Origin of the sequence: Nonomuraea phyllanthi (genome assembly GCF_006334985.2) — a bacterium.
GTDB classification, from domain to species: Bacteria; Actinomycetota; Actinomycetes; order Streptosporangiales; family Streptosporangiaceae; genus Nonomuraea; species Nonomuraea phyllanthi.
Genome location: NZ_VDLX02000031.1, coordinates 1 through 86,079 on the forward strand (window position 1 = coordinate 1; position 86,079 = coordinate 86,079).

Sequence of the window (86,079 nt, forward strand, 5' to 3'; positions counted from 1 at the left end):
ACGCGATGCGAGTGCCACCCCGATACACAGTGAACGACGTGTCACGCGACTCGGTGCCCAGCAACCGCCACGACACCAGATTCCCCGACCCCGACCGCACACTGATCAACCCGCGGTCGAGATCCTCCATCTGCCGACCGTTCTGGCTGCCGGTGCCCGTCTCGAGCTCCAGGTAGTCCACGTTCGGCAGGCCGTTGGCGGTGGTCGGATTCAGCCGGATGGTGTTGTCACCGGCGTTGACCGTGATCGTCAGCGTCCTGGTGACCCAGGTCGTCCAGGCGCCGGTGGGCTCGAAGCCGCTGGCCGCGTGGGCGACGGAACCGTTGACCAGCACGTCCGCGGGGCGGTCGGTGGTCGTGCCGTTGGCGTACCGGATGGCGATGGTGGCCGTGCCGGCCGCGGGCGCGGTCACCGTGAACTGCGCCGCCGCGCCGACCGCGTTGTCGCCGTTGCAGAATCCGCTGCCGGAGTAGCCGGCGTGGTCGGAATCGAGGGAACCGTCACACGTGGCGGGTGCGCTCTCCGCCTCGTAGCGGGTCGCCGCGGAGGCCCGGGGGGCCAGGGCGATCCCGGCGGTGGCCACCGTCAGCGTGACGGCGGCGGACAGCAGCGCGGCACTCTGTCTGCGTAAGAGCATGGTTCAACTCCAACAGGTAGGTCGGGACGGCCTGGCGGGTGAAACTTTCACGGTGTGGAGGGCGCGCGGCCGGTCGGTCCGCCCCGGGAACCGGAGTGCACGGAGGGTCTCCGTCCACTCCGCCGATGGCCGGTAATGCCCTGGTCCACCCATGTTTTTCCTTCCAGACTGATCGGCGCGAGAGAAGCAGGAACGGCGCTATCTGGGAGCGTTCACAGAGTGTGAGAGATGACTTTTGTGGCGTCAATGGCCGTTACGCGGTTGTTGCCTGAGCCCTTTTGAGGGATTCGTGTTGGACTCTGTCCGTAAAGCCCCGCGCACGTTACTGTGCACGTTCACAGAGGCATTGCTCGGGGGTTACGGGGGATCGTCCACCACTCGCTCTCCTGACCGGAGGCATCATGAAAAGGCTCCTGACGGCGCTGGTCCTGTGTCTCGCCGCCACTCTCACCGCCGGGCAACCCGCGCACGCCGCCACGCTGCGCATGCTCGGCGCCGACGTCTCCACCTTGCAGCGCGCGCTCGACCTGGGCGCCCGGTACTACGACGCGAACGGCAGCCAGAGAGATCCGCTGGACATCCTCAAGGGAGTCGGCGTCAACCATGTCCGGCTGCGCGTCTGGAACGACCCGATCAGCGGCTACAACAACAAGGTTAAGGTGCTGCAGCAGGCCAGGGCGGCCAAGGCCAAGGGCCTGAAGCTGATGATCGACTTCCACTACTCCGACACCTGGGCGGACCCCGGCAAGCAGTACAAGCCCGCCGCCTGGGCCGGCCACGGCATCAACCAGCTCCAGACGGACGTGTACGACTACACCTACGACGTGTGCACCAGCCTCAAGGCGCAGGGCACCACCCCCGACAGCGTGCAGATCGGCAACGAGATCAACACCGGCATGCTCTGGGACGACGGCAGAGTGATCAACAACAACTTCACGAACCTGAGCCTGCTGCTCAAGGCCGGCTACAACGCGACGAAGGCCTGCAACGGCGGCACCCAGGTGATCATCCACACGGCTCTGGCCGAGAACCTGTCCTCCGCCCGCTGGTTCTACGACGGGATCCGGGCCAGGGGCGTGCCCTGGGACATCACCGGCCTGTCGTACTACTGCATGTGGCACGGCTCGCTGTCCAACCTGTCCGCCGTGATCGCGGACATGCGCTCCCGTTACGGCAAGGACGTGGTCATCGCCGAGACCGCCTACCCCTTCACGCCCGACAACGCCGACTCCACCCGCAACGCGGTCACGTCGGGATGTTCGGGGTACGGCCTCACCTGGCAGGGACAGGGCGCCGAGTTCGCGGCGGTGCAGAGCACGGCTCGCAACGCGGGCGCGATCGGGGTCTTCTACTGGGAGCCGACCTGGTACGCGGTGCCCGGCAACGGCTGGGACCCTGCGAACATCAACGGCAGCGGCAACGAGTGGGACAACATGGCCGTCTTCAACTGGACCGGCCACATCAACCCCGAAGTCCGGTGGATCCCGTGACGACGCCCAGGCCGGACCACCCGTCGCTCCCCGCGTGACGGCTCGCCCGCCGCACCGGTGACGCCCGCCGGTGCGGCGGGCGTCCGGCTCCGAGGAAGGCGGATCCGCGAAGAAGACCTTGACGGGGAAAAGTCAGCCCTCATACGCTCCCGTCAGTTATATCGTTTTAAGTCCCACCGCGCCCTCGAGGAGCAACCCCCCATGCGCCGAGCCCGGTTATCCCTCACGATCCTGGCCGCACTCGTGTGCGCGCTGCTGACCACCCCCGCGACAGCGGACGCCCGCATCAGGATGGAGCATCTCGATCGCGGCCTGGTCGCCGCGACAGTCCCCAACGGGGTCTTTCTGAGCTGGCGTCTTCTGGGCGGCGAGGTGACCGGCGCCGGCAGCGGCGGCATGGTCGGCACGGACTTCCGCGTCTATCGCGACGGCCGCCCGATCGCCAAGGTCACCGACAGCACGAACTACCTCGACACCTCAGGAACCGCCACCTCCCGGTACAGCGTGGCGCCGATCGCCCGGGGCAGGGAGGGGCGTCCCAGCGCCGGCGTCCGGCCCTGGAGTGAATCGTTTTATGACGTGCCGCTGCGCAAGCCGGCCGACGGCGTCACACCGGCAGGAGAGACCTACACCTACAGCGCCAACGACATGAGCGTCGGCGACGTGGACGGCGACGGCCGGTACGAGCTCGTCGTCAAGTGGGACCCCTCCAACTCCAAGGACGTCTCCCAGCGGGGCTACACCGGTCCGACCTACCTGGACACGTACACGCTCGACGGCAGGCTGCTGTGGCGGCTGGACCTGGGCGTCAACATCAGGTCCGGCGCGCACTACACGCAGTTCCTCGTCTACGACTTCGACGGCGACGGGCGCTCGGAGCTGATGCTCAAGACGGCGCCGGGCACCAAGCGGATCCGCTACGACGCCGCCGGGAACGTGATCAGCGAGCGCTACATCACCATGCCGGAGCGCGACGTCAAGGCGGGCTACTCGAACACCGACGACTACCGGCTGAGCGCCGACGGCTACTTCGAGCACCTCGTCGAGATGTTCATGACGTGGCACGAGCACCCCGAGGTGGTCGCTGGCCACTGGCCCGCCACGCTGGAGGAGGCCTTCGGCATCGCGCCCACGCACAGCTACCCGCTCTCCCGCGAGTCCGCGACCGAGCTGGCCACCTACTTCGTCGACGTCTACGCCCCCGCCCGCAGCGGCAACAACCGCCTGCGGGAATTCGCCGGGTACATCCTCAGCGGCCCCGAGTACCTGTCGGTCTTCGACGGCGCCACCGGCAGGGAGCTGCAGACCATCCCGTACAAGCCGGGGCGCGGCGACGACGGCCTCATGTGGGGCGACTACGCCATGTCCCGCGTCGAGCCGGGCAACCGGGTCGACCGGTTCCTCTCCTCGGTGGCCTACCTCGACGGCAGGCGCCCGTCAGCGATCTTCGCCCGCGGCTACTACACCCGTAGCACCCTCGTCGCCTACAACTGGAACGGCCACAAGCTGAAGGAGGTCTGGTACGTCGACAGCGGCCACGCCCCGATGGCCAACCCGTTCAACGCGAGCCCGCACGGCGTGGACGGCGCCAACCCCGCCTACGCCACCCTCACCACGCAGGGCTTCCACTCGATGAGCGTGGCCGACGTGGACGGCGACGGCAGGCAGGAGATCGTGTACGGCTCGGCCACCATCGACGACGACGGCAGCCTGCTGTACTCCTCCTTCGACGTGGCCCCGCCGCAGAGCAGCGTCCCCGGCCAGAACGTCCGGCTCGGCCACGGCGACGCCATGCACGTCGGCGATCTCGACCCGGACCGGCCCGGCCTGGAGATCTGGACCGTCCACGAGGGCGGGGCCTGGGCGCCGTACGGCTGGGCCATGCGGGACGCCGCCACCGGCAAGGTGCTCTTCGGCGGCTACAGCGGCCGGGACACCGGCCGCGGGATGGTCGGCGACATCGACCCCGCGATCCGCGGCCTGGAGGCATGGTCCTCGATGCCGCCCGACCAGGAGATCGTCTCCGGCCTCTGGTCGGCGCGCGGCGAGCACCTGGGCCGCGTCACGCCCGGCACGAACCAGAGCATCCGCTGGGCTGCCGACATGACCACCCAGCTGATCAACGGCACGGCCACGACCGAGCTCCAGACGCCCACCATCGACGACTGGAAGCGCGGCACGCTCCTGACCGCCACCGGCACGCTCACCGACAACTGGACCAAGGGCAACCCCGGACTGGTCGCCGACATCCTCGGTGACTGGCGCGAGGAGCTGGTCGTGCGGACCGCCGACAGCGGCGCGGCCCGCATCTACCTCAGCACCGAGGTGACCGACCGCAAGCTCTACACCCTCATGCACGACCCGCAGTATCGGGTCGAGGTGGCCAGGCAGCAGACCGGCTACAACCAGCCGGCCTACCCCAGCTTCTACCTCGCCTCCGACATCGACTGGTCCAAGGTCCCGGTCCCCAGGATCCGCTGACCCCCCGCCCGTGGAGGCGCCGGAAGGCTTCCGGCGCCTCCACGGCGAAGTGTCCGGGTCACGCCGATTCGCGCCACAGCAGGCGTGGCCGTACGACGTGCCGGATGGGGGCCGTCTCGGCGAAGTCGACCGCGGCCAGGGCGTCCACCACGTCCAGCGCGCGGGCCGCGAGCGCCGCACGGTCGATCGAGATCGTGCTCAGCGGCGGATGCACCGCCTGCCCCATGCTGAGCCCGTCGATGCCGAGGATCCTCACCCGGCCGGGGACGTCGATGGCCAGGGTGTGCGCGGCGTGGACGGCGCCGATGGCCATCAGATCGTTGAACACCAGCACCGCGTCGACCTCGGGGTGGGCGCGCATGAGCTCGACGAAGGCGAGCGAGCCTCCCCCGATCGACTCCTCCCCGGCGACCACCGCCGCCGCCCGGCCGGGACCGATGAGCTCCTCGAAGTCGCGGCGCCGGGTCGAGGGAACGTAGGCGGAGTGCCGGGGTACGTGGTTGTTGGAGTCGATCATCCCGATGCTGCGGGCGCCCTTGCCGCGTAACGCGCGTATCGCCTCCTCGATCCCCGGCCGGAGGTCGAGGGCCACCGAGTGCATGCCCGGCCACGGCTCGACGCGGTCGAGCACCACCACGGGGACGCCGTTACGCGCCTGCTCGATCTGCTCCTGGGACGTCCAGAAATGCCCGACCACGACGTCCACCTGCGTGGACAGCGTGCGCACCGCCGCCGCCTCGCCCGCCGACTCGCTGGAGGCCATGATGACCTGCCAGTTCCGGGAGGCGGCGCAGTCGAGCAGCTCGCCGGCGATCTCGGTGTAGTACGGGTTGCGGAAGGAGCTGACCACGAGGCCGAGCGTGCGGGTCTTCTCCCGCGCGACCAGGCTGCGGGCGAACCTGCTCGGGCGGTAGCCCAGCCTCTTGCTCACCTCGAGGACGCGCTGCTTGGTCTCGTCGTTGATGCCGTCCATGTCGTTGAGCGCCCTGGTCACGGTCTGGCGCGAGACCCCCGCGAGGGCTGCCACGTCATGGATCGTCACCCGCTTGGCCATCGATGTCTCCGGCTCCTGTGGTCGGCCCCGCGCAGGGCGTCAGGTGGTGACCAGATTATCCATCCGCCCGCGCATGAAACTTCCACGGATCGGCCGCCGGGCCCGGTCCCCGCCGGATGGCGTCGTCGCAGGTGAAGCCGGAGATGGGGGCGGCCGCCCGAAGCATGGTGAACGTTCACGGCTTCCCATGCGTCCCGATCGTTGTTACGAGGTAGGCCATGAGAAGAACAGTTCTCGCCCTGTCAGCCGCCTTACTTGCGGCCATCGCGTCCATCATGCTGTACGGCCAGCCCTCGTCCGCGGCCACGGGCCTGCACATCAGCGGTACGAAGATCGTCGAGGCCAACGGCAACGAGTTCATCATGCGGGGCGTCAACCACCCCCACGTCTGGTTCACCGGCCAGACCGGCTCCTTCGCCGACATCAAGGCGGCCGGCGCCAACACCGTCCGCGTCGTGCTGGGCAGCGGCCAGCGGTGGGGCCCGTCCAACGACGTCGCCAACGTGATCTCCCTGTGCAAGCAGAACAGGCTGATCTGCGTCCTGGAGGTCCACGACACCACCGGCTACGGCGAGGAGGGCGCCGCCGCCTCGCTCGACGAGGCGGCCGACTACTGGATCAGCCAGAAGAGCGTCCTGGCCGGCCAGGAGAACCACGTCGTGATCAACATCGGCAACGAGCCGATCGGCAACACCAACGCCGCCCAGTGGATCGACGCCACCGCGAACGCGATCAGGAAGCTGCGCGGCAACGGATTCGAGCACCTGATCATGGTGGACGCGCCCAACTGGGGCCAGGACTGGCAGTACGTCATGCGCGACAACGCCCAGACGATCCTGGACGCCGACACCCGGCACAACACGGTGCTGTCGATCCACATGTACAGCGTCTTCAACACCGCCTCCAGCATCGTCTCCTACCTCGACACCTTCCGGACCAAGGGGTGGCCGCTGGTCATCGGCGAGTTCGGCTGGCAGTTCAACTCCGGCGAGGTCGATCACGAGACGATCCTGTCCGAGGCGCAGTCACGCGGCCTGGGCTGGCTCGCCTGGTCCTGGAGCGGCAACAGCGACCCGATCCTGGACATGACCGTCAACTTCGACCCCGGCCAGCTCACCACCTGGGGCCGGCGGATCTCCACCGGCGCCGACGGCCTCAAGGCGACCGCCAAGGAGGCCACGATCTACGGTGGCGGAACCGGCACCCCAACCCCCACACCGACTCCCACGCCGACGCCGACGCCCACGCCCACGCCCGGCGGCTGCTCGGCCACCTACCGCATCTCCAACCAGTGGGGCGGCGGCTTCCAGGGCGAGGTCAAGGTCACCGCGGGCGACTCGGCGATCAGGAACTGGACGGTGACCTGGACGTACTCTAACGGCCAGACCGTCACCCAGGCCTGGAACGCCACGGTCAGCAGCAGCGGCTCCAGCGTGACCGCCCGCAACGTGAGCTACAACGGCAGCCTCGCCGCCGGGGCGAGCACGACCTTCGGCTTCCTCGGATCGTGGAACGGCAGCAACAGCGCCCCCACGCCGTCCTGCACCGCCGGCTGACACCGGCGTGCTTCCGCAGACCCTCCCGGCCTGTTCGCCCCGCGCGAATGGGCCGGGCCATGCGCCTGTCCGCCGGCGGGGAACGCCCTTCGTGCGTCATGACCAGCCGTTGGCCTGGAATGCCAGGTCCACCAGGTCCGCGACGGCTCCGTCCGCGCAGGCGCGGACCACGACGTCGGCGGAGGACCGGACGTCGGGATGGCCGTCCACCGGCGCGGCTCCAAGCCCCGCGACAGTGATCATGTCGGTGTCGTTGGGGTTGTCCCCGATGGCCGCCACCTCGGCCAGGGGCACGCCCGCCCCTCGGGCCAGCTCCCGCAGAGCGACGCCCTTGCTCGTTCCCTCCGGCAGCACCTCCAGGTAGGTGGCCTCGGAGCGCACGGTCGCCGTGTCGGGGATCCGCGGGTCGGGCAGCGGGTCGCCGATCAGCATGCACTTGGTGATGTCGCCGGCCGGCAACGCGGTCCAGTCGCCCGGGTGTCGCAGCACGATCCCGTCCCGCCGCGCGTACTCGCGCAGCTCGGGAACGTCGGACACGGCGAACGCCTCCCCGCCGGAGAACGCGACGGGATGGACACCCTCGGGCAGGTCCTCGAAGCTGTCGAGCAGCGCCTTCCACGCCGTCGGAGGCAGGCTGCGCGAGCGCAGCACGGCGCCGTCGGCCAGGTTGACGGTCCTGGCACCGTTGTAGAGGATCGCGGGACCGTCGAGGCCCAGCTCGCCGTAGTAGCGGCGGGCGGAGCGCTCCGACCGCCCGGTCGCGATGACGACCTCGCCTCCGGCGGCGCGGAAGCGGCGCAGCGCCTCCCGGCCGGCGGGCACCATGGCGAGGTCGCGCGCCACGAGGGTGCCGTCGAGGTCGGTGACGATCCACCGGATCACGCGGGCCTCCCGTCGGCCACCTCCGCCAGCACCGAGCCGGCCAGGTCGAAGCCGCCCACGCAGGCGAGGTACCCGCCGGGTGTGAAGACGCTGCCCGACAGCGGGATGTAGACCCCGCCCGCCCGCGTGACCAGGAGCGACCCGGCCGCCACGTCCCACGCGCTGACGTACGTGCCGTACGCGACGTCGGACCAGCCCGCTGCGACGTGGGCGAGCTTGAGCGCGGCGCTGCCAGGGCGCCGGGTGGAGGCGAAGGCGTTGACCATGCGCGCGTAGCGGTGCAGGGCCTGGTCGCCCTCGGCGGCCAGGTCGCGCGGTGTGGGATAGCTGGACAGCAGCATCGCTTCCCGGTCGGTACGCGCGCCGGTGCTGCGGAGCGGCTCGCCGTTGCATTCGGCGCCGCCGAGCCAGGCGATGAACCGGTCGTCGCGCACCGGATCGTAGACGACGCCCGCCACGACCTCCCCGTCCACGGCGGCGGCGATGGAGGTGCAGAAGAACGGCAGGCCGGCCGCGAAGTTGGCGGTCCCGTCGATGGGGTCGACGTACCAGCTCACGTCGCCCGAGCCGCGGGTGCCGCCCTCCTCCCCCACCACGACGCTGCCCGGGGACCGCCGGTCCAGGACCTCGCGGATCTCCTCCTCGGCGGCCTTGTCGTGCTCGGTCACCGGATCGTGGAAGTCACGCTTCGTCCGCACCTCGGGCCGGGAGCGGAAGGCCCCTCGCAGCCGATCGCCCACCGCCCCGGCCGCCTCGGCCGCGATCGCGGCGAGCTCGCGCGAGTCGTTCACGTCCATGTCTCCTCCAAGAGCCTCAGCAGTTCGTACGGGTTCTCGACGGTCGCGTGCGGCCGCTGCCGCACCTGGTACGGGACCTTCTCGGTGCTGCGGGAGAGCATGAGCACGCTCGCCCCCACCCCGGCGCGCGCGCCGCACACGACGTCCCTGTCGTGGTTGTCGCCGACGTACCAGGCATCGGACGGGTCCACCCCCAGAGCCCGGCAGGCGATCCGGATCATCTCCGGGTTGGGCTTGCGCACGCCGACCTCGTCGCTGTAGACCTGCACCGCCACCTGCCGGTCCAGGGCGTCACGCGCCAGGAAGTCGCGGTGGACGGCGCCGCAGAGGGCGTTGCTGACGACGGCGGGCGTGACGCCGTGGTCCCAGCAGGCGGCGAGCAGTTCCTTCATGCCGTCGCGGACCCGGCGCTCGCTGCGCAGCTCCCCCATCCGCCGGCACAGAGGGGACGCCTCGGCGGTCACCAGCGCGCGGGCCTGCTCGGGCCAGTCGGTCGCGACGAACTCCGCCCAGAACCTGCGGTGCGTCATCTCCTCGGGGGCGAACTGCCGCGAGGTCGAGTCCTTCCAGTACGAGTCGGCGCGGGCCCCGGCGCGTATGTCGGTCTCGATCTCGCCGGCCGTCAGGTCGCGGAAGCCGGCCAGCGCCAGCATGGCCCGCACCTCCGCCGCCAGTTCGGCGGCCCACGACGGGCGCTTGCCGGTTTCGACGATGACGCCGCCGAAGTCGAGCAGCAGGGCCCTGGGCGCCGCCAGCCCGTGGGAGGCGCCGGTCACGCGCTCACCTCCACGGCGTTCCAGGCCGCCAGCCTGGTCCCCTCGCCGTCGAACAGGTGCATCTGGTCGGTCCAGCAGGTCACGGTGTCGCCGGGACGGGCTTCGACCGGCGTGTACGAGACCGCGTACAGCTCGGTGTCCAGCACGCGCAGCCGCACGGTCCAGCTGGAGCCGGCCGGCAGCACGGCCTCCACCTGGGCCGTCTCCGACCAGGCCGAGACCGGCGGCTCGTCCAGGCGCAGCGCCTCCGGCCTGATGCCGATGGCGGCCGGTGCGTGGTTCCCGGGGCGCGAGGTCACGTGGCGGAGCAGCGAGCCGGCCAGTTCCGTACGGGCCGGGCCCACCTCGACGATGGCCATCGGCGGGCTGCCGACGAACTCGGCGACGAACCGGTTGGCGGGCCGGCCGTACATGTCCATGGGCGCGGCCAGCTGCTGCAGCTCGCCCTTGTTCATGACCGCGACGTGCGTGGCCATGGTCAGGGCCTCCAGCTGGTCGTGGGTGACGAAGATGATCGTGGCGCCGGACTCCTCGTGGATGCGCTTGAGCTCGGCGCGCATCTCCAGCCTGAGCCGGGCGTCGAGGTTGGACAGCGGCTCGTCCAGGAGCAGGACCGCGGGGTCGACCGCGAGCATCCTGGCCAGCGCGACCCGCTGCTGCTGCCCGCCGGACAGCTGGGAGGGATAGCGGTCCATGGCGTCGGCGACGTGCACCATCTCCAGCGCCGCCTCGGCCCGCGCCCTGCGACGGTCGGCCGGCACCTTGCGCATGCGCAGGCCGAACTCGACGTTCTCGCGCACCGACAGGTGCGGCCACAGCGCGTAGTTCTGGAAGACCAGCCCCATGCCGCGCTTCTCGGGCGGGACGTACAGGCCCTGTTCGACGGAGTCGAGCACCCGGTCGCCGACGGCGATGGTGCCAGCCGTCGGCTGCTCCAGCCCCGCGATCATGCGGAGCGTGGTGGTCTTGCCGCACCCGGAGGGGCCGAGCAGGCACATGAACGCGCCGTCGGGCACGAGCAGATCGAGGTTCTTGACCGCGTGGTCGCCGCCGCCGTAGCTCTTGGCGATCCCGCTCAGGCTGATGGTGGGCATCTATCCTCCCAGGCCGGCCGCGAGGCTGCTCTTGGTCAGCCGCTGCGTCAGGTAGGTCATGGTGAAGGAGACCAGGGCGATCACGAGCACGACCGCGTTGGCGAGTTGGGTGTATCCGTAGTCGACCAGGCCGATCGACAGGGTGGTCAGCAGCTGGGTGCCGGTGGTGGTCAGCATGATCACGATGCTCAGCTCCTTGAGCCCGGAGATGAACGGCAGCACGATCCCGGTGACGAGCGCGCCCTTCTGGATGGGGAAGATGATCCGCCGCATCCGCTGCCACCAGGAGGCGCCGGCGACCTGCGCCGCCTCCTCCGGCTCGCGCCCGAGCTGGGTCATCGCCGCGATGCCCGAGCGGGAGCTGTAGGGCAGATGGGTCACCGCCATGACCAGGATGAGCAGGAACGTGGTCCCGTACAGGGCGGGCACGGGCCCGCGCGCCACCGCGAACAGCGACAGCGAGGCGGCGGCGAACGCGATGCCGGGGATGAGGTACGGCAGGAAGGACACCTGCCGCAGGAAGCCGGCGACGCGCGGCGCCGTGCCGCGCACGACCACGTACCCGATCAGCAGGCCGGCCACCGCGCAGATCACCGCGGCCAGGCCGACGATGCGCAGCGAGTTCCACGCGGCGGTCCACAGCTCCGAGCCGCGGAACACGCCGTGGGGGAACCCGACGGCCCCGGGCAGTTCCTCGGCGAACCAGTAGCTGAGGGTCAGCGTGGACAGGTCCATCGGCGTCCGCGTGACCGACGACAGCAGCAGGGTGAGCACCGGCACGAGCACGCTGACCACGAAGGCCGCCATGGCCAGCCCGAAGGCGGGCCAGCGCGAGCGACGCAGGTCGCTGAGCCGGTCCATGGCGCCCTTGCCGCCCACGGTGACGAAGCGCCGGTGCTCGCGCAGCAGCCGCGCGTCGGAGAAGACGATCAGCACCCCGATGACCACGATGACGGCGGCGAGGACGGACGCCACGCCGGTGCTGCGGTCGCGGATCGACTGGTAGAGCCCGGTGGACAGCACCCGGTAGTCGGTCGGCAGGCCGAGCACGTACGGCGTGCCGAACGTGCCGAGGACGCGTCCCACGACCAGCAGCACGGCCGACGACAGGGCGGGCAGCATCAGCGGCGCCACGATCCGGCGGATGACCACCCGGCGGGGCGCGCCGAGGATCCGCGCGGAGTCCTCCAGCTGCGCGTCGATGCGCCGCAGGGCGTTGCCGACCAGGAGGAAGACGAAGGGGTAGTAGTGCAGCCCGAGGCAGACCACGATCGGCAGCGGGCCGTAGGCGAGCCAGTCGGGGGTCCGCACGCCCTGCGCCTGCAGGACGCCCAGCTGCCCGCCGGCCCGCTCGTTCTTGAACAGGGTCAGCCAGGCCAGCGAGAAGGTCCACGACGGCAGCATGTACGGGACCACCAGCGCGCCGGCCAGCCAGACGCGCCCCGGCACGTTGGTCCTGGTCACCAGCCACGCCATGCCACCGCCCACGACGAGCGCGAAGACGACGGTGCCGAGCGAGACGACGAGCGTGTTGAGCAGCGGCTCCCAGAACAGCAGGCCGCTGACCTGCGACCGGAACACCCGCCACAGGTAGTAGCCGGTCCACTCGCCCGGCTGCTGCCCGGCGTGCACGTCGTCCCCGTACTGCACGCGGAAGGCGTCCGACAGGACCGCGACGAGCGGCGCCACCACCAGGTAGGCGAGCACGACGACGAGGATCAGCCCGAGCGCGGCCGTGGGGTCGTGGCGCAGCACGCGGAGCCGGTAGAGGAGTCTGCGGCGCTTCCGCGGTGGCGGCGGCGCCTCCACCTTGTCCAGAACAGCCATGATGACTTCCTTCGGGGGGTTGCGGTGTCTTCAGTGGCTTCGTTTCAGCATCGCGTCGGCGAGCGTGTCGGCCGCCTCGCCGAGCCGCTGGCCCACCGCGTCCAGGCGGGACAGCAGCTCGCGGCGGCGCAGCGTGTCCATCTCCAGCGGCCCGGCGAACAGCTCGCTGAGGCTGCTCTGCCGGAGCTGGCCCATCCGGGTCCGGGCCTTGCGCGTGGCCAGCACCGCGGCGGTCACCGAGCCGGGGTCGTCGATCATGTTCTGCACGGCCCGTTCCAGCTCGTCCAGCCCCTCGACCAGGGCCCGCAGGGGTTCGGCGGCGAAGGTCAGGTCGTCGGGGCCGAACAGGTCGGCCTCGCGCTCGTAGTCGCGGAGCTGGTCGAGGACGTCGTCGACGGAGCGGGACAGGCGGAACAGGTCCTCCCTGTCGATGGGCGTCACCAGCACCCGCCGCAGCGCGCCGACGAGGTCGGCCCGCGCGGCGTCGCCCTCGTGCTCGACCTCGGCCATCCTGGCCCGGGCCACGGACCTGTCGGTCTCGCCGACGGCGGCACCGAGGGCCAGGGCGGCCCCCGTACGGGCGACGGCGATCTGGGCCTGGACCAGGCCGATCACGCGCCTGGCCGACCGGCCGCGCAGCTCGTCCCACGCCCGTGCCAGGCCGCCGTGCCGCCGGCCCTCCGAGCCCTTCACAGCAGCCTCACCGCGAGCCCCGCCAGGCATCCCAGCGCCATCGACGACGGCAGCGTGACCAGCCACGCCGTCGCCATGTTCACCACGCCCTGCCACCGCACCCTCCCTGCTCCTTCGCTGGCGGCCGCCCCGACGACGCCGGCCGTGACCGACTGGGTCATGCTGACCGGACTGCCGAGGGCCGAGCTGCCGAGCACGGCTCCGGCGGCGGCCGTCTCCGCGGAGACCACGTGCAGCGGTCTGGTCAGGACGAGCCCGCGGCCGAGCCGTTCACCCACCTTCGGCATGCTCGTCAGCGCCCCGGTCAGGAAGGCCACCACGAGCGGCACCATCCACCAGGGCGGCACGTCGACAGGGCCGATGCCGCCCGGCCCGTGCCGCCCCACCTCCACGGCCACGCTCACCACCGCGATCATCTTCTGCCCGTCGTTCAGGGCGTAGGCCACGCACTGCGCGAGGTAGGCCAGCAGGTGCGCGGCGAGCACCAGGCGCGGCATCCGCCGGCTGGACGGCACCCGCCGCGAGGCCACCGCCAGCAGGTAGCCGAGCAGCACGCCCACCAGCGGCGCCCCGGCGCCGACCGCGAGCACGCCGGCCAGGCCCGACAGGGACACCGGGAGTCCCGCGCCGAACCCGGCACCGGTGATCCCGCCGACCACGGCGAGCGTCAGGCTGGTCGGCAGCCCCCGCCCGGCGAGCAGCCCGACCACGCACACCGCGATCACCACGCCCGCCAGGAACGCCGCCGCGCCACCGCTCGTCCCCAGCCCTGCCAGCCGTTCGGTGAAGGTCCTCGCCACCGCCACGCCCCACACGTACGGCACGCACATCAGCGCCACCGCCGGCAGCGCGACGGTCACCCAGCCGAGGGACTTCGGGAAGCGCAGCCCGAGCCCGATCAGCGCGGCGCCGTCGTTCGCGCCGGTGATGAGCACGAACAGGGTCGCCGTCACGGCGAAGGCCGGCGTCCACACCATCACAGGGGCCGCTCCAGCAGGCTCGCGGCGGAGTCCACGGCCCCGGCCACGTCGTCGTCGTACGGGTAGAGCAGCGCGCGGCCGACGACCAGGCCGCGCACGCCGGGCAGCCGCAGCGCCTTGCCCCACTCGGCGTACGTCTCGTCGGGCGCCTTCCCCGGGTCGCCGCCGAGCAGCAGGGTCGGCAGCGTGGTGGCCGCCATCACCCGCTCCATGTCGGCGACCACCGGGATCTTCAGCCAGGTGTGGGCGGATGTCGTGCCGAGCGCCTGGACGATGCTGATCGCGCGGACCATCGCGTCCGCGGACAGGTCGTGCCTGACCGTGCCGTCGACGTGCCGCGACCAGAAGGGCTCGACCATGGCCATGAGCCCGTGCCCGGCCAGGCGGGAGATCGCGCGCCCGCACCGCTCCAGCGTGGTCACCGTCGCCGGGTCGTCCGGCGCGATGCGGCAGAGCATCTTGCCGCCGTCGAGCCCCGCCCCCGCGATCGACTCCGCGTCGTACGCGGTGAAGCGGTCGTCGAACTCGAACACCGAGCCCTGCACCCCGCCACGGTTCATCGAGCCGATGACCAGCTTGCCGTCGAGGGCGCCGAGCAGCAGGAGGTCCTCGACGACGTCGGGGGTGGCCAGCACCCCGTCCACGCCGGGCCGGGCCAGCGCGACCAGCAGCCGGTCGAGGAGGTCGATCCGGTTCTCCATGGCCCGCGGCCGGTGGCCGGCCGCCAGCGCGCCCCTGCCGGGATGGTCGGCGGCGATGATGAGCAGTTTGTCCCGCCGGTCCAGCAGCGGCCGGCGGCGGCGTGCCGCGGCGACCACCATCACGCGCCCCGGCCGCCGGGCCCGGTCCTCCCGCAGCTGGTGAAGAGCTTCCTCACGCATATGTGCGCCCTCCTCCGCCCCGTGGGCGGCGAGTAGGTGGTCGCTATGGGGGTTCCCTAGTTGTAGATGAACGGGAGATTAACGTCAATAGTTTGTCATGACATATGGACTAACTCCTGATGACGGCGTCAGCATCGATGGACATAAGTATGTCTTGACAATCTGTTCATCTCGCGTTCATCGTTGGGGCACACCGGCGCGCCGATCGGGGGCCGTGAGCGGCGCGTACGACGTGCACCTCAGAGGAGTACCGCCACCATGAGGCGTATCCGGAAGATCCTCCCCGCCGCCCTGCTCGTGCTGGCCGTGGCGTGCGCCCCCTCCACCGGTGGCGCACCGGGCGCGACGGCGGCCAAGCCCCTGCCCTCGGCCTCGATCGACGCCGGCTTCGACCTGGACGCTCTCGTCGCCGCCGCCAAGAAGGAGGGCAGCCTCCTCGTCTACGACTCCAGCGGCGACATCGAGGAGGTGGCCAAGGCGTTCACCGCCACGTACGGCATCGCCATGGAGGGCGTGAAGTCCGACTCCCCGCAGACCGCGGAGAAGATGACCAGGGAGCACGCCGCCGACAACGTCACCATCGACGCGACCATGTACGAGGACGGCGGCGTGCTCGTGGGCCAGCTCATCCCCCAGGGCGTCGTCCGGACGTGGGTTCCGGCGGACCTGCAGGAGCAGATCCCCGAGGAGAACCGCAACCCGCTGCTCGCGCTGTCGAAGGCCACCGTCTTCGCCTACAACACCAAGCTCTCCCCCGGCGGCTGCCCGGTCAAGAACATCTGGGACCTCACGGAACCCGGCTGGGCCGGCAAGCTGGTCATGCAGGACCCGCTGGGCAAGCCGACGGTTCTGTCGTTTTTCTCCCAGCTCGTCGCGCACGGCAGCGACCAGATCGCGCAGGCGTACGAGGCCAAGTACGGCAAGGCGCTGAAGACCGAGGAGAAGAACGCCGCCTGGGAGTGGATCAAGAAGATCGCGGCCAACCGTCCCGTGCTCACGGGCTCCGACGAGGACATCTCCGGCGCGGTCGGCGCGCCGAACGCCACCGACAAGAAGATCGGCTTCATGTCGATCTCGAAGTTCCGCAACAACGAGGACAAGGGCTACACCCAGTCGGCCTGCGAGGGCCTCCAGCCGTTCGCCGGCTTCAGCTATCCGAAGTACGTCGCGATCGCCAGCAAGAGCAAGCACCCGAACGCGGCCAAGCTGTACGTCCACTTCATCATGACGGAGGAGGGCGTCAAGCACGAGATCGGCGAGGGCGGCATCTCCGGCAACAGCACCGTCGAGCCGATCGTGACCCCGGCCGGCCTTGCCGACTGGCACGGCCAGCTCTTCGAGACCGACCCCAAGGGCCTGCTCGCCGATCTGCAGAACCGCCAGGTGGTCTCCGACTTCTGGCGGATCAACCACACCTGACGCCCGCCGGCCCGCCCGTTCCCGGGCGGGCATCCCATGCCGCGCCATGTCCTGACATCAGGATGTCCAGTAGAAGAGGAGAACCATGCGCGCCACCCCGCTGCTCGCCGCCGCGCTGACGATCACGCTGGCCGGAGGCCTGTCGGCCCCCGCGTCCGCCCGCTCCGTCCCCTCCGTCGATCCCCAGGTGGAGACGCCCGCCCTGTACGACGACGAGGCCGGCGGCAACGCCAACGGCGACGACCCCGCGATCTGGATCGACCCCTCCGACGCCGACGACAGCGTGGTGGTCGGCACCGCCAAGGAAGGCGGCCTCTACGTCTACGACCTCGGCGGCCGGCAGCTCCAGCACATCCCCGCCCCGGCCGCGCCCGGCCCCGGCGACGAGGTGGGGCGCTTCAACAACGTGGACGTCACCTACGGATTCGCGGGCCGGGACCTGGCCGTCGTCTCCGACCGGGGCCGCGACACCCTCCGCCTCTACGCCATCTCCGGCGGCCACCTCACCGACGTGACCGACCCGGCCGCGCCGTTCGTCTTCAACGCCACCCAGGCGGAGGTCAACGACGGCGCGACCGCCTACGGCCTGACCACCTGGAAGGACTCCACCGGCACCTACGCCCTGGTCAGCCGCCGCCACAAGACGTCGCTCGCCCTCGTCAGGCTGCTGCCCAGGCCCGGCGGCAAGCTGGGCTACCAGGTCGTCAGGACGCTGGATCTGCCGAGCTCCTTCACCCTGCCCGACGGCGCGCAGTGGACGCCGTGCGAAGATCCCGGCGAGCTCGCCCAGGTCGAGGGCATGGTGGTGGACCAGCAGCGCGACGTGCTGTACGCCGCCCAGGAGGACGTCGGCATCTGGCGCATGAGGGCCGACCTGACCGGGACGCCGACGCTGGTGGACAAGGTGAAGGAGTACGGCGTACCGGCGACCTACGACCCCGCGACGGAGGAGTGCGCACCCGGCGCCGACCCCGGCTTCGGCGGCGAGCACCTGGCCGCGGACGTCGAAGGGCTCACCATCTACTACCGCGACGACGAGAAGGGCTACCTGCTGGCCTCCGGCCAGGGCGACAACACCTTCGCCGTCTACCGCAAGGAGCGCGCCAACGCCTATCTGGGCCGGTTCCGCGTGGGCGAGGACGACGGCATCGACGGCGTCGAGCACAGTGACGGCTCGACCGTGCTCAACGTCCCGATGGGCGACTTCGACGAAGGCCTGTTCATCGCCCACGACGGAGCCGACCTCCCGGCCGACCCCGAGCGCGAGAACACCAATTTCAAGTACGTGAGCTGGGGCGACATCGCCGACGAGCTCGACCTGGACGTCGACACCGACGGCTGGGACCCGCGCGACCGCCGATGACGACGTAGCGGCTCCCGCCGCGCGGCCGTGGTCTCCCGGCCGCGCGGCGGAAGGGCCGTGACGGGCAGCGGAAGGGCCGTGACGGGGCAGCGGGAGTGCCGTGACGCGCGGCGGGAGGGCCGTGACAGGTGCCGTCTCAGTGCTCCTGCGGCGAGTCCGCCGGGGCACGCCGTCCGGCCCGGCCTGCCTCGTACAGGTAGCGCTCCAGCTCGTCGGCGGCGCGCAGGTGGCCGCCGGCCTCGCGCTGGGCGACCTGCAGGCCGTCCGCCGCGGCCTGGAAGCGCGGCTCGCCGAGCAGGCGCCGGGCCAGGGAGTGCACCCGGACCAGGCCGGCGTCCCCCGGCGGGATCGTCAGGCCGGCGCCGAGCTCGGCGACCCGCCGCGCCACCAGCGGCTGGTCCGCGCTCTGCGGGATCACCAGCATCGGGACCGCCGCGTACAGGGCCTCGTTGACGCTGTTCATCCCCCCGTGCGTGACGAACAGAGCGGCCCTGGACAGCACCTCGGTCTGCGGTACGAAGCGGCGCGCGATCACGTTCTCCGGCAGCGGGCCCAGCGCGGCCGGGTCGGTCGCTCCGGTGGAGACGACCACGGTGCCGCCCAGCGGCGCGAGAGCGACGGCGAAGGTGCGCAGCAGCCGCGGGCCGGCGTCGAACACCGTGCCGGGCGAGGCGTACAGCACCGGCTTGCGCAGGCGATCCATCGGAAACGACGGGTCGCGCGGGCGGGCCCCCACGCTGGGGCCGACGAACTGGAACGACCGGTCGAAGGTGCCGGCGCCGGGCTGGAACTCGCGCGAGGTGAAGACCAGGTTGAGCGGCTGGCGTACGTCGAGGAAGTCGAAGCGCGGCAGCCCCCGGGTGTCGCGGTGGCGGAGCAGCCTCCGCCGCGACCGCAGATACCCGAGCGCGGCGCGGGGGCGCCTCGCCGCCGCGGCCAGCAGCTGCCGCGAGAGGCGGGTGGGGCTGGGCGCGTACCGGTTGTACGCGAACGTGGTGAACAGCGACACCGCCGGCACCCCCAGCTCGCGGGCGGCGATCGCGGCCCAGACGCAGGCGGAGTCGTGCACGATCAGGTCGGGCCGGATGTCGCGCAGCTCGCGGAGCACCCTGGGCAGCAGGTCCACGGCGGCGCGCGTGATCCCGGCCAGCACCGTGGCCGGCATCGGCGGGTCGGCCAGCGGCCGGCCGGTCTCGGGGTAGCGGAACACGGTCGCGCCGGTGGCCTGGATCTCGTCGGCGAAGGCGGGCGAGATGTGGTACGTGACCGCGTGGCCACGCCGGACGAGCTCGGCCACGACCGGCAGCGTGGGATTGATGTGCCCGTGCATCGGGACGTTGAGGAACGCGATGGTGCTCATCGGCCGGCCCCCGCCCCGGCTCGTGCTCCGCCCCGGCCGGCCGCTGCGGCGGGGGGATCGCCGGCCCGATACAAGCGATGTGTCATCCGCATGGTCCTGCCTCTCTCGCCACCGCGCCGAATCGCTGCCTTCCTCAGCTATGACCAGGTGGTCGCCGGCGGCGTGACAGCTCCGGCGGATCGGCGGGGCATGTGCCCGCGCCCGACGGGCGACGGGTGACGGGCGTCACGCGGCGGGCCGGTGTCCGGTCTTACACACGGGTCGGCCATCACGTGCCCGACCCCGGCTCCGGCGGCTACGACGCCGGCGGACGTTCTTGGCACGGACCGTCTCGGTTCTGTCAGCCGCCGGAGCCGTCCTTCCCACGGAACAGGACAGACTCATGACCAGTCCTCCCACCCACGCATCCCTCCGCGCCAGGAGGCGGCCCTTCACCGTGGCGGCCACCCTCACGGCTGCCGTCCTCATCCTGGTGAGCCTCGCCCCCGCGTCGGGCGCCGCCGCCCTGGACGGCACGTCACGGACGGCGAAGCCCACCATCGTGCTCGTGCACGGGGCCTGGGCGGACGCCTCCAGCTGGAACGGGGTCGTCAAGAGGCTCCAGGACGAGGGGTACGCGGTGCGCGCGATCGCCAACCCGCTGCGCTCGCTGTCGGGCGACGCCGCGTCCGTGAAGACGTTCCTGGAGACGCTGACCGGGCCGATCGTCCTCGTGGGCCACTCCTACGGCGGGGCGGTGATCACCAACGCGGCCACGGGGAACCCCGACGTCAAGGCGCTCGTGTACGTCAACGCCTTCGCGCCCGACGCCGGCGAGTCGGCGACGGCGCTCGCGGGACCGGACTCCGCCCTGTCGGTCGCGGACCCGACGACCGTGTTCGACCTCGTTCCCGCCACCCTTCCGCCCACGGCCGACACCGACCTGTACCTCAAGAGGTCGACCGTCCTCGACTCGTTCGCGAGCGGGCTGAGCTCCGATGACAAGGCGGTCGTGGCGGCCACCCAGAGGCCCGCCACGGTCGGGGCGCTCAACGAGCCGTCCGGCACCCCCGCCTGGCGGACGATCCCGTCCTGGAACCTCATCGGCACCCGGGACCGGATCATCCCGCGCGACGTGCAGGAGACCATGGCCAAGAGGGCCGGCTCCACCATCGTCGAGTACAACGCCGGACATGTCGGACTGATGACCGATCCCAGGACCGTCACGCACGTCATCGAGCGGGCCGCGAGGGCGAGCGCTCACTAGCGGGCGTTGTTCGCGGCGATCGTGACGGCGACCAGCAGGACGCAGCTCACCGCGATCGCCGCGACCACGCCGTGCACGCCGATCCACGGCGCCGCGAACGGCAGCGCCAGGACGGCGGCGGCGGTGGCCGACAGCAGGACGGGATGGATCGCGGACTCCGCCACGACCCGCGCGTGCACCATCCAGAGCAGCATGAGGAACACCGCGACGGGGATCGCGACGGCGTAGCCGACGGTGAGCGTTCCGACGGTGACGCCGTGGCCGCTCTGCTCGACGGCCACTTCGAGGCCGCCGCCGAGAGCGGCCAGCGCGGCGAAGATGCCGTAGTGGCCGTACCCCCACCGGTAGGAACGATTGCGGCGGTCGCTGAGCCCGTCACCGGCCTCCACCAGGAAGTACAGCCACCACAGCGCGAACAGCACCACGAGGCCGGACACGGCGATCAGGACGAAGGTGCTGCTGACCTCGGTCGACCCGAGCGCCGCCGCGACGCCTCTCGACGCGGCCAGCACGCTCTCGCCGAGCAGGATGATCGTGAACAGGCCGTAGCGCTCGGCGATGTGGTGCGGGTGCCAGGTGGTGGGCTCGGTCCGCTCCGCCCACAGGGGCACCGCGAGCTCCAGGGCGGCCAGGAGGACGAAGAGCGGCAGCTCGGCGGAGGCGGGCGCGAGCATCGAGTGGTAGAGCCAGCCCACCGTGAGGACGGAGATGCCGCCGGCGTAGCGCAGCGCGGTGCGGCGCCGCGCCGGGTCCTCGGCCCCGGCCCGCAGCCACTGGCCGACGAGCCCGATCCGCATGATGACATAGCCCAGCGTGACGAAGGTGAAGTCGGCGTGCTCGCTCGCGGCCGGCACGCCGGCGGCCAGGACCAGCACGCCGGCCATCTGCACCATGGTCAGCAGCCGGTAGGCGACGTCGTCGGTGTCGTAGGACGACGCGAACCAGGTGAAGTTCATCCACGCCCACCAGATCGCGAAGAAGACCTGCAGGAACGGGACGATCCCCGCCAGCGCGTGCCCCTCCATGATCTCGTGGGCGAGCCGGGCGGTGACGGCCGCGACCGCGACCACGAACGTGAGGTCGAACAGCAGCTCCAGCTGGCTGGAGACGCGGTTCGGCTCGTCGATGGGACGCGCGCTCATCCGGATCCGGATCCGGAGGTTGGCTGGTGGCACGATCTCGCTCCTGTCGCTCCGTGGGGCCGTGCTGCCAGTTAGACAGGGCAGCGCTCCGGCCTGTGACAGGCCGGCACCCGAACCGTCGGGTGGTCGCGGGGGTCAGGCCGTCGTCGCGGGTGTCAGGCCGTGGTGGCCGGGGCGTCAGGCCGTGCGCTCTTGGGTGCCAGGCCGCTCGCCGCACCTTCGAGCAGCGTGGCACGGATCTGCTTGCGGGAGACGATGCCGAGCTTCACGAAGATCTTCCGCAGGTGCCACTCGACGGTGTGCGGGCTGATGAACAGCTGGGCACCGATCTCGGTGTTCGTCAGCCCGTCACCGGCCAGCCGCGCGATCTGCGCCTCCTGCGGGGTTAGGGTGCCCCGCGGCTCGACGGTGCGCTTGCGGATCGTCTCGCCGGTGGCCTGCAGCTCGCGCCGGGCGCGTGCCGCGAACGCCTCCACGCCCATCTTGGCGAGCAGGTCGTGCGCGATGCCCAGCTGCTTGCGGGCATCGACGCGGCGGTTCTCCCGGCGCAGCCACTCGCCGTAGAGAAGCCGCGCGCGGGCGTACATCACCCGTACCTCGGTGCGCCTGAGCCGTTCGATCGCCTCCCGGTACAGGTCCTCGGCGGCCGGCCCTTCGCTCACCTGGGCGCGCGCGCTCGCCGAGGTGCCGAGGGCCCAGTCGGTGCCGCCGGCCTGGGCCAGCTCGTCGAGCCGGGCGGCGACCTGGGCGGCGCGGGCCGGCCTGCCGCTCCTGGACGCCGCCTCGACGAGCTCGACCAGGGACCTGATGAACGCTCCCCCGAGGGTCTGCGGGTGCCTGACGCCTCGCTCCGCCGCGACGTACGCCTCCTCGTAACGGCCGAGGCCGTTGTGGAGCACCGCGCTCGCCCACTGGGTGGCGGCGGCCACCTTGCCCTCTCCCTGCAGGGCCGCCTCGCGGGTGGCCGCGTCGATCACCCGGCGGGTCGCGGCCTCCCGGCCTCGCCAGGGCTCCAGCACCAGGGCCGCGAACTGGGCGAAGAAGCGGCTGCCCGTCACCTCGCCGATCGTCACCGCCTCGGCGAGCAGCGCGTCGGCGCCGGCGAGCTCGCCCGCCATGGCCCGGTTGGACACGAGCATGTGCAGGGCCGACGGCAGCGCCGACAGCGCGCCCGTCTCGCGGGCCAGGTCGACCAGCCGTTGCGAGAGCACCGTCCAGCTGTCGAAGTCCCAGACGTTGTGGGCCAGCCGGGTCGCGAACGGCAGCCAGCCCAGGACCTCCTCCTTGGAGAGCCTGCTGTCGCGGAAGTTCTTCAGGGCCCGCTGCACCATCGGCACGCCTGCCGCGTACCCCTCGGTGGCGGACAGGGCGATGCCGTTCAACAGCAGGTCGTTGCGCTCCGGCGAGGGCCCCGGCGGCGCGGCCAGCGCCGCCCTGGCGACGTCCGTCATCTGGGTCCCGTCCCGCAGGTGGCCGGCCGTGTTGACCGCGAACAGCGCGTCACGGTACGCCTGGCGGGCCAGCCCGGCATCCAGCGGCTCCAGCCGCTCGGCCGCCTTGAGCAGCAGCGGCAGGGCGGCGCTCGCGCTGGTGGAGGCGAACACGATCTGGCCGCGCAGCAGGGCGGCCTCGGCCTGGCCGCGCTCGTCCAGAAGGCTGAGCTCGGCCGCGTCCAGCAGCTCCAGCGCGGCGTCGTATCCGCCGGCCCGGAACTTGGCGCGGGCCGCGGCCATCGCCCGTGCGCCACGGCGGGCCGTGTCGGAGCTCAGTTCGGCCGCCTGCTCCAGGAACGCCGCAGCCGCGGCGACCCCGCCGCGCGACCGCGCCCGGTCGGCGAAGCGCTCCAGCTCGGCGGCCACCTCCTCGTCGGGGCCGGCCGTCGCGTTGGCCAGATGCCACGCCCGGCGTTCCGGGTCGGTGCGCGGATCGGTGGCGTCGGCCAGCGCGCGGTGCACCCGCTGCCGGTCCTGCGGGGTCACCGCGCGGTAGGCGGCCGAGCGCACGAGGGGGTGGCGGAACCGTACCCGGGTCCCGATGGTGATCAGCCCGGCCGCCTCCGCCGGGGCCGCCGCCGCGCCGATGCCCAGCAGCTCGGCCGCCCGGCTCAGCAGGGTCACGTCGCCCACCGGGTCGGCCGCCGCGATGAGCAGCAGTTGCCGCGTGTCGGCCGGGAGCGACCGGATGCGCCGAAGGAAGCCCTGCTCGACCCGGCCGGCCCGCGGGCGGGCGTCGGGCCGGCCGAAGCCGCCGGCCAGCTCCGCCGGGGTCAGCCCCAGGGGCAGCTCCAGCAAGGCGAGGGGGTTGCCCTGCGCCTCGGCGACGATCCGGTCCCTGACCCGCTCGTCCAGGCGGCCGGGGGTCACGGACTCCAGCAGCGCGCGGGCCTCGCCGTCGCTCAGCCGCCCCACCTCGAGCTGCCGCAGCCCCGACAGCTCGGGTTCGAGATGGGGCTCGCGCACCGCGAGCACCAGCCCGATCGGCTTGCCGCGCAGGCGGCGCGCGACGAAGGCGAGGGTCTGCGCGGAGATCTGATCCAGCCACTGTGCGTCGTCGACGAGGCAGACCAGCGGCCCCTTCCCGGCCGCGTCGGCGAGCAGGTTGAGCACCGCGAGCCCGACGAGGAAGCGGTCCGGTGGAGCCCCCGCGCTCAGGCCGAACGCCGTCTCGAGCGCGTCGCGCTGCGGGTCCGGCAGCGTGCCGAGGTGGTCGAGGAACGGGGCGCACAGCTGGTGCAGGCCGCCGAAGGCGAGCTCCGTCTCGGACTCGACGCCCGCCGCCCGGACGGTCCGGCAGCCGGACGCGCTGCTCCGCGCGTGCTCCAGCAGCGCCGTCTTGCCGATGCCCGCCTCGCCGCGCAGCACGAGGACCGAGCTGCGACCGGCCTGCACCGCCGCCACGAGCTGGTCCAGCACCTTGCACTCGGCTTGCCGGCCGTGCAGCCGCAGCCTGGGATCGCCGCCGACCATCAGCGCCGCCCAGCCGGCACCTCGACGTCGATGTCGCGGCGGAGCACGGCCGCGGGGTGTACGCCGTCACGGGCCGGTGGCGAGGTCCGGCCGAGCCGCCACCCGTCTCTGTACGGCTCCAAGAGGTTCATGGTCACGGCTCCGCTCCCTTCACACAGCATCCGCTGGTGGCACCGTGATCAACGGTCGCGCCTGGGACCCCTGCGTCGCGCCTGGGGAGACCCTGGTCTACCCCCTGGCCCCACGGGCGCGGGGCACCAGGGGGTCACCAGCGGCCCCGGAGCCGGCCCGCGTGGCTACCAGGTCTGGTCGCCGGCGCGCAGCAGCATCTCGTTGACGGCGACCCGCCGCTCCCTCGTGACGATGTAGCCGATCGAGTCCGCGATGTCCTCCGGCCGCAGCCCCTCGATCGCGCCGAGCTGCCGGCGGGCCGCGTCCCGGGCGGCGTCGGCGGCGTGGCCCGCCCCTTCGGCGTCCACGGTGCCGGGCTCCACCACGCTGACCCGGACGCCCTCGCCGGCCAACTCCTGGCGGAGCGACTCCGCGAACGCTCTCAGGCCGGCCTGGGTGAGGCTGTAGACGCTGCTCCCCGGGCGGGCCACCCGTCCGGCCGCCGAGCCGACGTTCACCAGGTCCGCCACCTGCCGCGGGGAGGTCGAGGCCGCGTAGATCAGGTGCGGGACGGCGGCGTGCGTGACGCGCAGCAGCCCCGCCACGTTGAGCGAGACCATCCGGTCCCACTCCTCGATGGTGGTGTGCAGCGCCGAGTTGAGCAGCATGACTCCGGTGCCGTTGACCAGGATGTCCAGACGCCCGAACCGGTCCAGCGTGTCCTGCACCGCGTCCTCGGCGCGCTCCGGCTCGGTGATGTCGGCCTCGACCGCGAGCGCCTCCCCGCCCCGTCTCGCGATGTCGCCCGCGAGCTGGTCCAGGCGGTCGCGGCGCCCGGCGACCAGGGCGACCGCCGCGCCCTCGCCGGCCAGGCGGCGCGCCGTCGCGGCCCCGATTCCGCCGCCGGCGCCGGTGACGAGCGCGACGGCTCCATCGAGCGGACGTTCGGCCATGGCTGCCTCATTCTCTGGTGTCGAGGGCGACGCCGAAGCGGGCATCGCCCGATGTACGAAACGCCGGCACGACGAGCGTCACCCGGCCGGTCACCGGCTCGCACCAGGGTGTCTCACTGGTCGGCCCTGACCAGTGACGGTCGGCGCGCGCGAGAGGGCCCCGTCAGCCCGCGGGTTTCACACCGCCGTCAGCCCGCGGACTCGGCCCCAGCGTCAGCCCGCGGACTCGGCCCCGCCGCCCGAGAGGGCGTCTCCGAGCTGCCTTCTGGAGCTGATCCCGAGCTTGGCGAAGATCTTGCGGAGGTGCCACTCGACCGTGCGGGGGCTCAGGAAGAGCCGGGCCCCGACCTCCGGATTGGACAGGCCGTCCCGTACGAGCAGGGCGATCTGCCTCTCCTGCGCCGTCAGCTCCTCGCCCGCCGCGTCCTCGTTCCTGCGCTTGCGGACGGTCTCGCCCGTGGCCAGGAGCTCGCGCCGGGCGCGCTCGGCGAACGCCTCCATCCCGATCGAGACGAACATCTCGTACGCGGTCCGCAGGTGGACCCGGGCTTCGGCCCGCCGGCGGCCGCGGCGCAGCCATTCGCCGTACAGCAGGTGGGCGCGCGCCAGCTCGGGGCGCAGCAGCGTCCGGCCCAGCCGCTTGATCGCCTCGCGGTAGAGCTCGTCCGCGCCGGCGTCGTTGCTCAGCAGCGCGCGGCAGCGGGCCAGGATGCCCTGGGCCCAGTCGGTGTCGCACGGCTCCGCCGAGTCCGCCAGATCGTCGAGTGCCCCGTGGGCGGCCAGGTCGTCCCCGACGCGCGCCGCCGCCTCGACGAGCTCGGGCAGCGCCCACTGGGAGACGAGCTGGTTGGCGCTCTGGGTGGTGGCCTGGGCCGAGGGCAGCGCCTCCTCGTACCGCGCGAGGCCGTTGTAGAGGACCGCCGCCGCCCAGTGGGCCGACGCGACGCCGTTCAGCTGGCCGCTGGCTCCGTCCTCCTCGATCGTGGTGGCGATCAGCGTCGCGGCCTCGGCCTCCTTGCCCTCCAGCGCCCTGAGCATGAGCGTGGTGTGCCGCGTCATCGGCACGCCCGTCGCGGCGGCGACGGCCTCGCATTCTGCGGCGATCGCGGCCGCGGTGGCGAAGTCGCCGCTCAGCACGCGCGGCAGCCCCAGCCCGTGGAGGTAGATGGGCAGCGCGGTCAGGGCGCCGAGTCTGCGCACCTCCTCGATCACCCTGATCGGCCACTCGGCCATGAGCCGGTCCTCCCAGAGGAGCGCGCTCGAGCCGCCGGCGGCCCAGATCCATCCCATGATGTCCTGCACGGGAGCCTCGGCGAGCGCGGTCACCGCCCTGCGCAACGCGGGAAGCGCGGCGCGCCGGCCTTCGGTGATGAGCAGCGCGTACCCCTCGAACACCAGGTCGAGGGCGCGCGTGCTGCCGTCGGGAGGGGGAACGCTCCGCATCGCCCGCGAGATCGCCATGAGGCTGTCCCGGTTCGCGGCCCCGTAGGACGCGCTGGCCCAGGCGATGAGATAGGTCTCGCGCGCCAGGTCCATGTCGTACGGCTCCAGCCGCTGCGCGGCGGCCAGCAGCATCGGCGGCGCCTCGTTGTTGAAGCCGGCCGAGAAGACCATGTGACTCCGCACCAGATGGGCGCGTACGCGCTGCCAGTCGTTCTGGACGTCCCGGTCGGCGAGGTCGACGAACCGGCCGGCGGCCTCGATGTCGCCCGCCCGCAGGCTGGTGTCCGCGGCGCTCAAGGCGCGTTCGGCGCGGCGCGAGGTGTCGATGGTCAGTGCGACGGACCGTTGCAGGAACGCCGCCGCGGCGGCCAGCCCGCCGCGCGCCTGCGCCCGGTCGGCGGAGCGTTCGAGCTCGGCGGCGACGGCCTCGTCGGGCACGGCCGTCGCGGACGCCAGGTGCCAGGCGCGGCGGTCCGGGTCGGCCTGCGCGTCGGTGACCTCGGCCAGCGCCAGGTGCACCGCGCGGCGGTCGTCGTCCTTCGCCGACCCGTACACGGCCGACCGGACGAGCGGGTGACGGAAGATCACCCGCGCGTCGAACTCCAGCAGCCCGTCGGTCCCGCCCGCCAGGACCGTCGCCGGTTCGGCTCCGAGCCGTTCGGCGGCCCGCCAGACCAGGGCGGGATCGCCGGTCGGCTCGGCCGCGGCGATCAGCAGCAGCAGCCGGGTCTGCTCGGGCAGGGCCGCGATCCTGGCCAGGAAGCTCTGCTCGATCCGGCCCGACAGCGTGTCGGCGTGCAGCAGGCCGAATCCGCCGGCCCGCTGGGTCACGGTCAGCTCGCCCGGCAGCTCCAGCAGGGCGAGCGGGTTCCCCCTGGTCTCGGCCACGAACCGGTCGCGGACGCGCTGGTCGATCCGGGCGTGCGTCACCGAGTCGAGCAGGGCGTGGGCGTCGGCCGCCTTGAGCCCCGTGACCTCCAGCTCCGGCAGCCCGAACAGGTCCCGGTCCCTCTGGCGGGAGCCGAAGACGAGGGCGACCGACTCCGCCAGCAGCCGCCGGGCGACGAAGCCGAGGACCTGCGCAGAGGCCCGGTCCATCCACTGCGCGTCGTCCACCACGCACAGCAGCGGGCGCCGCTCCGAGGCGTCCGACAGCAGGCTCAGCACCGCCAGGCCGACCAGGAACCGCTCCGGCGGGGCACCCGCCCGCGTCCCGAACACCGTCTCCAGCGCGTCGCGCTGCGGCGCGGGAAGCCTGTCCAGCCGGTCCAGCAGCGGCGCGCACAACTGGTGCAAGGTGGCGAAGGCCAGCTCCATCTCGGACTCGACGCCGGCCGCGCGCAGCACCCACATGCCGGCCGCCGACTGCTCGGCGTACTCCAGCAGCGCCGACTTCCCGACTCCCGCCGGGCCGTGGACCACGAGCACGCGGCTCTCCCCCATGCGGACGGCCGCGAGCGTCTGGTCGAGGAGGGCGCACTCCGACGACCGCCCGAGCAGGCCGGTGCTGTCACCATGCGGGGTGCCTCGTCTACGTTGCTCCACGATCCCCCGCCTATCAGCCCGATTGCACGACTCTGCATACACCCAAGACGCACGCCGGGCCAAGCGTCCGGACGGCTCCGCCGGCGGCAGGCGCGCGCGTTCGGCGGCTCAGGGGCGGGTCACGGCTTGCGCAGGATCGCCTCGATCTCGATGGTGATCTGCACCTTGTCACCGACGACGACGCCACCGCCGTCGAGCGGCAACGTGACGTCTACGCCGAAGTCGTTGCGGTCGATGGTCGTCGAGACCGACAGGCCGGCGCGGGTGCCGCCGCTGCCGTCGGGCCCGATGCCGTTCACCTCGACGTTCAGCGGGACGGTGCGGGTGACGCCCTTGATGGTCAGCTCGCCGTCGACCACGAGGCCGTCGCCGTCCACGCGAACGCCGGTGGAGCGGAACGTCCAGAGCGGGTACTTCTCGACGTCGAGGAACTTGTCCGACCGCACGTCCTTGTCGCGCAGGTGGTTGCCCGTGTCGACGGAGGCGGCGTCGATCGTCGCGGTGACGGACGAATCGGTCACGTCATCGCCGGTCACGATCTTCCCGGTGAAGGTCGCGAACCGGCCGCGGATCTTGCTCACCATCATGTGCCGGACGGAGAAGGAGACGTCGGAGTGGACGGGGTCGATGTCCCAGGTGCCGGCGCGGTAGCCGGTGATCGACATCGTGGTGGCCGTGGTCATCGGATCTCCCTGGTCGAAGGGTCGGTTGGTGGAAACGCGAGCGGGCGCCCGGTTCAAGGACCGGACCGCCCGCGGATCTGTGACACTCGGGGGTCCCCGGGTCCAGGCTTCAGGGGGTGCGGAAGATCCCGTCCGGGTCGTAGCGGGCCCAGAGACGGGTGACGCGATCGCCGGTCTTTCCGGGGTAGATCCGCGCGAAGGCGGCGGAGCGGCTCTCGAAGCCGGCGCAGGCCGCGTCGAGCCGTCCGGAGAGCGGATACCAGGCCGCGGCGAGGTCCGCGGCGCCGTCGGTCATGGCCTCGATCAGGCCGTTGGCGGTGGTGCCAGGCCACTGCCCGGAGGAGGCGGACACGGAGGAGGGAGACGCAGCGGAGGGAAACGCTGCAGAGGGGGACGCGGCGGAGAGCAGGGCGGGGTACGGGGTGAGCTGCACGTGGAGGTCGAGCAGCCTGGTGCCGAGCCTCAGTAACGGCTCGACCGCGGTCCGCAGGTGGTCCGTGCCCGCGTCGGCGACCACGGCCGTGACCGAGGCGATCAGGGCGGAGCCGTGGGACTGCAGGGTGACGGTGCTGGTCAGCTCGCGCGTGGCCGACTCCATGTAGTCGGCCCACTGCTGGAGCGCGTGGCCGTTCCGCTTGATCTCCACGGCGATCTGGGCGTACCCGACGTCGCTCAGTTCCATCGCCTCGATCTCGTACGCCACCACGATGCCGACCCCGGAGCCGGCGCCGCGCACCGCCCACAGCAGGTCCGGTTCGTGCTCGGCGTCGGCGTGCACCGCCGTGCCGTCGGCCAGGACGACCTCGGCGGCGCGGACGTGGTCGATCATCAGCCCGTACTGGCGGACCAGCCGGCCGATGCCGCCCGCCGCGGCCAGACCGCCCGCGCCGGCGCCGTCGTGGTCGCGGGAGCCGATCGCCAGCCCGTACGGCGCGAGGGCCTGCGCGACCGCCGGCCAGCGGGCGCCGGCCTCCACCCGGACCAGCCGCGAGCGCCGGTCCAGCACCTCGACGCGGTTCATCGCCGAGAGGTCGATGACCGCGCCGCCGCTGACGGCGCGGCCCGGCACGTCGTGCCCTCCGCCGCGCACGGTCAGGGGCAGGCCGCGCTCGCGGACGAAGCGCAGCGCGGCGGACACCTCGGCGGTGCTCTCGGGAAGCAGGACGGCCGCGGGCTCGTCCGCCGTCGTGCAGGTGGAGTAGAGGAGGAGGTACCGCGGATCCTCAGGGGTGACGATCCTGCCTTCCAGCTCGGGCGGGGCCGTGAACAGGTTGCGCGTCATCGCCGTCCCCGGATGCCGTCAGGGTGGGCGGTTCGAGGGGCGTGGTCCTGGACGGCGAGGTCATGGTCAGTCACAGTCACAGCTTTCTGGTCTGTTTCGTGGTACGCCGCGGAGCCGGATCGGCTCGGATCCGGATCACGGGTGCCGCCTTCTCGTCGAGGCGGTCAGGAGGCGAAGGAGATCGTGGCGGGGATGCCCTGGCGGGTCATCTTCGCGTACGGGCACAGCGCGGTGGCCTGTGCGAGCAGCGGGCCGGTCGTCTTCAGCGCCGGACCTGGATGATCGCCACCGGGCAGGTGGCGTGGTGCACGACGGCCTGGCTGACCGAGCCGTGCATCAGGGCGCTCAGCTCGTGGTGGTGGTGAGAGCCGACGACGAGCAGGGACGCCTCGGACGCGGCCCGCATCAGCGCCTTGCCGGGGTGGCCGGTGAGGGACTGCTGGACGATCGCGACCGCCGGGAAGCGCTCCCGCCACAGAGCAAGGGCGCTGTCGGGCAGCCCGGGGCCGGGTGACCCGTTCGTGCTGACGTGCGCCAGGACCAGGACGTTCGCCGTGGAGGCGGCGTACGCGAACGCGAAGGCGAGCAGCGCCTCGCTCTCCCTCTGGTCGGCGATGCCGGCGACGACGTGCCCGTGTGTCGTGACGGGGCCGCGCACGACGACGACGGGGCAGGACGCCTCGGCCGCGAGCCGGGCGCCGACCGACCCCAGCAGCAGGCCGCCGATCTCGCCGAGCCCGCGGCTGCCCACGACGAGGACCTCCGCCTGCTGTGAACGGTGCAGCAACGCGGTGGCGGGATCGGTCTCCGGCAGGTCGGTGCTCACCTCGATGTCGGGTGCGACCTTCTGCGCGCGTGCCAGCGCGGCGGCCAGGACCCGCTCGGCCGCGTGCCGGAAGCCGCCTTCGGGGGGCGCTCCGGGCGCCGGCCCGAGGGGCACGCCCAGGCCGGGCCAGATGAAGGCGTGGAGGATCAGCAGCGGCTGCCGGCGGCGTGCGGCCTCGCCGGCGGCCCACTCCACGGCCCACAGGCTCTCCTCGGAGTCGTCCACCCCCACGACCACCAGGCTCATCCGTGCCGCCCTTCCACGGGACCGGCCGCGATCCCGGCGGGGGCCGGTCCGAAGCCCGCCCCTCCCGTGCCGATGACCAGGACGGACGTGGCGATCCGGCTCTCCGGCGAATGCATGATGCTCCTCTGCCCCCATCGATGTATGACTCTGGAAGCCAAGACCGCGTAGCCGCATTGTTTGTGACATTCGTACCGCTGCTCGCGGGAGGCGTGCGGGCGCGACCACGGGTGCCGCTTCTCGGCCGGGTCTTCTACGCGGGCGGAACGCCGGACATCCGCTGAAACCAGTAGTCCCGCCTAGAAGCGGCTGAGGACGGCCTCCAGGAGCAGCAGGGCCGGTGGAGCGAGAAAGAGCGCGGTGTCCGTCACGGGCGCCGGCGATCACCTGACATCCCCGCCGCGAACCGCATTCGGCCGCCATGCGGTGGATCCGCTCTGATACCCGAGACTATAAGGGCCGGTTTTCGATGTGCCATCGATTCGATTCACGCGGGCCAGACCGCCCGCCGGGGGATGTCATGACAGCTCACATAGAGTTCCGGGTTCTCGGCCCGCTGGAGGCCGGCGTCAGGGGGCGCCCTGTCAGGCTGGGCGGGCCCCGCCCGCGTTCGCTGCTGGCCGCGCTGCTGCTGGACGCCGGTCGGGTCGTGTCGGTCGATCGGTTGGCGGCGGCGGTCTGGGGTGAGCGCCTGCCCGACTCCGTACGCACCCAGATCCCGATCCACGTCCACGCGTTGCGCAAGGCGTTCGACGCCGCCGGCTGCGGCGTGCCGGTGATCGTCACCGAGCAGGCCGGTTACCGCCTGAGCATGGACGGTGTGTGGCTGGACATGCGCGAGGCCGAGGAGCAGGCGGCGGAGGCCCGAAAGGCGGCGGCAGCGGGGCAGGGCGAGCAGGCGGCGGAGACGATGGGGCGGGTGCTCGCGTTGTGGCGGGGCCCGGTGCTGGCCGGGATCGACACGGCCGAGATCGCCGCGGCGGCCCGCGGCCTGGAGGATGTCCGGCTGGGCATCGCGGAGGAGTGGGCCGAGGCGGAGCTGGCCTGCGGCCGTCCTCGCGAGGTGGTGGCCAGGCTGGCGGCCATGGTGGAGGATCACCCGCTGCGCGAGGGGCTGCGCGCCCGGTTGATGCTGGCGCTGTGGCACTCGGGACGCCAGGCCGACGCGCTGGAGAGTTACCGGCAGGGGCGCCGGCACCTCCGGGACGAGCTGGGCCTGGAGCCGGGCAGCGCGCTGCGGGAGGTCCAGCAGGCGATCCTGGCGGGACCGCCCGCCGGCGACGCCGCGCGACGTGGCGGTGTACAGGCCGCGGCCGTCGCCGAGCGCCTCACCATGGCGCAGCGTGCGGCGGTACCCGCACCGCGCCCTGGCGGGAACGCGGACCTTCCGGCCGGTCCAGAGCCGGCCGTGGCCCTGAGACCGGCGCAGTTGCCGCCGGCCGTATCGGCGTTCGTGGGCCGGACGGCCCAGCTGCGGGCGCTGGATCGGCTGCCGCGGCAGGACGGGCGACACCTGCCCGTGGGCGTGATCAGCGGGGTGGCCGGCGTGGGCAAGACCGCCCTGGCCCTGCGGTGGGCTCATCAGGCCGCCGAGCGGTTCCCCGATGGCCAGCTGTTCGCCAACCTCCACGGGCATGACCCGGACCAGGAGTCGGCTCGGCCGGCGGCGGTGCTGGAGCGGTTCCTGCGGGCACTCGGGATCCAGGCGGCGGCGGTTCCGGCCGGGCTGGAGGAGCGGACCGCGCTGTTCCGCAGCGCCCTGGACGGGCGGCGGGTGCTGGTGGTGCTCGACAACGCCGAGTCGGCCGCACAGGTGCGGCCGCTGCTGCCGGCGACGCCGGGCTGCTGCGTGATCGTCACCGCCAGGCGCCGGCTGGAGGGCCTGATGGTCGATCACGGCGCGCTGCCGGTGCCGGTGGAGATGCTGACCGAGCAGGAGTCCGCCGACCTGCTGACGCGCGTGCTGGGAGCGGAGCGGGCGGCGGCCGAGCGGGAGGCGGTGGCGGAGCTCGCCGCCCTGTGCGACGGGTCACCGCTGGCGTTGCGCGTCGCGGCGGCGAAACTGGCCATGCGGCCGCGGTGGCCGATCGCCGAGATGGCCGCGCAGCTGGCCGACGAGCGCAGCCGGCTCGACCAGCTCAGCCGGGGCGGGCTGGAGGTGCGCGCCGGCATCGAGCTGTCCTACCGCGAGCTGCCGGCACGGGCGGCCCTGGCGTTCCGGCGGCTGGGCCTGGTGGACGCCCCTGGCGGGTTCGCGCCCTGGCTGGTGGCGGCGCTGCTGGAGACGACGGTGCACGACGGGGAGCGGCTGCTGGAGCAGCTGGTCGACGCCCAGTTGCTGCAGCCGCTCGGCAGGGACGGAGCCGGTCGGCCGCGTTACCGGTTCCACGAGCTCATCCGCCTGTTCGCGCGAGAACGGGCGGAGGCCATCGAGCCGCCTGACGCCAGGCTCGCCGTGCTGAGCCGGGCCGTCCGCTTCGGCACGCTCCGCTACGATGCTGGCCTTGCACGGGGATGAACGGGTATGGGAGTGGATGCGGCTCATGGCGCTCGAACGGCCGAAGCCCGCACAGCTGCCGAGCGCCATCGCGACGTTCACCGGCCGTGAGGCCGAGGTCGAGAGGCTGTGCGCCCTGCTGGCCGACGGCGCCGAGCGCGTGGTGGCCATCTCAGGACCGGCCGGCATCGGCAAGTCGGCTCTCGCCCTCCAGGTGGCCCACCACATCTCCCACCACTTCCCGGACGGACAGCTCTACGTCAACCTGCAGGGATCCGCGCCGGGCACCGATCCCCTGCCACCCGCGGAGGTGCTCGGCCGGTTCCTGCGCTCGATGGGAGTCGCCGCCCCGGCCGCCCTGGGCGAGCAGGAGGAGGCCGTCGCCACCTTCCGCTCGCTGACGCACGGGAAGCGCCTGCTGGTCCTCCTGGACAACGCGGCGAGTGCCGAGCAGGTACGCCATCTGCTGCCCGGCAGCGCGACCTGCGGCGTGCTCATCACCAGCAGGCGGATGCTGAGCGCGATCGACGCGGCGAGCCACTGCCAGCTCCGGGGGCTGTCGCGGGACGAGGCCGGCGCGCTTCTCGCCAGGCTCCTCGGCGCCGACCGGCTCGACCGCGAAGCCGAGGCGGTGGCCGAGGTCATACCGCTGTGCGGCGAGCTGCCCCTCGCGCTGTCCATCGTCGCGGCGCGCCTGCGCGGGCGTCCGGACCTGCCGGTCCGCGCCCTGGCCGACCGGCTCGCCGGCGAGCAGCGGCGGCTGGCCGAACTCGAGATCGACGACCAGGCCGTACGCGCGAGCTTCCTGGTCAGCTACGAGGACCTGGGCGACGGACCGGCGGCCCGGCTGTTCCGGCTGCTCGGCCTCCTGGACGGCCCGGACTTCGGCGTGCCCGTCGCCGCGGCTCTCGCGGAGCTCCCGGAGGGGCGTACGGCCGCGCTTCTCGATCAGCTGCTGGAGAACCAGCTCGTGGTGTCCGATGCTCCCGGGCGGTACCACATGCACGACCTCCTGCGGTTGCTCGCCAGGGAGCTCGCGACGGAACAGGAGAGCGAGCAGGCCAGGGCCTCCGCCGTCCGGCGAGCCCTCCACTGCCATCTCGCCACGGCGCGGCGCGCGGCGCTGTCGGTCGAGCCGATGATCGCCTGGCGGATCGACTTCGTCCCCGACGCGCTCGTCCATCCGGGGGTGCCGCTGGAGTCCGTCGAGGCGGTCAACACCTGGCTCGACACCGAGATCGAGAACCTCGTCGCCGCCGCCCGCCAGGCCGTGACGAGCGCCGATCCGGCGATCGCGGCGTACCTGTCCGCGTGCCTGAACACGCCGTTGGAGCAGCGGGCGCGATGGGGCGAGCAGCTGGCCCTGGGCCGTCTCGCCCTGGAGGCGGCGGGTTCGACCGGCGATCTCCGCCAGGCGGGGCTCGGCCACAACGATCTCGGCTGGGCCCTGCACGCGCTGGGCAAGCCCGCGGAGGCTCTGGCGTCCTTCGACCGCGCTCTCGACGCCTGGCGGCCGATCGGCTACGACACCGGCCAGGCGTTGGCGCTGAACGGGCGCGGCGCGGCTCTCCGCTCGCTGGAACGCCATGAGGAGTCGCTGGCCGCGCTGGAACAGGCGCGCACGATGTGGCACCGCTCAGGGCACGCCCGGCACGAGGCCTCGTGCCTGACCGGCATCGGGCTGACCCGTCAACGGCTGGGGCGTCACGACGAGGCGGTCGCCGCTCACCGCGAGGCCCTCTCCCTGGCAAGAGAGTCGGATGCCAGGGTCACCGAGGTGATGGCGCTGGGCAACCTCGGCGAGGCGCACCGGCTGGCCGGGCAGGTGGATGAGGCGGTGACGTGCTTCCAGGAGGCCCTGTGCCTGGATCGGCGGCGCGGCCTGTCCGGCACCTATTGGGAGGCGGAGCACCTGTGGGGGCTCGGCCGGGCGACCGGTGACCGCGCCTGCCTGAACAGGTCGGCGGCGATCCTCCACGAGCTGGGGCTGATCACGTACCGGGAGGCCCGTGCGATCGGGCTCGACGCGGATCCCGCCACCCCCGACGCCATCTCGCGGCAGCTCTAGAAGTGTCACCGGCTGGCCGGTTCGGCGAACCGGCCGGCCGCTACCCCACTAGCAGTGGCGGACGCCCGGGAACGGGTCCTTCCAGGTGTAGACGCTCTCGGCCGCGACGTAGCCGGTGCGCCCGGTGACGTCGCCGTACGTCCGGTACCAGATGCTGTTCCCGCCGCCGTGCCGCTGCCCGGAGACGTAGCACTGGAAGTAGCTGGGGTTCGACTTCAGCGTGTCCACGACATCCTGGTCGTGGCCGCTGTAGCGCGGGCTGCGCCACAGGCTCACCCCCGCCGTGTTCCCGCAGTACAGGTGCCCGCTCTTGGCGTAGCACGGCGGGTTGGCCTGAGCCTGCGCCGGAGCCGCCCCCAGCAGGCATGTGGCGATCAGCGCCGGCCCGGCGGCCGCCGTCGCGATCCTCGTGTGTAGCCGCATTCCAGATCCCCCTTGTTCGGAACCACCATGTTTCGGGAGGACGCTAGGCGCGACGCCTTCAGGTCCGTTATCGATGCGATCGACCCGCGCCGGAACGGAGGGCCGCACGCCGCGGCCGACGCGGGCCGGCGATCCGTTCGCCCAGGCCACGCGGGTGGCAATCCGATCTGAAGCGGATCTGAAGGACCGCATCACTAGGGTCTTCGGACATCCATCGGCTGACGAGAAGGACCCTGACACATGAGAATGTCGCGACGCGCCATCGGAGGCGCCGCGTGCGCCGCGCTGCTGGCCTGGCCGGCGGCGCCGGCGGCCGCCGATCCCGAGCCGGCCGCGGCGGGCAAGACGAAGGCGTACATGCAGCTCAACATCGCGGGCAACTCCATGCACAAGGGCGGCCTCGCCCCCGCCAAGGAGGTCGTCTCCCTGGTCAAGGCGGAGCAGCCCTACGTGGTGACGCTCAACGAGGTGTGCGCCACCCAGTTCGACTACATCAAGAAGAATCTGTCGGGCAGCGGCTACCGCGCCTGGCACGGCCACACCGGCGTCTCGTGCAAGAACGGCAGCGCGTTCGGCAACGTCGTCCTCATCCGCATCGCCAGCAGCGTCGTCGGCAACTGGGCGCTGCCCAACCCGGTCGAGAAGGAGCATCGCCGGCTGCTGTGCGTCAAGGCGACGAACTACGCGATGGTCGCCTGCTCCACTCACATCTCCTGGGGTGCCGGCGACCAGGTCGCCCAGATCAGGGCGGTCGCGGACCGGCTGGCGACCTTCCGCGCCAAGGGCTACCGCGTCATCATCGGCGGCGACTTCAACGTCACCCCGACCAGCGCCGCCCTCGATCCGATGTACGACACCTGCTACCCCTCCGGGGCGGGCGTCCTCTTCGAGACGGCGGGGACGCGCTGCGCCGCCCGGTCCGGGGACGCGACCGTGGGCGCCACCCGCAAGATCGACTACATCTTCTTCTCGGAGGAGTACCAGGGGCTCAAGGGCGAGGCCGTGCCGACCGGCGTGTCCGACCACAAGGTGCTGTGGGGTACGGCCACCTACTGAGGTCCGGGCGGAACGGCGGGATCAGGACGCGCTCGTCCCGGCGCACCAGCGGCTCGGGCAGCGGGCCGGGCAGCGGGCCGGGCACGGCTGCCCCGCGGCCCTGTCGCGGGTCATTCGCGGGTCATTCACGGGTCATTCACGGGGCGACACGGTGTCCATCACGGGGACGCGGGGCTCCGGCCGGTGGGCGACCTCCTCGATCGTGCGGACGTGCCGCACGGAGGAGAGCGCGACGGGCAGCGTGGCCAGCGCCATCAGCGCCGCTCCCGCCGCCTCCGCGGCGACCGTACCGAGCAGCGTGGTGAACGCGCCGCCGAGCAGCGCGCCGATCGAGAGCGCGCCCCAGGAGGCCAGCCGGTATCCGGCGTTAGCCCGGCCGCGGACCTCCTCCGGGACGGCGATCTGCCGGATGCTGGTCGCCTGCGAGTTCGCCACCCCACAACCGGCCCCCGACAGCAGGAAGGCGGCGCTCAAGGCGGGGACCGCCCAGGCGGGCACCAGCGCGGCCACGGTCACGCCGAGCAGCGGAGCGGTGTTGCCGATCACCAGGCTGGCCAGCAGGGAGCGCCCGTAGCCGAAGTGCCCGGTCAGCCAGGTGCTGGACACGCTGCCGAGGAAGGCGCCCACCCCGCCACAGGTCACGATCAAACCCAGGACCACCGGTCCGGCGGCCGACCTGTCGAGCATGTGGACCGCGAGTGCCAGCATGAAGACCTCGTTCCCGAGGTTCCAGAGTGCGGCCTCCGTGGCCAGCGTGCGCAGGATCCGGTGCCGTACGAGCGTCCGCAGGCCGGTTCTCGCCTCGGCCAGGGCCGAGCGTCGTTCCGGCGTGTCCGGCCGGGGTTCCGCCAGCCGTACGCGGCCGATGAGCAGCGCCGACAGCAGGTAGCCGAGCGCGTTCACGACGACGGCGACCGGCGCTGTGAGCGCCTGCACCAACGCTCCCCCGACCCCGGAGCCCGCGATCTGGATCGCGGACTGCGTCGCGGCGACCTTGGCGTTCGCGTCGACGAGGTACCGCTCCGGAACGATCCGCGGCAGGAACGAGAAGTCGCTGAGCTGGTACAGCACGGTCATGGTCCCGAGCACCGCCGTCGCCGCGACCAGCAGCGGGACCGTCAGCCTGCCTGTCAGGCCGAGGAGGCACACGAGGACGAGCACCGATCCCCGTACGAGGTCGGCCGCGATCATCAGGGGCCGCCGGGCCCGGCGGTCGACGATGACGCCGAACCAGAGCGTGACCAGCAGGAACGGCGCGAGCATGGCGGCCCGCACCCATGACGCCTCCGCGGCCGTCGCGCCGAGGGTGATGAGGGCGAGCGAGGGCAACGCCAGCTCGCCGATCTCGGCCCCGAGCCCGGACAGCGCCCCCGCACCCCACACGTACCGGAACCAACGGATCGACCACGCCGAACTAACCCTCGTCATGATTTTGAAGGTTAGCCAGATAACCGGCATACTGGCAACAGGGGTTAAGGTTGACCATGCGTGAAAGCGACGCGGAGGCGGCGGCTCCCCATGCGCCGGGAGCGCTCGAGCTCGTCCGCGCATTCGTGAACACCCGCGACATCGAGGCCGGCACCGACCTCCTCGCCGACCCCGGCTCCTGTTCCGAGTGGTCGGGCCGGCTCGGCATCCAGGGGACGGTCGACGCCGAGGCGCTGGCCTGGGCGATCGACCTCCGCGAGTCCCTCCGCCAGGCCCTCCTGGCCAACCACGACCGCCTGCCGCTCCCCGAGGCCACCGCCACGGCGCTCACCGAGGCGGCCCGCAGGTCCGGCACCGGCGTGGCGTTCACCCCGGAGGGCGCCGTCCTGGTCGGCCCGGGCGACGGCATGAACGCCCTGATCAGCCGGGTCGTCAGCGCCACGGCGGCGGCCCTGGCCGACGGGACGTGGGCTCGCCTGAAAGCCTGCGTCAACGACCGGTGCCAGTGGGCCTTCTACGACCGATCCCGCTCCCGGACCGGCCGCTGGTGCTCCATGGAGATCTGCGGCAACCGCGCCAAGCAGGCCCGCTGGCGGACCACCCGGCCCGACCCGGCGAGCTGAGCCCTCCACCGCTCGTTCCGAACCACCATGTTCGGGAGGACGCTAGGCGCGACGCCTTCACATCTGTTATCGATGTGACTGACACACCCCGGAGCCGGGGGTTCGGCAGACCGTACGAAGGCCCCTGTGGGAGGGCGGAGTGAGCGAGAGCGCTGTGCGTCTGCGCGACACGCTCGCCACGGCCGTGCGGGCGCTCCAGGGGGCGCGGCATCTCAATGTCGTCGAGCTCGGCGCGGCCGGGGTCACCACGTTCGACGTGCACCGGGACGCATCCGGCACGCCGTGCGCGGCCACCGGCCTGATCCTGCCGTGGCGCCAGCTGGGCACCCCGCTGGAGCGCCGGCGGATCGCGCAGGCCGCCGGAGGGATCTCCGACGAAGCGGTGGTCATCGTGTGCTCCGCGCCGGGCGAGAAACTGCCGGAGCTGGCGGCATCGTGGCTGGCCGAGATGCGGCCCGGTTCGGTGCTGGCGCACGTTTCCGGGCAGTCCGTCGCGGGGTTGCTGCGCGAGGTGCTGACCGACGAGCCCCTTCTGCAGCCGTACGGGCTGCTCGGCCTCACGCCCGACCCGCTCGGCGGCATGCCCAGGCCCGCCGCCGTGACCGTCTTCCCGGCGGGCGCGGCCCCTGGCGCGACGGCCGAGGTCGTCGCGCAGGCGAGCGGAGAGGTGGTGTTCGCCGTTCTCTCCATGACCGAAGGGCAGCCGCGCCCGGTCGCCATCCGCGTCGCCGACCTGCCGCCGGGACCGCAGGTGATTCGTCTGGTGCTCGGCGGCCCGGGCAGCGTGGAGTTCTCCTCCTCCGTCCCGTTCGTCCAGGACGACCGGGGCTGGGCCGAGCTGGTGGTCGGGGCGTGGCCGCTGATCGGCACGCAGGGCGGCCGGGTCCATCTGGTCGTGGGGCTCGAGACATGCGGGCATCAGGACCTCGTGGCGCGTCGCATCGAGCTGGTCCGCCAGGTCATCCTGGAGAGTGCGGGCGGGGGCACCGAATGCCTGGTCTCTCTGGTCCCGTACGCGACGCATTCATACGACTGGGAGGTTCCGGAGCGGCCCGTGCACCCACGATGCTGGCTGGCGGCGCCGGACCGCGCCCTGACCGCCCTCGACCGGCTGGAGGCCGAACCGGTGTATCCCGACGGCTACCGGGATGCCGCCCAGGTGGAGGACATGCTGGCCGAGGTGGTGACGCGGCTCAGTGAGGGCAGTCCCGGCCGTACCGTGCTGCTGACCGTCGGCGACCGCCCGCCACACCCGCCGGGCCGCCACACGCTGCTCGCCTGCCGGAACCGCTATGACTGGAACCGCCAGGTGACCTCGCTCGAACGGGCGGGAGTCGTCTTCGGGGCGATCACCGAGAGTGATCACCCGATCTGGGGCGTGCTCGGCGGATCCTCCCGGGCACACACCGACGGGAACAGCGTCACCCAGCTCTGCGCCGACCTGGGTCTCGCCACGACCGGGCTCGATCGGATACCGTTCCCGATGATCGAGGTGGCCCCATGACGCAACAGAAGATCTCCGTCTGGGGTGCGCCCGGCAGTGGCAAGACCACGTTCCTGGCGGCCCTGAACATCGCGATGATCAGGAGCAATCTGGACTGGACCGTCGTGGCGAAGAACCAGGACTCCGCTGATCGGCTCGCCGCCATGACCAACGATCTGACGCGGGAGCGGTTCTTCCCCAAGCCGACGACCGATGTGAACGCGCTGGACTACGTGTTGCTGGGGCCGCGGCGGACGAGACGCAAGGGATGGTTCTTCCGCCGCACGACCGTCACCGAGCAGACGCGCGTGGAGCTGAGCCTCGTCGACGTGCCGGGAAGCGTTTTCGCGAGCACGCCCTTCCCCGGTGCGACCGACGAGCTGCCTGATCCGCTCGACGACCTGATCGCCAGCAACGGGGTTCTGTTCCTCTTCGACCCGATCCGTGAATCCGCGCTGGGCGACAGCTTCGACTATTTCCACGGAGTCCTCTCCCGGCTGGCGCAGCGCTCCATCGCGTCGGGCGTCTCCTCCGCATGGCTGCCTCACCGCCTCGCGGTCTGCATCACCAAGTTCGACGACGTACGCGTCCTGGAGGTCGCCGAGCGCCGCGGCCTGATCACGACGGACCCGGACGACCCCTACCGAATGCCGAAGGTGGATTCCGCGGACGCGGAAGAGCTCTTCGCGGCCCTGTGCGAGACCTCCGCCAGCGGCAACAGCGAGATGCTTCTCAGCGGGATCAGGCGGTTCTTCCGCCCTGAGCACGTGCGCTTCTTCGCCACCTCGACGATCGGCTTCCACGTCGATCCCGTGCGGAACGCCTATGACCCGGACGACTTCCAGAACGTCGTCCCGGTCGAGGAGGGGCACCGCATCCGCGGCCCCGTCCGGCCGATCAATGTGCTGGAGCCCATCCTCTGGCTGGCCGATCAGCTCACGGCTGACAGCCCGGGGCGCGTCAAGCGATCGGCAACGGATCCCCGTCCGTCTGGAGGGCGGCCAGCCCTCTGATCCTCGCCAGGTAACCGGGCGCCACCGCGTCGAGGCAGTCGGCTTGTTCCCGGCTCAACTCGAGGAAGGGAGGCGCGTACGCCACGAGGTCGCGCTCTGCCATCGCCGCCCAGACCGCGATCCGAGCAAGCTGCCGGAAGCCGGAATGCTCCCAGTTCGGAAACGCCCGGCACAGTGCCTGGACCTGTTCCAGGGCGCTCAGGCCCGCGAGGTCCCGGAGAGCCAGCAGGCAGGCCAGATCGCGCACGTCGAAGCGGTGCGGCACCTCGTGGAATCCCAGCAAGGCGCAGTAGTTGTGAACATCGATCGAGTCGGCGAGGTGAGGCCGGGAAGCCCAGTCGGGCGGCACGCGATACTGGCCTGTCCGGGTGTTCCTGATCGTGTCGAGGAAAGCCGTGACATGCGTCCAGGCGAGCCACTCGAATGCTTGCCTGGCTTCGGCGACCACCAAGGTCTGAACCTGCTCGGAATCGCTCCGCAGCGCGTCGAGGAACAGCCGCGCGAAGCCGACGCTCGGCCGGGGCTGGCGGTCCAGCACATCGAGGTAGACCTCCGCCCGGCTGCGGGGGTCGAAGGGATACCGGCGGATCAGGAGTTCCATGGTCAGCGCACCCGATGAGCCGATGGGAAAGTCCGTTCCCCGAGCCAGGCCGACCGCGCCGAGGAACGGGAGCAGGGTCTCCACCATGTCCTCCTGGGTCTCGGAGCCGAGCAGCGCGGTCTCCTTGAACATCCGCCCCACCCAGGATCCCCGCACGACGAGGGGATCCGTCCGCATGGCGATACCGCCGAGCAGGTCTGAGGCTCTGTAAGGCGCTTCGTCAGGCGTCCACGTGGCGGTCCACGAGGAGAGCTGGGGATCTTGCGGATCTCCCGTCACCCGGACGACGTCGACGAGGTCGTACCAGCTCCTCGGATGAAGATGGGCGTACCAGGAACGGGTGGTGGCGAAGAAGCCCGGGAAGGCGCTGATGGGGATCCGGGTCAGGCTCGGGTCGGCGGTCGACAGGGCCGCGGCGGTCTGGACGAGGAGGATGCAGAGGTTCGCGCTGTAGACCGCGAACCTGGCGGGCACGCCGAGCCTGATCGGCTCGTACGCCGGCGACACCAGCTCCGCCGCGCGGCTGTCCATGCATTCACGGAAGAGCCGGATGAGCAGCGTCCGGAGCTCCACGAGCTCCTCCGGAGGCCGCGCGCGGAGGCGATCCGAGATGACCTCCACGACGCGGGCCCGGTCGATCAGGACGGAGAAGCTCGCGACCGTGCGGAGCCTGCTGTCGTCAGGCGGCACGGGGACCGGGTCGTCGGCGTTCTTGAGCAGGCGCTGGACCATGCGCACCAGCTCGTCGGCGATCCACCGCCCCACCAGGAACTCGCCGAACGAGGCGTGCAGGAACTCGTACCGGCGGTGCGTGGTGTGGCCCTCGACAGCCTGGTTGCGGTGCACGAACAGCTTGAAGAAGAAGCGCCCGGCCAGTTCCCTGGCGGTGTCACCACGGCTGAGGTCGCCTCCGAACGGCAGCGCCTCCAGGTCGCGGGCCAGGTCCTCGTCCGAGACGCTCTGCGAGTTCCGGTTGAACATCGAGAAGGCCACCATGGACATCACGTACAGCTCGCGGGCGACGAGCACGCGCCGGTCCCGCTCGCTCAGGTGCCGGCCCCGCTTGTCGACCTCCCGCTCGGCGAACCTGCTGAACAGGCTCTCGTAGAGCTCGGTACGGCCGATCCTGCCCTGGAGCTCCCCGCCGTCGGCGTGGAACAGCGCCAGCATGAACAGCAGCAGGGGCTGGCGGGCGACCACCCCGTGGGCCAGCGCCTCCTCGGCGTTCAGCGCGCGATGCGGGTTGGCCGCGTGCCAGCTGTCGACCCACCTGCGCACCTGCCGGTCGGTGAACTCCTCCAGCCGGACGACCACCGAGTCCCGCGGGTAGCGGACCTGGTCGGCGACCGCGGTGCGACTCGTGACGATCACGGCGGCGGGACGCCCGTGCCGTGCCTCCCTGTCCTGGAAGTCCTTGACCTTCTCCAGATAGTCGAAGTGGACGGTGGTGCTGGCCTGGAGCAACTCGTCGAAACCGTCGAGGAGTACCACCGGCAGCGCGGGCGCGCATGAGGCGGCCACCGTCCGCCACTCGTGCTCCACGGTGGTGAGCTGGTGCAGCGCCTCCTCGATCTGGCGCTGGATGTCCGCGTCCGCCGACACGTTGCGCAGCTCCACCCGTACGACGAGATAGTCGTCCGGCGGGAGCTCCGCGGCGAGCATCTGGGTGAGTAACGACTTGCCCGCGCCCGGCTGGCCGAGCACCACCAGCGGCGCCCTGGTGGCGGCCGGGCTGATGAGGTGCTGGAGCAGGAAGGTCTCCAGGTCGTCGCCGCGTTCGGCGGTCCGCCAGCCGCCCTCGCTGACCTGCTCGGGCTGCTCGACCGCCCTGCCGAGGCGGGTCAGCCGGCTGTAGGAAGGGTTGATGTAGATGTCATGCAGCTTCGGCAGCCGCACGCCGTCCGGGACCGCGTCCGGGTCGGTCAGCGGGCGGTCGACCTGCGTCCGGTATTCGACGGCGAGCGCCGTACGCAGCTCGTCGGGAGCGCGGCCCTGGCTCATCCAGCGCACCATCGCGGCCAGCCCGGCCAGCTTCGTTCCCGTGTCGGCGACGTCCTGGCGGGCGGCCCTGAGCTCGTCCAGCAGCACCCGGACGCCGGTCTGGTGAGCCCAGAACGCCACTTCCGGGTAGTCGCCGGCCAGCTGCCGCAGCATCTTCTCGTACCGGGTGGTCGCGAGCTTGGGCAGGTGTGCCTTGAGAGCGGCCGTCCAGCGGCGTCGGGTGGTCGCGTCCGTCCTGTCCCAGACCGCCGTGCCGGGCCCGAACTCCAGCAACCGCACCGTCAGGGTCTGGTAGTAGGCGGCGAGCGGGGCCTCGACCCATTGGTCGTACATGTCGGGCAGGCTGCCGGGCGTGTTGAGCACCTCGACCAGGCCGGCGAGCCGCCCGCTCCCTGTGGGGCGGCCCGCCGCCAGCGCGGCCTGTTCGGCTCGCACGAGCTCCAGGGTCGTGGTGTTCAGGGTGGTACGAAGCTCCGCGTCGAGATCGTCCAGCGCGGCGAAGAACGCGGCCACGATGATCACGGCATGGGCCGCCTCCAGCAGCTCGCTGCGTTCGAAGCGGGTCAGGCCGCCGACCCGCTCGCGCACGACCGAGGCCGCGTCCTGGGCGAGGCGTTCGACCTCGCCCTTGAGGTCGAACAGGCCCAGAGCGACGTCGCTGCCGCCGGCGGTGGCGACCGTCAGTCCTGAGCCGGCGAGCCGGCCCAAGGCCCGCACCACGGAGCTCTCCTTGCCCAGGATCCGCACCGCGTCCTCGTAACCGAGCGTTCTCCGACGCATGCGAGCAACCTACGTGAAGCACCCGGGCCCAGGGAGGCGATTTCCGCGACGGCGTGGGCTGTCCCGGTCAGCCGGCCGGGAGCGGGGCGTACAGGTCGACGCCGTTCCCGTCCGGGTCGGCCACCGTCGCGTAGCGCATCCCCCAGAACGCGTCGAACGGCTCGGCGATCCCGCGATGGCCCGCCTCCACGAGCTCGGCGTACATGGCGTCCACCCCGGCCGGGGTGTCGAACTCGAAGCACAGCATGGTACGCGGGCCGCCGACCGGCGCGGTCCAGCCGGGCAGGAACGGCGTGCGGAAGCCCTCGGTGTCCAGCATGACGTGCAGCCCGCCGGGCAGGTCGCAGCCGGCGTGCTCGGGCGAGTGATTGTCGATCTTGAATTCCAGGCCCAGGCGGGCGTAGAAGGCGATCGAGGCGTCCATGTCGGACACCACGATGTCGATGGTGTTCAGGGTGGGCTTCATGATGCGCTCCTTCGGGCTCGTTCCCTCACACCTCTCAGACGATCGGTCGGTCCCTCGATTCGACAGGAGCGCGGAAGATCTTCGCCGGGCGGCGCGGTGCCGGCCGCCGCGGCTCCGCGAAATGTGTCAGCTTCCGGGGGCCGGGCAGCAGGTGCAGCCGGAGGCGCACTGGTCCTGCCCCTGAGCGGTGGTGGTGCAGCAGGCGTCCCCGCGCCAGGCGTCGCGGCCCTCCTTGACCGCGACGGCGGCGATGACCAGGGCGGCGACCGGGTCGGCCCAGGACCAGCCGAACAGGCTGTTGAGCGCCAGGCCCACCAGCAGCACGCCGGACAGGTACGTGCACAGCAGCGTCTGCTTGGAGTCGGCCACCGCGCTGGCGGAGCCGAGCTCGCGGCCGGCGCTGCGCTGGGCGTACGACAGGAACGGCATGACGACCAGCGACAGCGCGGCCAGGATCAGGCCGGGGGTGGAGTGTTCGGCCTCGCCGGAGCCGAGCAGGGCGCGGACGGCGTCGACGGTGACGTAGGCGGCGAGCGCGAAGAAGGAGACGGCGATGACGCGCAGCGCGGCCTTCTCGCGGCGCTCGTGGTCGGCGGCGGAGAACTGCCAGGCCACGGCGGCGGCCGAGGCGACCTCCACCACCGAGTCGAGGCCGAATCCGATCAGCGCCGCCGAGGAGGCGATGCCCCCGGCGGTGATCGCGACGGCGGCCTCGATCACGTTGTAGGTGATGGTCGCGGCGACCAGCAGCCGGACCCGACGTCGCAGGGACGCCCGCCGGGCAGGGGCCGGCGCGGTCACGACACCGCCTCCCCGCGCGGGTCGCGGGCCGGGCGGAGCTCCACGGCGTGGCCGGTGGCGGCCAGCAGCTGCTCGGCCGAGGCCAGCAGGTCCATCAGCTCGGGCCGGGTCAGGGAGTAGAACGACTGCCGCCCTTCGGCGCGGTAGTCGATCAGGCCGCAGTCGCGCAGGCAGGCCAGATGCTTGGACACGGTGGACTGGGCCAGCCCGAGCTGGGTGGTCAGGTCCACCACGCGGGCCTCGCCCCGGGCAAGGCGTTGCACGATGCGCAGCCTGGTCTCGTCGGCCAGGGAGTGGAACAGCGCGGCCGCCGGAGAGATGCCGGCGGCGATGTCGGCGCTGACGCACCGGCCACCTTCCAGATCAATCGCCATATAGCGATGATAGCCCAATGAAGGGATGGGTTCTACGGCGCGCCGAACGCCTTCGGTATCTCGCTGAAGTCCTCGCCGGCCGTCTGGAGATCGAGCGTCCCCGCCCGGTCGCCGAAGAAGGCGGAGAAGGACGAAGCGACCTTCCGCGTGGTGGCCTCGTCATTGGATGTGGTCCGGCTCCGCGGTGTGCATGGGGCGCGCGTCGCTCACCCGGCCGTGGAAGAGGAGGTCACCAGGCGACCGGGAGCCGGTCGACGCCGTAGAGCGTGCCACGGGTCCGCAGGGGCACCTGCTCGGGCGGCACGGTCAGGCGCAGGCCGGGGAAGCGGCGCAGGAGGGCGGGGTAGGCGACGCGCAGCTCGACGCGGGCCAGCTGCTGGCCGAGGCACTGGTGGATGCCGTGGCCGAAGGCCAGGTGGCCGCGGCTGTGGCGGGTGAGGTCCAGGCGGTCGGGGTCGGCGAAGCGGTCAGGGTCGCGGTGGGCGACCGGCAGGGAGATGGTCACGGTCTCGCCCGCCCGGATGGTCTGGCCGGACATCGGCACGTCCTCTGTGGCGACGCGGATGGGGCCGATGTGGGCGATCGTGAGGTAGCGCAGCATTTCCTCGACCGCCTGGTCCGCGAGGGCCGGGTCCTGTCGGAGGAGGGCGGCCTGGTCGGGGTTCTGGAGGAGCAGGAAGGTGCCCAGGCCCAGCATGTTGGCGGTGGTGTCGTGGCCGGCGACCAGCAGGAAGGTGGCGACGCCGGCCAGTTCCGCGTCGTTGAGCGCGCCGCCGGCGACCAGCCCGCCCAGCATGTCGTCGGCCGGTTCCGCGCGCTTGCGCCCGACCAGCTCGGCGAGGTAGCCCATGACGCTCTGGACGGCGCCGGCCCGCTCCCCGGCGGTGCGTTCGAGGTCCACCATGGTGTCGGCGTCCTCCTGGAACCGGTCACGGTCGGCGTACGGCACCCCGAGCAGCTCGCAGATGACCATGGACGGGATGGGCCGCGCGAACGCCGTCACGAGGTCGGCCGGTGAGCCGGTGCGGGCCATCTCGTCCAGCCGAGCCTCGACGATCTCGATGATGTGCGGTTCGAGGGCCTGCATGCGCCGGGTGGTGAACTGGCCGATGAGGAGCTTGCGGAAGCGGGCGTGCTCCGGGTCGTCCATCGCCAGGAAGAACCCGGGCGGCAGCACCGTCTCCGGGGCCTTCGCCACCGCCAGCTCCTCGATGGGCGGGCTGAAGTCGGCGTGGAAGCTGTTGCTGAAGCGGGGGTCGTCCAGCACCGTACGGGCTTCGGCGTAGCCGGTGACGAGCCAGCCGGGACGGCCGTCGGTGTAGGTCATGCGGTGCAGCGGGCCCCGGTCGCGTATCGGGCGCAGCGCGGCGGGCGGGTCGAAGGGGTTGGGCCGGTCGGTCGGCAGGCCGGGCAGGGGCTCGGTCGTCGTCTCTCCATGGGTGGTCATGCCATCCAGAAAACCGCAGACCATGAAAAGTTTCAAGGTCTGCAGATTTACAGGGTCTGTGTTAAGCTGCCGGCATGTCTGCTGACGTGGGGCTTCGCGAGCGCAAGAAGGTGCGGACCCGCCGTGCGCTGGTGGAGGCGGCGATCCGGCTGTTCGACGAGAAGGGGTACGAGCGGACCACGGTCGACGAGATCGCGGCCGCCGCCGAGGTGTCCCCCAGGACCTTCTTCACCTACTTCGGCAGCAAGGAGGACGTGCTCTTCCTGCAGGCCGAGGACCGGCTCGACCAGCTCGTCGAGGCGGTGGCCGGGCGCGGGCCCTGCGAGCCGCTGGGCGAGCTGCTGCTCCGGCTCTACGACCTGCTCGTGCAGGGCGTCGATGACGACGACGAGCTGGACATCGCGTTGTCCACGGCGCGCGCCCGGCTGCTCCTTTCCGAGCCGGCCCTGCGCGCACGCGGGATGACGCTGATGTTCAACCAGCAGCCGCGCGTCGCCGAGGCGCTGCAGCGGGCCTACCCTGACCAGCTCGACCTGATCTCGGCGGCCGCCGTCGTCGGCGGCTTCTGGGGTGCCACGGGCGTGGCCGGTCTCGTGGCGCAGCAGCGCGGCGACTCTCCCGAGGAGATCCTGGCGGCGGGCCGGCGGGCCATCGAGGTCATCGTGCGCGGCGTGGGTCCCTGGGCGAGCCCGCGGGACTGATCAGGACCGTCCCTGGGCGAGCCCGCGCGACTGATCACGACCGTCCCTGGGCGAGCCCGCGGGACTGATCAGGACCGGTTGAACAGACCCCGCTCGAAGGCCGCCGCGACGGCTGCCGCGCGGTCGTTGACGCCGAGCTTGGCGTAGATGTGCAGCAGGTGGCTCTTCACGGTGGCCTCGCTGATGAACAGGCGGGCGGCGGCCTCGCGGTTGGTGGAGCCGCGGGCGATCAACGAGAGCACCTCCAGCTCCCGCGCGCTCAGCGGAGCGGCCGGCGCGCGTACCTGGCCGAGCAGCCGGGTGGCCACCGAGGGGGAGAGGGCCGCCTCGCCGCGCGCGGCGGCCCGCACGGCGCGCACCAGTTCCTCGGGCATCGCGTCCTTCAGCAGGTAGCCGGTCGCGCCCGCCTCGATGGCAGGAAGCACGTCGCTGTCGGTGTCGTAGGTGGTCAGCACCAGGACCCTGGCCGTGCTGCCGCGCTCGGCCAGCCGCCTGATGGCGGTGACCCCGTCGGTGCCCGGCATCCGCAGGTCCATGAGGATCACGTCGGGCCGCAGCTCCTCGGCCAGGCTGACCGCCTGCGCGCCGTCACCCGCGACCCCCACGACCTCGAAGCCCGGCTCGCCGGTGAACATGCCGCGCAGGCCGTCGCGGACGATGGGATGGTCGTCGACGACGATCAGCCGGATCGGGGGCTCGCTCATCTGACCTCCCTGGCCGGGACCGTGGCCGAGACGGCGGTGCCCCTGCCGGGCTCCGACTCGATCTCCAGGCTCCCCGCAAGCCTGGTCACGCGCTGCCGCATGGACGTCATGCCGAAACCCCCGCTCGGGGCGCCCGGGACGAACCCGACACCGTCGTCGCGCACGTCCAGCGTGACCACGTCGTCCATGTACGACACGGTGACGCCGACCCGGGCGGCGCCCGCGTGCTTGCCCACGTTGGCCAGGGCCTCCTGCGCCACGCGGAGCAGGGTCACCTCCACCTCGGGGTGCAGCGGCCGGGCCGGGCCGGTCGTGGCGAACGCGGCCGGCACGCCGTGGATGTCCTCCCACCGCCTCGTCACCTCCGCCAGCGCCTCCGGCAGGCGGGCGGACTCCAGCTCGGCGGGACCCAGGGCGCGTACCGACCTGCGGGCCTCCGCCAGGCTGTCCCTCGCGAGCTGGGCGGCGTTGTCGAGGTGGCGCTGCCACTCCGCGGGGTCGTCCTTGGCCCTGGCGGCCGCCTGGACCTGGGTGATGATCCCCGCCAGGCCCTGCGCCAGCGTGTCGTGGATCTCCCGTGCCATGCGCCGGCGCTCGTCGGTCGCGCCTGCCTCGCGGGCCTGCAGGAGGAGCTGGGCCTGCAGCCCGGCGTTCTCCCGCATCGTCTCTTCCAGCTTGGCGTTGGTCTCGGCGAGCTGGTCGACCATCTTCTTCCTCAGGGCGCTCCGGTCGGCGGTGATGTCGCCGACGAGGCTGAACAGCACGACCAGGACCACCACGACCACGATGAACAGCACGTAGGAGGAGATGACGGCCGGATCGGGGTCGGGCAGCCCGCCGTAGTAGCCGGTGACCGCGGCCGCCGCCGTCGCGGCCACGCCCGCGATCCGCCATCTCCCCCGCAGATAGCGCCAGGAATGGAGGTAGCCGGTGAAGGCGTAGAAGCTGGAGAACCACGGGTCGAGCAGGCCCAGCGCCACGACGAACGCCACCAGCCCCGCGATGTAGAGGCCCGCCACCTTGCCGTTCGCCAGCCAGGCGGGGTGCAGGGTGACCGGCCACAGCGTCCACCCGGCGGCGAGCGCGGTCAGGCCCAGGACGGCGAGCCGGTGGCCCCACGAGGTGTCCCCGGTGAGCAGCGCGAGGCTCGCCGAGATGGCCAGCAGCGCGTACGGCACCACGGCCAGCACGGCGGCCAGCCGGCCTTCCGCGACGTCGAGCGAATCGCGTGGAGTCACACCGCCTCACTCCCAGCGGAAGAATCGGGCCGCGACCGAACCGACGACCAGCGCATATGCCGCCATTATGGCAAGGAGCAGTGGCTGTGTCGCCGCCCCGCTCCAGGCGTCGTGGATGGCCTGCCTGAACAGGCCCAGCGGGGTGAACTCGCCGATCGTGGCCAGCAGCTCGGGCATGGCCTCCTTGGGCTGCATCAGGCCCCCGAGGAAGGCCAGCGGGAAGTAGAGCAGCACGCCGATGCCGTTGGCGGCCCGCCCGCTGGCCGCGGTGGCCGCGATGAGCAGGCCGATCGCGAAGATCGCCGAGGTACCGAGCAGGAAGGCGGCCGACATCGCCGCGACGCGGGCGGGCTGGGCCGCCTGGAAGGCCACGATCGAGACCGCGACGAGCAGCCCCGCGGCGAGCATCGCGAACACGAGCTGGAGGATCAGCTGCACGCCCAGCAGGGCGCCCGGGCTGACCGGCGTGGTGGACAGCCTGCGCAGGATGCCCCGCTCCCGGTACGTGGCCAGGGTGGTGGGCACCATGTAGAGGCCCACCAGCCCGACCGCGATCGTCATCGACATGGACGGCAGCGCGGTGTCCCCCGGACTCGTCCCGCCGCTGAAGATCACCAGGATGAAGAGCGGGATGGCCATGCTGAAGATCGCGCCGGGGTCGCGCAGCAGGAGCTTGGCCTCGACCTGGGCGAGTTTGGAGAAGCCGGTCATCACGACTCCTCGGAATCGAAGGTACGCCCGGTCAGGGCGACGAAGGCGTCCTCGAGCGTGTGCCGCTCGATGCGCAGCTCGGCCACCGGGATCCGTTCGCGGGCCAGCGCCGAGGTCACCGCGCCGGCGAAGTCGCCACGGCCCGCGACGACCACCTGGTCGCCGGAGCGGGTCACCGACACCACCCCCGGCACCCCCGTCAGCACCGCGTCGTCCAAGGGCGCCAGCGGCCGGAAGCGCAGATGCTGGTCGGCGTCCACGGCCGAGACAAGGTTGGAGGGGGTGTCCAGCGCGACGATCCGCCCGCGGTCGAACACCGCGACCCGGTCGCACAGCTCCTCCACCTCGTCCATGTAGTGGCTGACCAGGACGACCGTCACGCCCGCTGCCCGAACCTGCTTGATCAGCTCCCAGGTGGCCCGGCGGGCGGCCGGGTCCAGCCCCGTGGTCAGCTCGTCGAGGAAGGCCACCTTCGGGTCGCCGACCAGCGCCAACGCGATGAACAGCCGCTGCTTCTGCCCGCCGGACAGGGTGCCGAACCTGACGTTGCGCTTGTCGGCCAGCCCCCACTCCTCCAGCAGCTCCCGCCAGTCCTTCGGTGAGTCGTAGAAGGAGGCGTACAGGTCGAGCGCCTCCCACACCTTGAGGTTCTCCGGCAGGAGCGACTGCTGGAGCTGCACGCCGACCTGGTGGCTCAGCTCCCGCCCGCCCCTGACCGGGTCGAGGCCGAGCACCCTGATCGATCCCCCGTCGGGTCGCCGTAACCCCTCGACGCACTCCACGGTGGTCGTCTTTCCCGCTCCGTTGGGCCCGAGGATGCCGAAGATCTCGCCCTGCTCCACGGAGAAGGACACCCCGTTCAGCACGTGGAGCTTGCCGTACCTCTTGCTGAGGTCGGCGACTTCGATGACTGCCATGCACCAAGGGTCGGCCGGACGCCCCCTCGCCCGAATCGCCCGCCCGGCCACGATCCGCCCTTGGTACGGCTGAGCCGGAAATCAGCCGATCGGTTGATGCGGCGGAGGTGGTCAGGGTGGCCTGTCAGCGTGAGGCGACGAAGGCCAGCAGGTCGGCGTTGAACTGATCCCGGTGGCTGACGAAGAGGCCGTGCCCGGCCGTCGGGTATTCGTGGTAGACGGCCCCAGGGATGAGCTTGGCGGTCCGGCGGCCGGTGACCTCGACCGGGGCGGAGAGGTCGGCGGCTCCGTGGACGATCATCGCGGGCACGCCGATCTCGGGCAGGGTGGCCCGGTGGTCGAAGTCGAGCACGTTGCGCTGGCACTGGCGGACCGCCCACGGCGAGGTCGCCAGGCACTGGCGCAGGGTGAAGTCGATCTGTGCCGGGGAGACGTCGTTGCCCAGGTGGGTGGCGAAGAACGCCTGTGCCTGCCGGGCCAGCCACTTGGGGCGGTCGGCGTCGAGGGCGGCCAGCGACGCGTCCAGGAGGGCGCCGGGGACCCCTTCGGGGTTGTCGTCGGTCTGCCGGATGAAGGGCAGCATGGCCGAGACCAGCGCGATCCGCGCGATCCGGGCATCGCCGTGCCTGGCCAGATACCGGACCACCTCGGCGCCGCCCATCGAGTGGCCGACCAGGGTGACCTCGCGCAGGTCGAGGTGCTCGATCAGGACGGCCAGGTCATCGGCGCCGGTGTCCAGGTCGTAGCCGCTGGAGGGCCGGTCGGAGCGGCCGTGCCCGCGCCGGTCCAGCGCGATGCAGCGGTAGCCGCGCTCCACGAAGTGCGGGATCTGGTATTCCCACATGTCGGAGCAGAGCATCGAGCTGGCCACGAACACGATCGGCCGGCCCTGTCCGTAGTCCTCGTACGCCAGGCGCGTTCCGTCATGAGTCTCGAAGTACATGGAGGGTTTCCTTCGTCGTGCCGCTTGCTGACACGGACAATCCTCGCGACGAGGGGTAAGCGTCTCAATTACCTCTGACGTAAGCGCCCTTCCACCACCGGCGGGTGGCCGTCCGACGGGGAGCGGCCTGCCCCGCACCGTCCTCGCGGACCTGGACATCGTCGCCCCGGAGGGCTCGGCGCTCTACTACGTCCTCGCGCTGGCCCCGTTCGCGGCCTGGCTGGCGGTCGCGATCGCCCGCAGGAGCCGCCGGCCGTTCCTGGACTTCCTCGTCCTCGGGGCCCTGTACGGCCTGTCCCTGCTGGTCGTCCACCAGCTCCATGGTGATCGGCGTCGGCAGCGGAGCGGCCGCCGGCGTGATCGCGTGGTGCGCCCACGCGTGGCGCTCCCTCCGCGCCCGCCGGAACGCCGGACCTACCGGCTCCGTTCGAGCGTGAGGAGCGGCTCGGAGAACAGCGGCGCCGGCGCGCCGGGATCAGCGGCGACAGCCCGCTCCAGGCTGCGGAAGCCGGCCTCCACCTCGTCGGGGTCGAGCTGGGCGAAGAACGAGAGGGTACGCAGGCGCAGCCGTTCGAGCACTTCGGCGAGGGTGGCGTCGGACGGCTCGGTGACCGTGCCGAAACCGGTGACGCGCCAGCCGGCCGAGGTGAACATCTCGATGACCTCGTGCAGCGGCTGGAACAGCGAGGTGTCCACCTCGACGCCGCGGGGGAAGTGCTCCAGCCACCACGGCAGGGGATGGTGGTCGCGGAAGTTGGCGCGCAGCAGCAGCCGCCCGCCGGGCCTGAGCACCCGGGCCAGCTCCTGGACGGCCCGTGGCTTGTCCTGGACGTGGTGCCAGGACAGGAACATGAGGGCGTAGTCGGCGCTGCCGGAGGGCACCGGCATGTCCTCGGCGGAGCCTGCCACGTACCGCGCATCGGGGTGCGAGGACTGCGCCTGCGCTGTCTCGCGCATGCGGACCGCCGGCTCGACGCCGGTGACCGGCCCGAACGCCCGCGCCAGCGCGGGGGTGAACCTGCCGGTCCCCGAGCCGACGTCCAGCCCGGCCAGCGGGCGCCGTTCGGGCAGCACCGCTTCGAAGGCACTGATCCAGGTCCGCAACTGCGGCTCGCTGAGCGCGCGGCCGCGCGCGTAGTGCTGGTACTGCTCCGTGTCGTAGTCGATCCGCCTCATCGCCGCTCCCGCGCCAGCCGGGCCACGGCGAACCGTCAGCCCGATATATCGACTTGATACATCGGAACGATATGCAGTGTCGTGTCATGCCGCAAGGGGACCCCTGCGGCGGGTCACCTCAGGGCTTTGAGGATCGCGCGGCCCGCGTACCGCGCCTCCGCGCCCAGCTCCTCCTCGATCCGGATGAGCTGGTTGTACTTGGCGGTACGTTCCGAGCGGGACAGGGACCCGGTCTTGATCTGGCCGCACCCGGTGGCCACGGCCAGGTCCGCGATCGTGGTGTCCTCGGTCTCGCCCGAGCGGTGTGACATCACCACGGTGTAACCGGCCTCGTGGGCGGTCCGGACGGTGGCGAGCATCTCGGTGAGCGTCCCGATCTGGTTGACCTTCACCAGGATCGAGTTGGCGATGCCGCGCTCGATGCCGTCGCGGAGCAGCGCGACGTTGGTGCAGAACACGTCGTCGCCGACGAGCTGGCAGGTGCCGCCGAGGGTTTCCGTGACGAGTTTCCAGCCCTCGATGTCGTCCTGGGCCATCGGGTCCTCGATCGAGACGATGGGGTAGGACGCCGCCAGCTCGGCGAGGTAGGCGACGTGCTCGGCGGCCGACCGCTTGACGCCTTCGCCGGCGTAGTCGTAGACCCCGTCGCGGTGGAACTCCGAGGCGGCCGGGTCGAGCATGACGGCCACGTGCAGGCCGGGGACGTAGCCGGTGTTCTCGATCGCGGCCATGACGAAGTCCAGCGCCTCCCGCGCCGAGCGCAGGTCGGGGGCGAAGCCGCCCTCGTCGCCGACGCCGGTGTGATGGCCGGCGGCCTTGAGCGACGAGCGGAGGGTGTGGAACACCTCCGAGCCCATGCGCACGGCGTCGGCGAAGGTCTCCGCGCCGATCGGCGCGATCATGAACTCCTGGAAGTCGATCGGGTTGTCGGCGTGCGCGCCGCCGTTGATGATGTTCATCATCGGCAGCGGGAGCAGCCCGGCGTCCGGGCCCGCGTAGCGGTAGAGCGGCAGCCGGTGCGAGGCCGCGGCGGCCTTGGCCACGGCCAGCGAGACGCCCAGGATCGCGTTCGCGCCGATCCTGGCCTTTCCTGGGGTGCCGTCCAGCGCGATCATCGTCTCGTCGACGGCGGCCTGGTCCTCGGCGCTCATCCCGGAGACGGCGTCGGCGATCTCCCCTTTGACGGCCTCGATCGCCGCCCGCACGCCCTTGCCGTGGTAGCGGCGCGGATCGCCGTCACGGCGCTCCACCGCCTCGTTCGTGCCGGTCGAGGCGCCCGAAGGGACGGCCGCGCGGCCGCGGGAGCCGTCCTCCAGAATGACGTCGACCTCCACGGTCGGGTTGCCCCGGCTGTCGAGGATCTCCCGGCCGGTCACCTGGACGATTGCTGTCATGTCTTACCTTTCGCCACAACGAGCTGGACAGGCGCTCATTGCCCTCTGCCGGCCCCGCCGGCCGGGCGACGGCCGTCGCCGCCTCTCCCGGCCCCTACTGGATTTCAGATCGAAACTCACTTGGTTCCAGTTAGGAACTTACACTGGGCGCAGCACGGGCGCCATCCTCCACACCACGAAGGGCAAGGGGACGAGCAGTGGCACGAGAATTGCGGGAGCAGGATGCCGCCTGCGCGATCGCGCGGGGCGCGGCGGTGGTCGGTGAGTGGTGGAGCCTGCTGATCGTCCGCGAGGTCACCCGCGGCCGGCACCGCTTCGACGACCTGCACGCCGAGCTCGGCATCTCGCGCAGGGTGCTCGCCGAGCGGCTCAAGCACCTGCTCGACCACGGCGTGCTCGAACGCCGCCCCTACCAGCAGCGGCCGACCCGGTACGAATACCACCTGACCGCCGCCGGCCGGGCGCTGGCCCCCGTGCTCATCGGCCTCCAGGACTGGGCCGACCGCTTCGTGCTCGGCGACGGCACCCTCACCGGCAGCGCCTCCCCCGGCGCCCCCGAGATCGACCGGCTGCACGCGCTGGTCGGGACCGGCGTGCCGGGCCCCCTGCTCCTGCCCGCGGCCGGCGGCGGCGAGCAGGACGTCGTGGCCCCCGACGCCCCGGCCACCGTCGTCTTCACCTACCCGGCGACCGGAATCCCCGGCCCCCTGCCGGCGAACTGGTCAGAGATCCCCGGCGCGGCCGGCTGCACCCTGGAGAACCGGCTGTTCCGCGCCTCCGCCGCCGCCTTCACCGACGCCGGGGTCGCCCTGCGCGGAGTGAGCACCCAGCGCCCGGAGGAACAGCGAGCCTTCGCCGAGGCCGAGGACATCCCCTTCCCCATGCTGTCCGACGTGGACCTCACCCTGTGCGCGGCCCTGCGCCTGCCGACCTTCCGCTCCGGGCAGGCCCTGCGGCTCAAGCGGGCCGTCATCGTCGCGGGAGCCGACCGGACGATCCACCACGTCCTCTACCCGATCACCGACATTCCGGCCACCGTCGACGAGGCCCTGCGACTCGGCGCCGACCTCGCGAAGGCGCCACCCCGCACGGGACCCCGGCTCACGCGCTGACGCGCCGGGGCTGGAGCGCCTGACCGGCGCCCAGCTCACCGAGCTCGCCACCGCCCTCGTACGCGCGCAGCCCCGGCCAGGCCGGATGTCCGATGTACGGCGGTTAGGGCAGTTTTCGGGGCCCCAAGTTCTCTCCCCGATTCGGAAAAACCTGCCGCGACACGACGTGCGCGAACCGTCAGGTCACGGAGCGCACCGAAACGTGTGCTAGCCTGTCGAGTGTTGCAGTTGTGGCACCCATAAATACTCTGTGCGCGCCCTCGAAGCATGATTGAGCGGGCGCGCTTTTTGTTTGCCGGTCTTTTCCGGATGGGCTCATCGCGGCGACAACGGGATTCCGCGCAGTGCGGATCCGTCTCCTGCTCCTACCTTAAGGAAATCGACATGGCAACCGGCACCGTCAAGTGGTTCAACTCCGAAAAGGGCTTCGGCTTCATCGCGCAGGACGGCGGCGGCGCCGACGTCTTCGCCCACTACTCCAACATCGTCGCCAACGGCGGCTACCGCGAGCTGACCGAGGGCCAGAAGGTGTCCTTCGACGTCGTCCAGGGCCAGAAGGGCCCGCAGGCGGAGAACATCGTCGCCGCCTGACCCACCCCGCTCCCGGCCTTCGGCTCCTCCGGCCCCGGCGCGCGCCCGCGCGGCCGGCGGTCGTTAGGGTGAACGCCTTGATCGGCGGAGGAGGCGGCGGGGCATGCGGGTGGCGATGGCGAGCGTGGCCGCGCGAAGAGCGGGCCGCGCGAACGAGGACTTCACCGGCGCCGTGCCGTCGGCAGCGGTGCTGGTCGACGGCGCCGGCATCCCCGGCGGCGAATCGACCTGCCGGCACGGCGTCGCCTGGTACGCGGGTCGCCTGGGCGCCGGCCTCCTGAGCCTGCTGTCACCCGTACGGGACCGCGGCCTCGCGAGGCTGCTCGCCGAGGCCATCGAGCAGGTGACGGACGAGCACCGGGAGACCTGCGACGTCGAAGACCCCATCAGCCCGTCGGCGGCCGTGGCGATGCTCCGGCTGTCCGGCGGCCGCGTCGAGTATCTCGTGCTCGGCGACGCGTTCCTCGTGCTCGACAGGGTGGACGGTACGCCGCTCGTCGTCTCGGATCTCCGAGAAGTGGTGATCAGCGAGTCGTACCGGCCCGCCCTCGAGGCCGCCGCCGAGGGCGAATACCTCCGGATCCTCCGGGACCTACGCGCTCACCGGAACCGGCCCGGCGGTTTCTGGGTGGCCAAGGACGACCCTCACGCGGCGGACGAGGCGATCACCGGGAGCTGCCCGATCGCGGAGCTGACCGGCGCCGTCCTGCTCAGCAACGGGGCCAGTCGCATCGTCGACCGGTTCGGGCTCGCCGACTGGCCGGAGGTCATGGCCGTGCTGGCGTCGAGCGGGCCGGCCGAGATCATCCGCCGGGTCCGCCGGGCCGAGGAGCGTGACGCGGTGGCGGCGGACGACGCGACGATCGCGTACTGCACCGAGCTCGGCGAGCCCTGACCGCCGCCGGGCCGTGGCGGGTGGTGGCGGGCCCAACCTAGCCCAACCGGGCCCAACCGGGCTCAACCGGTCGGAGGCGGATATGTCAGGCGCCCGTCGTCGACGTGCGCGAGCTCGTCCAGGACGGCCGGCTTCGCCGTCGTGGGGGACATGATGTGCACGACCTCCGCACCCGCGACGATCAACGCGTCAGTGATCAATCTCCGGTGGCAGCGCCACGGCACCGCCTCGCTGCACATGATCGCCGGCCGTTCGCGTTCGGCCAGCTCCAGCAGTTCGTTCAGGCCCGCCCTGAATGCGTCGCTGTCCATGTAGTCGGCGTAATCGCGGAAGGCCTTGACCCGCCATCCGCCGTTCGGGCTCGGCACGCCCTTTCGGGTGTGCCGGCGACCGCCCAGTTCCGGGATCCAGCGGTATCCGATATCGGGGGGCAGCGCGTCGATGATGGCCGGCCGGTTCCACTGCGGGAACTTCCGCGACGACGGGAACGCGCGTACATCGACCAGACAGGTGATCTCGTTTCCTCGCAGCATCTCCAGCATTTCGCCGAACCCGCGCGTCGAATGCCCCACCGTGCAGATACGGTTCGCCATCCTGCTGCCTCGCCCCAGGGTTTCATGCGTTCTCTTCATGGTCTCACGTGGCCGGGGTCACGACCTGCCCGGAGGTACGCCGGCGAAGATCGGAGCATCCACAGATCGCATTCTGGCGATTGTTCAATCTAAACGCATTCTTCAAAATATCCATACATATATGCGCGTACGTTGGGCTGCATGGAGGGGTGCGTAGACTCGTCAGATTTCCGGTCCGGTCATCGGGCGCGCTGTGACCCGACCACCGAGTAGCGCACCGGACCCGGGCGAGGCGATCGAGTCGTCCCGCCTGGACGATCTGCTCATCGAGGCCGTGTTCAGCGCCGGCGCGCACTTCGGCATCGTGTACGTCCTGGACGCCGACGCCGGGGTCCTGCGGATGGAGACGGCGATAGGCCTTCCCGCCGACGTCGCCCGGACCTGGGCGAGAATCAGGACGAACGATCGCGTGCCGGTCGCGGTGTCGGTGCGGGAGCGGCGGCTGATCTGGGCCGGCGACCGGGTGGCCCTGGCCCGCGGGTTCCCGACGGCGGCGCTGGCGCTGCCGTACCACTTCTCGGTGGCCGCCTCACCGGTCTGCTCCGGCGGTGACGTCCGGGGCGGCTTCGTCCTCGGATGGCCCGCGGGCGGCGAGACGGTACTCGACCGGCGCCGGCTCGACGTCATCGAGGATGCCTGCGCCAGGATGGGCCCCCTGCTCCGCCGGGCGAGCGAGCACGGCCGTGCGGTCGAGCCGCACTCCCTCCCCCGGGTCCTGGACCCGGTGCGCGCTCACCGGGCGGACCCGTACACCGCTCTGAGGGCAATGGCGTGCCTCAACTGCCTGCCCGAGGGCTACTGCCACCTGGACGGGCACGGGCTGGTGACCCTCGTCACGCCCCCGGCGGCGGGGCTGCTCGCGGCGAAGCCGTCCGAGATGGTCGGGCAGCGCATGTGCGAGGCGCTGCCCTGGCTGGACGAGCCCGTCTATGAGGACCGCTTCCAGGCCGCGATCGCCGACCGCCAAGCCACCCAGTTCACCGCCCGTCACCCCGACGGGCGGCAGCTGTCGTTCCAGTGCTTTCCGAGCCTGCCCGGCATCGCGATCCGCATCATGCCCGCCACCACGTCGCAGACCGGCACCCTTGATGCCGGCCCAGGGGTGATCGGGCAGCACGACCTGCTGCACCTGGCGATCTCCCTGGCGCGCGCGATGACCGCGCAGGACGTGGTGGACCTGGTGGCCGACGACGTCATGCCGGTGTGCGACGCCCAGGCGATGGCCATCCTCACCTGGGACAGCGGCCGGATGCGCGTGGTCGCCTCGCGTGGCTACAGCCGCCGGGGCATCGAGAAGTTCGACGGCCGCCCGGTGGTCCGCGCGGTCCGCTGGGCCCGGGGTTACGACGAGGGCCGCGCGGCGTTCTACTCCGACTGGGACGAGTTCCACCAGACCTATCCCGGCGCCGTCCGCGTCGACGACATGGGAGCATGGGCGCTCCTCCCCCTGGTCGCCCGGGGGCGGTCCATCGGCACGTGCGTCCTCGCCTACGACCGTCCCCATCGGTTCGGCGACAGCGAGCGGGCCATGCTCACGGCGCTCGGCGGGCTGGTCACCCAGGCGTTCGAACGTGCCTGGCTCTACGACAACAAGCACCAGCTCGCCCAGTCCATGCAGACCAACCTGCTGCCGAAGGACCTTCCCGAGTTCCCCGGCCTGGAGGTGGCCGCCCGGTACGTGCCCGCCACCCCCGGCATGGACCTCGGCGGCGACTTCTACGACCTGATCCGCCTCAGCGACACGGAGGCCGCGGCCGTCATCGGCGACGTGCAGGGCCACGACATGACCGCCGTCGCGCTCATGGGCCAGGTGCGCACGGCCATCCACACCCACGCCAGCGCCGGCGCCACCTGCGGCGAGGTGCTCGCCCACACCAACCAGCTCATGACGGAGCTCGCCCCCGACCGCTTCACGAGCTGCCTCTACCTCACGCTCGACCTCGAGGACCACACCGCCTGCCTGGCCAGCGCCGGGCACCTGCCCCCGCTGCTCAGCCGCCCCGGCGTTCCCACCCAGGTCCTCGACACCACGCCCGGCCCGCTGCTCGGCATCGACCCCGACGCCGAGTACGCCACGACGGACCTGCACCTGCCTCCCGGCTCGGTGCTGACCCTCTACACCGACGGCCTCATCGAGGAGCCCGGCTGCGACCTGGGCGAGGCCATCGCCGCCCTGGCCGCCCGATTCGCTCCCGCGCCCGGCCAGCCCCTGCGTGGTCTGGCGGAGTCGCTCCTCGGGCCGGCCTCGACCAGGCAGCGCGCCGACGACACCGCGCTCCTGCTCCTGCGGAACACCCCGCGGCCGCCGTGACCGGCCCGCCTCGGTGCGGCGATCGCCGGCCGGGGCGGCGGTCGCGCCGGTCGCGCCGGTCGCGCGCAGCGCGGTCAGCGGGCGGCCTGCGTGGTGACGCGCTCGATGGCCTGGACGGCGATCTCGGGCTGGTCGACGTAGATGTAGTGGCCGCTCTTCGCGGCGGTGGTCAGCCTGCTGTGGCTGGACAGCGCCAGCCACTTGCGCTGCCCGGCGGCCCACGCCTTCTCCAGCTCCGGCCCGTACGTCGGGATGGCCGCCAGGTACGGCTGCCCGTGCCGGATCACCTCCACCGGAATGTCCCCCGCGGAACGAACCCTCCCGTCGTCGATGACGAGCTGCTCCGGATTCTGCCCCTGGAAGATCGCCAGATTCTGCGCGCGCACGTCCGCCGCCGGACCCTTGGCCGACTCGGGAATCGTCTTGGAGATGTCACCGGACATCGTGGGCGGCGTGGCATCCATCAGCACCAGACCCTCGACCCTGTCCCGGTGGTCGGGGGCGTACCTGGCCGCGATCAGCCCACCCAGCGAATGCCCCGCCAGCACCACCGGACCATCACCCGCGACACGGTCGAGCACCCCGGAAAGGATCTTCCCGGTCGTGTCGATGCTCTGCGGGCCGTCAGGCTTGTCGCTCGCGCCCGAGCCGAGCCGGTCGTAGGAGCAGACCCGGTTCTTCTCGCCCAGCGTCTTCTGCAGGGCGGCCAACTTGTCCACCCCGTCACCGGCCCCGTGCAGGAGCACGATGACCGGCTTGCCCTCCGCCGGATCGCCCGAGCAGGACACGTTCACCGACCGCCCCGCGACCTCGATCTTCTTGGTCCCGGAGATCACGTCGGCATCGGCCTTCTGCGTGGTGGGGGCCATGGGGTCCCAGTTCTCGAGCGCGTCGCCATCGCAGCCGGCGACTCCCAGGCCGACCACGGTGGAGCAGAGCGCCGCCAGAGCGGATGCCTTGAGCTTGCGAAGCATGATCTCCTCCAAGGAGAGATTGGTGTCGGTTCGTACGGCGGTGCGGCGGGGGGCCGCCGAAGCACCGTGGCAGGTCGTAACGCTACGGATTGGGCCGTCCCGGATGCGTCACCACACAGTGGACATTCGCCGGTAGCTCGCACGGGGGACAAGCGCGCGCCGCCGGCCGGTCCGGCACGGTCCACCGGCGGGTTCAGGCGATCGGCCGGCTGTCTGTCCCCCGTGCGAGCTACCCGCGAGTGTCCACCGCACGGTGACGATTCCCGGCCGCCGAATCCCTAGCGTTCTCGGCACAGCCGCGGCGCTCCGGTCGCGGGATCTCATGAAGGAGCTCGTGATGCGACTGTTGAAGCAGCTCGTGCCCGTCGCGGCGGTCGCCCTCGCCGGCAACACCGCCGTGAACGCGGTTCAGGGGAATACGCTTCTCACCCTGGTCCTCGGCGTCGCGACAGCGGTGCTGGCCGTGCTCGTGTACGCCCGGATGGTGCGGTGGTCCGAACGCCGCGCGCCGGTGGAGGTGGCCGCGAGCGGGGCCGCCGCCGCCACGGGCCGGGGGGCGCTGATCGGGGTCGGGATGTTCGTGGCCGTCATCGTCAACATCGCCCTCGTCGGCGGCTACCGGATCGACGGCCTGGGCTCGGTGGCGGGCGCGCTGGGGCTGGCCGGCTTCATGGCCGCCGCCGCCGTGACGGAGGAGGTGATCTTCCGCGGCATCCTGTTCCGGATCGTCGAGGAACGCGCCGGTACGTGGGCGGCGCTGGCGCTGACCGGCCTGGTGTTCGGCCTGTCGCACCTGTTCAACGAGCACGCCAACCTGTGGGGCGCGATCGCCATCGCGATCGAGGCCGGCGGCATGCTCGCCGCCGCCTACGCCGCCACCCGCACCCTGTGGCTGCCGATCGGCCTGCACTTCGGCTGGAACTTCGCCGCGGCCGACATCTTCGGCACCGAGGTCTCGGGCAACGGCGCGACGCCGGGCCTGCTGCACGGGGTGACGTCAGGTCCGGCGCTGCTCACCGGTGGCGAGTTCGGCCCGGAGGCGAGCCCGTACGCGGTGGTGTTCGGCGCGCTGCTGACCATCGTGTTCATGGCGGTGGCCCGCAGGCGGGGCACCCTCGTCCCTCGCCGGGGCGGCGTCCGGGCCGACGCGACCGCTACGCTCTCCCGATGATCGATCTCCGGCGGGTCCCCGACCTGTGGCAGCGCTTCGACGTGACGCTCCGGGACTTCCCGTTAGCCCTGCTGCTGGGCATCGCGTCATTCGTGCCGGCGTTCGAAGGCTCCGGCACGGAGATCGGCAACCTGCCGACCCGTCCCTACGACGCGCTGGCCCTCGTGGTGATCGCCCTCGAATGCCTCCCGCTCACCGTGCGCCGGCGCTCCCCGGCCGTCTGCCTCGTCCTGGTGTCGGTCGGTTTCACGCTCGACCAGTTCCTCGCCTACCACGCCGTCGCGGGCACCGCGCTGCCCATCGCGTTCATCAGCGCGGGCGCCCACCTGGAACGCCACCGCCGGGTCACCGCGATCCTGCTGTCGCTGGCGTACGTGCCGCTGGCCGTCGCGCTCAACCAGCGCGGCGGGACGGAGACGCCGGAGGACTACGCCGTGTTCTTCCTGGCGCTGGTCCTGGCGTGGGGCATCGGCACCTGGCTGCGCTCCACCCGGGCCGCCGAGGCCGAACGCCGCCGCCACGTCGCCGAGGCCACCCGCACCGCCGAACGCACCCGCATCGCCCGCGAACTCCACGACGTCGTGACCCACCACGTGACCGCGATGGTGGTGCAGGCGGAGGCGGCGCGCTACCTGACCGCCGCGCCCGACCGCCTCGACGCGACCCTGAGCGCCGTCACCGACACGGGCCGGCGGGCCATCACCGACCTGCGGCACCTGCTCGACCTGCTCAACCCCGACCACGACACCGACGTCAGGACGCCGTCCGCCGGCGATCTCCACGCGCTCGTGGAGCAGACGCGCCAGGCCGGGCAGCCGCTCGAGTTCACCGAGGAGGGCGAACCTGCGGAATCCGCGGGCAGCGCGGAGTTCGTGGCCTATAGGGTCGTCCAGGAAGCCCTGACGAACGCCCTCAAATACGCCCACGGCAGCCGCACCCTGGTCCGCGTGCGCCACGGCGAGAAGGAGATCACCGTGGAGGTCAGCACCGACGGTTCCAACGCGCGGACCCGCTCCCCGGGCGGGAGCGGGCGGGGCCTCGCCGGCCTCCGCGAGCGGGTCGACGCGCTGGGCGGCGAGTTCAGCGCGGGCCCCCGGGAGGGTGGTGGCTTCGTCGTACGGGCGCGCGTCCCTGCCGGGAGCTCGTCGTGACCGCTCCGGTCCGGGTCCTGGTCTGTGACGACCAGGCGCTGATCCGCACCGGCTTCGCGACGATCATCGACGCGCAGCCCGACCTCGAGGTGGTGGGCGAGTGCGGCGACGGCCGCGCCGCGGTCGACCTCGCCCACAAGCTGGACCCGGACGTCGTGGTGATGGACGTGCGGATGCCGGTGCTCGACGGCATCGAGGCCACCCGCCTGCTCGCCGGCGCCGGGGTGGCGCGCCCGGTCAAGGTGCTCGTGGTGACGACGTTCAACCTGGACGAGTACGTGTACGAGGCGCTGCGGGCGGGGGCGAGCGGGTTCCTGCTCAAGGACGCCCCGCCGGCGCAGCTGCTGCACGGCATCCGCACCGTCGCGACCGGCGCCGCGCTGCTGGCCCCCGAGGTGACGCGGCAGCTCGTGGGCAGGTACGCGGCGCGGATCCGCCCCGCCGAGGGCGCGCCGGACGACGTCGCGCTGACCCCGCGCGAGCTTGAGGTGCTGCGGCACATCGCCGACGGCCTGTCCAACAGCGAGATCGCCGCGACGCTGGTGATCAGCCAGGAGACGGTCAAGACGTACGTGTCGCGCATCCTCACCAAGCTCGACCTGCGCGACCGCGTACAGGCCGTGGTGTACGCCTACCGCAACGGCCTGGTGACCTGACCCCCGCCCGCGCGAAGACGGGGCCGGGACGCGAAAGGCTTGACCTTGGAGCAAGGTCAAGGGTTTACCGTCGTGGGCATGAGCATCGCCCGGCGGCCACTGATCGCCCCGGGCACCGCATGGAAGGGCCCTGCCGCATGACCTCCGCACCGCCCGCCGGCGACGTCGTCCTGGTCACCGGCGCCTCCTCCGGAATCGGACAGGCGACCGCCCGGCTGTTCGCCGAGCGCGGCGCCCGCGTCTTCGGCACCTCGCGGCGCGCCCGCCCGGACGGAGCCGGCGTCGAGATGCTCCAGCTCGACCTCCGCTCCGCCGAGTCCGTCCAGCACTGCGCCGACGAGGTCACCGCCCGCGCGGGCCGGATCGACGTCCTGGTCAACAACGCCGGCGTCATGCACGAGGGCTTCGCCGAGGAGACCACACCCGCCGAGGCTCAGGCGGTGTTCGCGACCAACTTCTTCGGCACCACCCGGCTCGTCCACGCCGTGCTGCCCGGCATGCGGGCCCGCCGGCGCGGCCGCGTCGTCAACGTCGGCTCCCTGGCCGCGTGGGTCGGCGAGCCCGGTGAGGCGTTCTACGCCGCTTCCAAGGCCGCCCTCGCCCGCTACACCGAAGCGCTGCGCCACGAGGTATGGCACCTGGGCATCCGGGTCACCCTGGTCGAGCCGGGAGTGTTCACCACCGACGTCCTGCGCGCCGCCACCACCAGCAAGGCGGCCATCACCGACTACGACGGCCCTCGCGAGAGCGCCCGCCACACCCTGCACCAGGCGCTGCGCAAGGGCGGGGACCCTCGCGAGGCGGCGGAGCTCATCTGGAAGGCCGCCACCACCCCCATGCCGCGCGGGCGCTACGGCGCCGGCCGCGAAGGCTTCTGGGTGCCCCGGCTGAGGACCCTTCTCCCGCAGCGCCTCTTCGACACCCTGCTGCGCCGAGGCTACGGGCTGCCGCGATGATGCGCAGGGCCTGACAGTCCGGATGGCGGCGGGTGGCCCCGGGCGTCACACGACGGCGACGGCGTCGATCTCCACGAGGCATCCGGGGTTCAGGCCCGCCACGACGTGCACCGTGATAGCGGGCGGCGGGTCGGCACGGTTCCACACCTCCTGGAAGGCGGCCACGCCCTCGTCGAACGTGTGGCCCTCCACCACGGCGATGCGCCAGTGCACGATGTTCGCGAGGGTCGCCCCCTCGCTCGCCAGGATGGCCGCGAGGTTGCGGAAGACCTGCCTGGACTGCTCCCCGACCGTGGGGCCGACGACCTTGCCCGTGGCATCGACGCCGTTCTGCCCGCCGATGTAGATCGTCTTGCTCGGCTGCTCGACCACGACCGCCTGGCTGAAGGCCGGGCTGCGGTGGAGCCCTTCGGGGTTGATGTGCCGTACGCCCACGTGCTGCTCCTCTGATGACAACGAAACCTGTATAAGCGGTTTCGTAAACGACACCAGTTATAGTGGTTTCATGAGAGCGAGCGCAACCGGACGGATCCTGCACGACCCGAAGGGAGGGTCGTTCCGGTTCGACGCCGGCGCCGTCTGCCTGGACTTCGCCCACACGGGCGGCGAGGGCCGCTACGCCGTGTTCGAGACCCTGCACGAGCCGGCCGACCTGGCCGAATGGCTGGCGGAGCCGCCGCTGTCCGCCGTGCTGACGGTTCCCGTGACGGCCGGCGAGCTGGCCGCGGCCAGGGCACTCCGCCAGGCGATCTGGGACGCGGCGCACGACCGGGCGGCGCGCCGCCCCCTTTCCGCCGGGGCGGTCGCGGCCGTCAACCGGGCCGCCGCGTCGCCCCCGCTGGTCCCCGAGCTCGCCACCGGCGGCACGAGCGCGGGGTGGGCGGCACCGGTCCGGGCGACGCAGGCGCTGTCGACCCTGGCCCGGGAGATGATCGGCCTGCTGTCCGGGCCGCTGTCCGAGCGCATCCGCGAGTGCGCGAGCGACGATTGCCCGCTGGTGTTCGTCGACACCTCCCGCCCGGGCGCCCGCCGCTGGTGCGCCATGGAGCGCTGCGGCAACCGCCACAAGCTCCGCGCCCTCCGCGCCCGTCAGGCCACGGACCGGCGAGACATCGGATGAACGTTTCAGCGCGGTCGGCCGCCCAGCCCGAGGTCGGTACGGGTGCCCGGCTCCAGGATGGAGAGATCTCCTTGCCCGGCGATCGAGCGGGGCGGACCATGTGGGAGCGCTCCCATTCACTGACGACTCCCGATGCCGCCTCGTGGCCCCACCCCCGATGGAGAACCCCATGCCAACCCACCGGAATCCCTGGCGCAGAGCCTTGACGGCCGCGTCCGCGGTACTGCTGGCCGGATTCGGGCTCGCCACGGCGCCGACCGCCGCCGAGGCCGCCGCGTCGTGCACGGCCACGTACACCAAGATCTGGGACAACGGCAGCGGCTTCGGCGCGAACCTCACGGTCACCAACACCGGCGACCCGCTGACCACATGGGAGTTGAGCTTCGACTTCCCCGGCACCCAGGTGATCACCCAGATGTGGGGCGGCGTGCCGAGCCCGGCCACGCCCACCCCGGCGGGCGCGGCCGTCACCGTCGGCCCGGCCTCCTACAACGCCGCCCAGGGCACCGGGGCGACCTGGACGGTCGGCTTCAACGGCACGTACACCGGCGGCGCCAACAACGCCCCGCCCGGCGTCTCCTGCTCCGGCAACGGCTCGGGTGGCACGCAGCAGGCCCTGGTGGTCGCCCCGACCAGCGTGAACGTGCCCGAGGGCGCGACCGCCGGCTACACCGTGCGCCTGCGGGAGGAGCCGTCCGGCGACGTGACCGTCACCAGCACCGCGGGCACCGGCGACAGCGACATCACCGTGAGCGACGGCGCCTCGCTGACCTTCACCGCGGCCGACTGGGACACCCCGCAGACCGTGACGCTCAGCGCGGCGCAGGACAGCGACAGGTTCGACGGTACCCGGCCCATCAGCGTCGCCTCCTCCGGTCTGAGCTCCGTCACGGTCAACGCCACGGAGGCCGATGACGACGACGGCACCAACCTCCCGGCGCCCATCCTGAGCGTCTCCGGGAACCGCCTGGTCGCCAACAACGGCAACACGTACCGGCTGCTGGGCGTCAACCGGGCCAGCGGCGAGTTCGCCTGCGTGCAGGGCAAGGGCATGTGGGACGGCGGCCCGGTGGACAAGGCCTCGATCGACGCGATGAAGGCGTGGAACATCCACGCGGTACGGATCCCGCTCAACGAGGAGTGCTGGGTCGGCGTCAACGGCTCGCCCAGCGGCGCCACGTACCAGCAGAACGTCAAGGACTACGTGAACCTGCTGGTGTCCAACGGCGTCACGCCGATCGTGGAGATGCACTGGAGCCACGGCCAGTACACCGGCCCGGGCGCGGGCTGCTCCGACACCGCGGCGACCTGCCAGAAGCCGATGCCCGACGCGCAGTACGCGCCGACGTTCTGGACCGGCGTGGCCAACGCGTTCAAGGGCACCAACTCGGTCGTCTTCGACCTGTTCAACGAGCCCTACCCGGACGCCGCCGCGAACTGGGACGCGACCGCCGGCTGGACCTGCTGGCGCGACGGCGGCACCTGCACCGGCATCGGCTACGAGGTGGCCGGCATGCAGGACCTGGTGGACGCCGTACGCGCGACCGGCGCCACCAACGTGATCATGCTCGGTGGCCTGACCTGGTCCAACGACCTGAGCCAGTGGCTGACGTACAAGCCGGACGACCCGACCGGCAACCTGATGGCCGCCTGGCACACCTACAACTTCAACGCCTGCTCGAACACGGCCTGCTGGGACAGCCAGGTCGGCGCCGTCGCCGCGCAGGTGCCCGTGCACGCAGGCGAGATCGGCCAGGACTCCTGCGCCCACGACTACATCGACCAGGTGACGGCGTGGGCCGACGCCCACGGTGTCGGGTACACGGCCTGGACGTGGAACCCGTGGGGCTGCGGCCAGGGCAACGTGCTCATCACGGACTACGACGGCACGCCCACCAGCACCTACGGCGAGGGCTTCAAGGCGCACCTGCTCACCCAGACGCCCTTCTCGTAGCGTCACCCGCGGGCCGTTCGGGGAGGCCGGGATCGAGGGCGGTCCCGGCCTCCCCGCCGCGTCACTGGAACGAGAGGGAGTCGATGGTGATGGTGCTGCTCCCGCCGTACCAGAATCCCATCGCGAGCTGTCCGGGGGACGCGCGGTCGATCCCGTTGGCGGACATCGGGATCTTGATGTCCTGGTACGCGGTCGTGACGGCCGGGTGGCCGCCGCCGTCGAGCGTGTAGTCGCCGAAGACCTTGGTCACCCCGCCGAGGTCGAGGTTGAAGTGGGCCTGCTCGCCCCCGGCCGCGCCCTTGATCCGGACGACGAGGTAGGTGTACGCGGACAGGTCGGTGTTCACGTCGCTGCCGAACCAGCCGCAGTTGTCGTAGCTCAGGCTGAGCGCCCCTCCGGAGACGGCGCCGGAGCCGCCGCCGTTGCGGAAGCAGTTGCCGCCGGTCCACTTGCCGAGGTCGTTGCGCGCGGCGGACGGGTAGGCCGGGTCGCCGTCGAAGTCGTCGAGGACGAGGCCCGCGGTGGATGAGGGAAGGGTGACGGCGGTGACGGGCGCCGACGCGCCGGAGGCGTTGCCCGCGGCGTCGTACGCCTTCACGGTGTAGGTGTAGGAGGTCGCGGGGTCCAGACCGGTGTCGGTGAAGGAGGTCGTGGCCGACGTGCCGACCTGGGTGCCGCCACGGAGGACGCGGTACCCGGCCACGCCGGTGTCGTCCGTGGACGCCGTCCACGACAGGGTGACGGAGGTCGCGGTGCGCGACGGGGAGGCCAGCCCGGTGGGCGCGGTGGGCGCCGTGGTGTCGCCGCCGCCGCCCGTGCCGACGGTGACCCGGCCGAGGGCGAGCCAGCCGTCGGCGCCCTGGGCGGCGTTGGCGAAGCGGAGCTTCTTGGCGTTCGCGGAGACGGCCTCCAGCGGGTTCTTCACCCGCAGGACCCACTGGTAGCCGCCGGACGGCACGCCGGAGAGGTTCACGCCGGTCTGGAAGTACTGCGGGTACCCGTAGTCGAGGTAGGTCGGGTCGGGGCCGACACCCCAGTCGGGGAACGCGCGGATCTTGAGGGGCATGACCGTGCGCAGGTCCCAGGACGTGTCGAAGGTCTTGACCACGGTCCCGGCGGCGTTCCTCAGGCCGAGGGTGACCGTCCACGGGTAGTAGAACGGCGCCACGCCGCGGTTGCTGATCCGCACGCCGACGTTCGTGGTGCCGCTCGCGGTGTTCGTGAAGTACGCGTCGTCGACGCCGAGGTCGTAGCCCATGAGCCTGACGGCGGCCGCGACGTTCGGGTCACCGGGCGCGTAGCTCTGGCTCTGCTCGTTGATCTTCCAGGTCGTGTGCTCCAGCTCGATGCAGGCCTTCATGTCGTCCACCTGGCCGGAGCCGCCGGGCCAGGACGCGAACGCCGAGGACTGGATCTCGGGCCGTACCTCGCCGCCCATCGAGGCGGTGATCCACTTGTTCTCGGCACCGGCGTCGAGCGCCCGCTGGAGCTGGGCGTAGCCGGCCCCGCCGAGCGACTGCGGCAGCGTGACGCCGGCCAGTGGCGAGCCTTCCTTGTAGCAGAAGGAGTCGTCGTGGTAACCGATGTCCCGGTTCGTCGCCGCGCCTCCCGCCGAGTCGGGGTAGCGCGTCTCCAGCTTGGTGTGGTCGAAGGCGCTGTCGTACGCCTGGAGGATCTGCGTGGCGTGCGCGTCGGTCGGCATGAAGTTCGGGTAGCCGTCAGCGGTGTCGGTGTCGAACGGCCAGGTGTGCCACTCGCCCCACAGCCCGATCAGGCCCAGGTGGATGAAGCCGATGCGGGGGTCGCCGTCGTACCGGTCGCCGAACGCCGCGATGAAGTCGCCCAGCGCGTCGAGCAGGTACGGGCTGTCGTAGTCGGGGCTGGTGGTGCCCCAGTAGGTGTTGGTCCGGTACGTCACGTGCCCGTCGAAGCAGTGCGGGATGGCGTTGCCGGGATGGCTGCCGCTGCCGCCGGGATATTCCAGGTAGAACCGGACGGCGGCCTGGTTGCCGTACGAGGCGATCTCGTCCAGCGCGTTGTCGAGGATCGACCAGTTGTACGCCGAGCAGTCGGCCGGGTTGGTCATCACCTCTGAAAGGCCGAAATAGCTCCACGTGAGGGAGTGCGGGTAACCGGTGTTCTGGTCGCTCCCGGGCCAGTAGAAGCGGGCGAACCCCTTGAGCGGGTTGTCCAGCGGCGCGGGCGCGGACGCCAGCGAATGCTCCTGGAGCGACGGGTCGGGCGACGCGGGAGCGGAGGGCCGGGGCGGCACCCCGCCGGGGACCGGCGCGAGCGCCCACGCCCGGGCGGCGGGGAACAGGGCCAGCGCCAGGGCGATCAGGACCGGGACGACGGCCCGGCGATGCCGTAAGAGGCGTGCGGACATGGCTGAAGGAACCTCCGGGATACGTGGGCGGCGGGAGCCTGGGCGGGCCGCTCGGGACCCGCCACATGGGGGTTGACGTGGGACGGAAGGGTTCGGGGAAGCCGTCGTACGCTCGCCGAGATATGAGGAGCTATTGACAAACTTCCGATGCCTAACATCATTATTCGAGAGTCACCGCGTGACAAGAGGCCAATTTCACCCAGCGCCGAGGACGATGATGAGAACGATGCGGGCCGAGGGACGGTCGCAGGTCGCCGAGCAGGTCGCCGAGCCGAGCGATGCCGGCGCGTCCCGGCGAAGACGGGCCCGGCCGCGTGACGACCGCCGGGCCGCGTGGCTCTTCCTGATCCCCGTACTCGCCGGCTTCGCGATCTTCTACGGCTACCCGGCCGTCCGCGGGTTCTGGTACTCGCTCACCGACTACAACCTGCTCAGCCCGCCCGCGTACGTCGGCGCGGACAACTACGCCAAGCTCGCCCAGGACCCGCAGTTCTGGCACGCGCTCCTGGTCACGGTCTACTACGTCGTGATCAACATCGTCTCGCAGATGCTGTTCGCGCTGCTGCTGGCCGCGCTCATGCACCGCCTCACCCGGTCGGTGGCCCTGCGTGCGATGCTGCTGCTGCCGTGGCTGGTGCCGAACGTCACCGTCGCCCTGCTCTGGATCTGGCTGCTCGACGCCGACCTCGGCTTCGTCAACCACCTGCTCAAAGCGCTGGATCTCGGCACCGTCGGCTTCTTCGCCTCGCCCGACTGGGCCATGCCGACGATCGGGATGGTCAACACCTGGGCCTACACCGGCTACACCGCGCTCCTGCTCTACGCCGGCATGCTGCAGATCCCGCCGCACCTGTACGAAAGCGCCGCCATCGACGGCGCCGGCGAGGTGCGCATGTTCCGCTCGATCACGCTGCCGATGCTGCGGCCCGTCCTCGCCCTGGTGCTCGTGGTGTCGCTGATCGGCTCGTTCCAGATCTTCGACACGGTCGCCGTGGCCGCGGCAGGCCGCGGGGCGGGCAGCGCGATCAGGGTCATCTACTACTTCATCTACCAGCAGGCCTTCCAGTACTTCCACATGGGCTACGCCTCGGCCGCGGCACTCGTGCTCGCGCTCGTCCTCGGCGTGCTCACGGTCGTGCAGATGCTGCTGCTGCGGGCGTCCCGCTCGGACCTGGCCTGAGGAGGCACCACCATGCGGCGCATCGGCACCCTTTCGGCCTGGGCCGTCCTGGCCGTGGCCCTCGTGCTCACCCTGTTCCCCTTCTACTGGATGGTCCGTACGGCGCTCACCCCGGCCGCCGACCTGTACGCCGACAGCGGCGCCCTGTTCCCGAGCCACCCGACGATGGTGAACTTCCTGCGCATCCTCGGGCTCACCACCCAGGAGGAGACCCGCGCGGCGGGCGGGTCGGGCGCGCGGATCGACTTCGCCCGCTACCTGCTCAACTCGGTCGTCTACAGCGGCCTGATCGCGACACTGCAGACCTTCTTCTGCGCGATGGCCGGATACGCGTTCGCCCGGCTGCGCTTCCCGGGACGCCAGTTCGTCTTCGGCGTCGTGATCGCCGCGCTCATGGTGCCGCCGATCTTCACGCTGCTGCCCAACTTCGTGCTGGTGAAGAACCTCGACCTGATCAACACTTTCCTCGGCATGGTCGCCCCGACGATCCTCATGACGCCGTTCGCGGTCTTCTTCCTGCGGCAGTTCTTCCTGTCCCTGCCGCGCGACGTGGAGGAGGCGGCCCGGCTGGACGGCAACGGCCCCTGGGGCGTGTTCTGGCGCGTCTCGCTGCCGATGAGCCGCGGGCCGCTGATCACCATCGGGCTCACCACCACCGTGTGGGCGTGGAAGGACTACCTGTGGCCGCTGCTGGTCGGGCGCGAGGAGCAGACCCGCGTCCTGACCGTCGCGCTCGGCGTGTTCCTGCAGCAGTCGCCCAACACCCGCCCCGACTGGACCGGGCTCATGGCCGGATCGACGCTCTCCGTCCTGCCCGTGCTGCTCCTGCTGATCTTCCTCGGCCGGCGGCTCGTCCAGTCGCTCAACTTCTCCGGAATCAAATGACCCCCCAAGAGAGGCACCACCCATGAACACCACCAAGCGGGCAGGCGCGGCGCTGCTGTCGCTGGCACTGGCCGGCGCCCTCGCCGCCTGCGGGTCCGGCGGCGCGTCCCAGGACGAGGCGTCCGGCGGCAACGTCGAGATCGACTACTGGCTCTGGGACGACAACCAGCAGGCGTCGTACCAGGCCTGCGCCGACGCCTTCCACGCGGCCAACCCGGCCATCACCGTCAAGATCACCCAGACGGCGTGGGCCCAGTACTGGCAGAACCTCACCACCCAGCTCGCCGCCGGCCAGGCCCCGGACGTGTGGACCGACCACGGCTCCTACTACCCGCAGTTCGTCGCCAGTGGGCAGATCCTCGACATCCAGCCGTACGTCACCCGCGACAAGGTGGACCTCGCCCAGTACCAGGAGGGGCTGGCCGACCTGTGGGTGAAGGACGGCAAGCGGTACGGCCTGCCCAAGGACTGGGACACCGTGGCGCTCGTCTACAACAGCACGATGCTCAAGGAGCAGGGCGTCAAGCCGGACGAGATGGCCGACCTCACCTGGAACCCCACCGACGGCGGAACGCTCCAGCAGGTCATCGCCAAGCTCACGGTCGACGAGAACGGGCACGACGGGCTCGACCCGGACTTCGACAAGAACCACGTCAAGGTGTACGGCTTCCTGCCGGAGTGGGCCGACGGGTCGCAGGGCCAGAACGGCTGGGGCGACCTGGCCGTGGCCAACGGGTGGACGTACCTGGACAAGAACCCCTGGGGAACGCGGTACAGGTACGACGACCCCAAGCTCGCCCAGACCATCGACTGGTACAAGCAGCTCATCGACAAGGGGTACGCGCCGAAGTTCGACAAGCAGTCCACGCTGGGCAGGGACGCCGTGCTCAACGCCGGCAAGGGCGCGATGACCTTCGCCGGATCGTGGACGATCAACACCTACCTGGGTCCGGACGCCGAGCAGAAGTTCGCCCTCGCCCCGATGCCCGTCGGCCCGGCCGGCGTGCGCAAGACCGCCATCAACGGCCTCTCCGACGCGATCTTCGCCGGCACGCCGCACAAGGAGGAGGCGTGGAAGTGGGTGAAGTTCCTCGGCTCGGCCGACTGCCAGGACATCGTCGCCGGCAACGCCGTCGTCTTCCCCGCGATCAGGACGGCGAGCGAGAAGGCCGCGGCCGCCCACGAGGCCAAGGGGCGTGACGTGCACGTGTACGTCGACGCGACGAAGACGCCCGACGGCACGTTCCTGCTGCCCATCACCGATCACGGCAACGAGGTGAGCCAGATCGTGCAGGACGCCATCCAGTCGGTCGTCCTCGGCCAGATCGGCGCCGCCGAGGGGCTGAAGAAGGCCAACGACCAGGTCAACGCCCTGTTCACCTGACGATCGCACCGACGTAATTACAGAAGGAGCATCATGCCGCTGCTCGTCGAGCTGGCAGGCCGTACCGTAGCCGTTGAGCCGACCGGCCCCGAGCCACCGCGGAGGATCGACGGCGGGGTGGTGCTGCCGCCAGGCCGGGTGGCCGTGCTGCACGGCTTCGGCGACGCGCTGTTCTACCGGCACGGGCAGAACTCGTGGAGCCCGTGCGGCTGGCGGCGGCTGTCCGAGCCGCCGCTGCGCATCGCCGACCCGCGCCGCCGGACCACCGCCGACGACCCCGTCTGGGACGACCCGTCCCGCCACCACTCCTCCGCCGTCGCGGCCCTCCAGGGCGACGACGGGCGGGTCCTGCTGCTCGGCGCGCTCGGCATCGGCACGCCGCGCCTGGCCGCCGACCGCGACACGCTCTCCGGCTGGTACGAGGACGACGGGGCGCCGTGGTTCCTGGCCCACGGCGAGGAGGAAGAGGTCTTCGGCGCCTACACCCGCGCGCTCGCCGCCCGCCTCGGCAGCAGCGGGCGGCGCGCCGGGAACGTCTGGTGCAGCTGGTACGCCTACTACGAGGGCATCACCGAGGAGGGGCTGGCCGAGGACATCGCCGCGCTGAAGGGACTGCCGTTCGACGTGCTCCAGGTGGACGACGGCTGGGAGGAGGCGGTCGGCGACTGGGAGCCGAACGCCAAGTTCCCGTCCGGGATGCGCGCCCTCGCCGGCCGCATCTCCGCCGCCGGTCTGGCGCCGGGGCTGTGGCTGGCCCCGTTCATCGTGCTGCCCGGCTCGCGCACCGCCCGCGAGCGGCCCGAACTGCTGCTGCGCGACGAGCGGGGAGAGCCCGTGGTCGCCGGCCACAACTGGGGCACCGGCTACTGGGCGCTGGACCTCTCCCGGGCCGACGCGCTGGAGCACGTGGAGGAGCTCATCCGCCGGGTGGTGCACGAGTGGGGCTTCCGCTACCTCAAGCTCGACTTCATCAACGCGGGCGCCGCCCCCGGCGTGCGGCAGGGCGGGGTCGGCCGCGAGCAGGCCTACCGGAACGCGCTGGAGCTGATCAGGCGGACCGCCGGGGACGACGTCTACCTGCTGGGCAGCGGCGCGATCCTGCTGCCCTCGCTCGGCCTGCTCGACGGGCTGCGCAGCGGGCCGGACGTGGCGCCGATGTGGCAGAACTACGCCAGCGACGACCCGTCCGACGCGATGGCGCGCAACGCCGTGGTCAACACGCTGCACCGGCTCTGGCACGCGCCGCTGGCCGAGGTCGACCCGGACGTCGTGTACTTCCGCAGCCGCCTCAGCCTGCTCACCGACCAGCAGCTCGGCTGGCTGCGCGACCTGGCCACGGTGTGCGGCTTCCGGGCGGTCTCCGACCCGCCGTCCTGGCTGCGCGCGGAGGAGCTGGCACGGATGACGGCGTACCTGTCGGCCCGGCCCGCCGTCGTCCGCAAGGGCCGGTACGTGTTCGCCATCGACGGGCGGGAGGTGGACTTCGGCCCGGCCGTCGCGACCGGCGGGCAGTGGTATCCGATCTCCTGACTTCGGATTAGGCTTTTGTCAAGCGTGCAGCATTATTCGGGCAGGATCACTCGTGGGGACTGAGGGGGCGACGGTGACCGATCAGGTCACGACCGGCACGGACGTGACCCGGATGCGGGAGCTCAACGCGCTCAGCATCGTCCGGGCGCTGCGGGGCAACCCGCCATCCACCGTCACGGAGCTGGCCACCCGCACCGGGCTGTCGCGGCCCGGCACGGATGTCATCGTGCAGGGCCTGGTCGCCGACGGCTGGCTCACCGTCGTGGAGCCCGACGGCAGCAGCGTCGTCGGGCGCCCCGCCCGCCGCTACCGCTTCAACGCCGGCGCCGGGCACGTGATAGGCGTGGACGTCGGCGCCCACAAGGTCCTGGCCATGCTCGCCGACCTCGACGGCACCGTCACGTGGACGACCCGGCTGCCGGTCGACCCCGGCGCCGACCCGGCGGCCCGGCTCACCGTCGTGGACGCCGCCGTCGAGGAGTGCCTGGCCTCGGCCGGCCTGCGCCCGGACGACATCTGGGGGATCACCGTCGGGGTCACCGGCCCTGTCGACGCCAGCGGTCGGACCACGCTGTTCACGCCGCTGCCCGGCTGGGCCAGCGTCAACCCGGCCGAGCACCTGGCCGCGCGCTTCTCCTGCCCGGTCCAGGTGGAGAACGACTGCAAGCTCGCCGCTCTCGCCGAGCGCTGGCAGGGTGCGGCCCGCGACGCCGACGACATCGTCTACGTGCTGGCCGGCATGCGCACCGGCGCCGGCCTGATCATCGACGGCACGCTGCGCCGCGGCCACGGCGGCGCGGCCGGCGAGATCGGCGCGCTGCGCGCCGTGCGCTGGCTCACCGCGCCCTCCCACCTGGAGAAGTGCGCCAGCCTGCCCGCCGGCGTCGACACCGACGACGCGGCCGCCTGGGTGTTCGCCGCCGCCCGCGCCGGTGACAAGGCGGCCAGGACCGCCGTCCGCCGCTACACCCGCGACCTGGCCGTCGGCACCGCCGCCCTGGTCCTCACCCTGGACCCGCAGGTCGTCGTCCTCGGCGGCGGCTTCTCCCGCTCCGCCGACCTCATCCTCGGCCAGCTGGCCCGCGAGCTCGGCCGCACCTGCCTGCGCGTTCCGGAGATCCGCGCCTCCACCCTCGGCGCCGAGAGCGTCGCGCTGGGCGCGCTGCGCCTGGCGCTGAACGAGGTGGACGCCCGCCTGTTCGGCACGGGCCTGCCCGCGCCGGTCGCCCCCCGGGCCTGACCTTCTGGGGCGCGGTCAGGCGGCGGCGCGATCGCCGGCGGGCCGGCGGCGCAGGCCCGCGCTCTGGAGGGCCGGGGGGAGGTAGTCCTGGTCGAGCGTGCCGACGTTCGTGCCGGGCGGGACGATCTCGTCGATCCGGTCGAGGAGGTCGTCGCCGAGCGTGACGTCCAGGCCGGCGAGCAGGTCGTCGAGGTGCTCCATCGTGCGCGGCCCGATGATCGCGCTGGTCACGCCGGGGTGCGCGATCACGAACGCCATCGCCAGGTGGGTCAGCGACAGGCCCGCCTCCTTGGCCAGCGGGATGAGCCGCTCGACGACGTCGAGCCGGCGCTCGTCGTTGAGGTGCTTCAGGATGGCCGCGCGGCGCACGTCGGTCTGCTGTCCCTTGCGGATGCGCCCGGTGAGCAGGCCCTGCGCGAGCGGGCCCCACACCAGCGTGCCCATCCCGTAGCGCTGCGCGATCGGCAGCACCTCCTTTTCGGCGCCGCGGCTGAGGATCGAGTAGCCCGGCTGCTCGGTGTGGAACCGTACGAGGCCGCGCCGCTCGGCGACCCACTGGGCCTCGATGATGTCGGGGGCGGGCGTCTGGGACGCCCCGATGGCGCGGACCTTCCCGCTGTGGACCAGGTCGGAGAGCGCGGAAAGGGTCTCCTCGACGTCGGTGCCGGGGTCCGGCCGGTGGATCTGGTAGAGGTCGATGTGGTCGGTCCGCAGGCGGCGCAGGGAGTTCTCGACCGCGGTCGTGATCCAGCGCCGCGAGCTCCCCTGATGGTTGGGGTCGTCCCCTGTCGGGCGGCCCACCTTGGTCGCGAGGACGACGCCGTCTCGACGGCCTTTGAGCGCCTTCCCCACGACCACCTCGGAGTCGCCGTACACGTCGGCGGTGTCGATGAAGTTGATCCCCGCGTCCAGCGCCTTGTGGATGATGCGGGTCGAGTCGTCGTGGTCGGGGTTGCCGACGGATGTGCCGAGCATCAACGCTCCGAGCGCGTAGGGGCTCACCCTGATGCCGGTACGGCCTAGCGTGCGGTATTGCACGGATTCTCCTCATGCCCAGGTTGCTGGTCACGGCTCGCTAGAATAAAAGCGGAACGCCGTTCAGCAACGAGAATACGGAACACCGTTCCGTATTGCAAGGGGAGTCGTCCATGCCCGATCACCCGCCAGAGGAGCCGGCCGCCCGCCGCATGCGCCCCGACGTCCGGCGCAACCTCGACGCCCTGCTGACCGCGGCCGCCGAGATCTTCGAGACCGACGGCGTGGACGCCCCCGTGCGCCGGATCACCGCCAGGGCGAACGTCGGGGCGGGCACCCTCTACCGCCACTTCCCGCAGCGCGCCGACCTCATCGCCGCCGTCTTCCGCCGCGAGGTCGACGCCTGCGCCGAGGCCGCCCGCGCCTTCTCGGCCCAGGAGGAGCCGGTCGAGGCCCTGTCTCGCTGGCTGCGGCACTTCGCCCGGTTCCTCGCGGCCAAGCGAGGGCTCAAGACCGCCCTGCACTCCGGCGACCCCGCCTACGAAGGGCTGCCCGAGTACTTCCAGCAGCGCTTCGTGCCCGTCGTGGCGGAACTGCTGGACGCCGCCGCCGCGTCCGGCGGCATCCGCTCGGACGTGGCCCCGTACGACGTGCTGCGAGCCGTGGCCGACATCGTCGCGCCGGACGACGACGGCTACACCCAGCGCCTGCTCACCCTGCTCATCGACGGCCTCCGCTATCGAGGCGGATGACGTATGGGTCTACCGGATCACGCCGGAGGGGTTCGAGAGCTTTCGTGACCGGCTCGGCGAGCTGGTCTCGGTGCCGCTGCCCGAGCACCCGGCGTTCACGGCCGCGGATTCCACGTCTCCGGGGTGATCCTCCTGATCGCCGACACCGTCGGCATCCTCGCCCTGTGGAACAAGGCGTGGCTCTTCTCCTTCGTGCTGGTGATGCTGGGCTTCCTGCTCCGCTACCGGACCGCGTGGGCGTGCCGCCGCGCGGAGCGGCATTGAGAAGTCACTGAGAAATCGTTGAGACCCCCGGAGCAGGCTGTGCCGGAAAGGGTCCGCCTGCCGAAAGTGAGGGCTCATGCGCGGGCCGCATCGACGGGGCCCTCTCCTCAAGGAGGTCACGATGATGTACGCGCTGTGGGCGGCCGTGGTGGTCCTGGCGGTGCTGTGTGTGCTCAACGTGGTGCTGGCGCTGGGCATCATCCGCAGGCTCCGCGAGCACGCCGAACGCATCAGCGAGCTGTACGAGCGTCCCGACGGCCCGTCGCCGTCCGTCCGGCCCGGTGAGACGGTCGCGGAGTTCGAGGCGGGGGCCGAGCTGCCCGAGCGGACGCTGGTCGGCTTCTTCTCCCCCTCGTGCGCGCCCTGCAAGGCGCTCGCGCCGAAGTTCGCCGAGCTGGCCGCGACGATGCCGCGCGAGCAGGTCGTCGCCGTGATCTCCGCGCTGCCCGACGAGGCGGACGAGATGCGCGCGCTGCTGGGCCCTGTCGCCAGGGTCGTCGCGGACGGCCCCGGCGGGGGGCCGCTGGCCGGCGCGTTCAAGGTGACGGCCTTCCCCCAGGTGTTCCTCGTCGACGGCAGCCGTACCGTGCTGGCCGCCGGGCACGACCTCGACGGCGTGCTCGCCGCCGCGCATGGCTGACGCCTCCTGGCCGCGCGCGCTGGCCGGGGTGGCGGAGCTGGCCTGGCGCGGCGCCCCGGTCACGGTGGTCGCGTACGTCGGCGCCACCCTGGCCCAGGCCGCGCTCCCCGTCACCACGGCCTGGCTCACCAAGGCCCTGCTCGACGCGCTGACCACGCGTCACGGGTCGGTGCTCGGCACGGCACTGGGGCTGGCGGCCTGCGGGCTGGCCGCGGGGGTGCTGCCGGCCGCGTCCACGTACGCCAACGCCGCCCTGGGCCGGTCGGTGGGACTGCGCGCCACCGACCGGCTGTTCGCCGCCACCGAGGGCTTCGTCGGGCTGCGCCACTTCGAGGACCCCGCCTTCCTCGACCGGCTCCGCCTCGCGCAGCAGTCCACGGCGAGCTGCCACGGGCTGCTCGGCTCGGCGTTCGAGGCGGGCAGGGCGGCGCTCACCATCGCCGGGTTCCTCGGCGCGGTGGCGGTGATCAACCCGTGGATGGCCGCGATCGTGCTGGCCTCGCTCGTGCCGGCGCTCTTCGTACAGCTGCGCCTCTCCCGCCAGTACGCGGCCATGATGTGGCAGACCAGCCCGGCCGAACGCCGCGAGTTCTTCTACGGCCAGCTGCTGACCGGCACCCAGCCCGCCAAGGAGATCCGGCTGTTCGGGACGGGCTCCTTCCTGCGCGGGCGGATGCTGGACGAGCGCAGGCGCATCAACCGCGCCCAGCGCCTCCTCGACCTGCGCCAGCTCGGCTCCCACGGCGGGCTGGAACTGCTGGCCGCGCTGGTCGCCGGAGGCGGCCTGGTGTGGGCCGGGCTGGCGGCGCGTGACGGCGGGATCAGCGTCGGCGACGTGGTGATGTTCGCCGGCGCGGTGGCCGGCACCCAGGCGGGGCTCAACACGCTGGCCCAGACGATCGCGCAGATCTCGCAGGGCCTGCGCATGTTCTTCCACTACGTCGACGTCACCCGCACCCCGCCCGACCTGCCGATCGCCGCCGCCGCCGGGCCGCTGCCCGCGCTGCGCCGCGGCATCGAGCTGCGCGACGTGTGGTTCCGCTACGGCGACGACCATCCGTGGATCCTGCGCGGGGTCGACCTGTTCGTCCCGTACGGCGCGGCCGTCGCGCTGGTCGGGCTCAACGGGGCGGGCAAGAGCACCCTGGTGAAGCTGCTGTGCCGCTTCTACGACCCGACCAAGGGCGCGATCCTGTGGGACGGCGTGGACCTGCGCGACTGCGACCCGTCCGAGCTGCGCGCGAGGATCAGCTCCGTCTTCCAGGACCACATGGCCTACGACCTGCCCGCCTCCGAGAACGTCGGGCTCGGGCACCTGCCGCTGCTGGACTCCCCGCCCGCCGTCGAGGCCGCGGCCCGCCAGGCGGGGATCCACGACACGCTCGCCGCGCTGCCGCTGGGCTACCGTACGCCGCTGACCCGCGTGTTCTTCGGCGAGAGCGACGAGGACCCCCAGATCGCGGGCGTCCAGCTGTCGGGCGGGCAGTGGCAGCGGGTGGCGATCGCCCGGGCCCTGCTGCGGCCGGACCCGGAGCTGATGATCCTGGACGAGCCGAGCTCCGGCCTCGACCCGGAGGCGGAGTACGACATCCACACCCGGATGCGGGCCGGGCGGGCTGGCCGTACGAGCCTGCTGATCTCGCACCGGCTCAACACCGTGCGCGACGCCGATCTCATCGTCGTGCTGGAGGAGGGCCGGGTGGCCGAGCAGGGGCGGCACGAGGAGCTGATGGACCGGCAGGGCTCCTACGCCAGGCTGTTCACCCTCCAGTCCACCGGCTACGCGGCTGAGCACATCGGCTGAGCGCATCCGGCTGACCTACAGGTGCGGGAGGAGCTCCTGGAGCAGGGTGTGGCCCGGCATGGCCTGGGCCGGGCGCACACCCACGGCGAACATCTCCGGGTCGTCGAACACCGGCTCCCCGCTGGGGCGGCGGGCGTAGGGGACGCGTCCGTAGTCGACGCCGTCGCGCTCGTTGAAGCTCATCCAGGTGATCGTCTCCTGTTCCCCCTCGCGCAGCGGGTGGTTGGACACGGCGCGGCTGTAGACCGTGTCAGGTGTGGCGACCCAGACGAGCGGGACGGCGATGACCCACCGCGTCGCCTGGATCTCCTGCGCCTTGGCGGCCGCCCGCGTCTCGAACGAGGCGGCGAACCCCGGGTCGCGGAGATAGTCGTAGTCGCTGAGCACGAGCTTCCGCTCCCCTTCGAGAGCGACGATGGCGGGGCAGTCGTGGGCGGCGATGTTCTTCTGGAGACGCTCGACCACATCGAAGAGCAGGGCGGCCGTCTCATCGTTCATCGTGTCCTCCACCGCGGCGTGCCGGACCCTTCCACGGGGTCCGGCACGTGCGGGTCGCGCTCGGGGACCGTCAGACTTCCTCGACGCTGCTCGGCTCACGCCGGGACAGATCGATGCCGAGCTCCTCCGCCGCGCGGAAGACGTCCTCGTCGGTGTCGCGCATCTCGATGGACACGCCGTCGCTGGAGAGCACCTCGACGTTGAGGCACAGCGACTGCATCTCCTTGATGAGGACCTTGAAGGACTCCGGGATGCCGGGCTCGGGGATGTTCTCGCCCTTGACGATCGCCTCGTAGACCTTCACGCGGCCCAGGACGTCGTCGGACTTGATGGTCAGCTGCTCCTGGAGGGCGTAGGCGGCGCCGTAGGCCTCCAGCGCCCACACCTCCATCTCACCGAAGCGCTGGCCACCGAACTGGGCCTTACCGCCGAGCGGCTGCTGGGTGATCATGGAGTATGGGCCGGTCGAACGCGCGTGAATCTTGTCATCGACCAGGTGCAGCAGCTTCAGGATGTAGATGTAGCCGACCGCGATCGGATAGGGGAAGGGCTCACCACTGCGGCCGTCGAAGAGCCGCGCCTTGCCGCTGCGCTCGACGAGCCGGTCGCCGTCGCGGTTGGCGACGGTGTTGCCCAGAAGACCGACGATCTCCTCCTCGTGGGCGCCGTCGAAGACCGGGGTGGCCATGTTGGTGTGCGGGGCGACCTTCTCGAAGCCCTTGTCACGCAGCCGCTCGGCCCACGCCTCCTCGATGCCCGAGATGTCCCAGCCACGGGCGGCGATCCACCCCAGATGGGTCTCCAGCACCTGGCCGACGTTCATCCGGCCGGGCACCCCCAGCGGGTTGAGGATGATGTCGACCGGCGTGCCGTCCTCCAGGAACGGCATGTCCTCCACCGGCAGGATCTTGGAGATGACCCCCTTGTTACCGTGCCGGCCGGCCAGCTTGTCACCATCGGTGATCTTCCGCTTCTGCGCCACATAAACGCGCACCAGCTCGTTCACACCCGGCGGGAGCTCGTCACCCTCCTCACGGGAGAACACCCGAACCCCGATCACCTTGCCTTCCTCGCCGTGCGGCACCTTCAGCGACGTGTCACGCACCTCACGCGCCTTCTCACCGAAGATCGCCCGCAGCAGCCGCTCCTCCGGCGTCAGCTCGGTCTCGCCCTTCGGCGTCACCTTGCCGACCAGGATGTCGCCCGGCACCACGTCCGCACCGATGCGGATGATGCCCCGCTCGTCCAGATCGGCCAGGACCTCCTCCGACACGTTGGGGATGTCCCGGGTGATCTCCTCAGGACCCAGCTTGGTGTCGCGGGCGTCGACCTCGTGCTCCTCGATGTGGATCGAGGACAGCACGTCGTCGCGCACCAGCCGCTGCGAGATGATGATCGCGTCTTCGTAGTTGTGACCCTCCCAGGGCATGAACGCGACCAGCAGGTTCTTGCCCAGCGCCATCTCGCCCATGTCGGTGCACGGCCCGTCGGCGATGACCTGGTTGACCTCGACCCTGTCGCCCTCGGCGACGATGGGCTTCTGGTTGAAGCTCGTCCCCTGGTTGGAGCGCCTGAACTTCGCCACCCGGTACGTCGTCCGCGTGCCGTCGTCGTTCATCACCGTCACGTAGTCGGCGGAGACCTCCTCCACCACGCCGGCCTTCTCGGCGCTGATGACGTCGCCCGCGTCGGTGGCGGCACGGTATTCCATGCCGGTGCCGACCAGCGGCGCCTCGCTCTTGAGCAGCGGCACCGACTGCCGCATCATGTTGGAGCCCATCAGCGCACGGTTGGCGTCGTCGTGCTCCAGGAACGGGATCATCGCGGTCGCCACCGACACCATCTGGCGCGGCGACACGTCGATGTAGTCGACCTCCTCGGCCCGCATGAGCTCGGTCTCGCCGCCCTTGGTGCGGACCAGCACGCGAGCCTCGGCGAACGAGCCGTCGGGGTTGAGCGCCGTGTTGGCCTGCGCCTTCACATAGCGGTCTTCCTCGTCGGCCGTGAGGTAGTCGATCTGTTCCGTCACCTTCCCGTCGACGACCTTGCGGTACGGGGTCTCGATGAACCCGAACGCATTCAGCCGCCCGTAAGAGGCCAGCGACCCGATCAGGCCGATGTTCGGGCCTTCCGGCGTCTCGATCGGGCACATCCGGCCGTAGTGGGACGGGTGCACGTCACGGACCTCGAAACCCGCCCGCTCACGCGACAGACCGCCCGGACCCAGCGCGTTCAGGCGCCGCTTGTGCGTCAGGCCCGCCAGCGGGTTGATCTGGTCCATGAACTGCGACAGCTGCGAGGTGCCGAAGAACTCCCTGATCGACGCCACGACCGGGCGGATGTTGATCAGGGTCTGCGGCGTGATCGCCTCGACGTCCTGCGTGGTCATGCGCTCGCGCACGACCCGCTCCATCCGGGCCAGGCCCAGACGGACCTGGTTCTG

72 protein-coding genes are annotated in these 86,079 nt (G+C 71.7%); 32 read left to right on the top strand and 40 right to left on the bottom strand.

Annotation, left to right across the window (positions count from 1 at the left end; all coding sequences use genetic code 11):
* A partial coding sequence (locus FH608_RS47580; protein ID WP_139637823.1) for a rhamnogalacturonan endolyase family protein occupies positions 1–637 on the bottom strand: 637 nt, incomplete at its 3' end.
* A 401-nt stretch (positions 638–1,038) separates the two neighbouring features.
* Here FH608_RS47580 and FH608_RS47585 point away from each other — a divergent pair.
* Both FH608_RS47585 and FH608_RS47590 read left to right on the top strand, forming a co-directional pair.
* Positions 1,039–2,127, top strand: a complete 1,089-nt coding sequence (locus tag FH608_RS47585; protein ID WP_139637824.1) for a glycoside hydrolase family 53 protein — start codon at positions 1,039–1,041, stop codon at positions 2,125–2,127.
* A gap of 201 nt (positions 2,128–2,328) precedes the next feature.
* Positions 2,329–4,608: a rhamnogalacturonan lyase gene (locus FH608_RS47590; RefSeq protein WP_139637825.1), complete on the top strand. Its 2,280-nt coding sequence runs from the start codon at positions 2,329–2,331 to the stop codon at positions 4,606–4,608.
* 58 nt (positions 4,609–4,666) lie between these two features.
* On the opposite strand, the gene FH608_RS47595 is transcribed toward FH608_RS47590, so the two are convergent.
* The gene (locus FH608_RS47595; RefSeq protein ID WP_139637826.1) at positions 4,667–5,662 is read right to left on the bottom strand and encodes a LacI family DNA-binding transcriptional regulator; all 996 of its coding nucleotides are present in this window, start codon (positions 5,660–5,662) and stop codon (positions 4,667–4,669) included.
* Between the two features lie 218 nt (positions 5,663–5,880).
* On the opposite strand from FH608_RS47595, the gene FH608_RS47600 reads away from it, so the two are divergent.
* Positions 5,881–7,218 carry a cellulase family glycosylhydrolase gene (locus FH608_RS47600; protein WP_139637827.1) on the top strand — a complete coding sequence of 446 codons (1,338 nt, stop codon included), beginning with the start codon at positions 5,881–5,883 and terminating at the stop codon, positions 7,216–7,218.
* Between the two features lie 96 nt (positions 7,219–7,314).
* Here FH608_RS47600 and FH608_RS47605 read toward each other — a convergent pair whose 3' ends face one another.
* From FH608_RS47605 to FH608_RS47640, 8 genes are read right to left on the bottom strand one after another with little or no spacing between them, the layout of a single operon-like run.
* Entirely contained in the window at positions 7,315–8,100 is a 786-nt protein-coding gene (locus tag FH608_RS47605) for an HAD-IIB family hydrolase (protein WP_226900534.1), read from the bottom strand.
* Positions 8,097–8,897: an inositol monophosphatase family protein gene (locus FH608_RS47610; protein WP_139637828.1), complete on the bottom strand. Its 801-nt coding sequence runs from the start codon at positions 8,895–8,897 to the stop codon at positions 8,097–8,099. The genes FH608_RS47605 and FH608_RS47610 overlap by 4 nt, the downstream gene beginning before the upstream one ends.
* Entirely contained in the window at positions 8,888–9,673 is a 786-nt protein-coding gene (locus FH608_RS47615; RefSeq protein WP_226900535.1) for an HAD family hydrolase, read from the bottom strand. Before FH608_RS47615 ends, FH608_RS47610 begins: the two co-directional genes overlap by 10 nt.
* Positions 9,670–10,767 (bottom strand): ABC transporter ATP-binding protein, encoded by a 1,098-nt coding sequence (locus tag FH608_RS47620; protein ID WP_139637829.1) that lies wholly within the window; start codon positions 10,765–10,767, stop codon positions 9,670–9,672. Before FH608_RS47620 ends, FH608_RS47615 begins: the two co-directional genes overlap by 4 nt.
* Positions 10,768–12,594 (bottom strand): ABC transporter permease, encoded by a 1,827-nt coding sequence (locus tag FH608_RS47625; RefSeq protein WP_139637830.1) that lies wholly within the window; start codon positions 12,592–12,594, stop codon positions 10,768–10,770.
* A gap of 30 nt (positions 12,595–12,624) precedes the next feature.
* The gene (locus tag FH608_RS47630) at positions 12,625–13,287 is read right to left on the bottom strand and encodes a DUF47 domain-containing protein (RefSeq protein ID WP_226900536.1); all 663 of its coding nucleotides are present in this window, start codon (positions 13,285–13,287) and stop codon (positions 12,625–12,627) included.
* A complete protein-coding gene (locus FH608_RS47635) occupies positions 13,284–14,264 on the bottom strand; it encodes an inorganic phosphate transporter (protein WP_226900541.1) in 981 nt (326 codons plus the stop codon). Before FH608_RS47635 ends, FH608_RS47630 begins: the two co-directional genes overlap by 4 nt.
* A complete protein-coding gene (locus FH608_RS47640; RefSeq protein ID WP_139637833.1) occupies positions 14,264–15,148 on the bottom strand; it encodes a Cgl0159 family (beta/alpha)8-fold protein in 885 nt (294 codons plus the stop codon). Before FH608_RS47640 ends, FH608_RS47635 begins: the two co-directional genes overlap by 1 nt.
* A 258-nt stretch (positions 15,149–15,406) precedes the next feature.
* On the opposite strand from FH608_RS47640, the gene FH608_RS47645 reads away from it, so the two are divergent.
* A complete protein-coding gene (locus FH608_RS47645; RefSeq protein ID WP_139637834.1) occupies positions 15,407–16,567 on the top strand; it encodes an ABC transporter substrate-binding protein in 1,161 nt (386 codons plus the stop codon).
* An 85-nt stretch (positions 16,568–16,652) separates the two neighbouring features.
* The gene (locus FH608_RS47650; protein WP_139637835.1) at positions 16,653–17,930 is read left to right on the top strand and encodes a phytase; all 1,278 of its coding nucleotides are present in this window, start codon (positions 16,653–16,655) and stop codon (positions 17,928–17,930) included.
* Positions 17,931–18,066: 136 nt separating this feature from the next.
* Here the strand turns inward: FH608_RS47650 and FH608_RS47655 are convergent, their stop codons facing one another.
* Positions 18,067–19,290: a macrolide family glycosyltransferase gene (locus FH608_RS47655; RefSeq protein ID WP_139637836.1), complete on the bottom strand. Its 1,224-nt coding sequence runs from the start codon at positions 19,288–19,290 to the stop codon at positions 18,067–18,069.
* Between the two features lie 382 nt (positions 19,291–19,672).
* On the opposite strand from FH608_RS47655, the gene FH608_RS47660 reads away from it, so the two are divergent.
* Positions 19,673–20,536 carry an alpha/beta fold hydrolase gene (locus tag FH608_RS47660; RefSeq protein ID WP_139637837.1) on the top strand — a complete coding sequence of 288 codons (864 nt, stop codon included), beginning with the start codon at positions 19,673–19,675 and terminating at the stop codon, positions 20,534–20,536.
* Here the strand turns inward: FH608_RS47660 and FH608_RS47665 are convergent.
* The 8 genes from FH608_RS47665 to FH608_RS47695 form a co-directional block, all read right to left on the bottom strand.
* Positions 20,533–21,678: a low temperature requirement protein A gene (locus tag FH608_RS47665; protein ID WP_139637838.1), complete on the bottom strand. Its 1,146-nt coding sequence runs from the start codon at positions 21,676–21,678 to the stop codon at positions 20,533–20,535. The genes FH608_RS47660 and FH608_RS47665 overlap by 4 nt on opposite strands.
* Before the next feature lie 155 nt (positions 21,679–21,833).
* Positions 21,834–24,644: an ATP-binding protein gene (locus FH608_RS47670; RefSeq protein ID WP_139637839.1), complete on the bottom strand. Its 2,811-nt coding sequence runs from the start codon at positions 24,642–24,644 to the stop codon at positions 21,834–21,836.
* The gene (locus FH608_RS52250) at positions 24,644–24,781 is read right to left on the bottom strand and encodes a hypothetical protein (RefSeq protein WP_153265339.1); all 138 of its coding nucleotides are present in this window, start codon (positions 24,779–24,781) and stop codon (positions 24,644–24,646) included. Before FH608_RS52250 ends, FH608_RS47670 begins: the two co-directional genes overlap by 1 nt.
* A 159-nt stretch (positions 24,782–24,940) precedes the next feature.
* Positions 24,941–25,708 (bottom strand): SDR family NAD(P)-dependent oxidoreductase, encoded by a 768-nt coding sequence (locus tag FH608_RS47675; protein WP_139637840.1) that lies wholly within the window; start codon positions 25,706–25,708, stop codon positions 24,941–24,943.
* Positions 25,709–25,921: 213 nt separating this feature from the next.
* Positions 25,922–28,696 (bottom strand): AAA family ATPase, encoded by a 2,775-nt coding sequence (locus FH608_RS47680; protein WP_226900537.1) that lies wholly within the window; start codon positions 28,694–28,696, stop codon positions 25,922–25,924.
* 119 nt (positions 28,697–28,815) lie between these two features.
* Positions 28,816–29,379: a YceI family protein gene (locus FH608_RS47685; RefSeq protein ID WP_139637841.1), complete on the bottom strand. Its 564-nt coding sequence runs from the start codon at positions 29,377–29,379 to the stop codon at positions 28,816–28,818.
* 109 nt (positions 29,380–29,488) lie between these two features.
* Positions 29,489–30,661, bottom strand: coding sequence for an FAD-binding oxidoreductase (locus tag FH608_RS54070; RefSeq protein ID WP_139637842.1), 1,173 nt, complete (start codon positions 30,659–30,661; stop codon positions 29,489–29,491).
* Between the two features lie 262 nt (positions 30,662–30,923).
* Positions 30,924–31,733, bottom strand: a complete 810-nt coding sequence (locus FH608_RS47695; RefSeq protein WP_193319043.1) for a universal stress protein — start codon at positions 31,731–31,733, stop codon at positions 30,924–30,926.
* A 517-nt stretch (positions 31,734–32,250) separates the two neighbouring features.
* On the opposite strand from FH608_RS47695, the gene FH608_RS47700 reads away from it, so the two are divergent.
* Entirely contained in the window at positions 32,251–34,248 is a 1,998-nt protein-coding gene (locus FH608_RS47700) for an AfsR/SARP family transcriptional regulator (RefSeq protein ID WP_193319044.1), read from the top strand.
* The gene (locus FH608_RS47705) at positions 34,235–36,295 is read left to right on the top strand and encodes a tetratricopeptide repeat protein (RefSeq protein ID WP_193319045.1); all 2,061 of its coding nucleotides are present in this window, start codon (positions 34,235–34,237) and stop codon (positions 36,293–36,295) included. Before FH608_RS47700 ends, FH608_RS47705 begins: the two co-directional genes overlap by 14 nt.
* A gap of 48 nt (positions 36,296–36,343) precedes the next feature.
* Here FH608_RS47705 and FH608_RS47710 read toward each other — a convergent pair whose 3' ends face one another.
* Positions 36,344–36,718 (bottom strand): hypothetical protein, encoded by a 375-nt coding sequence (locus tag FH608_RS47710; RefSeq protein ID WP_139637846.1) that lies wholly within the window; start codon positions 36,716–36,718, stop codon positions 36,344–36,346.
* Between the two features lie 240 nt (positions 36,719–36,958).
* Here FH608_RS47710 and FH608_RS47715 point away from each other — a divergent pair, with 240 nt between their 5' ends.
* Positions 36,959–37,774, top strand: coding sequence for an endonuclease/exonuclease/phosphatase family protein (locus FH608_RS47715; protein ID WP_139637847.1), 816 nt, complete (start codon positions 36,959–36,961; stop codon positions 37,772–37,774).
* 132 nt (positions 37,775–37,906) lie between these two features.
* Here FH608_RS47715 and FH608_RS47720 read toward each other — a convergent pair whose 3' ends face one another.
* Positions 37,907–39,202 carry an MFS transporter gene (locus tag FH608_RS47720; RefSeq protein ID WP_193319046.1) on the bottom strand — a complete coding sequence of 432 codons (1,296 nt, stop codon included), beginning with the start codon at positions 39,200–39,202 and terminating at the stop codon, positions 37,907–37,909.
* Positions 39,203–39,258: 56 nt separating this feature from the next.
* On the opposite strand from FH608_RS47720, the gene FH608_RS47725 reads away from it, so the two are divergent.
* The 3 genes from FH608_RS47725 (at position 39,259) to FH608_RS47735 (ending at position 42,321) form a co-directional block, all read left to right on the top strand.
* Positions 39,259–39,825, top strand: coding sequence for a CGNR zinc finger domain-containing protein (locus tag FH608_RS47725; protein WP_139637849.1), 567 nt, complete (start codon positions 39,259–39,261; stop codon positions 39,823–39,825).
* A gap of 139 nt (positions 39,826–39,964) precedes the next feature.
* Positions 39,965–41,329, top strand: a complete 1,365-nt coding sequence (locus FH608_RS47730; protein WP_139637850.1) for a hypothetical protein — start codon at positions 39,965–39,967, stop codon at positions 41,327–41,329.
* Entirely contained in the window at positions 41,326–42,321 is a 996-nt protein-coding gene (locus FH608_RS47735; RefSeq protein ID WP_193319047.1) for a hypothetical protein, read from the top strand. The genes FH608_RS47730 and FH608_RS47735 overlap by 4 nt, the downstream gene beginning before the upstream one ends.
* Here the strand turns inward: FH608_RS47735 and FH608_RS47740 are convergent.
* The 5 genes from FH608_RS47740 to FH608_RS47760 all read right to left on the bottom strand — a co-directional run bounded on the left by FH608_RS47740 (position 42,269) and on the right by FH608_RS47760 (position 48,791).
* On the bottom strand, positions 42,269–45,703 hold the full coding sequence (locus FH608_RS47740; protein ID WP_139637851.1) for an NACHT domain-containing protein: 3,435 nt from the start codon (positions 45,701–45,703) through the stop codon (positions 42,269–42,271). The genes FH608_RS47735 and FH608_RS47740 overlap by 53 nt on opposite strands.
* Positions 45,704–45,770: 67 nt before the next feature.
* Complete coding sequence (locus tag FH608_RS47745) at positions 45,771–46,169, bottom strand: VOC family protein (RefSeq protein WP_139637852.1); 399 nt, start codon at positions 46,167–46,169, stop codon at positions 45,771–45,773.
* Positions 46,170–46,295: 126 nt separating this feature from the next.
* The gene (locus FH608_RS47750; protein ID WP_139637853.1) at positions 46,296–46,970 is read right to left on the bottom strand and encodes a cation transporter; all 675 of its coding nucleotides are present in this window, start codon (positions 46,968–46,970) and stop codon (positions 46,296–46,298) included.
* A complete protein-coding gene (locus tag FH608_RS47755; RefSeq protein WP_139637854.1) occupies positions 46,967–47,344 on the bottom strand; it encodes an ArsR/SmtB family transcription factor in 378 nt (125 codons plus the stop codon). The genes FH608_RS47750 and FH608_RS47755 overlap by 4 nt, the downstream gene beginning before the upstream one ends.
* 229 nt (positions 47,345–47,573) lie before the next feature.
* Entirely contained in the window at positions 47,574–48,791 is a 1,218-nt protein-coding gene (locus FH608_RS47760) for a cytochrome P450 (RefSeq protein WP_139637855.1), read from the bottom strand.
* Positions 48,792–48,865: 74 nt separating this feature from the next.
* Here FH608_RS47760 and FH608_RS47765 point away from each other — a divergent pair, with 74 nt between their 5' ends.
* Positions 48,866–49,492 carry a TetR/AcrR family transcriptional regulator gene (locus tag FH608_RS47765; RefSeq protein WP_139637856.1) on the top strand — a complete coding sequence of 209 codons (627 nt, stop codon included), beginning with the start codon at positions 48,866–48,868 and terminating at the stop codon, positions 49,490–49,492.
* Between the two features lie 68 nt (positions 49,493–49,560).
* Here FH608_RS47765 and FH608_RS47770 read toward each other — a convergent pair whose 3' ends face one another.
* The 7 genes from FH608_RS47770 to eno form a co-directional block, all read right to left on the bottom strand.
* Entirely contained in the window at positions 49,561–50,196 is a 636-nt protein-coding gene (locus FH608_RS47770; protein ID WP_139637857.1) for a response regulator, read from the bottom strand.
* Positions 50,193–51,434, bottom strand: coding sequence for a sensor histidine kinase (locus tag FH608_RS47775; RefSeq protein ID WP_139637858.1), 1,242 nt, complete (start codon positions 51,432–51,434; stop codon positions 50,193–50,195). The genes FH608_RS47770 and FH608_RS47775 overlap by 4 nt, the downstream gene beginning before the upstream one ends.
* Before the next feature lie 6 nt (positions 51,435–51,440).
* Positions 51,441–52,145: an ABC transporter permease gene (locus FH608_RS47780; protein ID WP_139637859.1), complete on the bottom strand. Its 705-nt coding sequence runs from the start codon at positions 52,143–52,145 to the stop codon at positions 51,441–51,443.
* Positions 52,145–53,062: an ABC transporter ATP-binding protein gene (locus tag FH608_RS47785; protein WP_139637860.1), complete on the bottom strand. Its 918-nt coding sequence runs from the start codon at positions 53,060–53,062 to the stop codon at positions 52,145–52,147. Before FH608_RS47785 ends, FH608_RS47780 begins: the two co-directional genes overlap by 1 nt.
* Positions 53,063–53,186: 124 nt before the next feature.
* Entirely contained in the window at positions 53,187–54,005 is an 819-nt protein-coding gene (locus tag FH608_RS47790; protein WP_139637861.1) for an alpha/beta fold hydrolase, read from the bottom strand.
* A gap of 414 nt (positions 54,006–54,419) precedes the next feature.
* Positions 54,420–55,181 carry a class I SAM-dependent methyltransferase gene (locus tag FH608_RS47795; RefSeq protein ID WP_139637862.1) on the bottom strand — a complete coding sequence of 254 codons (762 nt, stop codon included), beginning with the start codon at positions 55,179–55,181 and terminating at the stop codon, positions 54,420–54,422.
* A 113-nt stretch (positions 55,182–55,294) separates the two neighbouring features.
* Positions 55,295–56,575: a phosphopyruvate hydratase gene (eno, locus tag FH608_RS47800; RefSeq protein WP_139637863.1), complete on the bottom strand. Its 1,281-nt coding sequence runs from the start codon at positions 56,573–56,575 to the stop codon at positions 55,295–55,297.
* A 197-nt stretch (positions 56,576–56,772) separates the two neighbouring features.
* On the opposite strand from eno, the gene FH608_RS47805 reads away from it, so the two are divergent.
* The 3 genes from FH608_RS47805 to FH608_RS47815 all read left to right on the top strand — a co-directional run bounded on the left by FH608_RS47805 (position 56,773) and on the right by FH608_RS47815 (position 59,173).
* Positions 56,773–57,687: a winged helix-turn-helix transcriptional regulator gene (locus tag FH608_RS47805; RefSeq protein ID WP_139637864.1), complete on the top strand. Its 915-nt coding sequence runs from the start codon at positions 56,773–56,775 to the stop codon at positions 57,685–57,687.
* Between the two features lie 384 nt (positions 57,688–58,071).
* The gene (locus FH608_RS47810) at positions 58,072–58,278 is read left to right on the top strand and encodes a cold-shock protein (RefSeq protein ID WP_139637865.1); all 207 of its coding nucleotides are present in this window, start codon (positions 58,072–58,074) and stop codon (positions 58,276–58,278) included.
* Between the two features lie 103 nt (positions 58,279–58,381).
* Positions 58,382–59,173 (top strand): hypothetical protein, encoded by a 792-nt coding sequence (locus tag FH608_RS47815; protein WP_139637866.1) that lies wholly within the window; start codon positions 58,382–58,384, stop codon positions 59,171–59,173.
* A gap of 62 nt (positions 59,174–59,235) precedes the next feature.
* On the opposite strand, the gene FH608_RS47820 is transcribed toward FH608_RS47815, so the two are convergent.
* Positions 59,236–59,766, bottom strand: coding sequence for a DUF488 domain-containing protein (locus tag FH608_RS47820; protein ID WP_139637867.1), 531 nt, complete (start codon positions 59,764–59,766; stop codon positions 59,236–59,238).
* Positions 59,767–59,998: 232 nt separating this feature from the next.
* Between FH608_RS47820 and FH608_RS47825 the strand changes: the two genes are divergently transcribed.
* Complete coding sequence (locus FH608_RS47825) at positions 59,999–62,116, top strand: PP2C family protein-serine/threonine phosphatase (RefSeq protein WP_139637868.1); 2,118 nt, start codon at positions 59,999–60,001, stop codon at positions 62,114–62,116.
* Between the two features lie 74 nt (positions 62,117–62,190).
* Here FH608_RS47825 and FH608_RS47830 read toward each other — a convergent pair whose 3' ends face one another.
* Entirely contained in the window at positions 62,191–63,090 is a 900-nt protein-coding gene (locus FH608_RS47830; RefSeq protein ID WP_139637869.1) for an alpha/beta fold hydrolase, read from the bottom strand.
* A gap of 337 nt (positions 63,091–63,427) precedes the next feature.
* Here FH608_RS47830 and FH608_RS47835 point away from each other — a divergent pair, with 337 nt between their 5' ends.
* From FH608_RS47835 to FH608_RS47850, 4 genes are all read left to right on the top strand, one after another.
* Positions 63,428–64,261 (top strand): CPBP family intramembrane glutamic endopeptidase, encoded by an 834-nt coding sequence (locus FH608_RS47835; protein WP_139637870.1) that lies wholly within the window; start codon positions 63,428–63,430, stop codon positions 64,259–64,261.
* Positions 64,258–65,412, top strand: a complete 1,155-nt coding sequence (locus FH608_RS47840) for a sensor histidine kinase (protein WP_139637871.1) — start codon at positions 64,258–64,260, stop codon at positions 65,410–65,412. Before FH608_RS47835 ends, FH608_RS47840 begins: the two co-directional genes overlap by 4 nt.
* Entirely contained in the window at positions 65,409–66,068 is a 660-nt protein-coding gene (locus tag FH608_RS47845; RefSeq protein WP_139637872.1) for a response regulator, read from the top strand. The genes FH608_RS47840 and FH608_RS47845 overlap by 4 nt, the downstream gene beginning before the upstream one ends.
* A gap of 137 nt (positions 66,069–66,205) precedes the next feature.
* A complete protein-coding gene (locus FH608_RS47850) occupies positions 66,206–67,024 on the top strand; it encodes an SDR family NAD(P)-dependent oxidoreductase (protein ID WP_193319048.1) in 819 nt (272 codons plus the stop codon).
* A gap of 45 nt (positions 67,025–67,069) precedes the next feature.
* Here FH608_RS47850 and FH608_RS47855 read toward each other — a convergent pair whose 3' ends face one another.
* Positions 67,070–67,459, bottom strand: a complete 390-nt coding sequence (locus tag FH608_RS47855) for a RidA family protein (protein WP_139637874.1) — start codon at positions 67,457–67,459, stop codon at positions 67,070–67,072.
* Between the two features lie 70 nt (positions 67,460–67,529).
* Here FH608_RS47855 and FH608_RS47860 point away from each other — a divergent pair, with 70 nt between their 5' ends.
* Both FH608_RS47860 and FH608_RS47865 read left to right on the top strand, forming a co-directional pair.
* A complete protein-coding gene (locus tag FH608_RS47860; protein WP_193319049.1) occupies positions 67,530–68,144 on the top strand; it encodes a CGNR zinc finger domain-containing protein in 615 nt (204 codons plus the stop codon).
* A 169-nt stretch (positions 68,145–68,313) separates the two neighbouring features.
* The gene (locus FH608_RS47865; protein ID WP_139637875.1) at positions 68,314–70,098 is read left to right on the top strand and encodes a cellulase family glycosylhydrolase; all 1,785 of its coding nucleotides are present in this window, start codon (positions 68,314–68,316) and stop codon (positions 70,096–70,098) included.
* A 61-nt stretch (positions 70,099–70,159) separates the two neighbouring features.
* Here FH608_RS47865 and FH608_RS47870 read toward each other — a convergent pair whose 3' ends face one another.
* A complete protein-coding gene (locus FH608_RS47870) occupies positions 70,160–72,484 on the bottom strand; it encodes a fibronectin type III domain-containing protein (protein WP_139637876.1) in 2,325 nt (774 codons plus the stop codon).
* A 226-nt stretch (positions 72,485–72,710) separates the two neighbouring features.
* On the opposite strand from FH608_RS47870, the gene FH608_RS47875 reads away from it, so the two are divergent.
* The 5 genes from FH608_RS47875 (at position 72,711) to FH608_RS47895 (ending at position 78,703) form a co-directional block, all read left to right on the top strand.
* Entirely contained in the window at positions 72,711–73,664 is a 954-nt protein-coding gene (locus tag FH608_RS47875; RefSeq protein ID WP_139637877.1) for a carbohydrate ABC transporter permease, read from the top strand.
* Positions 73,665–73,676: 12 nt separating this feature from the next.
* A complete protein-coding gene (locus FH608_RS47880) occupies positions 73,677–74,549 on the top strand; it encodes a carbohydrate ABC transporter permease (protein ID WP_139637878.1) in 873 nt (290 codons plus the stop codon).
* A 22-nt stretch (positions 74,550–74,571) separates the two neighbouring features.
* A complete protein-coding gene (locus FH608_RS47885; RefSeq protein WP_139637879.1) occupies positions 74,572–75,933 on the top strand; it encodes an ABC transporter substrate-binding protein in 1,362 nt (453 codons plus the stop codon).
* A gap of 33 nt (positions 75,934–75,966) precedes the next feature.
* Positions 75,967–77,463: a glycoside hydrolase family 36 protein gene (locus FH608_RS47890; protein ID WP_139637880.1), complete on the top strand. Its 1,497-nt coding sequence runs from the start codon at positions 75,967–75,969 to the stop codon at positions 77,461–77,463.
* 73 nt (positions 77,464–77,536) lie between these two features.
* Positions 77,537–78,703, top strand: a complete 1,167-nt coding sequence (locus FH608_RS47895) for an ROK family transcriptional regulator (protein ID WP_226900538.1) — start codon at positions 77,537–77,539, stop codon at positions 78,701–78,703.
* A 15-nt stretch (positions 78,704–78,718) separates the two neighbouring features.
* On the opposite strand, the gene FH608_RS47900 is transcribed toward FH608_RS47895, so the two are convergent.
* Positions 78,719–79,741, bottom strand: coding sequence for an aldo/keto reductase (locus FH608_RS47900; RefSeq protein WP_139637881.1), 1,023 nt, complete (start codon positions 79,739–79,741; stop codon positions 78,719–78,721).
* Between the two features lie 110 nt (positions 79,742–79,851).
* On the opposite strand from FH608_RS47900, the gene FH608_RS47905 reads away from it, so the two are divergent.
* From FH608_RS47905 to FH608_RS47915, 4 genes are all read left to right on the top strand, one after another.
* On the top strand, positions 79,852–80,430 hold the full coding sequence (locus tag FH608_RS47905; RefSeq protein WP_226900539.1) for a TetR/AcrR family transcriptional regulator: 579 nt from the start codon (positions 79,852–79,854) through the stop codon (positions 80,428–80,430).
* A 123-nt stretch (positions 80,431–80,553) separates the two neighbouring features.
* Entirely contained in the window at positions 80,554–80,694 is a 141-nt protein-coding gene (locus FH608_RS52255) for a hypothetical protein (RefSeq protein WP_153265369.1), read from the top strand.
* Positions 80,695–80,815: 121 nt separating this feature from the next.
* The gene (locus tag FH608_RS47910; protein WP_193319050.1) at positions 80,816–81,334 is read left to right on the top strand and encodes a TlpA family protein disulfide reductase; all 519 of its coding nucleotides are present in this window, start codon (positions 80,816–80,818) and stop codon (positions 81,332–81,334) included.
* A complete protein-coding gene (locus tag FH608_RS47915; RefSeq protein ID WP_139637883.1) occupies positions 81,327–83,138 on the top strand; it encodes an ABC transporter ATP-binding protein in 1,812 nt (603 codons plus the stop codon). The genes FH608_RS47910 and FH608_RS47915 overlap by 8 nt, the downstream gene beginning before the upstream one ends.
* 15 nt (positions 83,139–83,153) lie before the next feature.
* On the opposite strand, the gene FH608_RS47920 is transcribed toward FH608_RS47915, so the two are convergent.
* Both FH608_RS47920 and rpoB read right to left on the bottom strand, forming a co-directional pair.
* Positions 83,154–83,636, bottom strand: coding sequence for a hypothetical protein (locus tag FH608_RS47920; RefSeq protein ID WP_139637884.1), 483 nt, complete (start codon positions 83,634–83,636; stop codon positions 83,154–83,156).
* Positions 83,637–83,706: 70 nt separating this feature from the next.
* On the bottom strand, positions 83,707–86,079 hold a 2,373-nt coding region (rpoB, locus tag FH608_RS47925; protein WP_139637885.1), incomplete at its 5' end, for a DNA-directed RNA polymerase subunit beta.

Coding starts and splice junctions, on each gene's coding strand:
- FH608_RS47585 (WP_139637824.1), top strand. CDS start 1,039: ATGAAAAGGCTCCTGACGGCGCTGGTCCTGTGTCTCGCCGCCACTCTC.
- FH608_RS47590 (WP_139637825.1), top strand. CDS start 2,329: ATGCGCCGAGCCCGGTTATCCCTCACGATCCTGGCCGCACTCGTGTGC.
- FH608_RS47595 (WP_139637826.1), bottom strand. CDS start 5,662: ATGGCCAAGCGGGTGACGATCCATGACGTGGCAGCCCTCGCGGGGGTC.
- FH608_RS47600 (WP_139637827.1), top strand. CDS start 5,881: ATGAGAAGAACAGTTCTCGCCCTGTCAGCCGCCTTACTTGCGGCCATC.
- FH608_RS47610 (WP_139637828.1), bottom strand. CDS start 8,897: ATGGACGTGAACGACTCGCGCGAGCTCGCCGCGATCGCGGCCGAGGCG.
- FH608_RS47620 (WP_139637829.1), bottom strand. CDS start 10,767: ATGCCCACCATCAGCCTGAGCGGGATCGCCAAGAGCTACGGCGGCGGC.
- FH608_RS47625 (WP_139637830.1), bottom strand. CDS start 12,594: ATGGCTGTTCTGGACAAGGTGGAGGCGCCGCCGCCACCGCGGAAGCGC.
- FH608_RS47635 (WP_226900541.1), bottom strand. CDS start 14,264: ATGGTGTGGACGCCGGCCTTCGCCGTGACGGCGACCCTGTTCGTGCTC.
- FH608_RS47640 (WP_139637833.1), bottom strand. CDS start 15,148: ATGCGTGAGGAAGCTCTTCACCAGCTGCGGGAGGACCGGGCCCGGCGG.
- FH608_RS47645 (WP_139637834.1), top strand. CDS start 15,407: ATGAGGCGTATCCGGAAGATCCTCCCCGCCGCCCTGCTCGTGCTGGCC.
- FH608_RS47650 (WP_139637835.1), top strand. CDS start 16,653: ATGCGCGCCACCCCGCTGCTCGCCGCCGCGCTGACGATCACGCTGGCC.
- FH608_RS47655 (WP_139637836.1), bottom strand. CDS start 19,290: ATGAGCACCATCGCGTTCCTCAACGTCCCGATGCACGGGCACATCAAT.
- FH608_RS47660 (WP_139637837.1), top strand. CDS start 19,673: ATGACCAGTCCTCCCACCCACGCATCCCTCCGCGCCAGGAGGCGGCCC.
- FH608_RS47665 (WP_139637838.1), bottom strand. CDS start 21,678: ATGAGCGCGCGTCCCATCGACGAGCCGAACCGCGTCTCCAGCCAGCTG.
- FH608_RS47670 (WP_139637839.1), bottom strand. CDS start 24,644: ATGGTCGGCGGCGATCCCAGGCTGCGGCTGCACGGCCGGCAAGCCGAG.
- FH608_RS47675 (WP_139637840.1), bottom strand. CDS start 25,708: ATGGCCGAACGTCCGCTCGATGGAGCCGTCGCGCTCGTCACCGGCGCC.
- FH608_RS47685 (WP_139637841.1), bottom strand. CDS start 29,379: ATGACCACGGCCACCACGATGTCGATCACCGGCTACCGCGCCGGCACC.
- FH608_RS54070 (WP_139637842.1), bottom strand. CDS start 30,661: ATGACGCGCAACCTGTTCACGGCCCCGCCCGAGCTGGAAGGCAGGATC.
- FH608_RS47695 (WP_193319043.1), bottom strand. CDS start 31,733: ATGAGCCTGGTGGTCGTGGGGGTGGACGACTCCGAGGAGAGCCTGTGG.
- FH608_RS47700 (WP_193319044.1), top strand. CDS start 32,251: ATGACAGCTCACATAGAGTTCCGGGTTCTCGGCCCGCTGGAGGCCGGC.
- FH608_RS47710 (WP_139637846.1), bottom strand. CDS start 36,718: ATGCGGCTACACACGAGGATCGCGACGGCGGCCGCCGGGCCGGCGCTG.
- FH608_RS47715 (WP_139637847.1), top strand. CDS start 36,959: ATGAGAATGTCGCGACGCGCCATCGGAGGCGCCGCGTGCGCCGCGCTG.
- FH608_RS47720 (WP_193319046.1), bottom strand. CDS start 39,202: ATGACGAGGGTTAGTTCGGCGTGGTCGATCCGTTGGTTCCGGTACGTG.
- FH608_RS47725 (WP_139637849.1), top strand. CDS start 39,259: ATGCGTGAAAGCGACGCGGAGGCGGCGGCTCCCCATGCGCCGGGAGCG.
- FH608_RS47735 (WP_193319047.1), top strand. CDS start 41,326: ATGACGCAACAGAAGATCTCCGTCTGGGGTGCGCCCGGCAGTGGCAAG.
- FH608_RS47740 (WP_139637851.1), bottom strand. CDS start 45,703: ATGCGTCGGAGAACGCTCGGTTACGAGGACGCGGTGCGGATCCTGGGC.
- FH608_RS47745 (WP_139637852.1), bottom strand. CDS start 46,169: ATGAAGCCCACCCTGAACACCATCGACATCGTGGTGTCCGACATGGAC.
- FH608_RS47755 (WP_139637854.1), bottom strand. CDS start 47,344: ATGGCGATTGATCTGGAAGGTGGCCGGTGCGTCAGCGCCGACATCGCC.
- FH608_RS47760 (WP_139637855.1), bottom strand. CDS start 48,791: ATGACCACCCATGGAGAGACGACGACCGAGCCCCTGCCCGGCCTGCCG.
- FH608_RS47765 (WP_139637856.1), top strand. CDS start 48,866: ATGTCTGCTGACGTGGGGCTTCGCGAGCGCAAGAAGGTGCGGACCCGC.
- FH608_RS47770 (WP_139637857.1), bottom strand. CDS start 50,196: ATGAGCGAGCCCCCGATCCGGCTGATCGTCGTCGACGACCATCCCATC.
- FH608_RS47780 (WP_139637859.1), bottom strand. CDS start 52,145: ATGACCGGCTTCTCCAAACTCGCCCAGGTCGAGGCCAAGCTCCTGCTG.
- FH608_RS47785 (WP_139637860.1), bottom strand. CDS start 53,062: ATGGCAGTCATCGAAGTCGCCGACCTCAGCAAGAGGTACGGCAAGCTC.
- FH608_RS47790 (WP_139637861.1), bottom strand. CDS start 54,005: ATGTACTTCGAGACTCATGACGGAACGCGCCTGGCGTACGAGGACTAC.
- FH608_RS47795 (WP_139637862.1), bottom strand. CDS start 55,181: ATGAGGCGGATCGACTACGACACGGAGCAGTACCAGCACTACGCGCGC.
- eno (WP_139637863.1), bottom strand. CDS start 56,575: ATGACAGCAATCGTCCAGGTGACCGGCCGGGAGATCCTCGACAGCCGG.
- FH608_RS47810 (WP_139637865.1), top strand. CDS start 58,072: ATGGCAACCGGCACCGTCAAGTGGTTCAACTCCGAAAAGGGCTTCGGC.
- FH608_RS47815 (WP_139637866.1), top strand. CDS start 58,382: ATGCGGGTGGCGATGGCGAGCGTGGCCGCGCGAAGAGCGGGCCGCGCG.
- FH608_RS47820 (WP_139637867.1), bottom strand. CDS start 59,766: ATGGCGAACCGTATCTGCACGGTGGGGCATTCGACGCGCGGGTTCGGC.
- FH608_RS47830 (WP_139637869.1), bottom strand. CDS start 63,090: ATGCTTCGCAAGCTCAAGGCATCCGCTCTGGCGGCGCTCTGCTCCACC.
- FH608_RS47835 (WP_139637870.1), top strand. CDS start 63,428: ATGCGACTGTTGAAGCAGCTCGTGCCCGTCGCGGCGGTCGCCCTCGCC.
- FH608_RS47840 (WP_139637871.1), top strand. CDS start 64,258: ATGATCGATCTCCGGCGGGTCCCCGACCTGTGGCAGCGCTTCGACGTG.
- FH608_RS47850 (WP_193319048.1), top strand. CDS start 66,206: ATGACCTCCGCACCGCCCGCCGGCGACGTCGTCCTGGTCACCGGCGCC.
- FH608_RS47860 (WP_193319049.1), top strand. CDS start 67,530: ATGAGAGCGAGCGCAACCGGACGGATCCTGCACGACCCGAAGGGAGGG.
- FH608_RS47865 (WP_139637875.1), top strand. CDS start 68,314: ATGCCAACCCACCGGAATCCCTGGCGCAGAGCCTTGACGGCCGCGTCC.
- FH608_RS47870 (WP_139637876.1), bottom strand. CDS start 72,484: ATGTCCGCACGCCTCTTACGGCATCGCCGGGCCGTCGTCCCGGTCCTG.
- FH608_RS47875 (WP_139637877.1), top strand. CDS start 72,711: ATGCGGGCCGAGGGACGGTCGCAGGTCGCCGAGCAGGTCGCCGAGCCG.
- FH608_RS47880 (WP_139637878.1), top strand. CDS start 73,677: ATGCGGCGCATCGGCACCCTTTCGGCCTGGGCCGTCCTGGCCGTGGCC.
- FH608_RS47885 (WP_139637879.1), top strand. CDS start 74,572: ATGAACACCACCAAGCGGGCAGGCGCGGCGCTGCTGTCGCTGGCACTG.
- FH608_RS47890 (WP_139637880.1), top strand. CDS start 75,967: ATGCCGCTGCTCGTCGAGCTGGCAGGCCGTACCGTAGCCGTTGAGCCG.
- FH608_RS47905 (WP_226900539.1), top strand. CDS start 79,852: ATGCCCGATCACCCGCCAGAGGAGCCGGCCGCCCGCCGCATGCGCCCC.
- FH608_RS47910 (WP_193319050.1), top strand. CDS start 80,816: ATGATGTACGCGCTGTGGGCGGCCGTGGTGGTCCTGGCGGTGCTGTGT.
- FH608_RS47915 (WP_139637883.1), top strand. CDS start 81,327: ATGGCTGACGCCTCCTGGCCGCGCGCGCTGGCCGGGGTGGCGGAGCTG.
- FH608_RS47920 (WP_139637884.1), bottom strand. CDS start 83,636: ATGAACGATGAGACGGCCGCCCTGCTCTTCGATGTGGTCGAGCGTCTC.